The sequence below is a fragment of the Myxococcales bacterium genome, assembly GCA_016720545.1.
GTDB lineage: Bacteria > Myxococcota_A > Polyangia > Polyangiales > Polyangiaceae > JAAFHV01.
The window spans coordinates 112,042-197,746 of sequence record JADKKK010000013.1 but is presented as its reverse complement, the minus strand read 5'-3'; the positions used below and the strand labels follow the sequence as shown (position 1 = coordinate 197,746).

Annotated in this window: 69 protein-coding genes and 3 pseudogenes (1 of these 72 cut by a window edge); 29 read left to right on the top strand and 43 right to left on the bottom strand. The window is 71.7% G+C overall.

The genetic code is table 11. From position 1 onward, the window contains the following. Positions 1-74 precede the first annotated feature (74 nt). The 4 genes from IPQ09_22410 to IPQ09_22395 all read left to right on the top strand — a co-directional run bounded on the left by IPQ09_22410 (position 75) and on the right by IPQ09_22395 (position 4,199). Positions 75-914 carry a methyltransferase domain-containing protein gene (locus tag IPQ09_22410; protein ID MBL0196928.1) on the top strand — a complete coding sequence of 280 codons (840 nt, stop codon included), beginning with the start codon at positions 75-77 and terminating at the stop codon, positions 912-914. Between the two features lie 93 nt (positions 915-1,007). After that, a complete protein-coding gene (locus IPQ09_22405) occupies positions 1,008-2,387 on the top strand; it encodes a hypothetical protein (protein ID MBL0196927.1) in 1,380 nt (459 codons plus the stop codon). Next, complete coding sequence (locus tag IPQ09_22400; protein MBL0196926.1) at positions 2,315-3,397, top strand: endonuclease/exonuclease/phosphatase family protein; 1,083 nt, start codon at positions 2,315-2,317, stop codon at positions 3,395-3,397. Before IPQ09_22405 ends, IPQ09_22400 begins: the two co-directional genes overlap by 73 nt. 46 nt (positions 3,398-3,443) lie before the next feature. Further along, positions 3,444-4,199 carry a hypothetical protein gene (locus IPQ09_22395; protein MBL0196925.1) on the top strand — a complete coding sequence of 252 codons (756 nt, stop codon included), beginning with the start codon at positions 3,444-3,446 and terminating at the stop codon, positions 4,197-4,199. Positions 4,200-4,216: 17 nt separating this feature from the next. Here the strand turns inward: IPQ09_22395 and IPQ09_22390 are convergent, their stop codons facing one another. Continuing rightward, positions 4,217-5,317 (bottom strand): Nif3-like dinuclear metal center hexameric protein, encoded by a 1,101-nt coding sequence (locus IPQ09_22390; GenBank protein ID MBL0196924.1) that lies wholly within the window; start codon positions 5,315-5,317, stop codon positions 4,217-4,219. A 70-nt stretch (positions 5,318-5,387) separates the two neighbouring features. On the opposite strand from IPQ09_22390, the gene IPQ09_22385 reads away from it, so the two are divergent. Beyond that, positions 5,388-6,134 carry a hypothetical protein gene (locus IPQ09_22385; protein ID MBL0196923.1) on the top strand — a complete coding sequence of 249 codons (747 nt, stop codon included), beginning with the start codon at positions 5,388-5,390 and terminating at the stop codon, positions 6,132-6,134. 746 nt (positions 6,135-6,880) lie between these two features. Here the strand turns inward: IPQ09_22385 and IPQ09_22380 are convergent. The 4 genes from IPQ09_22380 to IPQ09_22365 all read right to left on the bottom strand — a co-directional run bounded on the left by IPQ09_22380 (position 6,881) and on the right by IPQ09_22365 (position 10,966). Beyond that, positions 6,881-7,528, bottom strand: coding sequence for a hypothetical protein (locus IPQ09_22380; protein MBL0196922.1), 648 nt, complete (start codon positions 7,526-7,528; stop codon positions 6,881-6,883). Between the two features lie 49 nt (positions 7,529-7,577). Next, a complete protein-coding gene (locus IPQ09_22375; GenBank protein ID MBL0196921.1) occupies positions 7,578-8,375 on the bottom strand; it encodes an aldo/keto reductase in 798 nt (265 codons plus the stop codon). Positions 8,376-8,406: 31 nt separating this feature from the next. Beyond that, positions 8,407-9,429 (bottom strand): hypothetical protein, encoded by a 1,023-nt coding sequence (locus tag IPQ09_22370; GenBank protein MBL0196920.1) that lies wholly within the window; start codon positions 9,427-9,429, stop codon positions 8,407-8,409. 109 nt (positions 9,430-9,538) lie between these two features. Beyond that, on the bottom strand, positions 9,539-10,966 hold the full coding sequence (locus IPQ09_22365) for a carboxypeptidase regulatory-like domain-containing protein (protein MBL0196919.1): 1,428 nt from the start codon (positions 10,964-10,966) through the stop codon (positions 9,539-9,541). A gap of 168 nt (positions 10,967-11,134) precedes the next feature. On the opposite strand from IPQ09_22365, the gene IPQ09_22360 reads away from it, so the two are divergent. Together IPQ09_22360 and IPQ09_22355 are read left to right on the top strand one after the other, a co-directional pair. After that, on the top strand, positions 11,135-11,326 hold the full coding sequence (locus IPQ09_22360; GenBank protein ID MBL0196918.1) for a hypothetical protein: 192 nt from the start codon (positions 11,135-11,137) through the stop codon (positions 11,324-11,326). 101 nt (positions 11,327-11,427) lie between these two features. Then, positions 11,428-12,588: a hypothetical protein gene (locus IPQ09_22355; protein MBL0196917.1), complete on the top strand. Its 1,161-nt coding sequence runs from the start codon at positions 11,428-11,430 to the stop codon at positions 12,586-12,588. Between the two features lie 27 nt (positions 12,589-12,615). On the opposite strand, the gene IPQ09_22350 is transcribed toward IPQ09_22355, so the two are convergent. Beyond that, the gene (locus IPQ09_22350) at positions 12,616-13,359 is read right to left on the bottom strand and encodes a competence/damage-inducible protein A (GenBank protein ID MBL0196916.1); all 744 of its coding nucleotides are present in this window, start codon (positions 13,357-13,359) and stop codon (positions 12,616-12,618) included. Between the two features lie 212 nt (positions 13,360-13,571). Between IPQ09_22350 and IPQ09_22345 the strand changes: the two genes are divergently transcribed. From IPQ09_22345 to IPQ09_22320, 6 genes are all read left to right on the top strand, one after another. Further along, on the top strand, positions 13,572-15,698 hold the full coding sequence (locus tag IPQ09_22345; protein ID MBL0196915.1) for a chemotaxis protein CheA: 2,127 nt from the start codon (positions 13,572-13,574) through the stop codon (positions 15,696-15,698). After that, a complete protein-coding gene (locus tag IPQ09_22340; protein MBL0196914.1) occupies positions 15,695-16,186 on the top strand; it encodes a purine-binding chemotaxis protein CheW in 492 nt (163 codons plus the stop codon). Before IPQ09_22345 ends, IPQ09_22340 begins: the two co-directional genes overlap by 4 nt. Beyond that, complete coding sequence (locus IPQ09_22335; protein ID MBL0196913.1) at positions 16,183-16,683, top strand: purine-binding chemotaxis protein CheW; 501 nt, start codon at positions 16,183-16,185, stop codon at positions 16,681-16,683. The genes IPQ09_22340 and IPQ09_22335 overlap by 4 nt, the downstream gene beginning before the upstream one ends. 69 nt (positions 16,684-16,752) lie before the next feature. Further along, positions 16,753-17,808, top strand: coding sequence for a chemotaxis-specific protein-glutamate methyltransferase CheB (gene cheB / locus IPQ09_22330; GenBank protein MBL0196912.1), 1,056 nt, complete (start codon positions 16,753-16,755; stop codon positions 17,806-17,808). Between the two features lie 2 nt (positions 17,809-17,810). Further along, positions 17,811-20,426, top strand: a complete 2,616-nt coding sequence (locus IPQ09_22325) for a glycoside hydrolase family 31 protein (GenBank protein ID MBL0196911.1) — start codon at positions 17,811-17,813, stop codon at positions 20,424-20,426. Between the two features lie 138 nt (positions 20,427-20,564). After that, positions 20,565-21,566 carry a hypothetical protein gene (locus tag IPQ09_22320; protein MBL0196910.1) on the top strand — a complete coding sequence of 334 codons (1,002 nt, stop codon included), beginning with the start codon at positions 20,565-20,567 and terminating at the stop codon, positions 21,564-21,566. A gap of 34 nt (positions 21,567-21,600) precedes the next feature. On the opposite strand, the gene IPQ09_22315 is transcribed toward IPQ09_22320, so the two are convergent. After that, positions 21,601-22,893: a DUF1704 domain-containing protein gene (locus IPQ09_22315; GenBank protein MBL0196909.1), complete on the bottom strand. Its 1,293-nt coding sequence runs from the start codon at positions 22,891-22,893 to the stop codon at positions 21,601-21,603. A gap of 256 nt (positions 22,894-23,149) precedes the next feature. On the opposite strand from IPQ09_22315, the gene IPQ09_22310 reads away from it, so the two are divergent. Then, complete coding sequence (locus IPQ09_22310) at positions 23,150-23,398, top strand: hypothetical protein (GenBank protein ID MBL0196908.1); 249 nt, start codon at positions 23,150-23,152, stop codon at positions 23,396-23,398. A gap of 379 nt (positions 23,399-23,777) precedes the next feature. Here IPQ09_22310 and IPQ09_22305 read toward each other — a convergent pair whose 3' ends face one another. Then, a complete protein-coding gene (locus IPQ09_22305) occupies positions 23,778-24,314 on the bottom strand; it encodes a hypothetical protein (protein MBL0196907.1) in 537 nt (178 codons plus the stop codon). A 376-nt stretch (positions 24,315-24,690) separates the two neighbouring features. Here IPQ09_22305 and IPQ09_22300 point away from each other — a divergent pair, with 376 nt between their 5' ends. Continuing rightward, a complete protein-coding gene (locus IPQ09_22300; protein ID MBL0196906.1) occupies positions 24,691-25,362 on the top strand; it encodes a hypothetical protein in 672 nt (223 codons plus the stop codon). Positions 25,363-25,466: 104 nt separating this feature from the next. Here IPQ09_22300 and IPQ09_22295 read toward each other — a convergent pair whose 3' ends face one another. From IPQ09_22295 to IPQ09_22275, 5 genes are all read right to left on the bottom strand, one after another. Next, the gene (locus tag IPQ09_22295; protein ID MBL0196905.1) at positions 25,467-26,780 is read right to left on the bottom strand and encodes a hypothetical protein; all 1,314 of its coding nucleotides are present in this window, start codon (positions 26,778-26,780) and stop codon (positions 25,467-25,469) included. Between the two features lie 5 nt (positions 26,781-26,785). Then, entirely contained in the window at positions 26,786-27,808 is a 1,023-nt protein-coding gene (locus tag IPQ09_22290) for a hypothetical protein (GenBank protein ID MBL0196904.1), read from the bottom strand. Between the two features lie 18 nt (positions 27,809-27,826). Further along, positions 27,827-28,636 carry a hypothetical protein gene (locus IPQ09_22285; GenBank protein ID MBL0196903.1) on the bottom strand — a complete coding sequence of 270 codons (810 nt, stop codon included), beginning with the start codon at positions 28,634-28,636 and terminating at the stop codon, positions 27,827-27,829. Then, positions 28,626-28,997: a hypothetical protein gene (locus tag IPQ09_22280; protein MBL0196902.1), complete on the bottom strand. Its 372-nt coding sequence runs from the start codon at positions 28,995-28,997 to the stop codon at positions 28,626-28,628. The genes IPQ09_22285 and IPQ09_22280 overlap by 11 nt, the downstream gene beginning before the upstream one ends. A 66-nt stretch (positions 28,998-29,063) precedes the next feature. After that, positions 29,064-30,032 (bottom strand): cation diffusion facilitator family transporter, encoded by a 969-nt coding sequence (locus IPQ09_22275; protein MBL0196901.1) that lies wholly within the window; start codon positions 30,030-30,032, stop codon positions 29,064-29,066. A gap of 178 nt (positions 30,033-30,210) precedes the next feature. Here IPQ09_22275 and IPQ09_22270 point away from each other — a divergent pair, with 178 nt between their 5' ends. The 4 genes from IPQ09_22270 (at position 30,211) to IPQ09_22255 (ending at position 34,511) form a co-directional block, all read left to right on the top strand. Then, on the top strand, positions 30,211-31,941 hold the full coding sequence (locus IPQ09_22270; protein ID MBL0196900.1) for a GMC family oxidoreductase: 1,731 nt from the start codon (positions 30,211-30,213) through the stop codon (positions 31,939-31,941). Beyond that, entirely contained in the window at positions 31,938-33,101 is a 1,164-nt protein-coding gene (locus tag IPQ09_22265; protein MBL0196899.1) for a Crp/Fnr family transcriptional regulator, read from the top strand. The genes IPQ09_22270 and IPQ09_22265 overlap by 4 nt, the downstream gene beginning before the upstream one ends. A 765-nt stretch (positions 33,102-33,866) precedes the next feature. Then, the gene (locus tag IPQ09_22260) at positions 33,867-34,085 is read left to right on the top strand and encodes a hypothetical protein (GenBank protein ID MBL0196898.1); all 219 of its coding nucleotides are present in this window, start codon (positions 33,867-33,869) and stop codon (positions 34,083-34,085) included. Between the two features lie 24 nt (positions 34,086-34,109). After that, positions 34,110-34,511, top strand: coding sequence for a hypothetical protein (locus IPQ09_22255; protein MBL0196897.1), 402 nt, complete (start codon positions 34,110-34,112; stop codon positions 34,509-34,511). Positions 34,512-34,540: 29 nt separating this feature from the next. On the opposite strand, the gene IPQ09_22250 is transcribed toward IPQ09_22255, so the two are convergent. The 8 genes and pseudogenes from IPQ09_22250 to IPQ09_22215 form a co-directional block, all read right to left on the bottom strand. Further along, positions 34,541-36,160, bottom strand: a complete 1,620-nt coding sequence (locus IPQ09_22250) for a lipopolysaccharide biosynthesis protein (GenBank protein MBL0196896.1) — start codon at positions 36,158-36,160, stop codon at positions 34,541-34,543. An 82-nt stretch (positions 36,161-36,242) separates the two neighbouring features. Further along, positions 36,243-37,409 (bottom strand): hypothetical protein, encoded by a 1,167-nt coding sequence (locus tag IPQ09_22245; GenBank protein MBL0196895.1) that lies wholly within the window; start codon positions 37,407-37,409, stop codon positions 36,243-36,245. Between the two features lie 122 nt (positions 37,410-37,531). Next, positions 37,532-38,071, bottom strand: a complete 540-nt coding sequence (locus tag IPQ09_22240) for a hypothetical protein (protein MBL0196894.1) — start codon at positions 38,069-38,071, stop codon at positions 37,532-37,534. Beyond that, positions 38,068-42,288, bottom strand: coding sequence for a hypothetical protein (locus IPQ09_22235; GenBank protein MBL0196893.1), 4,221 nt, complete (start codon positions 42,286-42,288; stop codon positions 38,068-38,070). Before IPQ09_22235 ends, IPQ09_22240 begins: the two co-directional genes overlap by 4 nt. A 72-nt stretch (positions 42,289-42,360) precedes the next feature. Then, complete coding sequence (locus tag IPQ09_22230; protein MBL0196892.1) at positions 42,361-43,047, bottom strand: hypothetical protein; 687 nt, start codon at positions 43,045-43,047, stop codon at positions 42,361-42,363. Continuing rightward, positions 43,047-44,432 carry a type II secretion system protein gene (locus IPQ09_22225; GenBank protein ID MBL0196891.1) on the bottom strand — a complete coding sequence of 462 codons (1,386 nt, stop codon included), beginning with the start codon at positions 44,430-44,432 and terminating at the stop codon, positions 43,047-43,049. The genes IPQ09_22230 and IPQ09_22225 overlap by 1 nt, the downstream gene beginning before the upstream one ends. A gap of 572 nt (positions 44,433-45,004) precedes the next feature. Beyond that, positions 45,005-45,106, bottom strand: a pseudogene (locus IPQ09_22220) (prepilin-type N-terminal cleavage/methylation domain-containing protein). Continuing rightward, positions 45,103-46,041 carry a prepilin-type N-terminal cleavage/methylation domain-containing protein gene (locus IPQ09_22215; GenBank protein ID MBL0196890.1) on the bottom strand — a complete coding sequence of 313 codons (939 nt, stop codon included), beginning with the start codon at positions 46,039-46,041 and terminating at the stop codon, positions 45,103-45,105. Before IPQ09_22215 ends, IPQ09_22220 begins: the two are co-directional and overlap by 4 nt. Here IPQ09_22215 and IPQ09_22210 point away from each other — a divergent pair. Continuing rightward, on the top strand, positions 46,036-47,304 hold the full coding sequence (locus tag IPQ09_22210) for a hypothetical protein (protein MBL0196889.1): 1,269 nt from the start codon (positions 46,036-46,038) through the stop codon (positions 47,302-47,304). The two genes, IPQ09_22215 and IPQ09_22210, sit on opposite strands and share 6 nt — an antisense overlap. Before the next feature lie 45 nt (positions 47,305-47,349). Here IPQ09_22210 and IPQ09_22205 read toward each other — a convergent pair whose 3' ends face one another. The 13 genes and pseudogenes from IPQ09_22205 to IPQ09_22145 form a co-directional block, all read right to left on the bottom strand. After that, positions 47,350-48,129, bottom strand: a complete 780-nt coding sequence (locus tag IPQ09_22205) for a phospholipase (protein MBL0196888.1) — start codon at positions 48,127-48,129, stop codon at positions 47,350-47,352. A gap of 30 nt (positions 48,130-48,159) precedes the next feature. Then, positions 48,160-50,022 (bottom strand): DUF1998 domain-containing protein, encoded by a 1,863-nt coding sequence (locus IPQ09_22200; protein MBL0196887.1) that lies wholly within the window; start codon positions 50,020-50,022, stop codon positions 48,160-48,162. Between the two features lie 25 nt (positions 50,023-50,047). Continuing rightward, positions 50,048-53,569, bottom strand: a complete 3,522-nt coding sequence (locus IPQ09_22195) for a hypothetical protein (GenBank protein ID MBL0196886.1) — start codon at positions 53,567-53,569, stop codon at positions 50,048-50,050. Positions 53,570-53,635: 66 nt separating this feature from the next. Continuing rightward, the gene (locus IPQ09_22190) at positions 53,636-54,214 is read right to left on the bottom strand and encodes a hypothetical protein (GenBank protein MBL0196885.1); all 579 of its coding nucleotides are present in this window, start codon (positions 54,212-54,214) and stop codon (positions 53,636-53,638) included. 221 nt (positions 54,215-54,435) lie between these two features. Next, positions 54,436-54,933 (bottom strand): hypothetical protein, encoded by a 498-nt coding sequence (locus tag IPQ09_22185; GenBank protein MBL0196884.1) that lies wholly within the window; start codon positions 54,931-54,933, stop codon positions 54,436-54,438. Positions 54,934-55,108: 175 nt separating this feature from the next. Next, the gene (locus IPQ09_22180) at positions 55,109-55,912 is read right to left on the bottom strand and encodes a hypothetical protein (protein MBL0196883.1); all 804 of its coding nucleotides are present in this window, start codon (positions 55,910-55,912) and stop codon (positions 55,109-55,111) included. Between the two features lie 14 nt (positions 55,913-55,926). Then, complete coding sequence (locus tag IPQ09_22175) at positions 55,927-59,178, bottom strand: hypothetical protein (GenBank protein ID MBL0196882.1); 3,252 nt, start codon at positions 59,176-59,178, stop codon at positions 55,927-55,929. Positions 59,179-59,252: 74 nt separating this feature from the next. Next, complete coding sequence (locus IPQ09_22170; protein MBL0196881.1) at positions 59,253-59,933, bottom strand: Uma2 family endonuclease; 681 nt, start codon at positions 59,931-59,933, stop codon at positions 59,253-59,255. A gap of 201 nt (positions 59,934-60,134) precedes the next feature. Continuing rightward, positions 60,135-60,804 (bottom strand): annotated as a pseudogene (locus IPQ09_22165) (Uma2 family endonuclease). A 282-nt stretch (positions 60,805-61,086) separates the two neighbouring features. Continuing rightward, positions 61,087-61,704, bottom strand: coding sequence for a Uma2 family endonuclease (locus IPQ09_22160; protein MBL0196880.1), 618 nt, complete (start codon positions 61,702-61,704; stop codon positions 61,087-61,089). Positions 61,705-62,038: 334 nt separating this feature from the next. After that, positions 62,039-62,749: a Uma2 family endonuclease gene (locus tag IPQ09_22155; protein MBL0196879.1), complete on the bottom strand. Its 711-nt coding sequence runs from the start codon at positions 62,747-62,749 to the stop codon at positions 62,039-62,041. Positions 62,750-62,975: 226 nt separating this feature from the next. Continuing rightward, positions 62,976-66,521: a DEAD/DEAH box helicase gene (locus IPQ09_22150; GenBank protein ID MBL0196878.1), complete on the bottom strand. Its 3,546-nt coding sequence runs from the start codon at positions 66,519-66,521 to the stop codon at positions 62,976-62,978. A 64-nt stretch (positions 66,522-66,585) separates the two neighbouring features. Beyond that, the gene (locus tag IPQ09_22145; GenBank protein MBL0196877.1) at positions 66,586-67,614 is read right to left on the bottom strand and encodes a hypothetical protein; all 1,029 of its coding nucleotides are present in this window, start codon (positions 67,612-67,614) and stop codon (positions 66,586-66,588) included. A gap of 85 nt (positions 67,615-67,699) precedes the next feature. Here IPQ09_22145 and IPQ09_22140 point away from each other — a divergent pair, with 85 nt between their 5' ends. After that, positions 67,700-68,062 carry a TraR/DksA C4-type zinc finger protein gene (locus IPQ09_22140; protein MBL0196876.1) on the top strand — a complete coding sequence of 121 codons (363 nt, stop codon included), beginning with the start codon at positions 67,700-67,702 and terminating at the stop codon, positions 68,060-68,062. 74 nt (positions 68,063-68,136) lie between these two features. Here the strand turns inward: IPQ09_22140 and uvrA are convergent, their stop codons facing one another. Further along, positions 68,137-71,154 carry an excinuclease ABC subunit UvrA gene (gene uvrA / locus IPQ09_22135; GenBank protein ID MBL0196875.1) on the bottom strand — a complete coding sequence of 1,006 codons (3,018 nt, stop codon included), beginning with the start codon at positions 71,152-71,154 and terminating at the stop codon, positions 68,137-68,139. Positions 71,155-72,125: 971 nt separating this feature from the next. On the opposite strand from uvrA, the gene IPQ09_22130 reads away from it, so the two are divergent. After that, entirely contained in the window at positions 72,126-72,404 is a 279-nt protein-coding gene (locus IPQ09_22130; protein MBL0196874.1) for a hypothetical protein, read from the top strand. Between the two features lie 41 nt (positions 72,405-72,445). Here IPQ09_22130 and IPQ09_22125 read toward each other — a convergent pair whose 3' ends face one another. Next, a complete protein-coding gene (locus tag IPQ09_22125) occupies positions 72,446-73,246 on the bottom strand; it encodes a hypothetical protein (GenBank protein MBL0196873.1) in 801 nt (266 codons plus the stop codon). An 88-nt stretch (positions 73,247-73,334) separates the two neighbouring features. Here IPQ09_22125 and IPQ09_22120 point away from each other — a divergent pair. Together IPQ09_22120 and IPQ09_22115 are read left to right on the top strand one after the other, a co-directional pair. Continuing rightward, a pseudogene (locus IPQ09_22120) lies at positions 73,335-74,554 on the top strand (PLP-dependent transferase). Between the two features lie 131 nt (positions 74,555-74,685). Further along, positions 74,686-75,264, top strand: a complete 579-nt coding sequence (locus IPQ09_22115; protein ID MBL0196872.1) for a hypothetical protein — start codon at positions 74,686-74,688, stop codon at positions 75,262-75,264. Between the two features lie 65 nt (positions 75,265-75,329). Here the strand turns inward: IPQ09_22115 and IPQ09_22110 are convergent, their stop codons facing one another. Further along, the gene (locus IPQ09_22110) at positions 75,330-76,562 is read right to left on the bottom strand and encodes a KUP/HAK/KT family potassium transporter (GenBank protein MBL0196871.1); all 1,233 of its coding nucleotides are present in this window, start codon (positions 76,560-76,562) and stop codon (positions 75,330-75,332) included. Positions 76,563-76,964: 402 nt separating this feature from the next. On the opposite strand from IPQ09_22110, the gene IPQ09_22105 reads away from it, so the two are divergent. Continuing rightward, on the top strand, positions 76,965-77,948 hold the full coding sequence (locus IPQ09_22105) for a serine/threonine protein kinase (GenBank protein ID MBL0196870.1): 984 nt from the start codon (positions 76,965-76,967) through the stop codon (positions 77,946-77,948). Positions 77,949-77,979: 31 nt separating this feature from the next. On the opposite strand, the gene IPQ09_22100 is transcribed toward IPQ09_22105, so the two are convergent. Together IPQ09_22100 and IPQ09_22095 are read right to left on the bottom strand one after the other, a co-directional pair. Next, on the bottom strand, positions 77,980-78,513 hold the full coding sequence (locus tag IPQ09_22100) for a hypothetical protein (protein MBL0196869.1): 534 nt from the start codon (positions 78,511-78,513) through the stop codon (positions 77,980-77,982). Positions 78,514-78,650: 137 nt separating this feature from the next. Further along, positions 78,651-79,436: a phosphatase PAP2 family protein gene (locus tag IPQ09_22095; protein MBL0196868.1), complete on the bottom strand. Its 786-nt coding sequence runs from the start codon at positions 79,434-79,436 to the stop codon at positions 78,651-78,653. Positions 79,437-79,685: 249 nt separating this feature from the next. Between IPQ09_22095 and IPQ09_22090 the strand changes: the two genes are divergently transcribed. Further along, complete coding sequence (locus IPQ09_22090) at positions 79,686-80,168, top strand: transcriptional repressor (protein MBL0196867.1); 483 nt, start codon at positions 79,686-79,688, stop codon at positions 80,166-80,168. After that, the gene (locus tag IPQ09_22085) at positions 80,165-80,806 is read left to right on the top strand and encodes a hypothetical protein (protein ID MBL0196866.1); all 642 of its coding nucleotides are present in this window, start codon (positions 80,165-80,167) and stop codon (positions 80,804-80,806) included. Before IPQ09_22090 ends, IPQ09_22085 begins: the two co-directional genes overlap by 4 nt. A 1-nt stretch (position 80,807) precedes the next feature. On the opposite strand, the gene IPQ09_22080 is transcribed toward IPQ09_22085, so the two are convergent. Genes IPQ09_22080 through IPQ09_22070 form a run of 3 tightly spaced genes read right to left on the bottom strand, consistent with a single transcriptional unit; the run spans position 80,808 to position 82,793 of the window. Continuing rightward, positions 80,808-81,698: a hypothetical protein gene (locus tag IPQ09_22080; protein MBL0196865.1), complete on the bottom strand. Its 891-nt coding sequence runs from the start codon at positions 81,696-81,698 to the stop codon at positions 80,808-80,810. A gap of 35 nt (positions 81,699-81,733) precedes the next feature. Then, the gene (locus tag IPQ09_22075) at positions 81,734-82,540 is read right to left on the bottom strand and encodes an SUMF1/EgtB/PvdO family nonheme iron enzyme (GenBank protein MBL0196864.1); all 807 of its coding nucleotides are present in this window, start codon (positions 82,538-82,540) and stop codon (positions 81,734-81,736) included. 52 nt (positions 82,541-82,592) lie between these two features. Then, positions 82,593-82,793 carry a hypothetical protein gene (locus tag IPQ09_22070; protein MBL0196863.1) on the bottom strand — a complete coding sequence of 67 codons (201 nt, stop codon included), beginning with the start codon at positions 82,791-82,793 and terminating at the stop codon, positions 82,593-82,595. Positions 82,794-83,146: 353 nt separating this feature from the next. Here IPQ09_22070 and IPQ09_22065 point away from each other — a divergent pair, with 353 nt between their 5' ends. Both IPQ09_22065 and IPQ09_22060 read left to right on the top strand, forming a co-directional pair. Continuing rightward, positions 83,147-83,404: a hypothetical protein gene (locus IPQ09_22065; protein MBL0196862.1), complete on the top strand. Its 258-nt coding sequence runs from the start codon at positions 83,147-83,149 to the stop codon at positions 83,402-83,404. A gap of 67 nt (positions 83,405-83,471) precedes the next feature. Continuing rightward, on the top strand, positions 83,472-84,848 hold the full coding sequence (locus IPQ09_22060; protein ID MBL0196861.1) for a radical SAM protein: 1,377 nt from the start codon (positions 83,472-83,474) through the stop codon (positions 84,846-84,848). Between the two features lie 48 nt (positions 84,849-84,896). On the opposite strand, the gene IPQ09_22055 is transcribed toward IPQ09_22060, so the two are convergent. Then, positions 84,897-85,705, bottom strand: the 3' portion of a protein-coding gene (locus tag IPQ09_22055; protein ID MBL0196860.1) for a protein kinase. Its footprint extends 772 nt past the window's final position; only the last 809 of its 1,581 coding nucleotides appear in the window; its start codon lies off the right edge, out of view — the gene reads right to left on this strand; it ends in the stop codon at positions 84,897-84,899.

Below are 85,705 nucleotides of genomic sequence, written 5' to 3'. Positions count from 1 at the left end.
GGGGAGGCAAAATGACGCGCGCGGTCGAGCTGCGCGGGGTGGCGTCGCGTGAGGCACCCGGCTAGACGGACGCGATGGGCCCCCACGCCGCGACCGCCGCGCCCGCGTCACCCGAGCTCACGTGCGACGCGCTCACCTCGACCTTCCGCGTCCTGCAGCGGCGGGGCGGCCACCGGTTCTCGGTCGACGACCGCATGACCGCGTGGGTCGCCGCCACGCTCGCCCGCGGGCGCGTCGAGGGCGCGTCGGGCTGGCCGTGCGCGCGGTCCTCGTCGGGGAGCACGGGCCCGCTCCGCGTGCTCGACCTGGGCACGGGCATCGGCTCGGTGCTGCTCATGGTGGCCTGGGCGGCGCCCGAAGCGGAGCTCGTCGGGGTGGAGGCGCAGGCCGAGAGCTACGCGCTGCTCACCCAGAACGTCGAGCGCAACGGCCTCGTGTCACGCGTGCGAGCGCTGCACGGCGACTTGCGTGCGCGCGTGCCCGAGCTGCCGGCGAGGAGCTTCGACCTCGTCACCGGGACGCCGCCTTACCTGCCTCCGGGGACCGCCACGCCCTCGCCCGATGCCCAGCGGGCCGCCGCGCGCATCGAGCTGCGCGGGGGCATCGAGGCGTACCTGGTGGCCGCGGCGCACGCCGTCGCGCCCGACGGTCGGGTCGTCGTGTGCGCCGACGGGCGCACCCCCGAGCGCACGCGCCGGGCCGCGCGCGACGCGGGGCTCCACGCGCTCGCGGCGCTCCACGTGGCGCCGCGCGAGGGCGCAGGCCCGCTGTTCACCGTGTGGACGCTCTCCCTCGCGGCCCAGGCGGGCCACGAGCTGGCGCCGACCTGCGACGAGGCCACCCACGTCCAGCGCGACGCCCGCGGAGAGCGCACCGCGGCCTCCCGCGAGGTGCTGGCGATGTTCGGGCTCTGAAGGTCCCGCTCAAGATGCCTGCAAACAGCATGGAATCGAGGCCGCGCGTCGCTGCGCCGGGCTCCGCGCGCGGGAGGTGCTAAAGTGCCGGCCATGTCGCCGAAACAGTGGGTCTGGGTGGGGGGATCGGTCGCGCTCGTGGCCTGGGGTGGGCACACGGTGGTGGGGTGCGTGGGCTCCGAGCCGGTGCCTTCGACCGACGCCGCGACGAAGCCGACCCCGCCCGTCGAAGGTGGGCCGCCCGGGAGCAAGCCGAACGGCCAGGCGTGCGCGGCGCCCACCGACTGCCAGTCGAGCCAGTGCGTAGACGGCGTGTGCTGCGCGAGCGCGTGCAGCGGCAAGTGCGAGGCGTGCAACCTCCCCGGCAAGGCGGGCACGTGCGAGCCCGTCCCCGACGGGGAGGACCCCGCGAACGACTGCCCCACCACGCCGCTGCCCCCCGTGGACGCGGGCGTGGTCGACGACGACGCCGGCGCCGACGCCGCCGGGGCCATCAACGTCCCCGAGGCGGGCGTCACGACGGACGACACCAAGTGCGCGGGGAAGTGCGACGGCAAGCGCGCGTGCGCGTTCCCGGCCTCGAAGAGGCGCTGCGGCACCTCGTTCTGCAACTCCCCCACGGAGGAGGGGCGCGCGGCCTGCGACGGCGCGGGCCATTGCTTGCTCGGCCTCGAGGCCTGCGACGCCTACTCGTGTACGCCTGGCGATCCCACGTGCAAGACCACGTGCACGTCGCCGAGCGACTGCCTCCCCACCCACTATTGCGCGGGCACCGGCTGCAAGCCTCGCCTCGGCAACGGCACGGTGTGCCAGGCCGGCCCCCAGTGCACCTCCGGCTACTGCGTCGGCAACGTGTGCTGCGACGACGCCTGCGCGGTGACCGGCGGCTCGTGCAGCGCGCCCGGGAGTGTAGGCAAGTGTGTGTGTCCTGCCTGCCCCAGCGGGGGCGCGTGCACTCTCTGGTACCGCGACAAGGACAACGACGGCTTCGGCGACAAGGACGGCACGGTGCTCAACGGGAACGCGGCGCCGGGCTGCATCGCGGGGCCCGCGCCGGTGCCCGGGTTCGTGAAAGACAACACCGACTGCGACGACAACAGCGCCAACGTGAAGCCGGGCCAGACGGCGTATTTCACCACCCCCCGCGCGAACGGCTCGTTCGACTACGACTGCAGCGGCTCGGTCGAGAAGGAGGGCTCGACCTACGTAGGCGGCTCGTGCGGCTATTGCGCGATCGACCGCGGCGTGTGCGCACTCAAGACCGCCTGCTCGACGGCGCGCTCGCAGGCGTATCACGGGTGCATCAACTTCTCGCTCTTCGGTGCGCCGTCGTGCAAGAGCACCTCGCAAGGGGCCTTCCACTCCACGGTGGCTTGCGGGGCCACCGGCACGTACTACACGTGCGGCTCCTGCTCGGCCGCCGGGGGCACGGCGTCCTTCACGACCGCGGCGAAGGCGCAGGGCTGCCACTGAGCCACGCGCGCGCTCGGTTCGGCGCGTCCGCGTGGCGCGCGGGGCTCGCCGCGCTCACGCTCGGCGCTCTTGGCCCGTGCGTGCTCGGGGCGTGTCGCGACGACAGCGGCCCGGTCGAGGCACCTCCACTGCCGCCGCTCGCGGACGCGGGGCCGGACGTCCGCCCCGACACTCGCCCCGAGCCCCCACGCGGCCCGACGATCGAGGTCGCGTCGTTCAACGTGCACCGCCTCTTCGACACCGTCTGCGACACCGGCGACTGCGGGCCTGGGGCTTACGAGGAGGAGCCGAGCCCGGCCGCGCTCGCCGCGAAGGCCGCCGAGCTCGGCGCGGCGATCCGGGCCCTCCGCGCGGGCGTGGTGCTCCTCCAAGAGGTCGAGTCGCAGGCCTCGCTCCGCGCGCTCACCGAGGCCGTGCCCGAGCTGCCGTCCGCCGTGCTCGGCGAGACCGGCGGCGCCGCCTCGGTCGACGTGGCGGTGCTCTCGGCCTACCCGATCACCAAGGTGCGCAGCCACTACGCGACGCCGCTCACCCTGCCCGACGGGCGCACGACCACGTTCTCGCGCGATCTCCTCGAGGTGCACTTGCAGCCCCCGAGCCCGTTCAGCGAGCTCATCGTGCTCGTCGCGCACTTCCGCTCGAAGGTGAATGACGACCCCGAGCGGCGCCTCGCCGAGGCCCGCGCGGCCCGCGCGATCACGGTGTCGGTCGCGCAGACGTTCCCGACGGCGACGGTCGTGCTGGGGGGCGATCTGAACGACGTGCCCGGGTCCCCCGCCCTGGAGGCGCTCGCCGCGGGCGGTGAGCTCGTGCGGGTGTCGGAGGGGCTCGCGCAGGCGGAGATCGGCACTGTGCGATACGGCGGCGTGTGGGTCGCGCTCGATCACCTGTTCCTCGCTCGGCAGGCGGTAGGTCGGCTCGTGCCCGGTACGTTTCAGGTGTTTCGCGGGGAGCAGGCCGGGTGGGGCGGCTCCGACCACGGGGCGATCCGCGCCACGTTCACGCCCTGACGACTTCCCCCTTCTCAGGAGCGGGAAAACCCTGCACCCTCTCTGCATGAGCGACCTCGGCCCGCGCGCGGGCACGCCGAGCGTGGGGGAGGATCCCGAACCCTCCGACGACCCCACCGTGCCGGTGTCCGCCGAGGTCATGGCCGCTGCGCAGCGGGCCGCCGTGGCGCACATGGAGGCCCGTATGGCGGCCCAGGCTGCCGCCGCTGGCAAGCCCGCGGCGCCCGCGGCGCCCGCCAAGGCCGCGCCGCAGCGCGGGGCGCGCCCCACCGCCCCCGAGGACCGCGCCGTCGCGGCGCCGAGGCCCCCGCCGCAGCGCCTGCGTGGCTACCGCGAGGAAGACGAGAAGGTCATCGTGGAAGGGGCCGCCGTGGTGGAGCCGTCGCTCTCGGTCGACGTGGACCTCGACAGCGCCGACGACGACGCGCTGACACCGCATATGCCCCCGGCCGCCTATCCGCCGCAGGCGCCACAAGGATACCGCGCCCCGCCTCCCGGCCCGGCGCCGACGCCGTACGCGCCGTACGCGCCCGGAGACGCTGGCTTCCTGCCACCCACGCAGCCGGGAGCCCCCTACGTGCAGCCCGGCGGGCTGTACGCGGCGCCCGGCGCCCAGGTGCCGCCCCGCCGGAGGCGCGAGAGCGTCACGGTGGAGCTGCCCCGCGGAGCGCTCGGACCGCCCCCACCCGCCGCCGCGCAAGCGCCCGGTCTCGTGTCGACCCGTGCGCTTTTGTTCGTCGCCATCGCGATCTCCAGCCTCGCGGTGGTCCTGCTCGCCGTGCTCCTCCTCCGCCCCCGCTGATCCGCGACCGCGGCGCGTCACGCGTAGTCGAACGGATCGCGATCGACCGCGCTGCACATGAACGCTACGCCGGGGAGCGCGACGGCGAGCAGCTCGGCGAGCCGCCCCAGCGCCGCGCGCTCGCTGTTTGAGTGTAGAGTGCATGCAATAGCGACCCCCGCCTTCTTCGCGGCGAGCGCGTCGTGGTGGCGGAGCTCGCCCAGCAAGAAGAACGTGGCACCCTCCGCGACGACCTGCGGCAGGAGCTCGCCCGAGGCTCCCGCGCCCACCGCCGCGCAGCGCACGATTTGCGACAGATCCCCCGCCACCAGGACTCGCTCGAGGCCGAGCGCGGCCTTGGCGCGAGCCACGAGCGCGCGCGCGGGCTGCTCCTCCACGCGGCCCACGCGGCCGTAGCCCGGGCCGTCGGGGGCGGGCGCGAGCCGCACGAGATCGTACGCGGGGGTCTCGTACGGGTGGGACGCCCGCAGCGCGCGCACGACGGCCGCGGTCTTGGCGATGGGCACGACCACCTCGAGGCGCACCTCCGGGGCGTGCTCCAGCCTCTCGCGCTGCCCGACGACGGGGTTCGCGCTCGCGCTGCCCCGGAACGTGCCGGTGCCGGGCGAGCGGAACGAGCACGACGTGTAGTCACCGATCACGCCCGCGCCCTCGAACGCGAGCGCCGCCGCGACTCGCTCGATCGCCTCCTCTGGGACGAAGGTCACGAGCTTGTGCTCGTGGTCCTTCGTGATCGCCGCGCCGAGCGGGCGCGACTCGAGGAGCCCGAGCGCCTCGGCGAGCAGATCGTTCGTGCCGCCGGCGGCCGCGTCGAGCGCGGTGTGCGGCGAGTAGAGCGCGACGCCCCGGGCCGCGGCCTCGTACGCGAGATCGCCCGCGACGAAGCGCTTCTGCGCGCGAAAGAGCGGCGGGTGATAGGCCACGATCGCGTCGGCCCCCGCGGCGATCGCCTCCTCCCACACCGCGCGCGTGAGGTCGACGCAGAGCAGCGCCCGCGTGAGCGGCCGCGCGGGATCGCCCACGAGCAGGCCGACGTTGTCCCAGTCGGCGGCGAGACGTGTGGGGGCGAGCGACTCCATGGCCAAGGTGAGATCGCGAACGGTCGGCGTCGTGGGCATGACTTCCGGTAGCACGCACCGCGAGTCGCGTCGCTTCCGCGCCGGCCGCCGGGCCGATAGACTGCCGCGGGTGAGCACGCCCCCGCCCGTCACGCCGCCGTCACCCCCGCCCGCTGCGGAGCCCGCCACGCGCGCCACGACGCCCGACGCCCTGCTCGGGACGTTCGCGGTGTTGCAGGCGCTCACCGGGTTCGTGCCCGTGCCGTTCCTCGATGGCATTCTGTCGCGGAAGCTCGCGCGCACGATGGTGACCACGGTGGCAGGCACCCACAGCCTGGTCGTGCCCGACGACGAGGTGCGCCTCTTGGCGAGCGAGCCCGACGAGGGGCTGCTCGACTTCTTGAAGAGCGCGGCGAAGGGCCTCCTGCTGTTCCCCTTTCGCCTCTTGTTTCGGGCCATTTTCGTGGTGCTCGACGCGAAGGAAGTCACGGACTTGGTGGGCAAGGCCTACGTCCACTCGGTGCTGCTCGATATCGGGTTTGCCGAGGGCTGGTACATGAAGCACGGCGCGGCGCGCTTGGGCGAGGCGGTCGCCCAGGTGCTCGCCACTGTCGACACCCGCCCCACGAACGGCGCGGTCAGCGCGGCGTGGGGCGCGCTGCGAGACAAAGGGCCGGAGCTCCTGGGACGTATCCTCGAGGCCTTCAAGGACAAGCGCGACGACGTCGCTGCGGTCGAGGCGACGCCGCTCGGCCAGGCCTTCGCGGAGGCGGTGAAGAAGGGGAGCCCGTCGCTGCGAGAGGGCCTGCGCGCGGGCCTCGCGAGGGCGCTCGGCGAGCCGGTGGCCGCCGAGGGCGCGGCGGAGGGCGCGCGATGAGGGGGCCCCGCGAGACCTGAGAGGCCGTACGTCCCCGGGCCTTCTAGAGGCGAGGAGGAGCAACGAAGTACGGCGACGTAAATCAGCGAAAAGCCGACCGAATCAAGCGGTTCGGCGCTCTAGCTAGTCTCCTGGAAGCGTGATCCCTTCCAGAAGTCGCCCGGCTCGGCCTTTCGCCACAAGGGAGCGAGGGGGTGTCCCGTTTTCGGCGGCGGTGGGAGGATACTCATGTTCGAGGGTCGGCGTTCTCGCGCGGTCACACCCGAAACCACTGTCCCCTGAGCGCAAAGCGCCGCCTCCACCGCGCGGAACGACGTCCGAGTTGAGGACGGGCCCGCCGCCGCCGAAAACGGGGCACCCCATCGCTCCTCGGCATGACACCGAAGACCGGACTTCTGATACGAACCACGACCCCAGGGGACTAGTCCCCTGGAAGCGTGATCCCTTCCAGAAGTCGCGCGGGTTCGGCCTTTCGCCACAAGGGAGCGAGGGGGTGTCCCGTTTTCGGCGGCGGTGGGAGGATACTCATGTTCGAGGGTCGGCGTTCTCGCGCGGTCACACCCGAAACCACTGTCCCCTGAGCGCAAAGCGCCGCCTCCACCGCGCGGAACGACGTCCGAGTTGAGGACGGGCCCGCCGCCGCCGAAAACGGGACACCCCATCGCTCCTCGGCATGACACCGAAGACCCGACTTCTGATACGAACCACGACTCCAGGGGACTAGCCCCGCCGCAGCGCCTCGAGGTCTACAGCTCGAAGCAATAGAGATGCTGGGAGCTCGAGCACGACCTCACCGAAATAACATCCATCGCCCAGCGGCTATCGTCGTGCGCCGAGCTGCCGACGGTGCCGGTGCCGCTCTTCGTCGTCCAGTTCGTGCACACCGCGCCGGGCGTCCCGGGCGCCCCCGTCCACACATTGACGTCGAGCAGCGCCCTCGTCGCCGTGCGCCGAATCGGGTTGCGAATGACCCCCGACGCGAGGTCGGTGAGGGTCGCCACCGGTTCCGGCAGGTCGGCGACCGTGTACCAAGGGCCCCCCGAGGGCGCCATCTGACGGAGGCGCGCGAGCGCGGCGCGGGCCGGATCGTCGCCCGAGACGTACGCCATCCACTTGGTGCTCGCGCCGAGGTCGGTCGCCTCGACCTGACACGCCTTGTCGAAGCCATCGAACCCGAGGTCGGCAGGGTAAGGCTTGGTGGTCACGAACACCCGCTTCGGCCCCGCGACCGCGTCGACGGGCGCGTCGAGCACCGCCGCGTCACGGCCCGTGTCCACGTCGGGGACCTCGCCGTCAGGCATGACGCCCGCGTCCACCGGCTCCGGGGCTGCGCCATCCGCGGAGCTTGAACCGAACGTCGAACACGCCGTCGAGACGAACAGCGCTGGAATCATCGCGCTCCACGCTCTCCTCATTCGCAAAGTACCCATGTGTGCCTCTCAACTACCCGTGCACCGCGCGGCCGAAGGCGCGGAGCCGGGTGTCTTCCTCGGGAGTCAGCGGGCCGCGGGCGACCGCGTCGAGGTTCGCCACGAGCTCCTCTTCGGTCTTTGGGCCCGAGAGCACCACGTCGACGTGAGGGCTCGACAGGCAAAATCGGTAGCAGTCGCCTGCGGTCGCCGGCTGGCCTTCCCAGCCGCTCGGCTTGCGGAGGAGCCGCCGCCAAGCCGTCGCCGTATAGGCCACGACCGCGGGCTTTCGCCGCTCCAAATGGGGGAAGATGTCGCGCTCGGCGCCCGGGTGAGCAGCGTTGTAGCGAATCATGAAGAGGTCGAGCGGGGACTTCTCGGCGAGGCGCCCCGCGCGGACGCGGTCGTGGATGGAGATACCCACTTTGCGGATCTTGCCTTCGTCGCGCAGCTTCGCGAGCTCCGCGAGGTGCGCCTCGCTGTAGCTCGACGCGACGCCCAGCCAGTTCAACTGGAACACGTCGAGGTACTCGGTGCCGAGGGTGCGCAGCGTGCGCTCGACCGTGCCTCGCAGCGTGCCGGCGAACCAGCCCACCGTGGTGCCCGCGGCGAGCACCACCCGCTCGCGGCCGCTCGGGAAGGTCTCGCGAAGCGCGCGCGTGGAGGGGCCGCTCCGGAAGGTGGTCCAGAAGAAGTAGTCGACGCCCCGATCGAGGGCGAGCCGCACCGCGCGCTCCGGCAGCCCGAAGTTCGTGGCGAGCCCGAGGCGCCCCACCTCGCGGCCGAGCGCGACCACGTGACGACGAGAGAACTCAGCGGTCGCGGCGGTCATTCGCCGAGCATAGCGAAGGCGCGCGGGCGGGTCAGTTCTCCTTGAAGAACTGCCAAATCGCGGCGGGCGCGCCGGTCCAGATGGTGTGCCCCATGTTGGCGATCGTGCAGAACACGACGGGCTTCGTGCCGCCGTTCTGGCGCTGGCAGGGGCTCGGCGCGGTGGCGGTCTGACCGGCGCCGGACTTGTTCGCGAGGCGCCAATAGGCGAGGCTCTTCTGGCCCTCGGTGAGGCGCACGGCGGTGTCGCTCGCGCCATGCACGATGAACGCCGCCACGGGGACGCCGAGCTTGAGGTTGCCCGTCTGCGGATCGAAGTCGCCTGCGCCGTTGCCGAAGGGGCCGCCGCCCGACTGCGGCGCGATGCCCCGGAGCACGTCGCCGCGCCAGCGACCGAGCTGGTTCACGAAGTAGGCGCCGCCGCTCATGCCGTGGGCGTACACGCGCTTCGAGTCGACGCAATACGTGGTCTTGATGGCCGCCGTCATGGCGTCGAAGAAGGCGACGTCCACGTTCGGCGTGGGCGGGCTGTGGTCTTGGTCGAACGAGTGGCCGTTGTGGTTGTTCGTGCCGTTGGGCCACGCGAAGATGGCGCCCTCGGACGCGCCTGGCTGCGACTCGATCGCGAACGAGGTGCGGTATCCGGCGCCGTTTCCGCCGTCGCCGTGGAAGCCCACGACGAGCGGGTAGAGCCGCGTGCCGTCGTAGCCCTCGGGGACCGAGAGCGCGTAGGTGCGCGTGGCGCTGCCCACCCGCACCGAGACGCTCGCCTGGAAGCCCGTCTTGGGGCTCGGCGTGCCGCACGAGCCGGGCGGCACGCGCGCGTCCTCGACGCGGGCGTCCGCAGGGGGCACGGCGCCGTCGGAGAGCGCGCCGCCGTCGGGGTCGAGCGGGTCGACGGGCGCGCCGTCGGGCTGGAGATCGGTGGGGCCGCCCGGGACGGGATCGGGGGACTCGTCGCCGCAAGCGACGAGCGAGACGAGCGCGACGAGCGAGACGAGCGCGACGAGCGCGACGAGCGGAGGCACGGACACGAGCAGCCGGGGTCGAATCAAGGGGGGCACCTGGCGCGGACGGGAGGTCAAGATGCGTATCGAAACGCGCGCTCAACGTAGCGCAGGTCGCCCGGCCGCGCACGGCGGGCCGCCCCGACAGTTGATCTCGCTACTTGATGACCGGCGGCGGCTTCGGCGGGTCCTTGTCGTTCTGGATGCACGACGAGAGGTCGAAGAACATGAACTCGAGCGCCTTCTCCTGGGCCGACAGATCGCCTGTCTTGCATGAGGCCGGGAAGGTCTGCGACGTGGTCTTGGCGTTCGCGGAGACGTGGAAATTGCTGTAGACTACACGTCCGCACTTCTGGTCGTCGGCGGCCGAGAGGGGCGTGTTGAAGGTCATGTGCTGCACCGACGGGCCGGCGGTGGACGGCCCGTGGATCCAGCGCTGCGACGGGGGCGAGCGTTCGGCGTCCAGGTCGTGCCGCCACTCGGCCACGCCCAGCGTGCCCTTCGTGGTGGTCGCGCCGACGTTCTGGAGCCAGTCGGCGAAGGCGGCGCCCTTGGGGAACGAGGTGTCGAGCGTGAAGTCGCGCGAGGCCGCGCCGCCGGACGCCCGCTCGGGGTTCCACGTGCCGGTCGACTCGAACGGCTTGTTGCCGAGGTGGAGCCACGAGTATCCGTAGTGGGTCGTGAACACGCGGCCCCCTGCGTTCGTGTAGTTGAGCAGGTTCGTGTCTGGGCCGGGCTTGGCCTGCGCGCTGCCCTCGCACGGGAGCATCACGATGTCGTACTTCTTCAGCGTCGCCAGGTCGTTCCAGAGTGTGTTTCCGCCGGCCGTGGGCGGGCTCATGTCGACGCCGTTCGAGCGGTAGAAGTGCACCTTCCCGTTGCCGATGGCGCTCGTGAACTCGGCTGGCGCGATACCCATCTTGGTGAGCAGGCACTCGAACGGATCGGCGCTGCCGGAGGCGATGGCCATTTGCGGCAGATCACCCTCGGCCTTGCTCTTTGGCAGTCGGAACGTCTGGGGATCGGTGGCGGGCAGGTCTTCGCAGCGCTTCACCTCGGGGAGCACCAGCTGGCGGCGCCACTTGCCGACCTGGATGACGAGCGGGATGTCCTTGCCCACCGGCACGTTCGTGAGCTGAAAGCCGCCGGCGGCGTCGGTGATGGCGGACACCAGCGGCGAACCCGAGACGTCGCCGCAGCGATCGCACGACGCGCCCGACTTGATGGGCGCGAGCGGCGCGTTCGGGACGAACACGAGGATGTTGTAGAGCGGTACCTTGCCCGCCGGATCGTAGACCTTGCCCGTGACCGACGTGGTCTTGCCGCCCTCGCACGTCACCTGCTGGAGACAGAGCCCCGTGCACGGGCGCTGGGCCGCGTCGCCTGCGGGTCCCGAGTCGCCGAAGAGGGGCGGGCGAGCGGGCCCCCCCTCGGCCGTGGGCGCCGACGGATCGGCGGGATCGAACCCCGAGGGCGCGGGGTCGGAGCCGCACGCGGCCACGAGCGCGCCCGCGACCAGAGCGATCGCGCCCATCGACACGCTCACACCGACGATGCTCGCACCGACCAACCTGGGGCTGCGCATGGTGACCTCCGCGCGGCACGGCCGCGCCCCGAGTCTACCTCGGTGTGGTGCGCCCGGGGGGCCTGGATTGCCCCTGGCGCTGGCCGGCGGCTTTGGCCACGACCAGGCGGACCCCGCCCCCATTGACGGCGCACGCCCGCTGGATACGCTCTCTGGCATGAGGCTGTCATGAGCAAGACGCGGTCGGAGGTCATGGCCGAGGGGCAACGCAAGGGCATCGTCGCGGGCGCTGCCACGGCGGGCGCGGTCGCCGCGGGAATTCTGGTGGCGCCGGTGGTCGGCGCGGTGGCCGCGGTCCCCGCGCTTTATTTTGGCTATCAATGGTGGAAACACCGGGCCGAGAACGGCATCAAGTTCTGATCCCGCGCGGGGGCGCGGTTCCGTTTGTGACCGGGTTGCTCGGCGCGGTGGTGTAGGAAGAAACGCGAGCACGCGCCTCCGCGCGTGAGTAGGAGGCTCGCTTGACGTCGCTGCAGCTCTCTCGGTTCCGCGGGCCACGGACGCGGGGTGCGCTCGTCGCCGCGATGTGCGGCGTCGCGGTTCCACTCTTCGTCGCGTGCTCGTCCGACGAGCCTGGCTCGCCGCCGCCCGTCACGCGCACTCTCGAAGACGGCGCCGTGGTCACCGACGACGGCGCGGTGGTGACGCAGCCCGCCGAAGATGGCGGGGTCGTCGTGCCTGCCGACGACGCCGCCGCGGTGGACGGTGGCCCGAAGCCGCCTGGCGACGCCCAGGTGCCTCCGGTGAGCGGCACGGGGCGAATCCTCTACCGCTACGCGGGGTACAAGCTCATCGAGGCGCGCGCCGGCGCCGCGCCGTTTGACGTGGGCTCGAAGCTCGCGACCGTGTCGCCGGGGAGTGACTCGCGCATGAACATGGGGGCCGATGGCTCGTTCGTCAGCGAGACGACGCGCTTCGGCTGCTCCACGCCGTGCCTCGCGATCTTCTCACCCACGCTGAGCTCGGGCGAGAAGGTGCTCCCCGGCGGCGCGGCGGTCCGCGACATGCGCGGCGTCACCCCTGCGGTCGCCGGGGGCGGCACGATCATCGTGCACGGCGGGCGCGGCACCCACAACACCGACCTCTACGTCACGCGCAAGGCGGGCGGCGCCTGGTCGGCCTCGACGCTCCTCACGGCGGCGTCGACCTTCGCGAACAACTTCAAGCCGCAGATCTCGCCTGACGGCCTGAAGGTGGTCTTCGACTGCGGCAGCGATCCGTACGGATCGAGCGGCACGAGCATCTGCGAGGTGAACCTCGACGCGGGCGCGACAGGCTTCCGCAAAGTGATAGGGCCCGAGGGTGGCCCTGGCGGGGGTCGAAACACCCATAGCCCCTCGTACGATCGCGACGGCAGCATCGTCTTCGAGGGCGAGTGGACGCGCGAGCAGGTGTGGCGCATCCGTGGCACCGGCGCGCCCACGCGGGTGAACGGCACCTACGGCAACGACAACACCCCTTGCCTGCTCCCGAACGGGAAGGTCGCGTCGCTGTGGCTCGACCGGTCGGGCAACCCCAGCGGCGTCCACGAGCTCAAGCTCATGAACGGCGACGGCTCGGGCATGGTCATGCTCGTCACGGGCGTCGACATCATCGACACCGGCCTCGGCTGCGGCAACTGACGCGCGCCACCGATCCAAGACCCCGCGCTACGGCTCGGTGCGCTGCGGTTCGCCGGTGGGGAGGAGCGCCACGAAGGCTGCCACCGCCGCGCTCACGGCCTCGGGATCCCGCCCGTCGAACGTGAGCTTCGTGCGGTAGCTGGGGTCCGACCACTTCGGGTACGAGCCGACGCTCACCTCGGGGTGTTGCGCGACGATCGGGTCGAGCAGCGGCTTGAGATCGCCCTCGTCCATTTGTGTGTAGACCGCATGCGAAACCCAGGGCCGCCCGCCCGCCAGTCTGGCGGCGAGGACCGGGAGCTTCAGGCGAAATACCTCCGGGATGCCGGGGAAGAGCCACGTGTTGCCGAAGCGGATGGTGGGCCAGCGCACGCTCTCCGTGGTCTCGAGGGTGGCGCCGGCGGGGACGCGCGCCATGAGCAGGTGCCCCTCCGTGCAGCGCTCCTTGTAGTGATCGCGGAGCATCGCGATGAGCCCGGGATCGAGCTCGACGGGCACGCCGAACGCCTGCGCGACGCCCGGGACCGTGACGTCGTCGTGGGTGGGGCCCACGCCGCCGGACGTGATGAGGTGGTCGTGGGTGCGCGAGAGCTCGGCGACCTCGCGCGCGATGACGTCGACGTCGTCGCCGATCGTCACCACCCTGCGGAGGGCGATGCCGAGGGCGCGGAGCGTTCGCGCGAGCACCACGAGGTTCGCCTCTTCGACCTTGCCCGAGAGGATCTCGTCGCCGATGAGGAGGAGCGCGGCCGTCTGCGGGGCTTGGAGCACGGCTCCACGCTACTCGGTCCGGGCCCGCCTCGGAACCGGCTCTTGGGCGTGGCGTCGCCGGCCCGCCGGTCTCGCGCGGCGTCGCCGGGCTGTTGGCCCGGGCGCGCGGGCTGAATACACTGTCGACGTGGCCCTCGAGTCCCCCGCGTTCCCCGCGTTTTCCGCGTTCCCCGCGCCCGCCGTAGGCCGCGGCGCGCGCCGCGAGCGCTGACGTGCCAGAGCTGGGCGACAAAGCGCGCGAGGACTTCTTCTCCGAGGCCCAGGAGATCATCGACGCGCTGAGCGGCGATCTCCTGCGCCTCGAGGACCTCGTGCGCCGCGGCGAGACCGACGCCGAGCTCGTGAACGACCTGTTTCGCGCAGTGCACACCATGAAGGGCCTCTCGGGGCTCTTCGGCGTGGCGATCATGAGCGGCCTCTCCCACGAGCTCGAGGAGCTGCTCGACGATCTGCGCCTCGGCCGCGCCGAGCTCACACCTTCGGTGATGGACGTGCTCTTCCGCGCGGTCGAGCTCTACGGGCGCATCCTCCTCGCCGCGCGCGGCGAGGGGCCGGAGCCCGACGACGAGGTGCGCGATCTGCTCTCGGCGCTCGCGCAGGTGGGCGATCCAGGCCCCTCGCCCTCGCCGGCGGCCGGCTCGCAATACGAGATCGACCCGGGGGTGCTGGGGGTGCTCACTGAGTACGAGGAGCACAGGCTCCGCGTGAGCCTCCAGAGCGGCACCCGGCTCTGCCGCATCCAGGTGAGCTTCCCGCTCGCGACGATCGACACCGCGCTCGAAGAGCTGAAGGATCGCGCGCGCCCGCACGGCGAGATCATCACCTACCTCCCCACGGGGGACGGCGGAGATCCCGACGCCGTCGAGCTCGAGATCCTGATCGCGAGCAAGTCCGAGCCGGAGGCCCTCGCGCGCGCGTTCACCGCTTCGAACGTGGTGGTGGAGGAGCTGAAGAAGCGCGCTCCGCCCCCCGAGCGCGCCGCCGCGGGGCGCGCGCTGCCGGAGGCGCCCGCGAGGGACCCCGAGGTCGCGTCGCCCGAGCACGACGAGCTCTCGGCCGCCGACGCGCCGCTCGCCGGTCGCGACGTGGCCTTGAGGTCGGTGAGCCAGACGGTGCGCGTGGACATCCGCCGCCTCGACCACCTGATGAACATCGTGGGCGAGCTCGCCATCGTGCGCGGTCAGGTGGCGCGCCTCGCGGAGCGCACGAGGAGCACGCCCGGGCTGCGCGAGATCAACGCGGAGGTGCAGCGACTCCATCGCGCGTTCGACCGCCACCTCACCCAGATGCAGGACGGCATCCTCGAGGTGCGCATGGTGCCGCTCGGGCAGGTGTTCGAGAAGCTCGCGCGCGCCGTGCGTCAGATCTCGCGCGAGGTCGACAAGCCCACGAACCTGGTCGTCACCGGCGCCGAGACCGAGATCGACAAGCTCATCGTCGAGGAGCTCTCCGACCCGCTCATGCACATGATCCGCAACGCGATCGATCACGGCATCGAGTCGCGGAATGGGCGCATGGCGGTGGGGAAACCTGCCGTCGGCACGATCGCCCTGAACGCCTTCCAGAAGGGCAATCAGGTGGTGATCGAGGTGGAGGACGATGGCCGCGGGATCGACCCCGCCGCCGTGCTCGCCGCCGCGCTCCGCCTCGGCTTCACCACGCCCGACGACGCCGCCCAGCTCGGCGAGAAGGAGGTGCTGTCGTTCGTGTTCGCGGCCGGGTTCACGACCCGCGCGGAGGCCACGCTGCTGTCGGGCCGCGGCGTGGGCATGGACGTGGTCAAGACGAACATCTCGCGCCTCGGGGGCGTCGTCGACGTGGCGAGCGACCTCGGCATCGGCACGAAGATGACCATCACGCTGCCGATCACGCTCGCCATCATCTCGGTGCTCGTGCTCGAGGCGGGCGGGCGCACGTTCTGCATGCCCCTCGCGAACATGGAGGAGGCCATCTTCCTCGAGCCGCGCGAGGTGCGCTTCGTGGAGGGGCGCGAGGTGATGAGCCAGCGCGGCGCGACCCTGCCGCTGGTGCGCCTCGCGAGGCTCTTCGGCATCGACGAGCCGGAGGCCGGCGAGCTCGGCAGGTCCGCCTCGGAGCGGCGCTACGTCGTCATCGTCTCCGTGGGCTCGAAGCGCGTGGGGTTCGTGGTCGACAAGCTCCTCGGTCAGCAGGACATCGTCATCAAGGCGCTCGGCCGCTCGCTGCGGGGCGTGCGCGGCTTCGCCGGCGCGACCGAGCTCGGTGACCAGCGGGTCGGCCTCGTGATCGACGTGGGCGCGCTGCTCGACGAGGTCGTCACCACCGGCGAGGCACGCCTCCTTCCGGAGGCCCGCCCGTGAGCCGCGATCTCGGTCCACGCGGCTACGCGGAGGCCCGCGAGGGGCTCTCGGTCCGCGGAGAGTCGCGCGGCGGGGACTACCTCGTGTTCTCCCTTGGCGGGGATCCGTACGCGCTCCCCATCGGCGTCATCACCGAGATCCTGAAGCCGCTGCCGATCACGGAGGTGCCGCGCGCGCCGAAGGGGATCGCTGGCCTCGCCAGCGTGCGCGGCCGCCTCGTCACGGTGTTCGACCTGCGGCGTCGGTTCGGGCTCGCCGAGCCCGGACGCGACAAGCGGCTCCGGATCCTCCTCGTCGACGGCGGCGACGAGACCCTCGGGCTCCTCGTCGACGAGGTGCGCGGGGTGCAGCGCTTCGAGGAGTCCGACATCGAGCCTCCGCAGGTGCTGGGCGGGGAGCCGCCCGCGCACGTCGCGGGCATCGCCCGCAATACGCATGCATGGTGCATGCTTCTGGACCTCCGGCCCGTGCTGGAGACGAGCCCATGAGGCAGCGCATCGATCCACGCAAGAGCCTCGTCGGGTTCGTCGTGGGCGACGTCACGTACGCCCTCGAGATCGGCGCCGTGCGCGAGGTGACGAACCCGCTGCCCGTCGTCGCGCTGCCGCAGGCGCCGCCCGCGGTGGTGGGGGTGGCCGACTACCGCGGCGCGATCGTCCCGGTCGTCGATCTGCGCGCCAAGTTCGGCCTGCCTTTGGTGGCCCCCACGCGCAAGACCAAGTGGGTCATCATGGACGCCGGCACGCGCCTCGTCGCGCTCGTGGTCGACGCCGTGACCGAGGTCTTCGGGCTCGGGGCCTCCGGCGTGCGGCAGGCTCCGTTTCTCGGCCAGGGCGACGCGGAGCGCGGGATCGCGGGGGTCGCGGAGGGGCCGGGGGGCATGGCGTTCGTCCTCGACGAGCAGCCCTTCGCCGAGCTCGTGCGGAGCGTCTCGGTCGCGCGCGACGCGTCGAGGGCGAGCCCGCCCGCAGGGCGCAAGGAGTGACGCGAGCGCGCCGCGTGTTTACAAAGCGCCTCCGTTCGCCTCTCATACGGATCGCCCCGGGATGACGCCTTGACCCTCGATCGCCCACTCCGCCTGCTCGTCGTCGACGACTCCGCCTACAACCGGCGGATCATCGCCGACATCTTCGAGCACGTGCCGGAGGTGGAGGTGGTCGGCAAGGCGGCCGACGGCGAAGAGGCGCTCCGCATGGTGGGGCTCTTGAAGCCCGACGTGCTCACCCTCGACCTCGAGATGCCGAGGATGGACGGCTTCACCTTCCTCCGCATCGTGATGGCGAAGTTCCCGGCGCAGGTCATCGTGGTGTCGAGCTATTCGCAGCGCGAGAACGTGTTTCGCGCGCTCGAGCTCGGCGCCCTCGACTTCATCGCCAAGCCCACGCAGAACATCGGCGAGGACGCGCACGCGCTGCGCGAGCAGGTGCTGCAGAAGGTGCTCCTCGTTCGATCCATGCAGGGTGCACGGAAACGCAGCGTGCCACCGGCGTCTTCGGGCTCCATCAGCCGTCTCCCGGCTTCGCCCGCCGTGGCCGCGGAGCCGCCGCGGACCATCGTCGGGGTCGCCGCCAGCACGGGCGGCCCGAGCGCGCTGCTCGAGATCTTCTCCAGGCTGTCTCGTGGGTCGATGGCGGCGGTGCTGGTGGCGCAGCACATGCCGGACAAGTTCACTCGCACGTTCGCCGAGCGGCTCGACAAGCGCGGCCCGTTCCGCGTCGCCGAGGCCGCAGGCAGCGAGGTGCTCGCGCGGCGAACGGCGTACGTGTGCCCCGGGCGCCAGTGCCTCGAGCTCGAGGGCGAGCTCGGCCGGGAGCTGCGGCTCGCCCTCGTTCCACCGGGGGCGAACGACCGCTTCGTGCCGAGCGCCGACCGCCTCTTCGCGAGCCTCGCGCGCGTCGCGAAGGAGCGCGCGGTCGGGGTCATCCTCACCGGCATGGGCGACGACGGCGTCGAGGGGGCCCGCGCCATCCGCGCCGCCGGTGGCACGGTGATCGCCGAGTCGGCCGAGACCGCGGTGGTGAACGGCATGCCCGCGGCCGCGATCAAGGCGGGCGTGGTCGACAAGGTGCTGCCGCTGCCCGCGATCGCCGACTACCTCGCGGGCCTGTAGTCGTGGCTGGCTCGATCCGGCGCCAAGCCGCGCCCACCGCGCCCGCCGACGTGGCACCTCTCGCGCGTCGGTGCCGGCCTCGCTCCGGGCGCCTCCGCGCGCACGTCGCGCCCTTCGCGCTCGCCCTCGCGTGGGCGCCGGCCGTCGCGCCCCTCGGGTGTGGCAGTGATCCGCCGCCGTCGCCCTCGGTCGCGACGCTCCCGCGCGGCGACTACTCGCTCCGCGTGACCGACGGCACCATCGTCCTGCTGGCGGGCGTGGAGGAGCGTCTCACCCTGCCTCGCGAGGCGCTCGAGCTCGGGCTCGTCGCCGAGGTCAGCGACTCCGCGTCGTACGACCCGTACTGGCTGGAATACGGCGGCACGGCGTCGGCCCCCGCGCCCGAGCCGCCCGCGGAGCTCACGTGGGAGCGGCCGACGGCGTGTCGCGTGGAGCCTGGCACGGCCGGCTCCGTCGAGGTGGCCTGCGACTACCCGCACGCCACCGCGCGCATCTCCCTGCGCGCCGAGGCGGACGGTCGCTTCTCCCTCACGCTCACGCCGATCGAGCGGACCGAGGCCGGGGCGCTGCACGTCGTGTACGTGCGCGCGGGGCTCCGCGCGGGCCTGCGCGAGGGCTACTACGGGCTCGGCGAGTGGCCCGACTCGGTCGAGCACCGGGGCAAGCTGCGGCCGATGCAGATCGAGCTCGACGGCGAGCTCGAGAGCCAGAACAACGAAGCGCACGTGCCGGTGCCGCTGCTCATCGGCACCTCCGGGTGGGGCGTGTTCGTCGAGAGCAAGCGCGTGGGCCTCTTCGACGTGGCGCGCAAGCGGCCCGACGGCGTCGACGTCACGTACGCGGTCTCGAACGTCAAGGGCGCGGCCGAACCGTGGAAGATGCACTTGTTCGTCGCGAAGGAGGCGATCGACGTCACGAAGCTCTACTACGACGTCACGGGCTATCCCCGCGTGCCCGCCCCGTGGGGCTTCGGGCCCGTGATGTGGCGCAACGAGAGCCGCGATCAGGCCGAGGTCGAGTCCGACATCGCGAAGCTCCGCGAGCTCGACTTGCCCGCCACGGGGCTCTGGATCGACCGGCCCTACGCCACCGCCGTCAACACGTTCGACTTCGACCCGGCCCGCTATACCGACGCGGCCCGCATGATGCGCGCCGCGAACGACGCGGGCCTCCGCGTGGCGCTTTGGCACACGCCGTACGTGGAGGCGAAGGCGGGGCCGCTGCGCCAAGAGGTCGAGAGCAAAGGCTACTTCGTCCCCACTTCGGGCATTCCGCTCAACTCGTGGAGCGTGCCCATCGACTTCACGAACCCCGCCGCCGTCGCGTTCTGGCAGACGAACCTGCGCCGCTACACAGGGCTCGGTATCGAGGGATTCAAGCTCGATTTCGCCGAGGACGTCGTCCCGGGCCTTCGTGATCGACGCCTCGTGTGGGGCTTCGCAGACGGCCGCGACGACCGCACGATGCACCACGACTACACGCTGCTCTACCACCGCACGTACCAGGAGCTTCTGCCGCAGGAAGAGGGCTCTTTCCTCATTTGCCGCGCGGGGCGGTATGGCGATCAGCGGAACGTCTCTGTGATCTGGCCGGGCGACATGGACGCCTCGTTCACGAAGCACCGCGAGCGCTTCGTCCCGCGCGGCGGCGACGGCACAGAGGTCACGGGCGTGGGTGGCCTGCCGGCGACTGTGATCGAGGGCATCGGGCTCGGTCCTTCAGGCTTCCCGTTCTTCGGCTCCGACACCGGCGGCTACCGGCACGGCCCGCCGGACAAGGAGCTCTACATTCGCTGGTTCGAGCAGACGGCCCTCTCGAGCGTCATGCAGGTGGGCGACTCGAGCTCGCAGACGCCGTGGGAGTTTCTGCCCTCGAACGGGCGCGATCAGGCGACGCTCGACCTCTATCGCGTGTACGCGCGCCTGCACCTGCGGCTCTTCCCGTATCTCTACACGCACGCCCGCGCCACGGCGCAGCACGGCCGGCCGGTCATGCGGCCTTTGGGCCTCGCCTACCCGCGGCTCGGCGCCCACCCGAACTTCGACTACCTGCTCGGCGACGCGCTCCTCGTCGCCCCCGTCGTGGAGCGCGGCCAGACCGAGCGCGCCGTGCTCTTTCCCGAGGGAGAGTGGGCCGACGTCTGGGACGGCTCAGTCCGGACGGGCACGGGCGCGCCCCAGGCGGTGTCCGCGCCGCTCGAGCGCGCGCCGCTCTTTCTCCGCAGCGGCGGCGTCGTGCCCATGTTGCGCCCCACCATCGACACGCTCTCGCCGGTGGCCGATCCCGCCCGCACAGACTCGCTCGCGACGACCAAGGGCTCGCTCTGGATTCGCGCGTTCCCCGGGCGGTCGCCGTCGCGCTTCGACGTCTTCGGTGGCGGCGTCATCACGCTGACGCCCGAAGACGATGGCTTCGTCGCCTCGGCGGAGGGGTGGAGCGCTTCGCCCAACGTGTTCGAGCTTTACGGCGTGGCGTCGGCCTCGCGGGTGGAGCAGGGCGGCGCGCCGCTCCCCAAGCTCGAGCCCGCCGCGCTGGAGGCCGCGAGCGCGGGCTTCGCCTGGGCCGGCAGGGTGCTCGTGATCAAGGCGCCGCCAGGCTCCGTCCGAGTGTTCAAGTGAACATACATCAGATGTAAATCTCGCTATCCTGGGTGGCGCGCGGCGCCGAGAAGCGCTACTGGACCGCGCGCCGAGGTGACGTCGTACGACGGGTCCTCGGCGCGGCCCGCGGCGCTCCCCCCCGCGGCCACGAGGACCATGACCCTGCGCCGAGTTTTCGCCTTCACCCTGCTCTGTTCGCTCACCTCTCTGCTGGCCAACGCCTGCGGCTCCGAGCCGGATCCCTCCACGGGCGACGCGGGGCAGGCCCCCACGCCGACGCCCACGCCGACGCCCACGAGGGACGCGAGCCCCGCGAAGGACGCCTCTGTCGACGACGCCGCCGCCCCCGTCGACGCGGCGAAGCCCGACGTCAACGTCGCCGACGCGGGCGACGGCGCCGCCCCGTGGCCCGACTGCCTCACGAGGCCGCCCTCCGCGCCGATCACGGCCATCGACGCGGTGTGGACGGCCAACGCCGCCGCGCCCACGCAGGTGTGGCTCGCGGGCGTGCACGTCACCGCGGTCTCGCGCGGCGCCTGCGCCGCGGGTCAGGCCTGCCAGATCTACGTGCAAGAGGGCACCTCGTACGGGTCGCTCGCCGAGGGCGCGCGCAAGGCGATCAAGGTGTTCGCGAGCGGAACCGTCGCGAGCGGCTTCGCGAGCATCGCGGTCGGCGATCGCGTCGACGTGCTCGGCTGGGGCTGGCGCTACAACGTCGGCGGCCAGAGCGAGATCCTCCTGCAGGTCGCGCCCACGTTGCCGGGCTGCATGCGCAAGATCGGCGCCGCCACCGTGACCCCCATCCCGAAGGTGCCGCTCTCGGCGCTCACGCGGGCCAGCTACGACGTGTACGGGCCGCTCCTCGTGCAGGTGCCGGCCATCTCGGGCAAGGCGGCGGTCGCCGCCACCGAGACCTTCGGGCTCTACCCTACGGGCTTCGACGCGAGCTTCCCCGACGCAGGCGCCAACATCGTGAGCCTGAGCCCGTTCTTCCTCACCGGCGCCCGGTTCACGAACCCGCCGGTGGTGCCCGCGATCGTGAACGCCTTCACCGCCGTGACGGGCGTGTTCGGCACCTTCACGCCTTTCGTCGAGGCCGGCGCGCCTACGACCTACCTCGAGCTCTATCCGCGGAGCGCGGCGGACATAGGCAGGTAGCGATAGCCGAGCCGAACAGGCGCGCGCGCGGCGCTCAGCCTCTGCGCCGTGCGTCCTCAGCCATGACCACGAGGCCCTCGTAGCTGCGCTCGACGGGCGCAAGATCGATCCCGGCGACGAACGACATGAACGCGAAATAGGGCAGGAGCGTGTCCCACTCGCGGAGCCACTTGGGCAAGAGCTTCGGCCGCACGACGAGCCCCATGCGGTCGAGCCGCACGAGGGCGAGCACGTCGTCGAGATCGATGCGCCCGGCCATGACGAGCTCGCACTCGTCGCGGAAGCCGCCGCGCACGAACACCGAGAGGAACGCGTACACCCGCATGAGCCCGGAGATGTACACGGTGTCCTTCGTGAACACGCTGCGCCCGCGCACGTCGCCGCCTCGAAAGACGCGCGAGGCGTCGAGGAAGGCGTCGCGCGGCGCGAGGCCCTCGAAGCGCTCGAGGTACCTGTAGACCTCAAGGAAATCGGCGCCGTCCTCCGCCATCGCGACGACCTTCACGCGCAGCGCCAGGCGACGGAGCCGCGGCGTCGCGAGCGCGCCGTGGTGCAGCTCGGCGAACACCGCGAGGCCCTCCTGGGTCTCGGTGGAGCGCGGGCCGCCGCTCCGCAGGAAGGGCATGTGCCGCTGGGCGAGGCCGTTCTGGGCAGAGTACGCGTGGGTCTCGACCTCGTGCCGGAAGAGACCGTCGGCCTCCCACGGGGAGAACATGGCGCCGCGCCGCACCCGCACACGGGTCGCCCCGGCGATCGCCTTGGACGTCAGCGTGTCATCGACGACGACCCGGAGCTCCAGCCCGCGCCGCGCCGCCGCCTTGGCCTCGAACCGCGCCGCCAGGTCCTCGGAGGTGATGGTGGGCTCGGCCTCGCGGCGTGAGCGGTCCCACCCGTGCACCGAGAGCCGCTCGAGCAGGTGCTGCGCGAGGTCGAGCTTGCTGCGGCCGAGGAACAGCGTGCGCGAGCCGCCGTAGATGTCACGCGACACGGCGCCGAAGGCGTCCGTGCCGATCGCCTCGAGGAGCCGCAGCTTGTCGACGCTCGACCCGAGCACGCCGAGCAGGAACGCGTGGATGGGCCCCTCGCCTTCGAGCGCGTCGCGCGCGCGCTCTAGCGCCGTGCGCTCGGCCGAGAACGCCGCGCGGTCGACCTCGTATGTCGGCTCCGGGAGCGCGTCCGCCCCGCCCTCGAAGAAGCGCGCCTCCACCTCGCGGCTCCACGCGATCTCGTCGAGCAGCGAGCCGCTCGACGTGGCGGAGAGCGCGGTCTGCACCGCCGTCAGGGCCACCAGGGTGGCGTCTCGTTCCTTCGTGGCGAACTCTCCCACGTTGGGGACCATGGTAACCCGGTGGGTGGTGGGTGGTGGGTGCGCTTGGCGCGGAGCGGGGGAGGGGTGCGCGCGGGGCGCGCGGGGGGCGAGGGGACGGAGGGGGGCGCGCGGGGAGGCCACCGCGTGGGGGTGGGGCTTTCGGCCGCGGGTGGGCCCCTCCGCGACTCGGCGTCGTTCCGCGCGGTGATGGAGGGGGCGTGTCGGACGAAGACTTCCTGGCGGTTGGGAGCGCGCGGGAACGACGACCTCGGACATGCGGCTCCTCCCACCCGCGGCCGAAAGCCCCACCCCCACGCTCGTGGGCTCGCGCGCGCGAGGGGAGAGGGAGAAGGGGGAGAAGGGAGGAGAAGGGAGGGAGAGAGGGAGGAGAAGGAAGGAGAAGGGAGGAGAAGGGAGGGAGAGAGGGAGGAGAAGGGAGGAGAAGGGAGGGAGAGAGGGAGGGAGAGAGGGAGGGAGAGAGGGAGGGAGAGAGGGAGGGAGAGAGGTGGGTGAGGGACGGTGAGGGACAGGACATCGGTAACACTTCGGGGCATACCCAGGTGACAGGTGGGGTCCCCCAAATTTCCGTTCCGCTCGGCTACACCCGTGCCTGTTCCTCCTCCTTCGAGGTGACCTCATTGCCTGTTGAGAGGGTGACACGATCTCACTCCTCGAGTGCCGGGTTTCTCACCTAGCTAGCAGCCTGTTGATTTACGGACCGAGGCCCGGCGTCCCGGTACGGGCTCCCGAAGATCATCCACGTCGACAACTTGAGGCCCCCGCGGCGCGGCTCTATGTCCTGTCCTTAAGGTGTCACCTATGTCCTGTCCTCAGACCGAGAGAGGGAGAAGGGAGAAAGAGAGAGAGGGAGAGAGGGAGAGAGGGAGAGAGGGAGAGAGGGGCTATTTTGGCCCGCAGCGCGGCTTTGGGCACGCTTGGGCGAGTAGGCTCTTGCTCGCGGGGCTCGCCGCCGAGGCGCACGGATCGATACATCGCTCGCCAAGGCAGCAGTCGGCGTCCACCGTGCACTCGCTGGTCGCGCGGCGCTCGCGGCAGGCCTTCGCGCGGGCCTCGTAGTCGTCTTGTGGGGCCTGGTGCGGGGTCGCGCCAGGCGCATGCGAGGTCATGCGCACGCACTGCTCGATGACGGCGGCTTGGTGCTGCTCCGCGGGGCCGCTGTACTGCTGCCGCATGGAGTCGCTCCACTCCGCCGAGCCCCCCACCTGCGCCGCGCTGGCCGAGATGCGCTTCGCGTCTTCTCTGGAGAGCTGCTTCGAGCCGGAGTTGTTCACGCACGCGATGAAGTCGGCGATGTCCTCGCGGACGCAGGTGCCGTCTGCGGACTGGACCCTGGAGCCAGGGCACGTCGGGCCGCCGCAGTGGAGGAGCGGCAAGGCGAGGAGCGGGAGGAGCGCGAGGCCAATCGTGAGCAGACGCACGGCATGAACCTACCACACATCCTCCGGCGGCGATCCTCCGGCGGCGTCCGAGACGGGGGGGCGCTTCGCGGAGTAGGGCGCCCTCGTGGCGCGGCTGGGCCACGAGGCCACGGTGTTCACCGAGGGCGGCGACGCGCGCCAAGCTCGTGGTGTACGCGTTGCGCCCGAAGCCATCGCGGAGCGCGGTCTTCAAGGTGGCGCAGGATAGATCGCGGTGGATGCGCCAGGAGAAGCGCATGTCGAAGTGCTGGTGCCCATCCAGACGGCCATCGATACGGCGCGTCTGGATCGATGGCCAGAACGGTGCTTTAGTGACGACTTCGCACGGGGAGTCGCCATGGTTGTTCACCTTCGTCTTCTGCTGACCGCCGTCTTCGTGATTCCACTCTTCGCGGCTTGCCGCGACGACGACGACGGGGGCTCGTCGTCCACGCCTCCCACCTCGAGCACGTCGTCGAAGGGATTCTGCTATCTGGCCAAAGACAAGGGCAGCTGCGAGTGCGTCGCGGTGAGCGAGGACTCGAGCCGGCCGAGCGCCGACTGGTCCAAGGTCTCGGCGTGCAACTCCTCCACCGTGGGCGCTTCGCTCGTGTGCTCGGTGGACACCAAGGTCGACGGCACGACGACGAGCTGCTCGTGCGCGGCCATCGGCTGCAAAGAAGAAGGCGGGCGCTGCACCTGCGGCTCTGGGTACCCCAGCTCCACGATCACCTCGTGCACGAAGAGCTACGAGTGGTGCTGCGCACGAAACGACTCCGCGTCGTGTTACTGCAGCAATGGGAACTTCGGCTCCGCCTGCGGCAACGACGAGAAGAACGTCAAGACGTGTGTGCGGAGCGACGTGAAGACGACCACCGACGAAAAGTCGAACTGCGACGGCTTGAGGTTCGTGGCGCCGCCGCCGTCACCGCCTTCTTCGGGGGGCGGCTCCGGCGGCTGCAAGAGCTCGTCCGAGTGCCTCGGGAAGTGCTCCACCCGGTGCTACGACTGCCGCTCGGGGTCCTGCGCGTGCGGGAGAATCGGCTCGTCGGGGTCGTGCATCTATTGAAGCGCGAAGTCTGAGAGACGAGTCGCCATTCGCGGGCGGCCTGCGCGGTCTGCGCGGCCTGCGCGGCCTGCCATGGAGCGCGTCGCGGGAGGCGGGCGGGTCGTTCACCGCGGGAGGCCCGGCGCGCTGCTTGGGCGGCCCGAGAGGATCCCCGGGCCTCCCACCAGCAGCACCTCGCCGGAGGCGCGCGTGAGCACGTCGAAGAAGCTCGCGGGGGGCACGTCTCTTGGGAGCGCGATCGGGGCGAAGGTGCGCTCGCTCCACGCGCCCGACGGACCACGGGGATCACGACGCAGCTCGCTCACGTACACGGCGCCGTCGGCGACGAGCCACACAGGCCGCCCGCGCACCTTCGTGATCGCGCGCGCGCCCGGCACGTCGATCATTCGCCACGCGGCGCCGTCGAACACCGCGAGGTAGCCCCGCTCGTCGGCGGTCCCGGCCGCGTAGACCTCGCGCTCCGAGGCCGCGTACATCGACAAAATCGTGAGCTCTTTCGCGCCTGTGGGGACCGGGAGCGCCTGCTCGTCGGTGGTCTTCTTCGCGCCCGGAGCCCACCGGAGCGCGGTCGCTCGGAGCGCGCCGTCGGCGGCGCAGCGGAGGCCCGTCGCGAAGGCGTGCCCGCTCGCCGTCGAGGTCAGGGCGAACAGCGTGTCGCAGCGATGCTCCGCGAAGTGCGGAGCCTTCTTGAGGCCGGCGAGGTCGAAGGGCGCCGGTCCACGCGGGAACACCTCCGGCTTGCCCGCCGCGTTGTTGGACGCGAGCAGGGCGCCGTCTCTCCAGGGGCTCACGTCGGTGAAGGTCTTGCAGAGCCCGGGGTGATCGCCGAGGCCCGCCGCGGTGCCGGGCCCTACGACGCGCTGCCAGCGCGTCCTTTCCCAACGGTAGACCGCGTGGGTGGCGCAGTTGCCGCCGTGCACGTTGGTGACCAGGAACGCCCGCGCCGGCCAGCTCCCGTAGAGGCCCACGATGTTCATCTCCTCGCGGCCCTCGGGGCGCACGGGCAGGCCAGCGAGCAGCTCGTTGCGCTCGGCGAGCGCGCCGCCGGCTAGCTCCCACAGCTGCTGCCCTCGGTAGGCGAGGAGCTTGTCGCCGAGGTCGGCCACGCCCGCCTGGTCTTCGCCTTGCGTGGCCTCCGGCTCGTGGACCGCGTCGGTCGCGGCGAGCACGCGGAAGGTGTAATCGGCAGTCGCGAGCGGCCGCGGAGTCTCGCTCGCGGCGGGAGCGGAGGGCGCGGGCACGACCGCTCGGGGCGCGCTCGCGAGGGGACCGGAGGACGCGGACACGGTCGGCACGGGCGCGGGAGTCGGCGCAGGAGGCACCCCGCAGCCCGAGGCGAGCGCGAGCGCGGACGCGAGCGCGGACGCGGACGCGACGACGAGCGTCCCCACGGTGTGGCGGGCGGAGGGCCTGCGCACCGCCCTCACTCGCCCGCGGCGAGGAACTCGCCGTACACCTTCGCGGCCCAGTCGAGCGCCGTCGCGCTCTTCGCGGCCGTGCGCACGAGCGGCCAGGTCGCCTCGGCGAGCGCGTCGAGATCCGGCGCGTAAGTCACGTCGTAGGCCGCGAGCACCGCCGCCAGCGGGTCGGTCTGGTGTTTCGTGCAGAATGCACCGATAACGTCGGTGATCTCGCGCGACAGCTCGTCCACCGTGGCGGCGTGCGCGGCGATGAGCACGCCGGCCTCGCGGCCGAGCGCGACCGCCTCGGCGTCGACGGCGGTCGCGAGCTCGCCCACGGGCTGCTCGTAGAGCCAGCGTGCGACGGCGCGCCGGAGCTCGACGAACTTGGGCGAGTCGCCCTTGTCGATCATGAGGTTCGCGGTGCGGTCGAGGGCCTTGCGCGCGAAGGCGCCCAGGAACTTGCGGATCTCGGGGTCGAGTCGCTTGTCGAACTCGCCGCGCACCGAGTCGAGGGACTTGAGCACCGCGCCCGAGCCGATGGGCATGACCTTCTTGATGAGCCCGGGGATGCCCCACTCGGCGAAGAACGGGTTCACGTTCTGGTTGAACTCCTTCAGCGCGTCGAACAGCACCTCGCGCATCAGGTCTTCCATGGCCTCCTGCGCGAGCACCTCGCGCACGAGCTTCGGGTTCACCAGGTTGGGTCGCCCGAGGAGCGCGTCGATCTTCGCGCGGCCGGCCGCCGGCACGTAGCGCCCGAGCGTGGCGTCGTGCCGCAGCACGCGCGGGTAGGCCTCCGCGTGCACGGCCTTGGAGATCTTCGCGACGGCGCGGTCGTAGACCTCGGGGCGTCGGCCGGCCTCGACGAGGCGGAGGAGGGCCTCGCGGGGAAGCAGCTCGCCCAGCGGGCGGGTGAGCAGCTCCTCGTAGCCGCGCCCCAGGTTCGCGCGCCACTCGGCGGCCGCCTCGGGGCCGTCGAGCCGAGCCTCGAGAAAGGCACGGAATCGCTCTTGTTTCTTCGCTCGCTCGTCGCCTTCGGGCATGGTCTCTTTCGCGATTCTCTACAGCCCCTGGAGGGCCCTCTTGGCGTCGCCGGGGAGGTTCTTGTGGGTGAGCAGGAGCTTGCGGAGCGCGGGGTTGCGCCGCACGAGGGGCTGCTTCGCGAAGTGCGCGAGCAGCGCGGGCGGGGCGGCGCTGAAGCGCACCACGCTCGTCACGAACATCGTGGTGAACGACGAGCGGCCGCACAAGATTTGCACGCTGCGCGCGTCGATGGTCCCGCCGACGAGCAGGATGAGGCACCGCCCCTCGGTCGTCAGCAAGAGCTCGACGCGCTCCTCGGGGGCGGCCTTGCTCCAGCGCTGCAGCAGCGCGCCGCGCGTTTTTTGGCGCGTTCGCTCTGGCACCTCGCGATCGATCGCGGTCTTGTACACGTCGAGCAGTCGCTTCGGGCCGAGGATGCGCCCGAGCATCTGCTCGGAGAGCTGCGGGTTTCGGAGCAGGCGGCGCTCGACCTGGCGATCGCGCGCGCTCTCGCGCGGGATGTGCTCGAGGCCCTGCGGCGTGCGGTGCCACAGCGCGATGAAGCGGAAGTGATCGAGCCCGGTGCGCGCGTTGTGCACGACCGCGTAGATGACGCGCGGGTCGGGGTCGAGGCAAAGGGCCATCAGCTCCGACCCGGCGGCGGTCGCGGCGTGCGCGGCCCGCGCGTCGGCTTCCATGGGGCGGAACACCGCCTCGTACACCCTCCGGTAGTCGCGCTCGGCGAGCTTGTCTCCTTCGGACTCGGGCTCGGCCGGATCGGTGTCCGCCAGGAGGTCGTCCTGGGTCGCCTCTTCGGCCAGCTCGCCCTGGCTGCCCTCAGCCGCCACGCTCGGGCTTCGTTGAGGTGCCTCGCTGCCTTGGGGAGCCTCCGCCGGGTCGCCCTGAGGTGTCTCGCCCCACTCGACGAACTCGCGCAAGAGCGACTCGTGGGCCGGGCGCGACCGACTCGCGCGGGGGCGGCAAGAACGACTCCCGCCGCGGCGTCGCGTCGTCCCGAGCCGAGACCACACCGAGCGCGTGCAGGCGGTCGACGATGCGGTCGACCTCCTCCGGAGGGAGGCCGGTGAGCGCCACGAGCTCTCGCGTGTCGGTCACGCCCTCGACGCGGGAGAGCAGAAAGCCCTCCTCCGCGCTCAGCGCCAGCGCCTGGTAATCGATCGACCCCGGGCGCGGTTCGACGCGGCGCATGTCCCGGAGGGTACCAGGTGGGCGCCTCTTGTCACGGATCAGTTGTGGCAGGGCACGCGTCGCGGGTCACTCGGCGGTGGGCGCCGCGGTATCGGGCGCCGCCTCGGCGTCCCGGTCGATGTCGGGCTCGACGAAGATCCACCGGGCTTCGGGGCACGCGGCGCGGAGCTTCTCCTCGAAGCGGTTGATGACGCGGCACACGTCGTCGATGCCGAGGTCGCTCTTGAACGAGAGCTTGATCGACACGAACACCTCGCCGGGTCCTTGCTGCAGAGTGACGCAGTTGAGCACCCGGTTGAGCTCGACGAAGTCGCTCGCCGCCGCGCGCGCGGCCGCCTCGATCTCCGGATCGGCGGCCTCGCCCAGCAAGAGCGAGCTCACCTCCACGGCGAGGAACACGGCGACGCCCACGAGCACCACGCCGATGGCGACGCTGCCCGCGCCGTCCCACCGGCCGTCGTGGGTGAGGGCGGCGAGCGACAGCGCCACGATCGCGAACGCGAGGCCGAGCACCGCCGCGGAGTTCTCCCCGAAGACGACCACGAGGTCAGCGTCTTTGGTGTCGCGGAGATACTGGATGAACGGCTTCTCCCCGCGCCGCTTGTTCAGCTCGCGGATGTTGGACAGCGTGGCGCCGCCCTCGAGCACGAGCGAGATGCCGAGTATCAAGAGGCCGATCCACACCTTCTCGACCGGCTCCGGCTCGCGGATCTTGTGCACGCCCTCGTAGATCGAGAACATCCCGCCGCCCGTGAAGAGCAGCATCGCCACCATGAACGACCAGAAGTAGACGGCGCGCCCGTACCCGAGCGGGTGGCTCGCGTCAGGTGGCTTCCTCGACTGGCGCACGCCCACGAGCAGGAGCACCTGGTTGCCGCAGTCGGAGAACGAGTGGAGCGCCTCGGCCAGCATCGCGCCAGACTTCGTGAGCACCGCCGCGACCGCCTTCACCGCGGCGATGAGCAGGTTGATGCCGAGCGACTGGACGATGTGTGCGGTGGAGTGGTCTTCCTTCGGGGGCTCGCTGTCGCGCATGGATAGCCGCCGAGTATGCGGTGAACGCCGCCCCGCATGAAGCGGAAACGCCCTGCGCGCTCCGCTTGCCCGAGGACCCCGCTCGAGCGTCGGTGGTAAGCTTCCGAGGAGCTCCTCCCCCGCGCGCGCTCGCGTGCCCGACGCTTCCGCGCGCTCCCCGTTCTCGAGCCAGCCGTCCATGACCCAACCGCCCTTCGACGTCGACTTCCTCATCGTGGGCTCCGGCTTCGGGGGCAGCGTGTCCGCGCTGCGCCTCGCCGAGAAGGGCTACTCGGTGCGGGTGCTGGAGCGCGGCGCCCGCTTCGCGCCGCTGGATTTCCCGAAGACCAACTGGGACATCCGTCGCTCGCTGTGGCTGCCCGCGGCGAAGTGCTTCGGCATCCTGCGGCTCTCGTTCTTCTCCGACGTGTTCGTGCTGTCGGGCGCGGGCGTCGGCGGTGGCTCGCTCGTGTACGCCAACACGCTCTACGTGCCCCCCGACGCGTTCTTCTCGGCGCCGCAGTGGGCGGGCATCCATGACTGGAAGGCGGCGCTCATGCCGCACTACCGCGCGGCCCAGTACATGCTCGGCGTCACCCAGAACCGGTTCGAGGGCGAGCCCGACGTGCTGCTCAAGGACATCGCGAAGAAGATGGGCCGCGAGGCGTCGTACATCCGCACGCCCGTCGCGGTGTACTTCGGGGAGCCGGGCGCCGGCGGCGGGCGCGGCGAGCCAAGAGACCCCTACTTCAACGGGCTCGGCCCCGACCGCTCGCCGTGCACGCTGTGCGGCGGGTGCATGGTGGGATGCCGCCACGGCGCGAAGAACACCCTCGACAAAAATTACCTGTACTTTGCAGAGAAGCGCGGCGCGGTCATCGAGCCGATGCGCACCGTCACCGACGTCCGCGCGCTGCCCGGCGGTGGCTACGAGGTCACGCACGAGGAGAGCGGCGCCTGGTTCGCGAAGGATCGCCGAGTCGTGCGCGCGCGCAACGTAGTGCTCTCCGCCGGCGTGCTCGGCACGGTGAAGCTGCTGCTCGAGTGCCGAGAGCGAGGCGGGCTGCCCAACGTGTCGGCCTGCCTCGGCGAGCGGGTCCGGACGAACAGCGAGGCCATCCTCGGGGTGACCTCATCGAGCGACAAGGTGAACTATTCCAAGGGTATAGCCATTACCTCGTCGTTCCATCCCGACCACGACACCCACGTCGAGGTGGTGCGCTACAGCGAGGGCAGCGACGCCCTCGCGCCCCTCGCCACCCTCCTCACCGACGGCGGCCCCGGGCTCCCCCGCCCGCTCCGCTACTTGAAGAACGTGCTCACCCAGCCGGTCACGTTCCTGCGGTCGCTCTGGCCGTTCGGGAAGGCCAAGCGGGGCATCTTCCTCCTCGTCATGCAGACCCTCGACAACTCGATCTCGCTGCGGATGAAGCGCAAGTGGACGCGGCTCTTCACGCGGGCGTTCGACACCGACCGCGGCAAGGGCGCGCCGAACCCGACCTACATCCCGCTCGGCAACGAGGTGGCGCGCGCGTTCGCGGGCCGCATGGAGGGTGGCATCGCGTACTCGTCCATCCCCGAGGTGCTCTTCGACGTGCCGACCACCGCGCACGTGCTCGGCGGCGCGCCCATCGGCGAGTCGCCCGAGACCGGCGTCATCGACGCGCGCAACGAGGTCTTCGGTCACCCGGGGCTCTACGTGTGCGACGGATCCATGATCCCCGCGAACCTGGGCGTGAACCCGAGCCTCACCATCACGGCGCTGGCCGAGCACGCGATGGCGCACGTCCCCGTGAAGGAGGGCCAGGAGCTCCGCCCCGCGATCCCCGAGGAGTGGACCCGCGCGCGCGTGCGCGAGCTCGAGGAGCGCGCGCTCGCCCTCGGCTCCGCGAGCCTTCAGGAGCGCGAGGGCGAGGGACCCGCGGAGTGAGCGAGGCGCTCCCGTTCGAGTCGCTCCCGCTCTTCGCGGGGATGACGCCCGCGCATCGGGCGCCGCTGGCCCGGGTCCTCACCGTGAGGGAGCTCACGCCGGGCGAGGCGCTGCTCACCGAGGGGACGCCCACCGAGCACCTCTACGTGCTCGCGCGGGGCCGAGCGCGTGTGGCGCGCCGCGACACCCACGCCGAGGAGGTGCACGAGGTCGCCGAGGTCGGGGTCGGCGCGGTGCTCGGCGAGATGAGCATCTTCGACGGCCTCCCCACCACCGCGTCGGTCCTCGCGCTCGAGCCCTGCACGGTGTGGCAGATCCCGTTCACCGCGCTGCGGCCCGGCGGCGCGCTCGTCGCCCCCTCCGCGCCCCACGCGGCCGAGCTCTCCGAGGCCTACGAAGACCTCGTGTGCTCCATGGCCCGGGTGATGGCCGCGCGCCTCCGCGAGCAGTCGACCGCGGACCTGCTCCGGGCGCGCGAGCGCGCCGCGATGGGCCTCTTCGTCGTCGATGTGCTGGTGCTCCTCGCGGGCTACGCTGTGCTCCTCGCGAGCCTGCCGAGCGTGAAAGGGAGCCTGCCGGGATCGACGTCGTACTTGAGCCTTCCGCTCATTGGCCTGTTCGCGTACGGCGGCGTCCGCTTCATCCGGCGCACCGGGCTCCCGATCGCCTCGTTCGGGCTCGGGCTCAAGCACTCGCTCGGCTCCTTCGGGCTCGCCGTGCTCGCCACCCCGCCGCTGCTCGCCGGCATCACCGCGGTGAAGCTCGTCGCGCTCCGCGTGAACGAAGCGTGGCGCGGTATGCCGCTCTTCGAGCACACCGACGTCGTCGCGCGCTTCCAGGAGCCCGCGATCCAGCGGCTCGTGCTCATTTACGCTGTGTCGAGCTTCGTGCAGGAGCTCATCGTGCGCTGCGCGCTCCAGAGCGGCCTCATGCTCTTTCTCCGCGGCAAGGGCGCCACGGCGCGCGCCGTGGTCGTCGCCGCGCTCCTCTTCGCGGTCACGCACCTCCATATGTCGTTCTTCTTCGCCGTGTTCGCGTTCGTCCCTGGCCTCGTGTGGGGGCTCTTGTACGCGAAGCGACCCCACGTGCTCGGCGTGACAATTTCTCACGTAGTGACGGGTTCTTACGTCTTCTTCGTGCTGGGCACGAACCTGCCCTGAGGGGCGCGTTCGACCCGCGCGGACGCCCCCCGGGGGGGGGGGCCGGCCCCGCCCCCGGGCGGCGCGCCCCCCCCCCCCCCCGCCAGCCCCGGCCCCGCGCACGGCCCCGGCGGCCCCCGCCCCGCCCCCCGGGGCGGCCCCCCCGCGCCCCAGCCCCCCGCCGCCCGGCCCCCCCCCGCGGGCCGGCCCGCCCCCCCCGCCCCCCGCGCCCCCCCGGGCCCGCCCCCCCCCGCCCGGGGGGCGGCCCGCCCCCGCCCCCGCCCCCCCGCCCGGGGCGCCCCCCGCGCCCCCCCCCCCCCCCCCGCGGCCCCCCCCCCCCCCCCCCCCCGCCGGCGCCCCCCCCCCGCGCCCCCCGCCGGCCGGCCCCCCCCGCGGGGGGCCCGGCGCGGGGCCCCGGCCGCCCCCGCCCACCGGGCACCCCCCCCAAGCCCCCCCGGGCGTGCGCGCCCCCCCCCCCCCCCCCCCGCCGCCGCCCCCCCGCCCCCCCGCGCGCCCGGCGCGGGGGCCGGGGCGGGGGCCGCGCCGGGGGCCGGCGCGGCCGCCCCCGGGCCCCCCCGCCGCCCCCCCCCCCCCCGCCGGCGCGGGCCCGGCGCCCCCCCGGCCCGCCGGCCGGCCGCCCCCGCCCGCGCGCGGGGCCGGCCGCCGCCCCCCCCCCCCGGGCCCCCCCCCCCCCCCCCCCCGCCGCGGCGCGCCTTACCCCGACCCCCGGACCGCGCCCGCGCCGCCGCGCCCCGGGGCGTGTATGCTCGGGCGCGGAGGTGCTCGATGGGCGCGATGGATTGGCTGAACGGGATCATGGGACCGACCGCGCAGTTCGGCGGGCAGCCCTCGGCGCCTCAGGGCCCGCCGCTCGGGGGGGCGGGCGGGATGGGCATGGGCGGGATGCCCGGCATGGGCGCGCGCCTGGCATGCCCGGGATGCCTGGAATGGGCGGGGCCGTCGGGGCGCTCGGCGGCGCGCTGCTCGGCGGCGTGGGCGCGCTGACAGGCCAGGGCATGGGGCCAGGGCATGCAGGGCGCGCAGGGCATGCAGGGCCCGACGCCAGGCCAGGGCCTCCAGTCGATGCCACAGGGAATGGCGCTCGGCCTCGACGCGCTCCCTCCTCCCGGCACCGGCTACACGTCTCCGTACGCTTCCGGCGCTCCCGGCGGAGAGATGGGCGGATACGCCGGAGCGGCGGCGCCGGGGGTCTACGCGCCCGGACCTCCAGGCGGTCCGCCGCCCGGAGCGCAGCACGGGGCCGCCGCAGACGCGCGCGTGCTGGCCCTCCAACGCGACGTGGACTCGCTCGCCCTCTTCGCGCGCACGCTGCTCACCGTGATGGTCGAGCGTCAGGTCCTCACGATGGAGCAGTTCCAGGAGGCGAAGCGCCGCCTCGACATGATGGACGGCAAGCTCGACGATCGCTGAGGCGGGGTCGGTGGCGGTCCGCCGACGCGCTACTTGCGGCGCCGCGCCACGACACCTTTGACGACGGCGAGATCGTCCGGGCCGAGCTCGCCGCTGACCACGAGCACGAGCAGGTAGGTCACGACCACGCCCACGCACGCGAGCACGGTCACCGGCTTCGAGAGGCGCGGCACGAGCTGCCCCGCCGCGGCCAGGGCGACGAGCAGGCCGCCCACGCGCGCGGCCGTGCCCGCGGGGACGAACGCGCCCGCCTCTCGTCGCACCGTGTGCGTGGCGTAAATGAGCGCAGCGACAATGGAAAGCGTGGTCGCGGTCGCGGCGGCGACGAGCTGTGGGCCGCCGAAGCTGGCTCTGCCGACGAGCCCCCAACCGAAGAGCAGGTTGGCGCCGAGGGCGAGCGCGGTGAGGCGCATCGCTCGGCGCTCTCGCCCGAGGCTCACGAGCACGGTGGTCGCGAGCCCAAAGATAGCGAACGACGCCTGGCCGAGCCCGAGGACACGCAGGGTCGCCGCGCCGCGCGCGGAGACGTCGGGGCCGTACACGAACCCGAGGAGCGAAGCGGGCAGGGCGACCACCACGGAGGCGAACAGCCCCGTGACCAGCACGCCGAGTCGTGAGCCGCGCGCCACGAGCCGCGAGACGGCTGCCTGGTCGCCTTCCTTCGAGGCCTTCGCCAGCATGGGGAAGAGCACCTGCGTGACGCTGAACAGCAGCTGGTACGGAAGGAAGGCGAAGAGCTGGCACGCGCGGTACACGCCCACCCACTCGTCGGCGAGCTTCTGTGGCGCCGCGTCGTCGGCAGGGGCCGCGGCCGAGAGGAAGTGGCCGAGCACCGTGATGTCGGCCTGCATGAGCCCGCTCGTGAAGAGCTGCGCCAGCATGACGGGGGCGAGGCCTATGAAGTAGGGGAGCGCGCGTGGAATGCGCGGATCGTCGGCGTCCGCCGCGCTCGGCTTCGCGCCGGTGCCCGTCATCGACAGGGCGAGCAGGAGGATGAGCCCCGCCGCGAGGACCGCGCCGACGGCGCTGCCGAGCACGCCGTCGTCCCACTGCTTGCGGAACAGGTAGCCGAGCCCGACGAGGCCGGAGGTGCGCAGGGTCGCCGCGATCATGTCGAGCGACGCCTGTCGGCCAAACTGCCCCTTGCCGTTGAGGTAACCGATGAGCGGCGCGTAGGCGCTGTACGCGAGCAAGAGCCCCGACATCACCATCAGCGACCGCGTGATGTGGGGCGCGTGCTGGAACCACGCGAGCGCGGGCGAGAGGGCGAGGAACGCGAGCGCGATCGCAAAGCCGAGCGCGAGGTTCACGCGGTAGGCCGCCCGGAAGGCCTCGCGGTCCTTGTCGCCCGCGCCCGCCACCGCGCGGCTCACGCCTTGGGTGAACCCGAAGACGATGACGTTGCTGACGACGCTCACCGGGGCGAACACGCGCGAGAAGCCGCCGTAGCCGGCGAGGCCGATGGCCTTCGGGAGCAGCGCTTGCTGGGCGAACCCCACGAGCTGGAAGAACACCTTCGCCGCGAGCACGAACGCGCCGCCTCGGCCGGCCTTGCGCGCCTCGTCGCCGCCCGCCCCAGGCGCGGGTGACGCGCCCGTCGCCGTTGCCGGCTCGGGGTCGCGCGCTTCGGTGGCCTGGTCGTCCGCCATGGGCTGGCACTACCAGGGAAGCCCGCCACCGGGCCACTTATCGCGCCCCGCTCCCCACCCGGGTCGGCGCTCCGCCTACGGCTCAGCGAGCGGCGGGGCGCACGGCGCGCAGCGCGACGGGACGCTGGGGCAGGGCGACGCGAGGCGCCGGGGCTGCGACGAGCCTGCAGGAGGGTTCCATCACGAACGCGTGGAGCGCGTGCCCGCCGCCCGCGAGCGCTCGCCTATCACCGACGAACAGCGTGTCGCCCACGAACGTGAGCCCCTGCAGCTCGAAGCCCGGCGTCGAGAGGGCCGCGGCCGAGGCCGGCTGCACCACGACCCCGCGCGAGGCGTCGAAGGTCACGAGTGAGGTGGCGTTCACGTCGCGCGTGGCGCTCATGACGATCGCCGCCCCGCACGACCCGCGGAGCGCGAGCTGCACGACGCTGCCGCCGAGGCTCGCCTCCTGCACCACGAGGTGGCTCTGGCCGGTCTCGGGGTCGAACCGGGCCACGCCCGCCTCGCGCTCGTCGGCGAGATCGACGGCCCCGGCGGCCGCGAGCCAGAGGGCGCCCTCGTGCGCCACGGCGAGACCAAACGGGTTCTGCCCCACGAGCGGGTGCGACGCGACCACGGCGCGGCGCGCGGGGTCGACCTCGAGCATCGCCGAGGGGCGGCGCGAGACGAGATCGCGATCGAGGCGCTCGAGGGCGACGAACACGCGCTCGCCTCGGGAGGTCGCGAGCGTCGTCGCGGAGGCGGGCTGTGGAGCGCCGTCGTCGTCGTACGCCGCGAGCGACAGGACCACGCGCGGCCCGCTGGCAGGGATGACGAGGAGGCTCCCGTCGTTGAAGCGGGGGATCCACATCGTGCCGCTGGCGTCGATCGCGACGTCTTGCGGGTTCTGCGTCGCCTTCGCCTCGTCGTCGTGGACGCTCGTCTTGCGGATCGGCGCGCCGCAGGTGGGGTCGAGCTCGAAGACGAGGTCCCTGTCGCGCGCGACCAGAAACAGCCTGTCGCCGGACCGCGCGAGGGCGGGATCACGGCCGAGGTCGACGCCGAAGCGGCTCTCGTTCGACCCGTCCGCCAGGCGCACGGCGGCGATGCCTGTGGAGGCGTAGTCGCTCATCGCGCACACGAGATCGCGCGCCTCGCCGCACGTGGTCGGGGCGGCCTCGGTGGGCGCCCCGCAGCCGCCCGCGAGCCCGAGCGCGGCCAACGCAAGGAGCGTCGCGAGCGTCCCGAGCGAGGAGAGAGGCCGCGGCATCGGCGAGCTATGCCACGCCCCCCTCGCGGGGCGCAAGGGCGGCGCGGCTCAGCGCCCTCGAAGGCAGGCCGAGGCGCGTGACGGCGGACCTGTGCGTGTAGACTGCACGTGGTCGCGGCGTGCTACTCGAGCTGCTTCGCGGGGCGTCCGGCGGGGTCCAGGCCGACCTCCTTCAGCGCCGCGGCCGCGCTCGTCGGCGCCGGACCGGCGGGCCGGGTCACGTCCATGATGTCGACGCGCGAGCCGTTCGGGGTCTGCTCGACCCGGATGTCGAGCTCGCGCGAGGGGTTCGCCTTCGCGCGGACCCGGGCGAACATGGTCGAGGTGGTCCCCACGGTGATCTTGCCGTCGGCGACGCGGGCGCGGAAGTAGTTCGAGACGTGTTCTGGGGGGGCCTCGGTCTCACCCGTGATCTGCCCTGAGATCCCGCCCACGATCGAGAGGCCCCGTGGGAGCGACAGACCGAACGCTTGAGCTTCGCCGTCGATGAGCTCGCCGGGCGCGAGGTGATCGACCGGGCGCACGGGGAGCGCCGTCGTGATCGTGGGCGGCGGCGGCTCGCTCTTGCCGCACCCGAGCGCGCCCGCGCACGCGAGCGTGAGCGCGGTGAGCGACGCCCGGGTGAGGGGCTCGAGGCGGCGGGGTGGCGACGCGACGCTCATTCCACGATCGAGGCCCACGCGTCGACGACGGTGCGTGTGCGCGGGAGGGCGAGCGGCTTCGAGATCTGCTTCACGGGCACGCCGGGCGCGCTGTTCGAGGCGGCGATGTTCGCGACGAGCGAGTACGACGTCGGCGTCGTCAGCTTCGCGCCGATGCGGGTGCCGCCGAAGTAGTCGTTGCTCGGCTGGTCGACCGCGCACGCCTGGCTCGCGCGGATCGACACGCCCGGGATGAGCTCGGGCCCGACGGCCGTGAACGGCGACGCGGCCGGCGAACGGTACTGGCCACCGAGGGCCAGGTTGCCCGCGTTCTGCGGCGCGACGTAGTCGCGTCCGTAGAGGTAGGAGGAGCCCACGGTGCACGCGGTGCCCGCGAGGCCCACTTTGTAGGTGGCGAAATGGAGCGTCTTGTCGAACACGGCCATGGGGCCGGTCACGCGCTCCCCGCTGGTGAACTTCATGAACCAGTTCAGGCTCGGGCGCGCCGGCTGCCCGGCCACCGTGGTCGGGATCTCGGTCACCGACCAGAGCATGTTGCTGTCGTTCGCGGGCTTCGTCCCGAAGTCCTCTTGATCGCCGTTCGCCACGCCGATGACGAGGTTGCCGGTCTCGCTGAGCGAGATGACCGGTGGCACCACGATGGGCTTGTCGCCCACGAAGTCGGCGGCCGAGAACGCGACGCCCCGGGTGTCGAGGAAGAGCTCGGCGCGCCAGTTGTTCGGGTTCGGGTCGGAGAGGCTGAGGCGGTAGAGCGTGCCGTCGGCGTCACCCACGAAGACCTTCTGCGCGAGGGCGCCCACCTCGGCGGGGAACACCACCGGCGTGCCCGTGATGGGCGCGTCGAACGGGCTGTTGATGACCACGCCCTTGTCGTGGATTCGCTTCGGGACGTCGTTGTCGCCCGCGAGATCGCGAGCGAAATGTTTGATGATCTCGCCCGTGTCGAGGCGCACGACGGTGACGCTGCGGCCCGCGACGACGCCGTTGCAGTTGGCCGCCCAGCCCCGCACCGTGGAGCGCGGGTTCATGACCTGGTCTTTGGCGAGCGGGAAGTTGTAGAGGGGGCTCGTGCGGCGTGTGCACGAGGGGCCCGACGGGATGGTGGTGTCGATGCCACCGGGGAGGATCGCGACGCCCACCTCGACGTTGCCGATGACCACGGTCGTGATCGCCGGCGTGCCGGTCTTGTCGCCGAAGATGGCGTAGAGGTCGTCGCCCTTCTTGTTCTTGTGGCCCTTCTTCTTGCCCTTGTCGCCGCTGTTGTTCGCCTGCGTCGAGGAGAGCTGCCAGAGGAAATGTGGCCCGACCGGCTTGCTCGGCGGGGCCGGCCGGAGCACCGTGTCGAGCGCGCTGGTAGTGAAAGTGGTCACGCGCTGGTAGGCGCCGTCGTTCGGGATTTGCCCGTCCGCGGTCACGTCGAGGGCGAAGTAGCCGTCCTTGCCGAGCCCCGCCACGAGCGCGGTGTGCCACGGCACGTCGGAGCCGACCTGGGTCTTCGTGCGCTTGAAGACCACGTCCTTCACGACGGGCGTACCGTCGAGCAGCGTGCGCTGTCCGCCCGGGAAGTTCGTCGTGAGCTGACCGATGGCCGCCGGCGGCACGAACGCCCACAGCTCGATGCCGTTGTTGGTGGCGTTCAGCGGGTAGTTCACGTCGAACGCGTGGAGGAGGCCGTCCGCCGTCGCGGTGTAGAGGGTCTGGCGCCGGTCCTTGAACAGCTCGACGAACTTGCGGTAGCCCTCGTCTCGCAGCAGCGACGAGGGCGCGCTGACGATCGCCGGCGACGAGCGAATCACGGCCCCGAGCGGCTTGCAGTCCGCCGGGTTCAGGCTCTGGCCGGGGCCGCCGCCGTACGGGCAGCGGACCGCGAAGTCGGCCTCGGCTGCCCCCAGGTCGGCCGGCCGCGCCGCGGTGGCGAAGCCCCACACGACGCGGGCGCAGTCGACGCTCTCCTTCTTGGGGAGCTTGTTCTTCTTGCCTTTGACCGCCACCTCGCGGCACGAGTCCTTCTTCACGTTGAACATGTCCTCGACGTCTTTGGCCGTGGCGCCGCTTCTCAGGGCGTTGCGGAACGTGGTCGAGTCGGCGACCGAGGCCCGGGTGAGCAGGGTCTCGGCGGCGCCATAGGCGGTCACGCCGTCGGGATCGCTCGCGAGGTACGGGCGCAGGGTCTCGTCGCCGTCGACCGCCCCGCCGACCTGCGTGGGCACCGCGGTGAAGAAGTAGCGCTGCTTGGTGGGCGTGCCGGAGGTGACCTCGGCCTGCATCGTCGCTTCGAAATTGTCGCCGGCGCCGGTCGCGGGCTGTTCCACCGTGGCGCCACCCTGACACACCGAGCGCTGCCGCGTGAGGTTGCCCGACCAGATGTTCGCCGACGAGGTCTGGTTGGTCGACGTGCTCGCGGGGTCGGCGTTGAACGAGGCCACGACGGTGGAGCTCTGCGTTACGGTCGCAGGACCCGCCACGGTGTAGGTGACGGGGCTCGAGTACGCCGGGATGGCGCGGGTGCTCGCGCCCCGCGCGATGCGGCCGAGGATTCCGCCGAACACGTTCGCGAGATCCGACTGGTTTTCGGCGAAGAACGCGCCGCGCGTGCCGGCGGGATCCCCCTTCAGCGCGATGTCGTTCAGCTCGCAGCAGGCGCGCGCGGTGGAGCCGAAGGCCGGGCCCGGCGGCGTGAGCGCCGGCCCTTGGGCGACACACTGCGTGTGCATCGCGGTCGAGCTGCCCGCGAGCTGCCGCCACTCGGCGCAGGTGCGCGTCGCCACCGCGGCGGGGAAGCCGTCGTTCGCGGCCGCCGTCGGGGGCGAGTCGCCGCCAACCGAGAAGCCCACCACGAAGGTCTCGATGGGCTTCATGGAGCCCGTCACGTCGGTGCGCAGGCGGGTGGCCGTGCGGCTCGGCAGGTAGAAGGGGCAGTACTGTGGCGGAAGCGGCGGCGTCGTGTTCTCGTCCCCGTTGCCGCAGGACGCGGGCGAGCCGAGGTTGCGGAGGTCGAGGTTGGGCGCGCCGTCGGTGAGCAGGATGACGAACTGGTCGCGGCAGCCGCCCGTGACGAACGGATCGCTCCGCGGGCCGTCGCTGCGGCGGAGCATGTAGTCGTAGGCGCTCGCCATCATGCCCGCCGTCGGGGTGCCGCCGTACGGGCGCACGGCGAGGATCGCCTTCTGGACGCCGTCGTTGTGCGCCTGCAGCTGCTGCAGGGTCGCGTTCGGGGTGGGGAAGGCGATCATCGGCCCCTCCCACGGGGGCGCGAACTCGTTGCGCGCGCCCACCGCCATGCTGATGGCCGACGAGCACCCCGGGATGAGCCCGTTGAGCGGGAACCTGGGGTCGCTCGACGTGCTCGAGAAGCCGAGCAGCTCGGCGGCGGAGTTCCGGTTCGAGTACAAGAACGACCACTGGCCGCCTACGTTCATGTTCGCCGGAAACGTCGGCGGGAGCGAGCTCCCGAGGAACCTGCCGGTGCCCGCGCTCGGATCGCTGTCGAACGTCATCATGCCGAAGCGGGCGAACGTGCCCGCGTTGTCCAGCTGGCCGTCGGCGGCCTGGTTGAACACGCACTTGTCGGCCTGCGCCGGGGGGAACGTGTAGCTGCCCGACGACCACGGGTAGGTCGCGATGCGGTCGGGGTCGTACGTCGATGAGCCGAACGCCCCGAGCGAGCCGTCGCGGTGATCGGGGAAGTACGAGCAGGCGGCCTCCTCGTCCGTGGCGGCGGCGGCTTCGCCCGACACGGGCCGGTGATGGGGCAGATGGTACCCGTCGTCGTACCGGGCCTCGGCCGACGTCACGCCAACGAGCGAGCTCGACCAGTACCCGGTCATGAAGCTCGTGTGGCTCTGATCGCTGCCGACCGCCGGGGTGGCGTCGCGCATCATGCGGCCGCAGCTGTAGAAGGGCTGAACCGAGCCGGTGAGCCCCTGCACGAGCTGGCCCCACCGGTTCGGCTGCTGACCCGCCACGCCGGGCGTGCAGACCGGCAGCGAGCCGTTCGGCATGCGCTCCATCGAGCCCGACGTGTCGACGAGCAGCAGCACGTTGGGAGGCGCGTTGGCGAAGGCGCCGTTGCCCTGCGCGAGCGCCGTCCCGGAGGCCATGAGCAGGCCGAGGACGCCGCCGGTGCAGCCCAGCGCCCGCGCGAGGCCGCGGCCCACCGCGCGCGCGCCCGACGAGCGAGACGAGCGAGACGCCGCCGAGGTGGTTCGAGTGGCCATAGGTTCCTCCGAGTTTCCGCTCATCGTTCGCATCGTGTTGGTATTGCTCACGTTTTCGCTGTGTGGCCGCGGCTAGCGGCTCTTGACCGGGCCCACGATGATGCGCGCGCGGCCCATCTCGAGGGTGCGGTTCTCGAGGCGAGTGGGGTCGAACCCGCCGGCCTGCACCGAGCCGCCGGTGGTGATGGTGACCCGCGCGAAGTTGAGCCCGAGCGCCTGGTCGAAGCCCGGCGGGGGCTGGGTGAGCGCGGGGTTGGTCAGCTCGGCGAACACGGTGCCCTGCATGGTGGTGTTGCCGCGCTGGCCGAGGCTGTACTCGGTGAGCATGGGCCGGCCCTGCCAGGTGTTCTCGAACTCGGCCTGGCTGAAGCGCATGCACGCTCGCGCGATCGGGGTGGCGGTGGTGTAGGTCGGCACCGACAGGCAGTCGGTCGTCGGCGTGGTCTTGGCGAGCAGCAGCGTGTTGACCATGTAGTCGGCGTTCTGCGCGGTGATGTGGTTCACCACGGCGCCGAGCGCGTACTCCGAGAGGTAGTGCGCCTGGGTCGCCTGGCGGACGTAGCCTGCCGAGCGCACCTCGGTCGCCGAGCTCGAGATGGCGTACACGCCCATGAGCGCGAGCAGCGCGAGGGTCATCGCCACGATGAAGACGACCGCGCCACGCTGCGCCTTACGGGCGCTGAGCCTGGCGACGCGACCGGCGCGCGTTCGCGCCGGCGAGGGCGAGGCCGAGGGCGAGGGCGAGGGCGACGGAGCCATCAGTAGGACATCCTTGCTTGGTTCACGAGGGCGACCTCGCCCGTCATGACACGGACGCGCGCATACTTGTTGTTGATGCGGTAGCGGTACATGTAGTCGCTGCCGGCGACGACGAACGGGTCGTCGCGATCGGTCTGCGCGGCGCGGGTGGTGAGGCGGTAGCGGAGCGACCGAATGCGGTGGGGACCCTGCGAGCCGCGGTTCGGCACGATGGGCACGGCGGAGGTGAGGTCGCGGTTGGCCCAAGGCGCCTTCGCCACCGCCGTCGCGGAGAACGGGAAGGTCAACGACTTGTTCACGGAGGTGTCGGGCTGCGAGGGATCGTCGACGGTGAAGCCCACCTTGAGATCGACCGCGTACTCGCTCACCACCTCGGCCTCGTTCACGAGGGCCACGCCGCCCGAGTTCACCCACGCGCGCATCAGGTCGTACTTCTGGGCCGACTGGTCGGTCGAGCCGGCGTTCTCCAGGTTGACGTTGACGCGGCGCCCGATGAACCAATACACGCCGTGCAAGGGCGAGATGGCGATCTCCTCCGAGCCGCCGACGCCGCCCTTCTCGTTGGTCTGCGCCGAGGTGAGCGTCGCGTTGACGCCCGCGAGCTCGATCGTGGCGGTGACGCCGTTGTAGAGCACCGGCACCGCGCACGTCGTGGCGAAGTGGTAGTAGCCCTTGTTGTCGGTCACGCGGGCGAAGAACGACTGGTTCGCGATCGGCGCGAACACCTGCGAGAGCGCGGCCTGCGCTTGCGCCGCGGGCACGGCGACGCCGTTGGGATCGCGGAGAATGCGGAGCAGGGACGGGTCGGTGGGGTTCAGCACGACGCGCTTGCCGCCGCACGCGCTCGGCGCGGTGTCGTCGACCGTGCCGAAGTACTCGTCACCGCTCGTCATGTTGCCCCACACCGCGAAGGAGTCGGGCGTGAGCGCGGGGGTCTGCGCGGCGCACCCGGCGTTGATCGACGGCAGCACCACCGAGAGCTGGAGGGTGTTCGCCTGGGAAGGCGGGATGAGGCTGCCGCCCGTGAAGACGCGGACGCCGCTCAGCTGCTGGAGCCCGGGGATGCCCTTGGCGCCGTTGCCGCCCGGGAGGTGCGCCGCCTTGGGGTCGCGCACGATGTTGCCCGTGCCCATGAGCCCCGCGCGGGAGATGTCGGCGCGGAGGCGCAGCGACGAGAGGCGTGCGCTGGCCTGCGCGGCGTTCGCGCGCGACTCCTCGTGGAACTGCTGCGCCACGCTCTTTGAGAGCGTGACGACCGCGAGGCCGATGACGAGGCCCGCCACCAGCGACACGAGGAGCTCGACGAGGGTGAAGCCGCGGGCCGACGCGCGCGGCGAGCGAGCCGCGCGGCCCAGGCGAAGGGTGTGGGCAGCGTGGGGGGTCACGGGTTCTGCCTCAAGGCCATGGTCATGTTGATGGACTTGTAGCCGGTGGGGAAGCCCGCGGGCACCGGGGGATCGCCCGTGAGCGCGGCGCAGGGGAGGCGGTCGCCGCTCGTGAGGTAGAGCACGCGCACCTCGGCGCGCATCATGCCGCCGATCACGAGGGGGCCGCTGTTGTCGTAGGAGATCCACTGGAGGCGGTACTGGGTGCAGTAGACCCCGAAATTGGGCACGTCGGCGGTGACGAGCGGTCGCCCCACGATGTCGTACGAGGGCGAGCCGAGGCGATCGCGGTCGGCCGTGGTACCCGGCACGGTCGGCGTGATCCACGGGGAGGCGGCGCCCGCGTCGGAGGTGCCCGTGGGGCCGTCGACCACCACGCCGAGGTACTTGGTGGCGGTGCCGTGGTTGCTCGCCGCGCCCGGGTTCGCCGCGTTGGGCAGGTTCCAAGCGAGCGAGTCTTGGCGGAGGCGCTCGAGCCACTCGGACGCGATCGCGGACGCCACGTCGCTGCGCCGCGCGTCGGCCGAGCCGACGATGGAGGCGCGCTGCAGGCTGAGGACACCGGCGGTGCCGACCGCGAAGAGCGTCAGCGCGATGAGCACCTCCACGGCCGTGTAGCCACGGCTCCGGCGCGAGCGGGGCGAGCGGGGCGAGCGGGGCGAGCGGCCGATCATAGCTGCCTCGAGAAGATGCGCGGGGCGCTGCCCGGCGTGACGACGACGCTCCGCGTGAGCCCCTGGCGGACACCACCCTCGAGCCGCGCGATGTCGATGAGGACCGGCGCGAGCAGCGGCGGCGCCGCCGTGAGCCCGGCGGCCGACGACGCGGCGTAGGCCCGGCCGGTGGGCGTGAAGCACAGCCACATTTCGGTCGTGATGCCCGCGCCGGCGGGGGGATCCGTGATGGACACGAGCTGGATGTTCTGGTCGATGAGGCGGCGATCGTTGCCGAAGATGAACGAGTCGAGCACGGGGCTGGTGAACGGGGCCGCGACCGTCGCGGGGGTCGTGGGGTTCGTGACGTTCACGCCGAAGGCGCCCGGCACCCGGCAGGTGTTGATGGGCACTCGCGGCGTGACACCGATGGTGCGCTCGGCGCCTTGGACGACGAACTTGCCGGGCAGCGGCCCGATGCCGCCCGCGGCGTCGAGCGAGATGACCACCACGTGGGCCGAGCCGGTCGCGATGGCCCGCGTGCGCCCGAGCTGCACGAGCTCGGCCACGCGCTGGGCGGTCTGGTAGACCTTCAGGTCTTGGTTGCCCCCGATCATGCTCGGGATGGCGATCGACGCGAGGATGGCGATGATGGCCACGACGACCATCAGCTCCACGAGCGTGAAGCCTCGAGCGGCGCGAGCGCGCGCCGTGGGGAAGGGTGAGGGAGGGGGGCGGGGAGGACGCACCACACCGATCCTAGCAACTTGCGTACCGGAGCGCCGAATTCCAGCACCGTCGAAACGTCGCGGAAATCGAGGCAAGCCAGGCCGTACCGTCGAGCAACCTTTTCCAAGGTGTGAAAAAATGTGTGGGTTGGGCGGGACGCGGGCCCAACATGTTCGGCTCGGCGCTCGGGTTCGGCTAAGGAAGCGCGCAAGGAACCCCGCATGCATCGTACGACCTCCGCCGCGCACGTCTCGCCCGTCCTCGTCCCGCCCGCCTCGCGCGTCCCCGCCGTGCCCGCCGCGCCCGCGTCGCCGCGCGGTCGCGGCCCCTCCGCGCTCCGGCGCGCCTCCCTCGCGGCGCTGGCGTTCGCGACCCTGGCGCTCGCGGGCTGCCCGAAGGACGACAAGCCCAAGGGCGATCTCCCGCCGCCGCTCCCTGGCGCGCCAGGCGCGTCGGGCGCCTCCGCCTCGGCCGCTGCGCCCGCCGCCTGCGCGACCGGCGGGGGCCAGATCGGCGATCCCACGACCGCCGCGTTCTTCCCGCGGGTCGAGGCCGGCTACTGCGTCGATCCACAGGGCGAGACCCGCACCTACGGCGAGAAGGGCAAGTACTCCATGGAGGAGGTCTGCACGACCGCCTTCGATGGGGAGTGTGTAGTCTACATGCGCTTCGGCTTGAAGCGCGTCGTCTCCTTCCGTTACGTCGACGCCGCCGGTCAGGGCGCCACGGTCGACGTCGTGGTCTCGCAGTTCGCGGACGCGGCTGGCGCGCTCGGCATGTACACGATGCGCGTCGTCGCCGGGGACCCGGCGGATCCGTCGACCCCGCGCGTGCTCGAGCCCGGCAAGGGCGGGCCGTCGGCGGCGATGGGCGCGCTCGGCACCGGCCGCGCCTACGTGTGGCGCGGCGCGTACGTGGTGGAGCTCCAGTACAACAACGAGCGCGAGACCCCCGCGCAGCTCCGCGCGTCGAGCGACGCCGTGCTCGGGGCGATCGGCCGAGCCACCGCGAAGGGGCTGCCCGAGCATCTCCGCCCGCGCGCCGTCACGATGCTGCCCGACGCGGGGCTCATCCCGAACGGCCTTCAGTTCTTCCCCAAGGAGCCGTTCGGTTGGAAGAACGTCGGGCCTACGGCCGTCGGCTTCTACAAGGAGGGCGATCGCCGCTGGCGCACCGTGTCCATGGGCCCGGCCGACGAGTTTCAGGCGAAGGACATGATGAAGACGCTGAAGCAGCGCCCCGGCTCGATCCCCGTCTCGGGAGTGGGCGAGGAGGCGGTGCACGTCGTGAACCCTGGCGAGGGGAGCGCTCCGAAGGTGGAGATCCTCCTCGCCCGCAAGGGCGGCTCCGTGGTCGGCGTGGCCGACGAGGAGTACGCCCTGAAGGCCGCCGCGCCCGACAAGGTCCAGGCGGCGCGCCTCACCAAGGACGAGGCGATCGCCAAGGTGAAGGCGATCCTCGAGAAGCTGCCCCCGCCCGCGTCGCGCTGAGGTAACCCGACGTGGGCGCCTCTGCGCACCACCGGGCGTTCGACGTCACCGGACCCGCACCATCGCCCCCAGGGACGACAGCCTCCTGAACTGCCCGGCGAGGCTCTTCGCGAAGCCCACATCCCTCACGAGCACGCCGGCCTCCACGTTGCGCTTCTCGCCGCGACCCGTGAAGTTCGCTGAGGTCACCAGCGCGCGCGCGTCGTCCACGACCAGGCACTTCGCGTGGAGGCTCACCTTCGGCGCGCCGTTCTCCCAATACGACTCGGCCTCGTACACCCGCCGGTCCACGTGGAGCTCGGGCAGGGGCGAGCCCGCGGCGAAGTTCCGCCCCACGAACCTCGCGATCGCCTCCTCGACGTAGTCCGCGAGCGGGACGTCGAGCCGCGTCGACCGCTTGAGGCTCTGGTCGGGATCCAGGTACACCGCCACCCGCACGTGGCGCTCGCGCATCGCCTGGCCGAGCTCGCTGAGCACGCGCGACCCCTGGTCGAACGTGTACCCCGCGATGAGCACGCTCTGCGTCGCGTGCGCCACGAGCTCGGCGAGCACCGCGGCCGTGTCGCGTGCCGAGGAGGCGCCCTCGTCCGGACCGCTCCACACGAGCGAGAGCGACGCGTCGTGATGGCCACGCTCGCCGAGCATCGCGTCGAGCATCGCGAGGAGCGTCTCACGCGGCAACGCGTAGAAGGGGCGAAGAGGGCCCGTCAGCGCCTCGAAGCCAGCGATCTCCAGCGCCATCGGGGACAGCGGGACACGAAGCCGCCCCAGCGCCACCGCCGCGCGGAGCCGCTCGAGCTCGGAGGTCGCCACCGCGGTCAACATGGCCTTCGCGTCAGCTCTCGTCCTGCGAGCTCACGCCGAACCCCCAAAGAAGGCCGCGTCTTCGTGGCCAATCGTGGGGAACACCAGGGCGCGGTCCAGGTAGCGGTTGAACCACTCACACGAGCACTCGGCCACGAAGAGGCACCCGTGGCAGGCGGCACCCTCGAGGTAGCGCTCCGAAGGATCGTGGGGCTGGTGGTGCGCGCACACCGGATCGTACGAACAGAGCTCTCCGGCGCGCCGTGCACCGCGGAGGTGCTCGCCGAGGCGATGCGCTTCCTGCGCGAGGCCGCCCAGAGTGCCCTCGCTCCCGCTCGAGCCGGTCGAGAGGAGAATGCCTGCGATCTTGTCCGTGTCGCCGGCCTTCGAGCAGTAGATGCGCTCGCGGACCGCGCTCGCCGCGTAGCCCGAGCGGAGGGCCATCTGGGTCATCACGAGGTGCGCGAGCGAGTGGAGCAGGTAGAAGCGCGCCCCATAGAACTCGGGCTTCTTGGCCTTCTCGGGCAGCGTGGCCAGATAGGCCGCGAAGCCGCGCTCGAGCTCGGCCGCGCGTCGCTTCACGGGCGCGCTCTCCTCCCACTTCTGGAGGGCCACCTCGGAGAGCGCGAAGAACACGCCCTCGCCGTAGATCTCGGTCGCCGGCAGCCAGTCGGCGTGGCGGCCGATGCGCGCCATGGTCACCCCGCCCTCGTACCCGCCGTCGAGGCTCGGCACCGGGGGCAGCACGCGCGTGAAGCCGCAGAGGGCCCGCACCTCGCGGAGCTTCGACACGAGGACCACGCGGTCGATGCCCGCGGGGAGATCCGGCGCGCGCGGCAGCGTCTGCGCGTAGAAGGTGTCCTCGTCGGGCGCGATCTCCCCCGCGGCGTAGGCGCGCGCGGCCATGAGAGTGGCGAACTCGGCGGGCTTCAGCGGCGCCTGGACGGGGGCCTCGGCCGAGAGCACCTTGTCGCGCATGGCGAGCACGTCGGCCGCTGGATAGCCGCGGAGCGCGGCGAGCCTCGGATCGACCGCCACGAGCGTCATGAATATTTCAGGTGTGAAGTGCCGAATCACCTCGGCGAGCGGCGTCACGGCGTCTTTCAGCGCGCTGTCCGGCGCGGGGATCGAGAGGGCGCCCATCGCCATGGGGAAATACGAGTTGGAGGCGGTGCGCACGATGAGCACCGCCTTCTTCTCGTCGCATGTGGTCTGGGCGGAGGCGCCCATCCATACGCTGTCGCCGTAGCAGGGGATCTTCGAGTCCTTGCGCATGGCGCCCGACAGCTTCTGTGGCTCGGCGCCACACGCCCGGCACTGGACGGTGATCTCGGAGAAGTCTCCCGTGGCGCCCTCCTCCAGGTAAAGCTCACTGACTTTGCACTCGGAGTCGCCGCCGGCCATGTGCGCGAAGTGTCTCCACGGGAACTCGCCCAGATGGCCGCGGTTGCACGTGGAGACGAAGCGCACCGGCACGGCCTTTCCGGTCCCGCTGTGGCAGTGGTGGACCACCTTGCCCTCGAACGAGATCTCCGAGGCGAGGGGCTGCCAGAGGCGCCGGCACTTCTTGTTCTGGCAGACGAACCACCGCGGGAACAGCGCCGCGGTGACGCCCTGGCGGCGATCGGGGTCTCGCTCGTCGGCCACCGGGGGGGACCGAAACGGCGCCGACACGTTCAGCGAGAGCCTCGGCTCCTCGCCCGCGAAGGCGCCAAGGATGGCCTTGCGCAGCCGGTCCTCCTGGATGATCGCGCCCTCGCCTTGCCACTTGTCGATCTCGCGCACGACCACCGCGTGGCCCACGAGGTCGACCATGCTCCCCGGCCCGTAGGTCAGCACCGCCTGGCTCAGGCGAAACTGCCCCTCGGGCTTGGGCTTGACGGCGCCCCTCCGCCTCGCGCCACCTGCGCCCACGCGCCGCCGCGTGTCTTCGGTGCGCTCATCGTGCGTTCCTATCGAGCCACACGTGGGTGGAGGCCTCCACGTCGCGCATGGACATGCCGGCGGCGAAGCGCCTGGCGTCGGGGGTCATCGACTCCGGATCGGCGTCGGTCTTCGTGAACAGCAAACTGCGGTCTCCCGTCTTCTTTCCGTCGAGGGGCGAGTAACGCAGCTTCGACTCATGCTCGCCCACGACCTTCTTCCACGCGCCCAGCAGGTTCAGCACGCCGTCGCGGACGTTCTGGGTGAGGCGCGCCTCGTCGTCGCGTTCGGCGCGCGCGTGCACCTTCGCGCGGACCGCGAACGTCTCGGCGATGCGCTCGGCGAGCGCCGGGTGACAGGCGATGTCCATCGCCGCGGGCCCAGGCGTGAGCGCGACGTCCGCGTGCCGCGCGAGCGCGAGCACCGCGCCGGCCAGCGCTCGCCGTAGCGCCTGGTCCGAGAAGGGCGTGAGGCTCTGCGCCTCGACGAACCGGTAGAAGCTCTCGTGCACCACCTCGAAGCGCTCGTAGTGCGAACGATCGCGCGCCTTCGCCGCGCTGAGGCAGGTGACCACCAACCCCGGGGATTTTCCGCGGCCGACGCGGCTCGTGGCCTGGATGTATTCACTCACGGTCTTGGGCTGTCCGGCCACCACCATGAGCCCGAGCCGAGGGATGTCGACGCCGACCGAGATCATGTTGCTCGCGAGCACCACGTCCACGTGGTCCTCGTGGGCATACGGGTGGCCCAGGCGGGTCTTGTGGTCCGCGATCGTCGCGGTCTGCTCGCGGCTCGTGAGCTCGATGGTCTCGCGCAGCGCGCGGGTCCGCGCGAAGGGGTGAGGTTCGCCCTTGGGCCAGTCGACCGGCACGCGCCCGTAGGCTTCGTCCACCGAAGCGCGCAGCTCGAGGCGTGTCAGCACGTCGTCGTCGCACAAGCGGCGCATTCCGCCGAGCTCGCGCAGGCTGTTGAAATAGCCCACGAGGGTGGCGTAGCCGTCGGCGACGTTCTGGCCCCGTTCGTCCACGATGCCTGCCTCGTGCGCGAGCTGGGCGGCGGCGAGGAGCGCCACATACACGCGTATGAGGAGCTGCTTCTGCGATCGCCCCGCCGCCGAGACACCCGCGTAGAGCCGGCCGTCTTGGTCGTGCGCCACCTCGGCGAAGAAGGTCTCGCCGTCGTCCATGCCTGCCGGCGGGTAGACGTCGGTCTGCGCCCGCCCGAAGATGGCGCGCACCTGCTCTTCGGCGCGCTTCACCGTCGCGGTGGAGGCGAGGATCTTGGGGGGCCTCGTGCGCGAGAGCAGCGCGCCGATGGCGGTCTCGTAGAGCCCCACGATCGTGCCGAGAGGGCCGGAGATCAGGTGGAGCTCGTCCTGCACCACGAGCTCCGGTGGGTGAAGCCCGACGAGGCCTGTCGCGCCTGTCCCGGCTGCCGCGGCTGTCCCGGGTGCCGCGGCCGTCGCGCCGGTCGCGCCCGTCGGCGTGTGCGCGAGGCGCTTTGCGTCCTTCGGGATCTTCGTGGCGGTCGGACCGAGGAACGTGGCCGGGACCCCCGCGAGTCTGTGCGTGGCCTGCCCAAACAAGAGCCCCGCCTCGGCGCGCCAGGGGACCATGGCGAATTTGTCGACCGTGGAGAGCAAGAACGCAGGCAGCTCGCGGTAGATGTGCTCGTCCACGAAGAGCACCGGAATGCCGAGTCCGTCGCCCAGCGCACCGCTCGCGAAGGGGCACGCCCGGAAGTTGTCGCACATGACGCGCACGGCCACTTCGTCGTCGCGTGCGTCCACGGTGACCTGGTTTTTCGCGATGAGCGTGTCGCACCACGGGCACTTGCCGATGGGCAGCGGGCTCCGGCCGGACTCTTGGTCCTTCCACTCGTCGACCTGCAGCTTGGCGACCTTGAAGGTGTTCGCCGTGGCGCTGCGGCCGACCCAGAGGCCAATCGAGAAGCGCGATGTGCCGAGCTCGGCGCTTCGCGGACCTCCGCCCTTCGCGACCTCGCGGCGCAGCACCTCGAGGGCGCACACGAGGCGCGCGGCGCGCTCCAGCTGGTCGAGGGTGAGGAGTCGCAGGGTGTACCGAAGGAGCACCGCCACACCGAGCCCCTCGTCGGGAGCCCCGCGGCCACGGAGGCGACGCGCGAGGAGCACACACGCGATGAGGCCGAGGTACGCCTCGGTCTTGCCACCGCCGGTGGGGAAGTAGATGAGCTCGACGGTCTCGCGATCGGGGTGTCCCCCGTCGAGCGTGCTCGGCAGCGCGAGCAGCAAGAAGCCGAGCTGGAACAGGCGCCACGAGGGCTCGTCGTTTGGCCGGGTGCGCCTCGCGGCGTCGGCCATGCAGCGGTTCGCCCACGCGAACACGCGCCGAGCCTCGTCGTTCGTGGCCAAGAGACGAATGCCCTCTTCGATGCGCGCGCGGGCTCGACGAGCGTCGCCGGCGAGGACGCCCGACACCTCTCGCCGGTGGGGCTCGGGGAGCTCCTGCCCACGCGCTTCCATCGCGGTGATCCAGGCCTCGTAGGCGCGAGGCAGGCCGCCCAGCGCGCGCTCGACCTCGGGGCCGGTGGTGAGCTTGGCGAGCTCCCCCATGCGGGTCTCCACGGTCTCGCCGGACAGCTCGGTGCGCGCGCGGACGCTCTTTACCTCGGCCCGCGGGACGAAGCAGGTGCCCACGCGGAGGGCGCGACGGTCCTGCCCGTTCGCGTGCCGTTCGAGGACCCGCACCGACACGCCGTGGCCGACCGCGTATTCGCACACGTCGCGGAACTGCAGATCCGCGATGCGCCCGTCGCGGTCGAGCGAGGTGCTCCGGGTGTCCCTGGCGAGGATGCCGCCGGCGAAGGCGACCCGGAGCTCCACCTGGAACAGGGTCTTCTCTTCGCGCAGCTCGCGATCTTCCTCGGGGGCCTCCCGGGCGTTCTCCACGAAGAGCGACACCGCGCGGACGGTAGTGTCGCCGACCTTGGTGCGCGTCATGCGGCCCACGATCACGACCCCGTCGGTGCCCGGGACGTCGAGCCCCTTCTCGCTCTTTCCGAGCTTGGCCAGCGAGCCCAGGCTGACCGAGAGGACCTTCTCGATCAGGGGCTTTCGCAGATACCCCTTCTTCTCGGTCTCTACGGTGCCTCCACCCCGCTTCTTGCTTTGCTTGGCGAGGACCGTGTAGGGCTCTCCGGAGGTGTATTCGGCCCACGACAGGCTCACCTCGAGGGTGTCGCTGTCGGGCCCCTCCGGGAGGAGAAAGCTCATTCCGCACGACGAGGGGAGAAACTGCCGCTGCTTCGGGGGCGCCTCGCTTCCCGCCTCGGCGTCGCCCGAGTCTTCTTCGTCGGCCTGGCCGTCGAGGTCGTCGTCCTCCGGCTCCTCGGAGGCGCGCGCCCCCTTGGGCACGAGGAACCCGGTGAGGTAGAAGCGCGACGGCGGGAGCGGCAGGAGCTCCGGCTCGGGGCTGCCGGGCCCGCGGAAGGGGCCCACGAGATCGGCCTCGAGGGCGCGGAGGACGAACGCGCGGACGTCGGCGGGCGTGGTCATCATTTCGCCGACAGGGTCGCCCGACCCTCGGGGGCATGCAAGGGCAGCCTGGAGGGCGGCTACGGGAGGCTACGCCCCCAGGCCTCTGCGCTTCTGGATCCGTTGGATGACCTTCTTCACCGCGGTCGACATGCCCGAGGAGGGAGGGCTCTCGAGGAGGGCCACGAGCCTCTCCACCGCACGTGGGTGGTAGTTCACGATCTCGCGTTGCTTTCCTCGTCGCACGATCACGGCGTACTCGGGGTTGCCCTTGAGGGGAAAGGCCTTGAGCAGGTTGGAGACGTCGGTCTGTGTGCAGCGAAGCGCCACGGCGAGCTCCTTCTGTCCCAAGGCGTAGCCCTGCCCGATCGGATCGGCGACACCCACGCTCACCGTGGCCACGTCGGGGGCCTCCCCCGGCTGGGCCAGGCGAAGGCCCGGGACGCGACCCCTGAGCTCCGGCGCGGCGTGCTCGACCAGGAGCGCAAGCGTGTGCTGGATGCGGTCGAGCGCCGAGGCTTGGAGCTTCAGCGTCTGATGCAGGGTCACCAGATAGTCGCGGTAGGCGCCCTCGATTTCGACGCGGGTGGCCTCAAGCTCTGCCTGGATCTCCGGGGACAGAGACGTCTTCGCGAGCGCCGCCGCCGCGAGCGTGCGCGGCCTAGCCACGGCTCGAGGCGCGACGAGGCACACGGGCCTGTCCGCGCTCTTGGAGCTGCAGTGCTGCGAGGCGGTCGAGATGGGCGGCGACCGCCTTTACGCGACTCGACGAGAGGGCCCCGACGAGGACCTGAGCCGCTGCTTCGCCTTCGCTGGCCTCGAGAGGCAACCACGCGAGCACGCTCGGCTCGCCAGGGTCGATCAGACTCCGTGCCCAGGCCATCGCTTCTTCACGCGTTCGCTTCTTCGAGACCATCGGCGTACCCCGCTAGCTCTTCGAGCTTACCATGTGAGAAATGAACGGCGACGAGGTTCTTTGCCGGCTTCCAATCCGCGGGTTCCCCTCGAGCCCCTCCGCGTTTCTCGTACCAGAGGACGACCTTCTCGGCGGGCAGCGAGCCAAGCACGAGAGCTTCGGCTCCACGGTCGAGGCAGAACCGCGCGAAGGCTGAGAACGCGAATGTTCCGAGGGTGCCACCGCGCTCGCCGGGATCGATTTGGAAGTAGTCAAGGCGAAGGGTAGGCCCCGCCTCGAGGGTAAGGAGCTTCGGGCGCGCTGCGAAGAGCGCTCGGATCCTTGGCACGCGCGCCTCGTCCTCGTCCTCCTCATCCTCCTCTTCGAGCGAATAGACGCAGTGCTCCTTGTTCCGCAGCACGCCCTCCCAGGGCCAGCCGTGTGTGTCGGAGGCGCGACGCTCCGCCTCCCAGGCCAGCGAGGCGGCCTTCACGCAGTGGAACGCAGGCTGGGCGAGGACCACGAGGGATCCTCCTTCGTCAAAGAGCCAACGCCGTGGCTCTGGGCTGGGACATGTCGGCGCCTTCCCCCGTCGGTTCAAAGGCCACCCTCGCCTTCGGCTCGCCCACGCTTCCCACGTCCGCGCCCGCCCTCGCTCCCTCCCGGCTTCATTCCTCGCGCCTCTTCGCGCTGCCCGCCCTCTTGGTCTTGCTTTCCTTCTTGCCCACCCCCCGCGCCTCTTCTTTCGCCCGCTCCGCGTTCAGCGCGTAGAGCCGCTCCACCACGGCGTCGGCGAAGGCTCTCTGCGCCTCGCGGTCCTCGTCGGCCGTCGCGGCGCCGGCGCCCGCGCAGTACGGCGGCACATCCAGCTCGCCCCACCCGTAGGCCTCGAGCACGGCGCGGTCCATGGCCTCGGTGAGCGCCCGCAGCCGGGCCACCTCGGGGGTGTCGTTCGCGGGGTCCTTGAGGCGATTGTACGTCACGGTGAGCCCCACGTTCTCGCGAAGCATGTACTCCGCACGCGCCGCGTAGAAGGCCTCGCCGGCGGCCTCCACCGCGGGGAGGATCGTGCGCGGATCCGGGCGGGGGAACGGGAAGGTCGCGAAGCAGTCCGAGGCCGAGTAGCGCAAGTCGGTCTTCATGGACGACGACAAGAGCCGCGCCCAGGGCTCGTGGATGCGCGACTGGAGCACCGCGAAGGACGTGTAGGGCTCGAGGGGGAAGACGTAGAGCGCGTGCGAGAAGATGCGGTCGGTGGGCTGGTAGGAGAAGAGGAGGTGTTTGGAGACCTGGGAGGTGACGAGGCAACGCTTGAGGGGGGCGATGGCGGCGTGCAGCGCGGGCGCCGTCTCGCCGAAGCGCCACCAGTACTTGCGCCGCACTTCGCGGTTGTTCTTGTCGCGCTCGGGCTTCACCTTCTCGCGGACAATGGCGAGGAGGTCGGGCCACGCCTCCGCCTCTTCGAGCGTCATGCTGCCGAAGGCGATCACCCAGCGGTGTGGCGGACTCCGTGGGGCTCGTGTTCACGTCTTCGCCGCCGAGGTAGTCGAGTTCGCTCGCGCATTCCTGGATCCCGAGTCACAGTGCGTCGCGCTCCCCGGGCGTGAGGAGAAACCCTTCCCGCGGACCACCGCGCCTTGGAACGCTCGGCCGCGTTGCCGCCAGGGCGACGGGATCCTCGATCGCCGGTTGCGGGTAGCTGCGAGTTGATCTTGAACGCCGACCCCGAGGCCGCAAGTCGGCGCCATCGCCCACGGTGGTGCTTCCGCTCGCCAAACACGCCGCCGATACGGTCACCGCGGCCTCTCCCAGGCCACGGCATGTTGGGCTTGGCGTCATAAATGACGGCACCCGACTCCACCAACGCCTGAAGCCCGGTCGCCCGCGTGTCGCCCTGCGCGATCGTGTTCGTCGCGATGAGCCCGATCGTGCCATGTTGGCCAAGCAGCGTGTCGGCGCGGCGAAAGAAGTGGGCGCTGTAGTCCGCGTTCCCGTGCGCACCGGGGTGCACAGTAGGAAGCCAATCGACGAGACCTTGGCCCCCCATCGCCGCGATGCCGTTCTTCCCCGCAAACGGCGGGTTCCCCACAAAGGCGTCGAAACACGCGGGCTCCTCGGTCTTTCCTCCGTCCAGCGGGTCCGGCCTGCCGGGCCAGAACACCTCGGGGAACTCGAGCGGCCAGTGGAACACGTTCACCTTCTCGTGCAGGGCGCGCTGCCACTCCACGATCTCGGCGGGGGGCTCGATGTCGCGCGTGGCGAGCCAGTGGTCCACGCGGTCTTTGCGACGCTGGAGCTCGGCGAGCCGGTCCTTGTCTTTCCCGTGGGCGAAGAAGGCCCCCACGATGACGTCGGCGATGCGCTTCACGCGCCGGAGGGCGTCGTCCGAGTCCTGGGCGAGCCAGGCCTTCTCGGCGACGGCGTCGGGGGTCGACAGCTCTGCCAGTTTTTCTAGGCGGTGCCTTAGCGAGATGGCCTCTCGGAGCTCTCCCTCGATGAGGCTGGTGAACAGGGTCAGTTGGCCCGGGAGGGGGTCGTGCTTGGCTCGTTTGGCCTTGGCGTTGACGGGCTTGCTCGCGGTTTCCGCGGGGGCGGTGACGGGCGCGTAGGTGAAGGCCTCGATTTGCGCGAGGGACAGGCCCACCAGGGAGTCGCCGCTCTTTAGGGCGTGGTCCAGGAAGGAGAAGGGTTTGTCCTTGGCGAGGGTCACCAGCCAGAGGGAGAGCTTTGCGAGGATGACGGCGTCAGGGTTTTTGTCGACTCCGTAGAGGCATGTCTCGGCGACGCGTCTCCTCGCCTCGAGGGTCAGGTCACCCACTTCGATCCGGCTCGATACGTCGGGTTGTGAGGCGTTCCCCCTCACACTCCCCCTAAGTGGGCCCCCTGTTGAATCTGCGGTTTCCTGCCTGCGCCACGCGGCTTCGACTTCGGCGCCTAGCACGCGGCAGGCCTCGACCAGGAAGGCGCCGGAGCCCATCGCGGGATCGCACACCTTGAGCGACAGGAGCTGCTCCGCTGTGGGGTTCTCGCCCAGCACGCGCAGCAGGGGCTCCAGGGTGCGGCGGACGATGGGGGCCGAGAGCGAGCGGGGCGTGTAGTGCGAGCTCGTGCGTCGACGCTCGGGCCCCGGCTGGAGCAGGAGAGTCCCCGGGAGCGCGACCTCGGTGCCCTTCACCCGCGCCGCCGCCAGCACCTCGAGCCCACTCTCCTTCTGGCTCCCCTCTCCCCTGGTGGGAGAGGGGCTGGGGGTGAGGGCCTCGATCGCCGCAGAAAACGCCTCCGCGAGCTTCGCCGCCTGCGCCTTGGCGAGGCCGGTCTCGTCTTGAAGAAACCGCGCACGCTCGCGCGCAGGGAGCTCGGCGAGCGCCTCCGCCGACACCCACGCGCGCGAGGGCCCGATGCGCACGCTGGGCGCCTCGGCCACGTGCACGTCGAACCCCATGAGCCCCTCGTACACGCTCCCGATCTGCTCCACGTCGAGCGTGGCGTACGAGAGCCGCTGCCCCTCGAACACGATGAGCCGCTCGAGCACGCCCAAGATCGTCCCGTCGTCCACAGTGGGCACGCGCGCCTCGGCCCGCGCCTCTTCGTCGGTGGGCGCGCCCCCCGCGAGCCACCCCTCGAGGAAGGGATACCGCTCCGGCTCGAACAGCTCGCCCTTGCGCGGAGGCATGAGCAGCGGCTCGCGCTCACCGTACGGCACGTTCACCCCGAAATACACGGCTCGAAAGAGCGCCACGAGCTCCCCATAAGCCCCGAACCTGTGCCCCATCGAGTCCGGAAAAGCCTGCCGGTCCGCCGTGAGCCGCGCGAACATCCCGAACAAGCTGTACATCCCGTCGAACAGCGGGTGGTCGGTGGGCAACAGCCCACGATCTTCGGCATAAAGAAGGAACACGAGCCGTAGCAAGAGCGTGAGCAACCCGCGCGTGAGCGTGCCCTCTTCGCGGGCGATCTGGAGCGCTCCGAGCTTGTCGCGCTCCTCGGCCTTGCCGAAGCCGTGCACCAGGACCTCCAGCGCGTCGAGCACCTGCTTCGCGAGCGCCTGGGTGACGTCGAGCTGACGCGAGCGGCTCGCCTCGCAGAGCTCGCGGAGCGAGGCACCCGCGCGGGCCCCGTAGAAGCTCCGCGCCGACACGAGCGCGCGCATCGCGTCGAACAGGGGCTTCCCGTCGACCTTCGCGGCGTCGTCGAACCGAAAGGTGACGTGCCCGGCGGACTCGCCCTCGGGGGCGTACACGAGGCGCAGCTCGCGCCCGTTCGTGAGCAGGCCGAGTGGCACCTTCGCGTGGCGGAGGAGCCTCTCGAGCTTGGCCGTGGGCGGATAGACCCACGCGGCCGTGGCGTCGGGTTTGTCGAGCGACACCTCGGGCCCGAGCTCCATCCCGAACGCCTCAGGCACACTCGCCGCGTTTGCGTCGCGCGGCGTGAGCACCCACGAGGGACGCAGCGTCTCGGGCCCCTCGGCGACGTAGAGCGCGTGCGACTCGGCGGGCGCGGCGAACATGTCGGCGGAGAACCCGAGCACCTCGCGGTAGAACCGCGGGAGATCGCGCACCACGCGCCGCTCGGTCTTCCCCTCGAGCCCCGCGAGGGCGCGAAAGGCCTCGTAGGCCGAGGCGTCGCTCGCGGCGCCGAGCTGCGCGTCCACCAAGACGGGGATCGAGACGACGAGGCCCTCGTAGGGTTGGGCGAGCCCGAGCCAGGTTTCGTGAAAGCGCGCGAGGGGTTCGGCCATGAGGGGGCCGAGGGTACATCAGCCTCGGGGGCGCTGCTCGCTGCGCCTGCGGGCTCCTCGGCGAGCGAGGCCTCTCACGTCACGGGGCGACCGTCGGGGCGGGCGAAACCGTGCGGGCGCGGGGTCACCGCAGCCGCTCGCGGAGCCTTGCGAGCTCGGCCTCCGCGGCGTCGGCCCTCGACCTCTCCGCGGCGAGGCGGCGCTCGTCGGGAGTGGGCACGAGGCTCGTCCCGTCCTCGTCGTCGGCGAGGCGCAGGGCCGCCTCGAGCCGGAAGATCGCGGGGAGACCCTCGGCCAGGTACGGCGCGACCACGAACCACTTGCGAAGCACGACGCTGAAGGTGCTCTCCTTCTCCCACGACGCGCTCCACGAGGTCCCCCTTCACCGACTCCCACGCGCGAATGCGCGCGCCGACCGGCGCGTCCGCGTCGAACACCACCACCTCGAGCACTCCCATGGCCCCGAACCGCTCGAGCTTCTCCTGGAGCGTCTGCTTCTCTTCGGTGTCCGACGGGCTCAGGATCTCCACGCAGAGATCCGGGGCGCCCCTCTCCCAGGTCTTCCACGAGGTGATCGCCTGCGCGGGCACGCCGAGCTTCACGAACGCGTCCGGCGCGCACTTTCGACGTGGGTCTTGCGGGTCGAAATAGACGAACTGGTCCGCCCCGACCGCCGCGTGCTCGCCGGGGAGCACCCCGCACAGCAGCTGATACAGCACCTCGCACAGCCGCAGGTGTCGATGACTCTGGCCCATGTCCCACTCCGGATCGCTGGCAGGGAAGAGGTTCGATCGTCATAGGGGACATGGTAGGCCACCTCGCCGCGGGCTGCATGGGGTGCGGCTTGCAGGGCGTGTGCCGGGCCCCAGGGCGCGAAGTTTCTCGGTCAGCCCGCCCCGAGCCCTCGTCACGGCCGCCACACCGGTGTCCGGGGACGGCCGGTCAGCCCGAGGTCGTCACCCTCGCCGCCCGCGGAGCCTCGCGAGCTCGGCCTCCGCGGCGTCGGCGCGGGCGGCCTCGGCGGCTGCGCGGGCGGCCTCGGCGTCGGCGCGGGCGGTCTCATCGGCGAGGCGGCGCTCGTCCGGAGTGGGCACGAGGCTCGTCCCGTGCTCGTCGTCGGCGAGGCGGAGGGCCGCCTCGAGCCGGAAGATCGCGGGGAGACCCTCGGCCAGGTACGGCGCGACCACGAACCACTTGCGAAGCACGACGCTGAAGGTGCTCTCCTTCTCCACGACGCGCTCCACGAGGTCCCCTTCACCGACTCCCACGCACGAATGCGCGCGGCGACCGGCGCGTCCGCGTCGAACACCACCACCTCGAGCACTCCCATGGCCCCGAACCGCTCGAGCTTCTCCTGGAGCGTCTGCTTCTCTTCGGTGTCCGACGGGCTCAGGATCTCCACGCAGAGGTCCGGGGCGCCCCTCTCCCAGGTCTTCCACGAGGTGATCGCCTGCGCGGGCACGCCGAGCTTCACGAACGCGTCCGGCGCGCACTTTCGACGTGGGTCTTGCGGATCGAATAGACGAACTGGTCTGCCCCGACCGCCGCGTGCTCGCCGGGGAGCACCCCGCACAGCAGCTGATACAGCACCTCGCACAGCCGCAGGTGTCGATGACTCTGGCCCATGTCCCACTCCGGATCGCTGGCAGGGAAGTGCAGCGGCCGGATCGGGCGGACGTACTTCACGTCCGGACGAGTGGACTTCCCTGAGTGACCAGGGTCGTCCCGACGCAGAGGTTCGATCGTCATAGGGGACATGGTAGGCCACCTCGCCGCGGGCTGCATGGGGTGCGGCTTGCAGGGCGTGTGCCGGGCCCCAGGGCGCGAAGTTTCTCGGTCAGCCCGCCCCGCGCCCTCGTCACGGACGCCCGCCCGGGTGTCCGGGGACGGCCGGTCAGCCCGCGGTCGTCACCCTCGCCGCCCGCGGAGCCTCGCGAGCTCGGCCTCCGCGGCGTCGGCGCGGGCGGCCTCGGCGGCTGCGCGGGCGGCCTCGGCGGCTGCGCGGGCGGTCTCTTCGGCGAGGCGGTGATCGTCCGGAGTGGGCACGAGGCTCGTCCCGTGCTCGTCGTCGGCGAGGCGCAGGGCCGCCTCGAGCCGGAAGATCGCGGGGAGACCCTCGGCCAGGTACGGCGCGACCACGAACCACTTGCGAAGCACGACGCTGAAGGTGCTCTCCTTCTCCACGACGCGCTCCACGAGGTCCCCCTTCACCGACTCCCACGCGCGAATGCGCGCGCCGACCGGCGCGTCCGCGTCGAACACCACCACCTCGAGCACGCCCATGGCCCCGAACCGCTCGAGCTTCTCCTGGAGCGTCTGCTTCTCTTGCGTGTCCGACGGGCTCAGGATCTCCACGCAGAGGTCCGGGGCGCCCCTCTCCCAGGTCTTCCACGAGGTGATCGCCTGCGCGGGCACGCCGAGCTTCACGAACGCGTCCGGCGCGCACTTTCGACGCGGGTCTTGCGGATCGAAATAGACGAACTGGTCCGCCCCGACCGCCGCGTGCTCGCCGGGGAGCACCCGCACAGCAGCTGATACAGCACCTCGCACAGCCGCAGGTGTCGATGACTCTGGCCCATGTCCCACTCCGGATCGCTGGCAGGGAAGTGCAGCGGCCGGATCGGGCGGACGTACTTCACGTCCGGACGAGTGGACTTCCCTGAGTGACCAGGGTCGTCCCGACGCAGAGGTTCGATCGTCATAGGGGACATGGTAGGCCACCTCGCCGCGGGCTGCATGGGGTGCGGCTTGCAGGGCGTGTGCCGGGCCCCAGGGCGCGAAGTTTCTCGGTCAGCCCGCCCCGAGCCCTCGTCACGGCCGCCACACCGGTGTCCGGGGACGGCCGGTCAGCCCGCGGTCGTCACCCTCGCCGCCCGCGGAGCCTCGCGAGCTCGGCCTCCGCGGCGTCGGCGCGGGCGGCCTCGGCGGCTGCGCGGGCGGTCTCTTCGGCGAGGCGGTGATCGTCGGGAGTGGGCACGAGGCTCGTCCCGTCCTCGTCGTCGGCGAGGCGCAGGGCCGCCTCGAGCCGGAAGATCGCGGGGAGACCCTCGGCCAGGTACGGCGCGACCACGAACCACTTGCGAAGCACGACGCTGAAGGTGCTCTCCTTCTCCACGACGCGCTCCACGAGGTCCCCCTTCACCGACTCCCACGCACGAATGCGCGCGCCGACCGGCGCGTCCGCGTCGAACACCACCACCTCGAGCACTCCCATGGCCCCGAACCGCTCGAGCTTCTCCTGGAGCGTCTGCTTCTCTTCGGTGTCCGACGGGCTCAGGATCTCCACGCAGAGGTCCGGGGCGCCCCTCTCCCAGGTCTTCCACGAGGTGATCGCCTGCGCGGGCACGCCGAGCTTCACGAACGCGTCCGGCGCGCACTTTCGGCGCGGATCCCGAGGATCGAAATAGACGAACTGGTCCGCCCCCACCGCCGCGTGCTCGCCGGGGAGCACCCCGCACAGCAGCTGATACAGCACCTCGCACAGCCGCAGGTGTCGATGACTCTGGCCCATGTCCCACTCCGGATCGCTGGCAGGGAAGTGCAGCGGCCGAATCGGGCGGACGTACTTCACGTCCGGACGAGTGGACTTCCCTGAGTGACCAGGGTCGTCCCGACGCAGAGGTTCGATCGTCATAGGGGACATGGTAGGCCACCTCGCCGCGGGCTGCATGGGGTGCGGCTTGCAGGGCGTGTGCCGGGCCCCAGGGCGCGAAGTTTCTCGGTCAGCCCGCCCCGAGCCCTCGTCACGGCCGCCACACCGGTGTCCGGGGACGGCGCTTCACCCTGCCTTCGCCCCGCTACCCGCGCGTCTCGGGCCACAAGTACACGAGCCCCACCGGCACGAGGCGCCGCCGCAACACTTGGTACGAGGCCTCAATCTGCGGAGGCTCGGCGCGCCGCTCTGCCTCCAGGGCGACGAGCCTCTCGCGCATGGCCCGGCGCTCGTCGTTCCACTGCCCACGCTCACGCTTGGCCGTCGCGTCGGTCTCGTCCGGCTCGCTCAGCAAGAGGGGCATCTGCGTGTCGTCGAGCCTCCGCTGGATGGCCTCGCGCTGCTCGTCGAGGATGCGCACGAGCGCGATGGACTCCTCCTTTCCCCGCAGCGCGAGCGCTTGCTCGGCCTTCTTCGCGAGGTCTTCCGCCTCCGCCGCCACGTCGACCCACATGCGCGCGAAGTCGCCCTGGGCCGAGGCCGCGAGCTTCTGCGCGACGGCGGGGGGCACGTCGTTCCGCGTGCTGTTCTGCCCGTCGCTCCGGCTCCCCCACAGCCCCTCGAGCTCGTCGAGGAGGCGCTGCTCCTTCTCCTCGTCGTAGCGCTCGAGGTGGCCGTCTTCTTTGGACTCGAGCCAGTCCGCCGCCACGCTCACGAGCTCATCGTGGAGAATGCGCGCGCCCTCGCCGAAGAGCGAGAGGCGACCGAAGCACACCGCGCGCGGCATGGCGCCCTTCGCGCGCACCACGGTCACGCGGCCGAGATCGTGGGCCGAGTGCCCCTGCGCCCGAAAGCGGGAGAGAATGCGGAGCACGAGCGGGTGCGCGAGGTGGAGGTGCGCCGACGCGTCGCCGTAGAGCACGGGGGGCTCGAACACCACGGGCAACAGGGGCTTTCGTCGCCAGTCCCAGAGCGACTCGTCGCGACGGCGCCCTACCCGGACGGAGTCGAGGGTCTCGGTCCAGCTCGCCGGGAGCGGAGGCAACGTGTAGGCGCCTTGGACCCCCGACACGGGAATGAGCCCGCTCGTCCCCGCGAGGCGGAGCCCCTGGTCGACGAGCTCGGCGAGCGCCTCGGCGGTGAGCCGCAGCCCCTCGCGCGAGCGCTCGAGGGCGCGCGCCGACGCGTCGGTCTCTCTCTTCAGCTTGGCGAGCGTACGGGTCTGTTCGAGCTCGCGCTGCGCCACCTCGGCCCGCGCGGCCCGCTCGCCCACCTTCGTGAGCTTGTCGACGAGGCGCTCGGTCTCGCCGGAGATGCCCGCCTCGAGCGCGCGCTCGACCGCGTCGTCCAGCACCGACGAGAGCGAGCCGAGCTCGCTACGAATCGTGACGACCTTGTCCATCACCCGCGCCAGGACCAGGTCCTCCTTGCGATCGGGATAGACGAAATAGTGACAGCGCACCTCCGGCGCCGGCTGAAGAGTCCTGTCGATGCGCCCGTTCCGCTGCTCCATGCGCCCGGGATTCCAGGGCAAATCGAAGTGAAACAGATCCGCGCAGTGCGCCTGGAGGTTCAGGCCCTCGCGCGCCGCGTCGGTGCACAAGAGGATGCGCACCGGCTCCTCGCTCGGAGGCGCGTTGAACGCGCGCTGCACCTCTTCGCGCTGGTCCTCCCCGAGGGAGCCCGTGAGCTCCAGGATGTGGTCCTCCGGGCGCGGCAGGCCTTCGAGCGCGCCGAGCAGCGCCTCGCGGAGCATGCGCAGCGTGTCGACGTATTCGGTGAACACGATCACGCGGCGGGTGCCCCAGGAGAGCCTGCCCGCCTTGGTCGACGTGCCGCCCACGCAGAGGTTCTCCTGCACCCATCGAATGAGCGAGAGGGTCTTGTGGCAGGGCTGCGTGCGCGCTCGCCGCGCGACGGCGCGGAGCTCCTCGAGCACCTCGCGCGCGCGCCCATCGAGCGCCCCCGAGCGCCGGCTCGCGAGCTCCGTGGCCTCGTCGAGGCGTTCGAGGAGCACGTCGTCCGAGACCTCCTCGCCCGCGTCCTCGCCCGCGTCGTCCGCGTCTCTGTCCGCGTCTCCGTCCGCCGCGCCCTCGAGGTCGTCGTCTTCCTCGTCGGCCGCGACCCCGGCCCGCTCGGCCACGCCCTGCGCGTGTTTCTCCACCGTCCGCGCGAAGGCCTCGACCGACGACAAGAGCCGCTTCTGGAGGCTGATGAACGGGAAGCGCCCGCGCCCCTTCTTGGGGGCGGCGAGGGCGGTGTATTCGGCCAGCAGCTCGGAGAGCCGGACCTCTACGCACTCCTCGGTGCCCACCGAGACCCGCACCACCCGCCGCTCGGGGAAGGTGCCGGCGCCGTCGAGCGAGCGCAGGTCCGACTTGAGCCGGCGCACCATCACCGGCTCGAGCTCCTTGTCGGAGGTGATCGGGACGCCCCGCGTGAAGCGCTGGTTGTCGAGCAGCTCGAGCAGCGCCGAGAAGCTATTCGAGTGTCCGTTGTGGGGAGTCGCAGAGAGGAATAGACGATTCTCGAACTTGGGCGCGAGCTCGCGCGCGGTCTTGGTGATCTTGGAGTCGACCGCGTACCGGAGGGAGGTCGCGGGAGCGACCGTGTGGGCCTCGTCGAGGATCAGCAGCGACTTCTTGCGCCGCTTCCCGAGGAACTGGAAGAGGGGCTCCTTCACCTCGGGGCGTCGCAAGAGGGGATACGTGAGGATGAACCGCGCGCTCGTGGAGAAGGGCAGCACCGAGAAGCCGCGCTCGCGCCGTCGACGCGCGACGAACGCCCGGCTGTAGATCTCGAAGGTGAGGCCGAAGCGCCGCTGCATCTCCGCCTTCCACTGGAGGGCGACCGACGCGGGGCAGACGATGAGCATGAAGTCGACGCGCTGACGGAGGGCGAGCTCGGACGCGACGAGCCCCGCCTCGATGGTCTTCCCGAGCCCCACGTCGTCGGCGATGAAGAGGTTCGCGCGGGGCAGCGCGAGCGCCTTGCGGAGCGGCGTGAGCTGGTGGTTGAAGAGCTTTATCCCCGCGCGAAACGGCGACTGAAGCCGCGTCGCGTCCGCCGCGGTGACCTTCGCCCAGAGGAGCGCGTGGTAATACGCCGCGAACGCGCGCGGCGGGTCGAGCGTGGCGGCGCCGCCGAGGCCCTCGGTGTGCGGCTCGACGACCTTCGCGCCGAGCTCTCGCTCCCAGACGAGCTCGGCGCGCCGACCCGAGTCGTCGTCGTCGAGGCACACGACCGAGACGCGTGTATGCGACGGCTGAGACAGCGGCGCCGGGTCGTCCGCCGGGGGAGAGGGCGCGGAGATCACGTCGAGGACGAGCCACTGCCGGTGCCGCGCGCGCACAAGGGCACCGGGCTTGAGGGCGGACGCGGGGCCGGTACCGAAGAGCGCGGAGGGCGGCGTCGAGTCCTTGTCGCCCAGGGCCTCGAGGAGGCGGGCGGCCAGCTCAGCGCGGGACCTCCCGTCGAACGGCAGCTCAAGGACCCGGCACGCGGCGCGGAGCTCGTCCCGAAAGAGCCGCTCGGCGAGCACGCGCGGCGTGAGCTTCCCGGACGCGCCGAGCAGCGCGGCCAGCGAGGCCTGCGTGCTCGACGTCGGGACGCGCACGTCCTGCGCGAGGGCGAGCTGGCGCAGGCGATCCTTGGGGAGGACGGAGAGCAGGCGCGTCGTGTCGGCGGACATGGCCGGCGAGGGTATCACCGTGGCCGGCGCGCCTCGCGCGTAGCGCGCTGTGCCCGCGCCTCCTTCAGACGCGCCGCTTCGGGGCCGCCTTCGCCACGTCGCGGAGAAAGCAGCGGTCCTCCACGTCGAGCGCGGCGCGGACGGCGCGCGAGCTCTCGACGAGCCGCTTGGTCACCGGGTCGTGGTAGCCGCTCGCGTCGGGCAGCTCGGGCGCGTGCGCGCGCAGGTACCGGAGCACCTGCGCGGTGAGCCTGTCGCGCGCCCACTTCCCCACGAGCGAGGCGAGGCCCACGAGCACGTGCGTCGCGTCGGCGTCTTGCACGAACGCGATCTCGCCCAGGTCGGGGAAGGCGTAGCGGCTCTCGGTGCGGCCTTCGGCGAGCGTCACGTGGAGGCGCCCCGCGAGTGGCCCGAAGTGCGGGCTGTAGTAGTCGTAGCCCCCTACCTTTCCGCACACGGCGTAGACCGGCTCGCCGGCGCGCGCGCGCGCGTCGAGCACGTGGCGCTCCATCGCGTGGAGGTCGACCGTGAAGCGCGACGTGCCGCGCGCGGCGGCGTCGTTCAGCCGGCGGTTGCAGAGCGCGATGAGCCGCGCCGAGGTGAGCTCGATGCCGCGCCGCGCGAGCGCCGCGAGGTCGCGCGTGCACTGGTCGACGTGCTCGACCTCGGAGGTGAACGCGTCGCCGTCTCGGAAGCAGAGGTCGCGATGCTGCGCGGGGCAGGGGGCGACGAGCGCGTCTCGCGCGTCGAGCGAGAGCCGCTGAAAGAGCTCCTCGGGCGACGCAGGATCGGGGCCCTCGAGCCGCGCGAACGCCCGCGCCCACGCCTCGCCGAGCGCCGCGTGCCCGTAGCCCACGAGCGCCTTCGAGTCGCCCACGCGCTCCGCGAGCGGGCCGCGGAGCTTGCGGCTCGCGAGGCGCTCGCCCGCGGGCGTCGCGCGCGCGAGCACCGCGGTGACGACCAGCGGCCCGAGCAGCGGGCCGAGGCCGTTCTCGTCGACGCCGACGAGAGAGACAGCGCGCGCGCGCGTCGCGGGGGCTTGGCCCCTTGATCGTTGCGCCGGAAGTCGACCGTTGACCTGGGGACTGGACATGCTTACCGTGTTTCGCCCCCGAATGCGGAGGGGACCGTGTTCTCCCTAGGCCGTTGTGCGCAGGGTCGGAAAGGTTGGTTCGGGCATGAACAAGCAGCAGCTGAAGAAGTTCAAGACCCTCCTGGTCGAAAAGCGAGACGAGATCGTCAAGAAGGCGAAGCAGACCCTCGAGGAGGACATGTCGCTCGACTCGAACGACCTCCCCGACGAAATGGACCTCGCGTCGAGCGAGTACCTGCAGAGCTTCACGTTCCGCCTCCGCGGCCGCGAGAAGGTCTTCCTCGATAAAATCGAGAAGGCGCTCCGCAAGGTCGAGGACGGGTCGTTCGGCACCTGCGAGTCGTGCGAGGAAGAGATCGGCGTGAAGCGCCTCGAGGCTCGACCGGAGACCACGCTCTGCATCCGCTGCAAGGAAGACCAAGAGCGGCAAGAGAAAGACTACTCGTAGCGCCGAGCTTCGCGCCTGGCCCGATTCCGCGCCGACGACGCCGGGCCTCGGTCCGTAAATCAACAGGCTGCTAGCTAGGGGCGCCGCCCGTGACCCGCCGCACCGGCCGAGGTCGCGGGCTTTGCCTTTGTGCCGGTCTTCTTCGCGCCGGCGCGCTTCCCTTCCGCCTGCGTGCCTGCGCGCGCGAGCACGGGCGCGAGGTAACGCCCGGTGTGCGACGTGGGGTGGGCGGCGATCGCCTCGGGCGTGCCCACCGCCACGATCTGGCCGCCGAGCTCGCCGCCGTCCGGGCCCACGTCGACCACCCAGTCGGCGCACGCGACGACGTCGAGGTTGTGCTCGATGACGACCACGGTGTTGCCCAGGTCGGCGAGCCCCTGAAGGGCCACGAGGAGCACCTCGATGTCGCCGAAGTGGAGGCCCGTGGTGGGCTCGTCGAGCACATAGAGGGTCTGCCCGGTCGCGGTGCGGGCCAGCTCGCGCGCCAGCTTCACGCGCTGCGCCTCGCCGCCCGAGAGGGTCGTCGCCGCCTGCCCGAGGGTGAGGTAGCCGAGGCCGACCCGCGCGAGGGCCTCGAGGCGGACTCGCACGTTGGGGAGGGTGTCGAAGGTGGCGAGCGCGGCCTCGACGGTGAGGTCGAGGGCGTCGGCCACCGAGAGTCCTCGGTACTTTACTTCAAGAGTTTCGCGGTTGTAGCGCCGCCCTGAGCAAGCGTCGCAGGTCACGAAGAGGTCGGGCAAGAAGTGCATCTCGACGCGCAGGACGCCGTCGCCCTGGCAGGCCTCGCACCGCCCGCCCTTCACGTTGAACGAGAAGCGCCCGGGCTTGTAGCCGCGCGCCCGGGCCTCCGGGAGCGACGCGTAGAGCTCACGGAGCAGCGCGAAGACGCCGGTGTAGGTGGCCGGGTTCGAGCGCGGCGTGCGGCCGATGGGGGCCTGGTCGATGCTCACGACCTTGTCGACGAGGTCGAGGCCGAGCACCTTGTCGCAGTCGCCGACGGCGCCCTGCGCGCCGTACTTCACCGAGCGAACGGCCGGCAGCAGGGTGTCGACCACGAGGCTCGATTTGCCCGAGCCCGAGACCCCGGTGAAGCAGGTGAAGAGGCCGAGCGGGACGTCGACGTCCACGTTCTTCAGGTTGTGCGCGCGCGCCCCGACGATCGAGAGGTGACCGCTGCGCGCCTTCCGTCGCGCCGCCGGCAGGGAGAGCGCGCGGTCGCCGGAGAGCCACGGCCCGGTGACCGAAGCCGGGTTCGCCATGAGCTCTGCCGGCGTGCCCTCGGCGACGACGTGGCCGCCGTGCGCCCCGGCGCCGGGGCCGAGGTCGACCACGTGGTCGGCCGCGAGGATCGCCTCGCGGTCGTGCTCGACGACGAGCACGGTGTTGCCGAGATCGCGGAGGCGGAGCTGGGCCTCGATGAGGCGCGCGTTGTCGCGCGCGTGGAGCCCCACCGACGGCTCGTCGAGCACGTAGAGCACGCCTACCAGCGCGGCTCCGATCTGCGTCGCGAGGCGGATGCGCTGGCCTTCGCCGCTGGAGAGCGTCTGCGCGCTGCGGTCGAGCGAGAGGTACCCGAGGCCCACCTCCACGAGGAAGCCGATGCGGGCGCCGATCGCCTTGAGGAGCGGCTCGGCGATGGTCCGCTCGCGGGGCGTCAGCGCGGCCGCGTCGGACTCGAGGTCGCGCACGAGGGCCGCGAGGCGGTCGAGCGGCAGCGCGCCGAGGGTGGTGATGTCGCGGCCGGCGAGGCGCACCGCGAGCGCCTCGGGCCTCAGTCGAAGGCCGCCGCAGGCGGCGCACGTGCGCACCTCGGAGAACCGCCCGAGCTCGTCGTCGGCGATGGCGCCCTCGGTCTCGTCGGGCTCCGCGTCGTCGCCGCCGTCGCGTTCTCGCGTCGTGAGCGACTGCCCGGCGAGCCTGGCCTCGAGCCGCGGGACGATCCCCTCGTACGCGGTCGTCGCCGCCTGCTTCTTGCTCTTTGACTGTCGCGTGGTCGCGCTCGCGCTCGCGCTGTCTTTCTTGCTCGACGCGGGGTCCACACCGAACAGCAGCGCCTCGCGGTGCGCCTCCGAGAGCTGCTGCCACGGCACGTCGGCGTCGACCGAGAGGGCCGCGGTCGCGCGGGCGCACTCCATCGCGAGGGCGACGCTGCCGCGGCGGCCCCACGCGAGCACGACGCCCTCGCGCAGCGTGCGGTGAGGCTCGCCGATGACGCGCCGAGGCTCGATGGCCGTGCGAGCGCCGAGGCCGTCGCACGAGGGGCAGGCGCCGTGGGGGCCGTTGAACGAGAAGAGCCGAGGCTCGATGGGCGGCAGCGAGACGCCGCAGTCGACGCACGCGAAGCGCTCCGAGAGCCAGAGCGGCGCGCCTTCGGCGGGGAGCGCGGGGAGCACGAGGAGGCGGCCCTCGCCGAGCTTCAGCGCGAGCTCGACGCTGTCGGTGAGCCTGCCGAGGACGCCCTCCTTCAGCACGACGCGGTCGACCACCACGTCGAGGTCGTGGGGCCTCGAGCGGTCGAGCGCGAGGTCGTCGCCGAGGTCGACGAGCTGGCCGTCGATGCGCGCGCGCACGAAGCCCTCTCGCCGCAGGCGCTCGAGCTCGAGCTTGAGCTCGCCCTTGCGCGCGCGGCAGATGGGCGCGAGCAGCGACAGCCGCGAGCCCTCGCCGAGCCCCGCGATGCGGTCGGTGATCTGCTGGACGGTCTGGGCCTCGATGCGTTTTCCGCAGCTCGGGCAGTGGGGCACACCGACGCGCGCGAAGAGCAGCCGCAGGTAGTCGGCGATCTCGGTCACCGTGCCGACGGTGGAGCGCGGCGAGCGAGAGAGCGGCCGCTGCTCGATCGCGATGGCCGGCGAGAGGCCGTCGATCCGCTCGACGTCGGGCTTGCCGAGCTGCTCGAGGAACTGCCGCGCGTAGGCCGAGAGCGACTCGACGTAGCGGCGCTGCCCCTCGGCGTAGATGGTGTCGAACGCGAGCGACGACTTGCCCGAGCCGCTCGGGCCCGTGAAGACGACGAGCTTGCCGCGAGGGAGCGACAGCGAGACGTTCTTCAGGTTGTGCTCTCGCGCGCCCACGACCACGAGGCGGTCCATGGTCACTTCAGTTACCATGCTTCGCGGCGTGCCGCGAGCGCCCGTACGCGCAAGTCGTTGAAAAGGAACGGAGAGTCGTCGCGGCGCTGCCTAACCTTGCGGTGGTGGTGGGGTCGACCCGAGGAACGCCGCGCATCCGAGATGGCGAGCAACACCTCGCCCAGCATGCGGCCCCGATCGTCCCACGAGGCGTCCCCGATATCCTGCTACCGCTAATTCCAGTCTATGCTCTGAGGGGTCGAACATGAAGCTAGTCGGCAATCAATACTGGGTTCACGGGCCGTTGGTCTTTGCTCCTGCGACGCTCGCCGAGCGTGTGGCGCGGGAGTTTGCGAAGGCGAACCCGGTTTTCAAAGCGCTCCGGCAGCAAGAAGAGACCGAGCTGGTCGGCCCGCGGATCGCGTCCCTCTTCGGCACGAAGGCGCTGCTGCTGCCAGGGGGCACTCCGACCGGCTGGGTCCCGATGGACGGCGGTGGGGTGCTGCTGCGTCCGCACAGGAAGCTCCGCCCGCGGAAGCCCGAGTCTTTCGTCGTGAGCGAGAAGCTCGCCGACGCCCTCGAGGTCGGGAGCGACTGGGTCCTCTTCGACAGCGCGTCGGAGGCACAAGACGGCTCGGCGGAGGCGCAGGCCCGTACGAACGCTCTGCCGGTGCCCCTGGCGCCTGGGCGGTACGTCGTCGAGTACAGCACCCCGGCGCCGCTCTACATGCTCGAATACTCCGCGGTGCGCCTGCTCCTCGAGGGCGCTGCGGCTCCCGTCGCGGTCAAGCCGCGCACGAAGTCGGGGTTCGCCGTCGACGCCGCGATGAAGAAGCAGGCGAAAGCGCTCCGGTTCCTCGAAAGCGAGGGCGGCCCCTTCGTCGCGTTGCCGCTCGCGTCACTACCGCAGTGGCGCGGGATCGAGCCGAGCGAGCCCCCCCCCCCCCCCCCCCCCCCCCCCCCCCCCCCCCCCCCCCCCCCCCCCGGGCCCGCTGGTCTTCATTCACTGGGTCGGTGCCGACTCGGCGGTCGACCTGCTCGCGGCGCTCCAGCACGCCAAGCGGTGGAAGCGCAGCAAGACGCCTTTCGAAACAGAGGGGCCGCTGGCGCTCATCGACTCGGGCGACGCAGGTCGGCGGCTCGGCAAGCGCAAACAGCTCGAGGTGCCGCTCACCAAGGGCGTGTACGACATCGACACGATCGAGGTGCAGGGGAAGGTCGAGGGGGGCGGCGAGGTCATGGCCGGCTTCACGCGGCTCACGCGGCGCTGATCGCGCGTCCGCCGCGGCCCCTAGCTAGCTATAGCTAGGGCTCAGCGCCCTTCGCAGGAGGCCTCGTACTTTCGCTGACAGCGCTGCTGGAAGCAGAGCTCGCACTCGCCGCGGCCCTTGTCGGCGCAGCCCCTGCACGCGGTCTCGTAGCACTGCTCGACCGTCCCTACCGCGAGCGCGGAGGAGGCGGCCATGGCGGTCGTGCAGCGGCACTCGCACGCGGCGTCGCCCTTGCACCCGCGGTAGCATGCGAGGGTCGCCTCGCATCCCGCGGTGCCCCCGGGGCTCGCCGGCGCTCCGCAGGTCTTGCGGCTCGCCTCCTCGAACCCGCAGAAGGCGATGTTCTCGCACGTGGGGCCGCGCATCATCAGGCAGCCGACGAGGGGGCCCGCGTCGCACCGCGTAGACCACGTTGGATCGCCCTCGAAGCCGCAGGCGACGCCGAGCTTCCCCGCCTCGATGCAGGCGGCCCGCTTCGCCGGAGGCGGCCGGCGATCGCCACACGCCCCGAGGATCGCCCGAGCGCCCACGTCGGAGGCGGCGTGCTGCCGCTCGAGCCGCTCGCGGACCTCGGCGGCCGTCTGCGCCTGCGACGCGGCGGCGACGGTCTCGGCCGTGAGCCGCTGGCCTTGCTCCTTCCCGAGCTTGCCCGCGTCTCGCGAAAGAACGGCGCGCACGCACGTCACGTAGTCGGCGACCGCCTCGCTCACGCACGCGCCGTCGAGCGTCGCGCGACCGGCCGGGCACCGCGCCTCCACGGGGCCCTTGGGAGCACACGCCGCGCTCGCGACGCAGGACAGGACGCAGCCGACACACCAGCGGGTGAAGAGCCCAGATCTCATCGCAGGAGTTTCGATCGAAGCGGGCCGCGCGAGAAGAGAAGAAGGGAGCCGCGAACGGCGCTACCTTCCTCGCGTGATCGATCCGGCCTTGCCTTACGATGTCACCCTCGCCCGGCGCCGCGAGGCGCTCTCGACCCTCGTCGTGCACGCTGGCGAGGCGGCCGATCCCCACACTGGCGCGCTCGACGTGCCCATCGTGCTCTCCTCGGCGTTCGGCTTCTCGAGCGCCGAGGAGGCCGCGAGCGCCTTCCAAGGGGAGAGCGACGCGTACATCTATGGCCGCTGGCGGAGCCCCACGCTCGAGGCCCTCGAGGCCAAGCTCGCGGCCCTCGAGGGCGCCCCGGCGGCGTGCGCGACCTCGAGCGGGATGGCCGCGATCGCGGGGGCTGTGCTCTCGCTCGTGACCTCGGGTGAGCACGTGGTCGCGCCGCGCGCGATGTACGCGGAGTCGGCCCGGATGCTGCGCGAGCGCCTCCCGCGGCTCGGGATCACCACCACCTTCGTGGACTCTTCGGTCGAAGCCTACGAGCGCGCGATCACGCCGGCCACGCGGGTGCTCTACGCGGAGACTCCGCAGAACCCCACGCTGGGCCTGCTCGACCTGCGCGGGCTCGCGGCGGTCGCGGCCGCGCGTGGGCTCACCCTGGTCGTCGACGGCACGTTCGCGACGCCCTTCTGCCAGTCGCCGCTCGCGCTCGGCGCGCACCTCGTCGTCCACAGCATGACGAAGGCGCTCTCGGGGCACGGCGACGTGATCGCCGGGCCATCGTAGGCGAACAGGCCGCGGTCGAGCGCGCGCGTGAGCTCGTGGTGAAGGGCTTCGGTGGGGTGCTGTCGCCGTTCTCCGCGTGGCTCGTGCTGCGGGGGCTCCGCACCTTCGCGCTGCGCCAGGAGCAGGCCTGCCGCACCGCGCATGCCCTCGCGCGGGCGCTCGCCGCCGAGCCGCGCGTGGCCAGGGTGAACCACCCCTCGCTGGCCCAGCACCCGGACCACGCGCTCGCGCTCGCGCAGATGCACGCCTTCGGCTCCCTGCTGTCGTTCGAGCTCGTCGGCGACGAGGCGACCGCGTGCGCCCGCGGCGCGCGCCTCCTCCAGGCCGTGAAGATCGCCACGCACGCCGTGAGCCTCGGGGACGCGCGCACGCTGGTGGTGCACCCGGCCTCGACCACCCACTCCACGATGCCCAGCGACGCGCGCCGGCTCGCGGGCATCTCGGGCGGGCTCGTGCGGGTGAGCGTGGGCCTCGAGGGCGAGGGTGATCTACTCGCCGATCTGCGCCAGGCGCTCGACGCCGCGTTCGCGGGGTGAGCCCGGGCTGATTTTTGGCCGTAGTCGAAGGCCGATCGCGTCGAAGTCGGTATGCCACAGAACGCGAAAAGCCGCGAGAAACGCGGCTTTCGAATGAGAGAACCTCGAAGTGAGCCCCGCAGGGGCGAACGGTGGCCGATGGCGGCCCCGAGCCGAAGGCGAGTTGGCGCCATGAACGAGAGGACCGTGCTACCTGTCACGCCCATCTCCGACTGCACGGACGCCGTGCGCTCTACATCTACCTCCTGTCGGCCGACAACGATCTGCTCCGGTTCGATCCCGCGTCGATCACGCTGAAGACCATCGGCAAGGTCGCTTGCCCGACCTTCTACTCCCCGAACTCGATGGCCATCCATCACCGCGGCGTCGCCTATGCCGGCTTCACCGACAGGACCGTCATCGGCGTCCAGCGGTGGGATGGCCAGATCTTCACGATCTCCACTTCGACCGCGGAATGCAGCGCCACCTCCTATGTCGCGCAGCGTGGCTTCGCGCTCTCGGTCGACCAGTGTTCGAAGGTGGAGCTCTTCCTCGCCTCGAACGACTGCAACAACGGCGTGGTGCCGGCGGGGCTCGACTACGCGGCGCAGGTGAAGAACCGAGGACAACCGCCGAGCGTGACGATCTTGCCGAACGTGGGGCACTCGATGCAGGCGAACCCCGCGGGCGCCGCGGCGATCGAAGCGGCGATGGTGGCGAGCTGCAAGTAGCGCGGGAACGCTGCGTCTCAGACCGTGCAGTCGACGGCGCGGGCGCCGGTCGCCCGGGCGCGGCCCTACTTCAGTCGCACGGGCAGGATCTCGGTCGAGAGCTGAACCTCGTCGCCGAGGCCGTAGTAGTAATACGCGGGCGTCGAGATCTGGCGGAGCAACGAGAAGAGACGGAGCCTCGTCCGTGCGAACGCTCCGGCGTCCTTGGCGGGCATCGCGTTCTCCTGAGAGGCGTGCACGATCCACTTGTGCGGATTCGCGGGGAGGTCGATCTCGTGGTGACCGGCGAGGTCTTCGAGCACACGCTCGACGTTCGGATCTTCCATGAACCCGAAGACCATCGTCACGCTGACGATGCACCCTCGATCGCTCGAGCGCTGGAACAGAGTCACGTGGTAGCGCGCGTCGCGCACGTACGGCACCTTGCGGTGGACCACCTCGACGAAGATGAGGTTCTTCGGGAGGATGCCCCCCCAGCGATCCCATAGGAGCTGCATCAGCGCGGGCGAGTTGTCGTCCACGGAGCGCAGCGGCTTGGGGACCATCACGATCGCGTTGCGGTCGAAGAGCGTGGCGCTCTCCTTCAGCGCGATGAGCTCCTTCATGGTCATCGTGCGCTTGCCCGAGTAGGCCGCGAACGTGGCCTTGCGGCCCCAGCGCCACGTGGTCATCACGCCGAAGAGCATCACGCCGAGGCCGAGCGGGATGAAGCCCCCCTCGAAGAATTTGAGCGAGTTGGCCGTGAGGAACGCCGCGTCGACGACGCCCGGCCGCCCCCCGCCCCCCCCCCCCCCCCCCCCCCCCCCCCCCCCCCCCCCCCCCCCCCCCCCCCCCCCCCCCCCCCCCCCCCCCCCCCCCCCCCCCCCCCCCCCCCCCCCCCCCCCCCCCCCCCCCCCCGCAGCCAGCGTCCACCCGGCCCCGCCGCGGGCCGCCGGCCCCCCCCCCCCCCCCCCAACCCCCCCCCCCCCCCCCCCCCCCCCCCCCCCCCCCCCCCCCCCCCCCCCCCCCCCGCCGCCGCGGAGCCCGTAGAGCGCGAAGGTGCCGCCTTCGCCGTCGTTGTCGGCGCGCACGAAGAGCAGGTACTTGAAGAGGACAACGAGCGTGATGGTCCACAGGACGAGCGAGATGCAGCCGACGACGTTCTCCTTCGTCGACGGCACCGCGCCGTGCCCGAAGAAGACCTCGTTCACCGCGTAGAGCGGAGAGGTGCCGATGTCGCCGTACACCACGCCCATCGCGCCAATCGTGAGAGCGAGGACGCCTCCGTGGGGCGCGTGTTCTTTCTGGGCTTGGGTCATTCGCGGGCGCGTCCTGGACCGTGTTGGGTTGGCATCACGCGGGGGCGCCCCGCGGAGCACAGGCGAGGTTACTACAGCGTCCGCCCACCGGTCGTGGAGCCAGACCCTCCCCGGGGCGGCGCTCCTCGACCTGCGGCGTGACGCGACGGAGTTGACGCGACGGAGTCGACCTGACGACGCGGAGTCACCGAGCGCTCGCTCGACGCCGTGTTTGGGTCAGCCACACGGCGCCGCGAAGGACCTCGACCACCTCAGCCTCTTCGCGCGCTCCGCGAGCGGCGCGCCGTCGAGCCGTCGACGTCCCCGCCCCTCGAAACCTCGCCGCCCGAGCGGCCGCGCGAGCCGGCGTACGCACGTCGGTCAGCGCCCTCGCCGCGCGCGCGCGCGCTCCACGAGGGGAAGGTGGCGCGGCTCACGCTCCACTGCGAGGCCCCGTGCTCCGCGATGCTCGACGCTGCGGCCCGCGCCCTCGATACCCCGATGTACGTCACCGGGCGGCACGTCGTGAGCTGGCGGCTCCGTGATGGCTCGGCGGCCACGAGCGAGCTTGACGTCTCCCCTGGCACCGCGAGCAGCCAGCACGGCGCGTTCGTCGACGGAGGCTGCCTCGTGAACCTCTCCGGCGACGACTCGGCGGCGCGCCTCTCCGACCGGTACGAGCTCTTGTTCAAGCTCGCGAGCGGCGGCATGGGCTCGGTCTTCGTCGGTCGCGCGCGCGGTGCGCTCGGCTTTCGTCAGCTCGTGGCCATCAAGCTCCCCCATCCCCACGTGCTGGAGGACCCCAACGTGCGCACGGTGCTCGTGAACGAGGCGCGCGTCGCCTCGTCGATTCGCCACGCGAACGTGGCCTCGGTGCGCGACGTGGAGGTCGCCGGCGAACAGGTGCTGCTCGTGATGGACTACGTCGAAGGCGGCGCCCTCTCGGAGCTCATGGCGAGCACCAAAGGCGCTATCGATCCGAGGCTCTCGCTGCGCATCGTGCTCGACGCCTGCGCCGGGCTCCAGGCCGCGCACGAGGCCACCGACGACCGCGGCCGCGCCCTCGACGTGGTGCATCGCGACGTGTCGCCCCAGAACATCCTCGTGGGCCTCGATGGCCTCGCGCGGGTGACCGACTTCGGTGTGGCGAAGTGCGCCAGCGCGTCGATCGAGCCGCCCGCGACGGCGCCGCCGACCGCGCCCGCGCCGAGCACGGCGCATGCCCCCGAGCGGAGCACCAGCTCACCTGCCGTGAGCGCTCCCAAGGCAAAGCCCCACTCCGCCGTGGCACCGAAGGGGGCCCCGCCGCCCGCGAGCGCGCCCGCCGTCGCCCCCTCCACACCCGCGCCAACGCCGCCCGCGGCGCCCTCCGCGTCGTCCCGGCGGAACCCGTACCTCACGCCCTGAGTCACCGCGCACGTCGTGTCCCGCGCCGCGGTCAGGGCGCAGAGAGCGCCGCCGTCAGCTTGGGGTCGCGCATCAGCGCCTGGGTGACCCTGCCAGCGTCGAAATTCTTGATGGCGAAAAGATCTGACTTAAGCGCAGGGCCCGCGTTCTTCGGCATCGCGTACACCATGCCTGTCACGAGCGCCTTCGAGTCCGGGTTGTTCGCGTTGCAGTTGGTGAAGATCTGCACGCCGAGCGCGACCGACGCGCTGTTCGGGTCCTCGATCACCGCCACGCCCAGCGCCTCCATCGCCTTCTTCGCGCGCTCGATCTGCGCGGCGACCATCTTCTTGACCTCGTCCTCGGTCGGGTCGCGCGGGCACGCGGCCACGGGGTCGGGCACGAACGCGACGCTCGCCCGCTTCCAGGCCTCGGGCAGCGGCTTCGCCAGCGCCGCTTCCATCGAAGAGACCGACTCGGCGTCGTTCATCTCGTAGCCCGCCTTGGACGAGGGCGTCGCGGGCTCAGGCGCGCCGCAGGCGAGCACGACGAGCGGGGCCAAGCAGAGGAGGAGACGAGTCATCATTCCCAAGACGTAGCAAGTCCACGCAGCGACGCTCGCTGCTTTCCCCTCGTAGAGGCAACCAAGGCAAATCGCGCGCGGCCGCGCGGCGCGAGATCGCGGAAGGGCGCCCCAGATCTCGATGCCACCTCGACGGCGCTCTAGATCGGCGAGGGGAGGGTGAGCGAGAAGATCTGGCCGCCCGGCACGGACGCGCTGCCTAGCACCGCGCGCTCGAACATCGGCCGGTGGAACAGCAGGGGGATCCCGGCACCGACGAGCGCGCCCACGAGCATGCCTCCGACGACGTCGGTGAAGTAGTGACGATCGGCGGCGATGCGGAGGTACCCCGTCGCCGCCGCGAGCGGCAGGCCGACGGCCCACACGGCGGGCGCCGCTCGGTAGCCCCGCGTCGAGGCGATCGTGCCCGCCGACGTGGCGAGGGCGAACGTGAAGGTGGTGTGCCCCGAGAAGAACGAGACGTTGTTGTCGGCGGGGCTCGGCGTGGTGGCCTTCGCGTCGGCGGACAGCGCGTGCGCATACGGTCGCTCGCGCGCGAACGCGACCTTGGCGATCGCGTTCAGGGCCATCGCGACGCTGGTCGCCTCCGCGACGAGCAGCGAGTTGAGCGGGATGTCGCCCGCGCGATCCGCGTCGGCCGCCGCCAGCGCAGCGAGACCCAGGGTGACGACGGGCGCCCCGACCGCGAAGCCGTCGCTGACGGTCCGCGAAGGCGCGGGGTCCGCGCGCACCCACGCCGCGCGCACGCTGGCGTCGAGGGCGTTCGAGTCGCACCAGCGGCACGCGCGGGTGAGCGAGCCGGCGGCGAGGTTCAGGCCGATCGCGGTGCCCGCCGCGGCCAGCGTGACGGGGATGTCCACGCGCAGATCGTGGCGGAGATCTCCGCCCGCCGGCTCGGCCGCGCACGGCGGCGCCCGCAGCGCCACGGCGAGACCAAGCGCGACCGTAAAGGCCGGGTGCGCGACGAAAGCGACCTCGAACCGCCCGCGTCTCCGCGCACGAAGCGGATTGCTGCTTGACGCGAGGGCCGCCCGTGGCAATCGTTCGCCCGCCTTGCCCTGGTCGTGGTGACCGTCGGGCCGTGCGCGCAGGGGGAGGACTTCGCGATGACAACCGAGGCGCACGACCATGGATCGCCGAACGTAGAACACTTCCGGCGGCTCCTCCATCAGCACATGCAGCGCAAAGGGTTGCGCTCCACCGAGCAGCGGCGACTCATCGTCGAGACCTTCTTCACCTCGCCCAACCACGTGAGCATCGAGGAGCTGCTCGCGCAGGTGCGCGCGCAAGACCCGAAGGTGGGCTACGCGACGGTGTACCGCACGCTGAAGCTGCTGTCGGAGTGCGGCGTCGCCTTCGAGCGCCGCTTCGGCGATGGCCTCACGCGGTACGAGCTCGCCGACGAGGCCTCCCACCACGATCACCTCATTTGCGTCGAATGCGACGACATCCTCGAGTTCGAGGAGGAGCGCATCGAGGCCATTCAGGAGGAGATCGCGCGGAAGTACGGTTACGTCCTGCGCAGCCACAAGCACGAGATGTACGGGGTGTGTCCTGCCTGCCAGCGCCGGGGCGAGCGCCCGGCCGGCGCCGCGAACACCGCGAACACCGCGCCGGCGAAACCCACGGCCACGAGTCGCGTACAGGGAAAACCATGACCGAGACCACCCCGCCCGCCGGCTCCCTGCGCGCCCTCCTCGCTACCGCTGCGCTCCTCGGGGCGCTCGTGGGCGCCTGCTCCGACACGCCAAGCGCTGCAGACGCCGCGCCGGCCCCGTCGGCCTCCACGACGGCCACGGCTTCGGCGACGGGCACTGCCACTCCGCCGCCCGGCGACGCGGGCCCCGCGCCCGACGGGGGCAGGCCGAGCAACGACGAGACCCCGCCCACCGGCGACTCGGCCGCGATCCTCAAGTGGATCGACGCGAAGAGCTACGCGAAGTGGGCCTGCGAGCCGGCGCCGCATGCGGCGCGAGCCGGATCGGCGCACTCGAAGAACCGGGTGTGCTCCAACGCGCTCGCATCGAAGCACGGCGCGGGAGAGTACCCCGTGGGAGCGGCGTCGGTGAAGGAGCTGTTCGACGCCAACGACAAGCCGAGCGGCTATGCCTTCTCTTTGAAGACGGCGGCCGGCGGGGCGGACGCCTGGTACTACTACGAGCTCCTCGGCACCAGCGTCGTGGCGAACGGCCAGGCGACGAGCGGCTCGCCGAAGACCCTCTGTGCGGCGTGCCACGAGGGCGCCGGCCAGGGCGGCCAGACGGGTCACGACTTCGTGTACACGCAGGTGAAGTAACTCACTCGCAGTCGGCGAAGTAGCGCGCGTGGAGCTCTTGGCCGAGCTTGCGCTGCCCGTCGGTCGTGATGTGGAGCCCGTCGCGGCGCGCGAAGGCCGGACATAGTTTGTCCGGGTCGTCCGGAGGGCGGCAAGAGAGCAGCGCCCACGCGTCGACGACCCCGCTCACGTCACCGCGCGCCGATCCGTCGCGGATCCACGCGTTCAGCGCCAGCGTGTCGCCGCGGCGCTTGGGGCTCCAGTACCGCGTGAACCCGCCCCACGGCGCGACCGTCATCGCCAGCACCCGCACGCCGCGCGCCCGCGCCGCGGAGTACATGAAGGCGAGATCCTTCTGGATCTTGGCGACCGTGCGGCCCGCGGTCTGGTCGCTGTAGAGGTCGTTCACACCTCCCCACACGAGCACGTCGGAGTACGAGGGCGCGTTGGAGTTGGACGCTCCCGCCTGGCCGAGCACCTGGCGGCTGAAGCGCGCGGCCATTTGATTGACCATCTGGCCGCCGACCCCGAGGTTGTCGAACGTGCTCCGCGGGCAGCGCTCGTGGAGCAGCTCGAGGAACGCGCCCCCTTTGGAGTGCGCGTCGGTGAGCGAGTCGCCGATCGCCGCGAGCCGGTAGACCCGCGTGCGCCGCCCGCCGTCGCCCCCGCTGAAGGCGAGCGCGGGCTGCGCCGCGTCGGGCGCGCGGCGCTCCTCGCGTCGCGGTGCGCTCGCAGCCACGAGAGGCGGAGCGTCGGTTACCCCGGCCTCGTTGACCGCGCCGACCTCGCCGACCTCGCTCACGTCGTTCGCTCTGGCGGGCGCGGGGCCCACCCCGCCGGGCGCGCGACCGCACGCCGCGGCCCAGAGGCAAGCGAGGACCGTGAGCCTTCCGTGGCGGGCCTTCGGTCTCACGTCGAGCTCATCGTGTTGGGGCGCCGCTCGGTCGCTCAGCGCCCGTCGGCGCAGCAGCGAAAGCCCGTGGAGTAGTCGCGGTACGTGGCGTCGTGGGCGCTCGTCCGATAGCGGCAGCCGTCGCCGTTCTTGTGGGTGTCCAGGTAGTAGCCGCCGCGGAACGTGCCGCTTGGATCGGCGACCCACTCGTGCAGGTTGCCTACCATGTCGAACACTCCGTACGCGTTCTTGCACCGCGGGTGCGCGCCGGTCTTCGAGATCGAGCCCGGCACCTGGTTCAGCCGCGGATCGTTCATCTTGTCGCTGGAGGCGTACACGGCCGCGCCGTCACTCGGGAACACGACCGAGAGCGGCGCCCGGCCGTGGTCGTTGCAGTAGCCGTCGTGGCGATCGTTGCCATAGGGGAACCGCGTGGGGTGACGCCCCTCGCAGGCCCGGGTCCACTCGTCTTCGGCGCAGAGGCGCTTGCCTGCGGCCGCGCAGGCCGCCTCGGCCTCGTTGCGGCTGATGTGGGCTTGCGGCACGATCCCTGGCCTGGACACCGCGGCCACGCGCGCGCCCTTTTTCACGAGCTCGTAGGGAGAGTGCGGCGTGCGCCGGCCACGCGGGTCGACCTCGACCAGCGAGGCCTCCCATTTGTCGATGCAGAACCCAAGCTGGCCGCTGACGCCCGGGACGTGCGCCATGCCCGAGGGGCACGCGCCTCGCCCTCCCTGGGCGACCTCGGGGACGAGGAAGCTCGGGAGGCCCAGCAGCCCGACGACGAGGGCCGCGCCGAGCGGCCGCACTTGGGCGGCTCCGGCCTGCGAGCGTCGACGGTCGTTCGCATTAGGAGAGCGCACCCGACGCGTGTAGCAGACGGGTCGCCTTCGGGCCAACGCCGGCCGTCGCCTCTCAGCGCGGGCCGCTGTTCGGGTACATCACGCCCAGCGTCTGGATGGTCTCGTGGGTGGGCGCCTGCGGATCGTGGGCGACGGGGCCCCCGGTGAGGCGGCTCGTGCCCAGCGCCAAGCCGCCGAGCAGGAGAGTGGCCGCCACCACGCCGCTCGTGGCGAGGCCGACGTTCGGTCGCTTCTCGATGCTTGTCTGGCTCAAGGGGCGCTCCTTTCCGCGTGACCGTCTCACCCGAGGCGCCGGAGCGCGGGGGGTATGACACGAGGATCACACCGTTTCGCCCGTTCGCCAAGGGCTTTTCGGGCGGTTGCACGGGGGCGCTCGTGACACGCTGCGGCAGGTCCGCGCGGGCTCCGGGCCGCGTCGGCGGCGTGGAGGCGGGACGTGCGGCCTGGTAGGCTCCCAGCGTGCTGTGCCCTTGCCCACGCTGCTCGCGTCACGTCCGTCTCCAGCGCCTCGACTCGGGGGACGCCGAGACGTGCCCGTTCTGCGCCTTCGTGGGCCCGTGGCCTCCCGCCGCGCCCCTCGGAGGTCGCTTGGCCAGGCTGGCCAGCGTGAGCTCGCGCGCGGCGCTCGTGTTCGGGGCGCTCGAGCTCGGCGCGCTCGGGTGCAACGCGGCGGAGGTGCCGGCTCTCTCGGCCCCGCCCTCGCCGCCGCCACCCCCGGCGTCCGCTGCGCCGCCGCCCGCGGCCTCGGCCTCGGTCCCGGACGCCGGCCCCGCGGCGGAGGTGATCGACGCCTCTTTTCCGCGCGCGACCGTCGCCATCTATGGCGCGCCGCCGCCGCCGAGCCCACAGCGCCCGAAGAAGTGAAATACATGTATTCTGCATGCATTGCGGGGCCCGCGCGCGGGGCTCCAGTCGCTGGAGATCGCCGCTCATGACCATCGGACCTCGCCCCCGCTCCCTCCCGCTCGCCCCCGCGGCGCCGCCCGCGACGCGCAAGCTGCCCCTGTTCGAGGAGGCCCGCGCCATCGACAAGCGGTGGCGGCCCATCTACGTCGTGTGGGAGGTCACGCTCGCGTGCGATCTCGCGTGTCGGCACTGCGGCTCGCGTGCCGGCCGCGCGAGACCCGACGAGCTCACCACGGCGGAGGCGCTCGATCTGGTCGACCAGATGGCGGCGCTCGGCGTGAAGGAGGTGACCCTCATCGGCGGCGAGGCGTACCTCCGCGAGGACTGGACCGAGCTCGTCCGCCGCATTCGATCGCACGGCATGTCGTGCAGCATGACCACCGGCGGCCGCGGGCTCACCCTCGAGCGCGCCCAGGCGGGCAAGGACGCCGGGCTCCTCTCGGTGTCGGTGTCGGTCGATGGACTGCGCGAGACGCACGACGCGCTCCGCGCGGCGCAAGGCAGCTTCGACGCGGCCATGTTGGCGATCGACAACCTCAAGGCGGTGAAGATCCCCTTCTCGTGCAACACGCAGATCAATCGCCACTCGATGCCGGAGCTCGAGGAGCTCTTCGACCTCCTCGTCGCCCGTGGGATGCACTCGTGGCAAATGCAGCTCACCACCGCCATGGGCCGCGGCGGCGACGAGCCGGACATGTTGCTCCAGCCTTGGGAGCTGCTCGAGCTCTTCCCCATGCTCGTGCGCATGAAGCGGCGCGCCGACGCCAAGAACGTCCGCTTTTGGACTGGCAACAACATTGGCTATTACGGGCCACACGAGGCCGAGCTCCGTCGCACGTTCCCGGGCAGCCACCGCGGCTCGTGCGGCGCTGGGCGCCTCAGCATGGGGATCGAGGCCAACGGCGACATCAAGGGCTGTCCGTCGCTGCCGACTCAGGACTACGTGGGCGGGAACATTCGCGATCACAAGCTCGTCGACATTTGGGAGGGCACGAAGGAGCTTCGCTTCACGCGCGACATGACCGTCGAAGACCTCCGGGGGTATTGCCGCACTTGCTACTACGCGGAGGAGTGCAAGTCGGGGTGCAACTGGACGACCCACGTGCTCTTCGGCAAGGTCGGAGACAACCCGCTCTGCCACCACCGCGCGCTCGATCTCGCGCAGAAGGGGCGGCGCGAGCGCATCGTGAAGGTCCAGGCCGCGCCAGGGCTACCGTTCGACTATTCGCTCTTCGAGCTCGTGGAGGAGGCGTTTCCGGAGGCGGAGCGCGAGCCGCTGCTCGAGCTGGCGAACGCGATGATGAAGCGGCCGGCCGCTCCCACCAGCGCGTCCGTCGGCGAACCCGCCCCGCCCGCGGCGAGCGAGCCCAGGAGCTCGAGCGGCGCGATCTCGCGCGACTGAGGCGAGCTCGGTCCGGAACCACGCCGGATCACTCGCCCGCGCCGTCGCCTACTTCAGGTTCACCGTCGCCTCGGGGTCGAAGTCGTCGTCCTCTTCGAGGGGCCGCGCCGCGCCGCGTGCACGCGCCGCCCCAGCCCCGCGCAGGACCGTGGTCTTGGAGAGGTCGTCGCGCTCGTCGTCCGTGAAGCGTCGCGCGGTGGTGCGCGCGAGGTCGTCGTCGTCGTCGCGCAGGCGGCCGTGAAACACGGAGGTCCGCGCGAGCTCTTCGTCCGGCGCGTCCGCGCTCGGCACGGCGCGCCGGGGCGCGGCGTGCAGCGACGTCCGCGCGAGGTCGTCGTCGTCGTCGTCGTCGTCGTCGCCGCCGAGGACGTCCGCGCTCGGGTGCGAGCGGTGGATCGACGTGCTGGCGAGGTCGTCGTCGTCGTCGTCGCCACGCCACGCGTTGGCGGCGCGGCTCCGCGGCCCGCTCCCTGTCGCCACGCCGAGGTCAGCACTGCGCGCTGGCGGCGCCGGCTCGCTCCAAGGCGGCTCGTCGTCGTAGCGGCTTGGCTCGTGCTCGTGCTCGTCGTCCTCCTCGCGCCAGTCGCGCGAGTCGAGATCGAGCGCCTCACGGGTCTCGCTCAAGAGCGCGTCGCGGTCCTCGCCCGCGAAGCTGTCGTCGCCGAGGTCGTCGCCGGCCGGGGCCGGCGCCTCGTCGGGCAGCGCACGATCGAGCGCGCGCGCGAGGAATGGACGCGCGTCGCCGACCCCGTGCCTAAAGGCGATCACGCGCAGCTCTTCCGCGACGGCGCGCGCCGACGGGAACCGTTCGTCGGGGCTCACAGCCGTGGCCGTGAGGATCAGCTCCGACAGCTCCC

Bases quoted from the DNA above. Each gene is read 5' to 3' on its own strand.
- IPQ09_22380 (MBL0196922.1), bottom strand. From the start codon at position 7,528: ATGATTCCAGCGCTGTTCGTCTCGACGGCGTGTTCGACGTTCGGTTCA.
- IPQ09_22250 (MBL0196896.1), bottom strand. From the start codon at position 36,160: ATGGCGGACGACCAGGCCACCGAAGCGCGCGACCCCGAGCCGGCAACG.
- IPQ09_22395 (MBL0196925.1), top strand. From the start codon at position 3,444: ATGAGCGACCTCGGCCCGCGCGCGGGCACGCCGAGCGTGGGGGAGGAT.
- IPQ09_22170 (MBL0196881.1), bottom strand. From the start codon at position 59,933: ATGGGCCAGAGTCATCGACACCTGCGGCTGTGCGAGGTGCTGTATCAG.
- IPQ09_22150 (MBL0196878.1), bottom strand. From the start codon at position 66,521: ATGTCCGCCGACACGACGCGCCTGCTCTCCGTCCTCCCCAAGGATCGC.
- IPQ09_22180 (MBL0196883.1), bottom strand. From the start codon at position 55,912: ATGACGCTCGAAGAGGCGGAGGCGTGGCCCGACCTCCTCGCCATTGTC.
- IPQ09_22140 (MBL0196876.1), top strand. From the start codon at position 67,700: ATGAACAAGCAGCAGCTGAAGAAGTTCAAGACCCTCCTGGTCGAAAAG.
- IPQ09_22175 (MBL0196882.1), bottom strand. From the start codon at position 59,178: ATGGCCGAACCCCTCGCGCGCTTTCACGAAACCTGGCTCGGGCTCGCC.
- IPQ09_22230 (MBL0196892.1), bottom strand. From the start codon at position 43,047: ATGGCTCCGTCGCCCTCGCCCTCGCCCTCGGCCTCGCCCTCGCCGGCG.
- IPQ09_22125 (MBL0196873.1), bottom strand. From the start codon at position 73,246: ATGAGATCTGGGCTCTTCACCCGCTGGTGTGTCGGCTGCGTCCTGTCC.
- IPQ09_22090 (MBL0196867.1), top strand. From the start codon at position 79,686: ATGCAGCGCAAAGGGTTGCGCTCCACCGAGCAGCGGCGACTCATCGTC.
- IPQ09_22210 (MBL0196889.1), top strand. From the start codon at position 46,036: ATGCATCGTACGACCTCCGCCGCGCACGTCTCGCCCGTCCTCGTCCCG.
- IPQ09_22360 (MBL0196918.1), top strand. From the start codon at position 11,135: ATGAGCAAGACGCGGTCGGAGGTCATGGCCGAGGGGCAACGCAAGGGC.
- IPQ09_22310 (MBL0196908.1), top strand. From the start codon at position 23,150: ATGCGGCTCCTCCCACCCGCGGCCGAAAGCCCCACCCCCACGCTCGTG.
- IPQ09_22390 (MBL0196924.1), bottom strand. From the start codon at position 5,317: ATGCCCACGACGCCGACCGTTCGCGATCTCACCTTGGCCATGGAGTCG.
- IPQ09_22280 (MBL0196902.1), bottom strand. From the start codon at position 28,997: ATGCGCCGCGTCGAACCGCGCCCGGGGTCGATCGATTACCAGGCGCTG.
- IPQ09_22085 (MBL0196866.1), top strand. From the start codon at position 80,165: ATGACCGAGACCACCCCGCCCGCCGGCTCCCTGCGCGCCCTCCTCGCT.
- IPQ09_22275 (MBL0196901.1), bottom strand. From the start codon at position 30,032: ATGCGCGACAGCGAGCCCCCGAAGGAAGACCACTCCACCGCACACATC.
- IPQ09_22410 (MBL0196928.1), top strand. From the start codon at position 75: ATGGGCCCCCACGCCGCGACCGCCGCGCCCGCGTCACCCGAGCTCACG.
- IPQ09_22060 (MBL0196861.1), top strand. From the start codon at position 83,472: ATGACCATCGGACCTCGCCCCCGCTCCCTCCCGCTCGCCCCCGCGGCG.
- IPQ09_22195 (MBL0196886.1), bottom strand. From the start codon at position 53,569: ATGATGACCACGCCCGCCGACGTCCGCGCGTTCGTCCTCCGCGCCCTC.
- IPQ09_22205 (MBL0196888.1), bottom strand. From the start codon at position 48,129: ATGTTGACCGCGGTGGCGACCTCCGAGCTCGAGCGGCTCCGCGCGGCG.
- IPQ09_22290 (MBL0196904.1), bottom strand. From the start codon at position 27,808: ATGCCCGAAGGCGACGAGCGAGCGAAGAAACAAGAGCGATTCCGTGCC.
- IPQ09_22245 (MBL0196895.1), bottom strand. From the start codon at position 37,409: ATGCCGCGGCCTCTCTCCTCGCTCGGGACGCTCGCGACGCTCCTTGCG.
- IPQ09_22260 (MBL0196898.1), top strand. From the start codon at position 33,867: ATGGGCGCGATGGATTGGCTGAACGGGATCATGGGACCGACCGCGCAG.
- IPQ09_22235 (MBL0196893.1), bottom strand. From the start codon at position 42,288: ATGGCCACTCGAACCACCTCGGCGGCGTCTCGCTCGTCTCGCTCGTCG.
- IPQ09_22240 (MBL0196894.1), bottom strand. From the start codon at position 38,071: ATGAGCGTCGCGTCGCCACCCCGCCGCCTCGAGCCCCTCACCCGGGCG.
- IPQ09_22405 (MBL0196927.1), top strand. From the start codon at position 1,008: ATGTCGCCGAAACAGTGGGTCTGGGTGGGGGGATCGGTCGCGCTCGTG.
- IPQ09_22375 (MBL0196921.1), bottom strand. From the start codon at position 8,375: ATGACCGCCGCGACCGCTGAGTTCTCTCGTCGTCACGTGGTCGCGCTC.
- IPQ09_22270 (MBL0196900.1), top strand. From the start codon at position 30,211: ATGACCCAACCGCCCTTCGACGTCGACTTCCTCATCGTGGGCTCCGGC.
- IPQ09_22335 (MBL0196913.1), top strand. From the start codon at position 16,183: ATGAGGCAGCGCATCGATCCACGCAAGAGCCTCGTCGGGTTCGTCGTG.
- IPQ09_22255 (MBL0196897.1), top strand. From the start codon at position 34,110: ATGCAGGGCGCGCAGGGCATGCAGGGCCCGACGCCAGGCCAGGGCCTC.
- IPQ09_22100 (MBL0196869.1), bottom strand. From the start codon at position 78,513: ATGATGACTCGTCTCCTCCTCTGCTTGGCCCCGCTCGTCGTGCTCGCC.
- IPQ09_22110 (MBL0196871.1), bottom strand. From the start codon at position 76,562: ATGACCCAAGCCCAGAAAGAACACGCGCCCCACGGAGGCGTCCTCGCT.
- IPQ09_22320 (MBL0196910.1), top strand. From the start codon at position 20,565: ATGACCCTGCGCCGAGTTTTCGCCTTCACCCTGCTCTGTTCGCTCACC.
- IPQ09_22365 (MBL0196919.1), bottom strand. From the start codon at position 10,966: ATGCGCAGCCCCAGGTTGGTCGGTGCGAGCATCGTCGGTGTGAGCGTG.
- IPQ09_22215 (MBL0196890.1), bottom strand. From the start codon at position 46,041: ATGCATGCGGGGTTCCTTGCGCGCTTCCTTAGCCGAACCCGAGCGCCG.
- IPQ09_22145 (MBL0196877.1), bottom strand. From the start codon at position 67,614: ATGTCCAGTCCCCAGGTCAACGGTCGACTTCCGGCGCAACGATCAAGG.
- uvrA (MBL0196875.1), bottom strand. From the start codon at position 71,154: ATGGACCGCCTCGTGGTCGTGGGCGCGCGAGAGCACAACCTGAAGAAC.